This window comes from Pseudomonas sp. RL_5y_Pfl2_73, from assembly GCF_963970515.1.
GTDB lineage: Bacteria > Pseudomonadota > Gammaproteobacteria > Pseudomonadales > Pseudomonadaceae > Aquipseudomonas.
The window spans coordinates 114,642-229,984 of sequence record NZ_CAXAPD010000004.1 but is presented as its reverse complement, the minus strand read 5'-3'; the positions used below and the strand labels follow the sequence as shown (position 1 = coordinate 229,984).

The window sequence follows — 115,343 nt, the reverse complement described above, 5'->3', positions numbered from 1 at the left end:
GCCGGGCATCCGGTGATTGGTTTGCTGGTGGGCAAGGCCATGTCGGGGGCGTTCCTGGCCCACGGCTACCAGGCCAACCGCCTGATTGCCCTGCGTGACCCGGGCGTGATGGTCCACGCCATGGGCAAGGCCTCGGCGGCGCGGGTGACTTTGCGCAGCGTCGAGGCGCTTGAGGCGCTGGCTGCCAGTGTGCCGCCGATGGCCTACGACATCGACAGCTTTGCCAGTTTGGGTCTGTTGTGGGAAACCTTGTCGGTGGCGCAGATCGAGCACCCGACGGCGGCGGATCTGGCCCGGGTGACGGATTGCCTGCAACAGGCGATCAACGATGTTGCCGGGGCATCTCGGGACTTGAGCAGTCGCCTCGGTGCGACCCATCGCGCGGCTTCCAGCACCGTGCGCCAGCTACTGAGAGCGCAGTGGTGAATACGTATCTGGCCCATGACCTGCTCTGGGGGATGACCCCGGAGCAGGTGCCTGCGGGTGCGCCGGCATGGGTGGTCGAATCGATTGCCGCCGCTCAACCGGCGGTGGTTCGGCGCGCGCTGACGGCACCGGATCAAATCGCGGTCGGCGTGCGCGGGCGCTTGCGCGAACAGCGTTATGCAACGTCGATGGCGGTCGCGGCGATTTCCCGTCGAGCTCGGCCGGAAGACCTCTGTCACGTCCCGTCGACTCGCCACGTGCCGGCCCTGCAGGCGCTGTCCCGGCTGCGCCCGCTGCTCGATGCCAGTGGCTGGGTCTGGGGCGTCAGCGGCAGCGCCGGTTTTGAGCTCGCCACGGGCGTCGAGGCGCTGCATGAACGCAGCGACCTGGATTTGATTCTGCGGATGCCGCATTTTCTGGATCGTCTCCAGGCCAAGGAATTGCTGGCGCAACTGGAGGCCTCGGTCTGCGTCGTGGACCTGCAATTGCAAACGCCCTGCGGTGCCGTCGCCTTGCGCGAGTGGGCGGGGTCGTCGCGGCGGGTCTTGCTCAAGGATGATGTGCAGGCACGGCTGGTGAGCGATCCTTGGCAGCCTTCATTGGAGCCCGTCGCGTGAGTAGCCTCTTCGTCTTTCCCGGCCAGGGTGCGCAGCGCGTGGGCATGCTCCATGATCTGGCGCCGCAAGTCCTCGACGAGGCAGGTCACGTGCTCGGTGAGGACGTGTTGCAACTGGACAGCGCCGAGGCGTTGCAGTCGACCCGCGCGGTTCAGCTGTGTTTGCTGATCGCCGGCGTGGCGGCGTCCCGTCAACTGTTGGAACAGGCCCCGGCGCCGGACTACGTCGCGGGGCTGTCCATCGGCGCGTATCCAGCGGCGGTGGTGGCGGGTGCGCTGGGGTTCGAGGATGCGTTGCGGCTGGTCAGCCTGCGCGGCGAATTGATGCAGCAGGCGTATCCGCAAGGCTACGGCATGAGCGCGATCATCGGCCTGGACCTCGCGGCAGTGGAAGCGTTACTGGCGCAGGTGCACAGCGACAGCCCCCCGGTCTACCTGGCCAACATCAACGCGGATAGTCAGGTAGTCATCGCCGGCAGCGACGAGGCCATGAGCAACGTTACCAGGCAGGCGCGAAGCCTGGGTGCCGCAAAGGCCTGTCGGCTGGCGGTGAGCGTGCCGTCCCATTGTCCGTTGCTGGAAGCACCGGCCCGGGCATTGGCCCAGGCATTTGCCGACGTGCCGTTGAAAGCGCCGGCCTTGGGTTATCTCAGCGGTAGCCGTGCGCGACCGGTGATCAACGCCGAGGCCTTGCGCGACGACCTGGCGTTCAACATGTGCCGCGTGGTGGATTGGCGCGGCACGGTGCAAAGCGCCTACGAGCGCGGCGTGCGATTACAGATCGAGCTGCCGCCCGGTGCGGTGCTGACCGCCCTGGCGCGCCGGGTGTTCGAACAGGGCACTGTCATGGCGTTCGACGGTGCCCGGCTCGACACCTTGCAGGCGCTGTTGCGTGAGGAGGGAAACCGCCACCCCTAAACCACCGACTCAAGCTGGCGAAGCACAAAAACAACAACTTCGACGATGCACTTTGAGGACTACAACAATGATTATCTACGGTGTGGCATTTTTGGCCTTTTGTACCCTGGCGGGTATTTTTATCGGTGAGCTGCTGGGCAAGCTGATCGGCGTGCCGGCCAACGTCGGCGGCGTCGGCATTGCGATGCTGTTGTTGATCGGCCTGGGCAGCTACCTGAGCAAGCGCGGCCTGTTCAAGGGCAAATCCGAGGCCGGCGTGGAATTCTGGAGTGCGATCTACATTCCCATCGTGGTCGCGATGGCGGCGCAGCAAAACGTCTACGGCGCGCTCAAGGGGGGACCGATGGCGATTCTGGCCGGGACCCTGGCGGTGGTGATTGCCTTTGCGATGGTGCCGGTGCTGGTGCGCATTGGCAACAAAGGGCCTCAGGCTGATGTTTCCGTTAAGACGGTCGGGTGATTGCCATGTACGAATCCATGATGAAAGTCATCACCAGTTACAGCCTGATCAGCGGTTTTGCCATTGTAGGCATCACCATGTGGGTGTCCTACTGGATCAGCGACACGTTCACCAAAGGCCGCCTGCATGGCTCGGCCATCGCCATTCTCCTGGGGCTGGTGCTCTCCTACATTGGCGGGGCAATGACCGGTGGGCAGAAGGGCGTGGTGGACATTCCGCTGCTGTCCGGGATCGGTTTGCTGGGCGGTGCGATGCTGCGGGACTTCGCCATCGTCGCCACGGCGTTTGGCGTGAGTGTCGAAGAACTCAAGCGCGCCGGCTTCGTCGGGGTGCTGGCGTTGTTTGTCGGCGTCGCTACGTCGTTCATTGCCGGGGTGGGCGTGGCGATGGCCTTCGGTTACACCGATGCGGTGAGCCTGACCACCATTGGCGCCGGGGCGGTGACGTACATCGTCGGGCCAGTGACTGGAGCGGCGATTGGTGCCAGTTCCGAAGTGATGGCGCTGTCCATTGCCGCCGGGTTGATCAAGGCCATCCTGGTGATGGTGGCGACGCCATTCGTGGCACCGTTGATTGGCCTGAATAATCCACGCAGTGCGGTAATTTTCGGTGGCTTGATGGGCACCTCCAGCGGTGTGGCCGGTGGGTTGGCGGCCACCGATCCAAAGCTGGTGCCGTATGGCTGCCTGACGGCGGCGTTCTATACGGCGCTTGGGTGCTTGTTGGGGCCTTCGTTGTTGTTTCTGATCATGCGGGGGTTGATGGGGTAGGGCTTTGAATCTTCGCTGAACGGGCTGTCCTCATCGCGAGCAGGCTCGCTCCCACAGGGGATGTGTGAACACCGATCCAATGTGGGAGCGAGCCTGCTCGCGAAGGGGGCGACTTGGTGTCAAGCCTGGCGATTGGCATACATCCGGCACTCAGCCAACAGCGCCAGCAAATTCGGGTCACGCTCCTTGGCCTTCAGGAACACCACGCCAATGCGCTGTTGTAGCCGATACCTTTCCTGCAACGGGATCAATTTCACCCGGTTTTCATACACCGCCGCAATTCGCCCCGGCAGCAACGCATAGCCCACCCCGGAGCTGACCATGCTCAGCAGGGTGAAGATGTCGTTGACCTGCATCGCCACCTTTGGCTCGAACCCCGCCTGTTTGAACACCCGGATACCGTCCTGATGCGTGGCAAAACCCTGAGTCAAGGTGATGAACGTCTCGTCGCGTACCTCGGCCAGATCCACTTCAGTGCGTTGGGCAAAGGGAGAATCGGCCGGTGTGGCGAGGAAAATATCATCAGAAAACAGCTCGATATGCTCGCAGTCCGGGTCGTTCACGCTGTCGTCCAGGGAGATCAGGATCGCGTCCACCTCCATGTTCTTGAGCTTGTACAGCAGGTCGATGTTCGAGCCCAGGATGAGGTCGATATTGAGCTCGCTGCGGCGGATTTTCAGGCCCATGATCAGTTGGGGTACGGTCTTGACCGTCAACGAATACAGCGAGCCGAGCTTGAAGCGTTCGGCGGAGAAGCCGGCGGCTTCGCGGGTCAGGCGTACGCTTTCGACCACGTCCTGGATCAGCTTCTGCGCCCGCTCTTCCAGCACATAAGCGCTTTCCAGCGGCGTGAGGTTGCGGCCTTCGTGCTTGAACAACGGGCAACGCAGGGCGCTCTCCAGCGAGTGAATGGCCCGGTGCACACTGACATTGCTGGTCTGCAACTCGGCTGCCGCCCGCGCCAGGTTGCCGGTGCGCATGAAGGCCAGGAACACCTCGAGTTTCTTCAGGGTCAGTTCTTCGTCGATCAGCATGGGGCGGACTCTTATTCGTATTGCCCGATTGTGCCCTGTGGGAACAAAGCTTGCTCGCGAAACAGGCGACGCGGTTTTGCCGAAACCGAGTTACCTTCATCGCGGGCAAGTCGTGCTCCCACAGCAAGCAAAGCATTGCACTTTGACGCGCCAGGCCTGAGCCTTGGCGTCTGTTCTGGAATGTGAGGTAGGACTGGATGTATCACGGGGAACGACTCAACGCCTGGACGCACCTGGTCGGGGCGGTCGCGGCTTTTATCGGGGCGGTGTGGTTGCTGGTGATTGCCGGGATGACGGGTGATCCGTGGAAGATCGTCAGCGTGGCGATCTACGGGTTCACCTTGCTGGTGCTGTACAGCGCTTCGACGGTTTACCACAGTGTGCGCGGGCGCAAAAAAGCAATCATGCAGAAGGTCGATCACTTTTCGATCTACCTGCTGATTGCCGGCAGCTACACCCCGTTCTGCCTGGTGACCCTGCGTGGGCCGTGGGGCTGGGCCTTGTTCGGGATCGTCTGGGGGCTGGCGCTGATCGGGATCTTGCAGGAGATCAAGCCGCGTTCCGAAGCGCGGGTCCTGTCGATCGTCATCTACGCGGTGATGGGCTGGATCGTGCTGGTGGCGGTCAAGCCGCTGCTGGCGGCCCTGGGCAGCGCCGGGTTTGCCTGGCTGGCCTCGGGCGGCGTGTTGTATACCGTGGGCATTATCTTTTTCGCCCTCGACCAGCGGTTGCGCCACGCCCATGGCATCTGGCACCTGTTTGTGATCGCCGGCAGCCTGCTGCACTTCGTGGCGATTTTGTTCTATGTGCTCTGACGCATGAACACCTGTGGTTGAAGAATCTGCAGTGAGTTAGAAATCCCCCCACAACTGCTGCGCCACCGCCAGCGCCACCACCGGCGCGGTTTCGGTGCGCAACACGCGAGGGCCGAGGCGGGCGGCGTGGTAGCCGGCGGTCTTGGCCTGTTCGACTTCGGCGTCCGACATGCCGCCCTCGGGGCCAATCAGGAATGCGAGGGTCGACGGTTTGTCATGGCTGACCAGCGGCTCGGCCACAGGATGCAGCACCAGTTTGAGCTCGGCCGCGGTCTGCTTCAGCCAGTCGGCCAGCAGCAGGGGCGGGTGGATGACCGGCACGCTCGAGCGCCCGCATTGCTCGCAGGCGCTGATTGCCACCTGGCGCCAGTGCAGCAGGCGCTTGTCGGCGCGCTCGTCCTTGAGGCGCACTTCGCAGCGTTCGCTGAAAATCGGCGTGATCTCGCTGACGCCCAACTCGGTGGCTTTCTGGATCGCCCAATCCATGCGCTCGCCTCGGGACAGGCCTTGGCCGAGGTGAATGCGCAGCGGCGATTCAGGTTGTCCGGCGAACTGCGCGTCCAATTGCACCCGCACGCGTTTCTTGCCGACCTCGGCCAGGGTGCCGCGAAACTCCTGGCCCGAGCCGTCGAACACCTGCACCGCATCGCCCTCGGCCATGCGCAGCACCCGGCCGATGTAATGGGCCTGGGCTTCAGGCAGTTCGTGGTCGCCGAGGCTCAGGGGGGCGTCGATGAAGAAGCGGGACAGTCTCATACTGAATCTCTGGAAAAGTTAAATGTGTAGGCGCTGTGTAGGAGCTATGTAGGAGCTATGTAGGAGCTGTCGAGTGCAACGAGGCTGCGATCTTTCCCAATACACTTGAGTCTCAAGCGAAAGATCAAAAGATCAAAAGATCGCAGACTTCGCCAGCTCCTACAGAGCCCAGGGGTTCGGTGCGACGAATAGTGTTCCAACAGCGCATCGCAGTGTCAGCCCGGATCGCGATAACCCGGGTGGAAGTCCTTCGGCACCGCTACGCTGACCTTGTCCCGGGTGGCGATGTCGATGCCTTCGCTGGCCACTTCGGCGAGGAAATCAATCTGCTCCGGGGTGATGACATAGGGCGGCAGGAAATACACCACGCTGCCTAGCGGGCGCAACAGCGCACCACGCTCCAAGGCATGCTGGAACACACTCAGGCCGCGCCGTTCCTGCCACGGATAAGCGGTTTTGCTGGCCTTGTCCTTGACCATCTCGATGGCCAGCACCATGCCGGTCTGGCGCACTTCGGCGACGTTCGGGTGATCGGCCAGGTGCGCGGTGGCACTCGCCATGCGCTGGGCCAGGGCCTGGTTGTTTTCGATGACGTTGTCTTCTTCGAAGATATCCAACGTCGCCAGGGCCGCCGCGCAGGCCAGCGGGTTGCCGGTGTAGCTGTGGGAGTGCAAGAAGGCGCGCAGGGTCGGGTAGTCGTCGTAGAACGCGCTGTAGACCTCGTCGGTGGTCACGCATGCGGCCAGTGGCAGGTAACCGCCGGTCAGGGCCTTGGACAGGCAGAGAAAATCCGGCGTGATACCGGCCTGCTCACAGGCGAACATCGTCCCGGTACGGCCGAAGCCAACGGCGATTTCATCGTGGATCAGGTGCACGCCATAGCGGTCGCAGGCCTCGCGCAGCAACTTCAGGTACACCGGGTGGTACATGCGCATGCCGCCGGCGCCCTGGATCAGCGGTTCGACGATCACTGCCGCCACCGTGTCGTGATGCTCGGCCAGTGTCTGTTCCATGGCCGCGAACAGGTTGCGCGAATGTTCTTCCCAGCCCATGCCTTCGGGGCGATGGTAGCAGTCGGGGCTCGGCACCTTGATCGTGTCCAGCAGCAACGCCTTGTAGGTTTCAGTGAACAATGGCACATCGCCCACCGACATCGCCGCGATGGTTTCGCCGTGGTAACTGTTGCTCAGGGTGACGAAGCGCTTTTTGTCCGGCCGGCCGCGATTGATCCAGTAGTGGAAGCTCATCTTCATCGCCACTTCGATGCAGGACGAGCCGTTATCGGCGTAGAAGCACCGGGTCAGGCCCTCGGGCGTCATCTTCACCAGCCGCTCGGACAGCTCGATCACCGGCTGATGGCTGAAGCCGGCGAGAATCACATGCTCCAACTGATCGACCTGGTCCTTGATGCGCTGGTTGATGCGCGGGTTGGCGTGGCCGAAGACGTTGACCCACCAGGAACTGACGGCATCGAGGTAGCGCTTGCCTTCGAAATCTTCCAGCCACACGCCTTCACCGCGCTTGATGGGGATCAGTGGCAGCTGTTCGTGGTCTTTCATCTGGGTGCAGGGATGCCATAGCACCGCGAGGTCGCGTTGCATCCACTGGTTATTCAGGCCCATGTACAGTCTCCTCGAGGCGGCTCGCGGCGGGCGCGGGCAAAACAATCGCGCAAGCCTATGCAATGGCGGCCCCGCGGACAACCCATTGTGTCATTCCCATTGCTTTGAACGAGGCGATAGACGTCGCTGGCGGCGTTTTGATGGCTGACGTATTCTTCGCTGTTCCCTGAGCCGACTGGCTCGAAAAACCGAGAGCCGACTGGCTCGAAAGCTGAAGTTTCCCAAGTTTTAATCCGGAGTTCGTTGAATGTCTGCTGGTTGGCTGCGCGCCTGGGCGCTGGTGATGATAGGGCTGTTCAGCGTTTCGGCGCTGGCCAAGGACAAACAACCGACGGCCATCGTCATCGGCGGCGGCCTGGCGGGGCTCACGGCGGCCTATGAATTGCAGAACAAAGGCTGGGCCGTGACGCTGCTGGAAGCCAAACCGAGCCTGGGCGGTCGTTCGGGCATGGCCACCAGTGAGTGGATCGGCAACGAGAAAACGCAGCCAGTGCTGAACAAGTACCTCTCGACCTTCAAACTGAGCACCACGCCGGCGCCGGAGTTCGTGCGTACCCCCAGCTACCTGATTGACGGCATTTACTTCACCGCCGCGGACCTGGCGACCAAACAGCCGGCCACTGCCGAAGCCCTCAAGCGCTACGAAGCCACCCTGGACGACCTGGCGCGCTCCATCGAAGACCCGCAGAACCCGGCGGCCACCAATACGCTGCACGCGCTGGACCAGATCAGCGTGTCCAACTGGCTTGACCGCCTGCAATTGCCGGTCACGGCGCGGCAGTTGGTGAACCAGGAAATTCGCACCCGTTATGACGAACCTTCGCGTCTGTCGCTGCTGTATTTCGCCCAGCAGAACCGCGTCTATCGCGGCGTGTCCGACCGCGACCGGCGGGCCTCGCGCCTGCTCGGGGGCAGCCCGGTCCTGGCCCAGGCGTTCGTCAAGCAACTGAAAACCATCAAGACCAATTCGCCCGTGTCGGCCATCTCCCAGGACAAGGACGGGGTAACCGTCAAGGTTGGCGCCGTTGGCTACCGGGCTGACTACGCGGTGCTGGCGGTGCCGCTGCGGGCGCTGAACAAGATCCAGTTGACCCCGGCCCTGGACGCCCAGCATCAAGGCGCCATCAAGGGCACCAACTACGGTTGGCGCGACCAGATCATGCTCAAGTTCAAGAATCCGGTCTGGGACAGCAAGGCGCGCATGTCGGGCGAGATCTACAGCAACGCCGGCCTGGGCATGATGTGGATCGAGCCGGCCATGAAGGGCGGTGCCAACGTGGTCATCAACCTGTCCGGTGACAACGCCCGGGTGATGCAGGCGTTCGGCGACAAGCAGATGGTTGATCAGGTACTGATCCGCCTGCACGCATTTTATCCACAGGCCCGTGGCGCGTTCACCGGCTATGAAATCCGCCGCTACAGCACCGATCCGTCCATGGGCGGCGCGTACCTGGCCTTTGGCCCGGGCCAGATCAGCAAGTACTGGCGCCTGTGGGAAAAGCCATTGCAGCGCGTAGCCTTTGCCGGTGAACACACCGACACCCTGTATCCGGGCACCCTGGAAGGTGCGTTGCGCAGCGGCCAGCGGGCCGCCAGCCAGGTTGAAGGCCTGGCGGCGGGCAAGTCGTTTGAACCTCCCAAGGTCGCGCCTGCTGCAACGGCGACTGCTGGTGCAGTGGCGGCGAAGAAGGGCAACTTCTTCAGCAACCTGTTTGGTGGCTCGGACGATGACAAGAAGCCAGAGCCGGTCAAGGCACCGGAACCGGTAGCGCCTGCTCCAGCACCTTTACCCGCTCCTGCGCCGGCACCGGTGGAACCACCTGCACCAGCCCCGGCAAAGGTTGAGCCAGCCAAGAAAGCAGCGGCCAAACCAGCGGCGAAGAAACCAGCCGCCAAGACCCCGGCTAAAAAAACGCCAGTGAAGAAAGCCACTCCGGCGAAGAAACCGGCGGCCAAGCCGGCAGCGACAACACCGGCGGCGACTGAGACCAAGGCTCAGTAACGATCAGGTGGAAAGAACGCGGCTCAAGGGCCGCGTTTTTTTATCCAGCATCAAGCGTACCGGCGGCGCCACTCAAAGCCCGGCATCGCTTAATAAGCGCTACGTCCTACACGCCTTGGCGATATATCGGAAACTTCCCACCCTTTAACCGGAAGCAGGCGATAGCGCGCACCAAGCCACAAATCTAGGCTCCTCCAAAAACAGGAGCGCGTATGAAAATACTAATGGCAGTGGTCGTATTGGCTTCGATATATGGATGTATGTATGGCGAATGCCGAGATCCTTTGACGATTCCGATGATTCCAAAAAGAGATCCGCAGCTAGCACACAAATGCTCCATCGATCCATATAGGCCTGAGTGCTCGGTAAACTAATAATTCAAAATTTTCACCTCGTGAAAGCTGGAGTTAACATGAAATTGATAGCGGCTTTAATGCTATTGGCAGTATTCGGTGTCAGTGGTTGCACTGCTGATGGCCATATGGTTCTGAAAAAGCACGATCCTCAATTAGTTTATAGATGCGACATGGATCCTTACAGGCCTGAGTGCGTCAATAAGTGACTCTAGAGAGGCGGCAGCGAAATCGACCAAGTTTTAATTTCAAAGTTCTCAAATAAAATTTTGACCCGCTTTGGCTTGGACATACGTCCCGGGACGAAGCCATAGCGGGCCCAGCAAAGATTCCCTGTTCGCATGTCAAAAATGACCAGGTTTCCATCGTCCTGCATGGTCATACAAGTGTTGTACCAAAGAGATTTGTCTGTGCTGTGGGTGCTTTCGGCGATCCACAATCGCCGTCTGGACGGATCATGTAGAAAGCCGCTGTTGCTGACAACGAATTGCAAACGCGCACTCATCCTCCTTGGATACAACGTGGCGCTGTAAGGTTGTTTCTCATTTGCCGTCCAAATGATTTTTTCGCCCTCCTTGATTACCAGGTTCCCATCGGCCTGCAATATTAATCGGAACCGGCCATTGCTTGATTTTAGGTATTGCCCCGGCGAGATCGTCTGGTTAGGGGTAATTGCGGCGAACCGCTAGCTTTGAAAGGGGTATAAGGAACAGCCATTTTGTTCACCTTGTTCAATGAGTTGTTGAGCGCTTATTTGATCAAGGGTAAAAGTGGAAATGGCAATATATATTGCATGGTAAAAATAGTTGGACGGCGGTGACAGCCTCTGCGCGGTCTCCTGTGTGCGAGCCTGCTCGCGATGAGGTCCATGCAGGCCCCTAAAGGCTGCCTAACCCCCTCGCCATCACTCACCGTTTCGCTTTAATCTTTCCTTAACCCACCCCTTCCAGACTGATGATCGTATTTCTCGATGTTTCAAAGCGAAATTTTCCGCTTTAAATCGATAGATAACTCGCTAGTCTTGAGCGCAGTTTTTACAGGATATAAGCAATGCAGCTTCGCAACTCTTCTTCTCGCTATGGCTGGGTCAGTATCGCTGTGCACTGGGGCGTTGCTCTGGCGGTGTACGGGCTGTTCGCCTTGGGCCTGTGGATGGTCGGCCTGGATTACTACAGCGCCTGGCGCAAAGACGCGCCGGACCTGCACAAGAGCATCGGCCTGGTGCTGCTGGCGGCCATGTTGCTGCGGGTGATCTGGCGCGTTGTCAGCCCGCCGCCACCGACCCTGCCAACCTATGGCCGGCTGACCCGCATCAGCGCCAAGCTCGGTCATAGCGCCCTCTATCTCGGGTTGTTCGCCGTGATGATTGCCGGTTACCTGATTTCCACCGCAGACGGTGTCGGGATCCCGGTGTTTGGTCTGTTTGAAGTTCCTGCGCTGGTGTCCGGACTGCCCGATCAGGCAGACGTCGCCGGCCAGATTCACCTCTACCTGGCGTGGGCGTTGGTCATTTTCTCCGGCCTTCATGCCTTGGCAGCATTGAAACACCACTTTATCGACCGTGACGCGACCCTCAAGCGAATGCTGGGACGCCAAGCCTGATGTTCAACCTCGACTCCAAAGGAATAGAAAGCATGTTGAAAAAGACGCTCGCCGCCCTGGCAATCGGTTCTGCCCTGCTGTCGGCCGGCCAGGCCATGGCTGCTGACTACGTCGTCGACAAGGAAGGCCAGCACGCCTTTGTCGACTTCAAGATCAGTCACCTGGGCTATAGCTACATTACCGGTACCTTCAAGGACATCGACGGCAAGTTCAGCTTTGACGCCGCCAAGCCTGAAGCCAGCAAGATCGAGTTCAACGTACGTACCGCCAGCGTGTTCACCAACCACGCCGAACGCGACAAGCACATCGCCAGCAAGGACTTCCTGGACGTAGGCAAGTTTGCCGATGCCAAGTTCGTGTCCACCAGCGTCAAGCCCACCGGCAAGAACGCTGATGGTAAAGACACTGCAGATGTGATGGGTGACCTGACACTGCACGGCGTGACCAAGCCAATCGTGGTCAAGGCCACGTTCCTGGGCGAAGGCAAGGACCCGTGGGGCGGCTACCGTGCTGGCTTCGAGGGCACCACCAGCATCAAGCGCTCCGACTTCGGCAAGATGATGGACCTGGGTCCGCAATCCGACGCCGTTGAGCTGTACATCTCGTTTGAAGGTGTCAAAGCGAAGTAACCTTCGCGCCTGACAAAAAACGCCCCTGGTCTTGCGATCAGGGGCGTTTTTTATTACGCGGATTCGGGCAATACAGAGAACCCTGTGGGAGCGAGCTTGCTCGCGATGGCGTCATGCCAGCCGACTTCGATGTTGACTGATATACCGCTATCGCGAGCAAGCTCGCTCCCACATTTGGAATTGTGTTGGGCCAAAAAAATACCCCAGGTCGCGAGACCTGGGGCATTTTGTATGGCTTGGAAAAACTCAGCGATTGCGGGTCAGCAGCGCTGGTTTTTCGCCCCGTGGACGGCTTGGCAGTTGATCCAGCTGTTCAGGCGTCGGGAAGCGATCGGCTTTCGATTCCTTGTGCATGATCTTCGGCTGGTTGCTGCGCGGGTTCTGCACGGCGGGTTCCTGACGAGGCTGGTCGTCACGGGCCGGACGGCGCGGGCGGGTGTCGTCGCGACGGGCCTGGCCGTCACGCGGGGCGCCGTTGCGTGGGCCGCTGCGCTTGGCCGGTGGCGTGCCGGTGGACGAGCCATTGCTATTGCGTGGACCGTTCTGGCGACCTTGTGGCTGGCCGCTACGCGGTGCACCTGCACCAGCGCCTTGTGCCGGGGCACCTGGACGGCGACCGCGACCCTGGGCCGGTTTCTGCTGTGGCACGTAGTCGACGCGGTTACCGAAGTTATCGATATCGTCGTCCAGGAACTCGTCCGGGGCACGATCGGCTGCGGCGCGTGGGGCTGGACGCTGCTGTTCACGGGCTGGCGTGCCTTCGCGTGGCTTCTGCTCGCGGGCTGGGCGTTCGCCGCGCGCATTGTTGTTGCTAGCCGATTTTTCCTTACCCTTGTCCTTGCCTTTGTCTTTGCGGCCGCCGCCACCACCGCCGCCATTTGGCCCGTCGCCGCGGGGGCCGCGGGCGTTACGCGGATTGCGCACGTCCGGACGTTCGCGCACTTCAGGCTTCTCGGCCTCGATGGTGCTGGCGTCGAAGCCCATCAGGTCGCCGTCGGAAATTTTCTGCTTGGTCATGCGCTCGATGCTTTTGAGCAGCTTTTCTTCGTCCGGTGCGACCAGCGAGATCGCTTCGCCCGAACGACCGGCCCGGCCGGTACGACCGATACGGTGCACGTAGTCTTCATCGACGTTTGGCAGTTCGAAGTTGACCACGTGAGGCAACTGGTCGATGTCCAGGCCACGGGCCGCGATGTCGGTGGCCACCAGGATGCGCACTTCGCCGGCCTTGAAGTCGGCGAGGGCCTTGGTGCGGGCGTTCTGGCTCTTGTTACCGTGGATTGCCACAGCCGGCAGGCCGTGCTTGTCCAGGTATTCGGCCAGGCGGTTGGCGCCGTGCTTGGTGCGGGTGAACACCAGGACCTGTTCCCAGGCACCGGCGGTAATCAGGTGCGCCAGCAGGGCACGCTTGTGGCTGGCTGCCAGGCGGAACACGCGTTGCTCGATGCGCTCGACCGTGGTGTTCGGTGGCGTGACTTCGATGCGCTCCGGGTTGTGCAGCAGCTTGCCGGCCAGGTCGGTGATGTCCTTGGAGAACGTCGCCGAAAACAGCAGGTTCTGACGCTTGGCGGGCAGTCGAGCGAGGACTTTCTTCACGTCATGGACAAAGCCCATGTCGAGCATGCGGTCGGCTTCGTCCAGCACGAGGATTTCCACGTGGGACAAGTCGACGCTGCCCTGGCCGGCCAGGTCCAGCAGGCGACCGGGGCAGGCGACCAGAACATCGACGCCACGGGACATGGCCTGGACTTGGGGGTTCATGCCCACGCCGCCAAAAATGCAGGCGCTGACGAACTTCAGGTCGCGAGCGTAGACCTTGAAGCTCTCGTGGACCTGGGCCGCCAGTTCGCGGGTTGGGGTCAGGACCAGTACGCGCGGTTGGCGCGGGCCATGACGCTGGGATTTGTCTGGGTGACCGTTGGGGAACAACCGCTCCAGGATCGGAAGGGCGAAACCGCCGGTTTTACCAGTACCTGTCTGCGCCGCGACCATCAGGTCGCGACCTTGCAACACGGCGGGAATGGCCCGCTGTTGCACCGGGGTAGGCTGGGTATAGCCGGCGGCTTCGATGGCGCCGACTAAAGCCTCGGAGAGACCGAGGGAAGCAAAGGACATGAGTAATCCTGTTTTAGTGAGGGCCTGGCCCAATGGGATAGTCTTGCCTGGCGCGAATGACGTTCAACAAGAAGACGTCATCCCGTCCGGTCCTGCCGGGCCTCGAAGGCGGGTCCGGACAAGGCTCGCGCGGGCCGTAGGCGGCGCTGTAGCGGTGTCGGGATGCCTTTTGCAAGGCCGGGCGTCCGGGCGTGAGCCTGGCGGGAAGGCCGGAGTATAACAGAGCAAACGCCGTGCGCCGCTTTCCTGCTGCTCAACGGTTTATTTCAACGTTGACCCTGGCCGGGCGAGGTGACCTTGGCCGTCGGGTCGGCGCCGTAGCGGGCGCTCAGTTCGGCATAGGCCGGTTCGCGCTTGAATCGTTTGAGTTCGGCACTGAAGCGCTGCACCAGCAAATCCATCCCGGCGTTGCGCCGCACCGCCAGGTATTGGCTCTGACGGCTCACGACCATCGGGTTTTCGGTGATCTGGTCGCCCAACTGCATTTGTTCAAGCACATGTCGGCCCACCCTGCGGTCGGTGATCAGCAGGTCGATGCGTCCCAGTTGCAATTTGCCGAAATTGGCTTCGTGGGTTGGCGCCGTTTCCCGGGTGAACAGCGTCGACGCACTGAAGGCCTGGCTGTAGAGATAGCCGGGTGATGTGCCGATGGTCAGGCCGCCCAAGTCATCGAGGGTGCGAAACGGATGAGGTCGGGCATTGGCATAGAACATCACGAACTCGACGTCCGACAGCGGTTCGCTGGGGTAGAGCAGCAGGTTGTCGCGCTCATTGCTGTGGAAAATGTCCAGCGCACCGTCTGCCAACCCCTGCTCCAGCATCACCAGGCAACGCTTCCACGGCAGGAACTGCCATTCCACGTCGATGCCCAGGCGCTTGAACACAATGGCCGTGGTTTCGTAGTCCAGGCCTAGCATCTTGCCGTTCTCTTCGTAGACATACGGAGCCCAGGGTTCGGTGACAATGCGCAACTTCTCGGCCTGGGCAACCATGCTCAGGCACAAGAGAAGAAGGGCGGTCAGCAGCTGGACAATGACGGGCATGGTCTGAGGTTACGACGAGAGCTCATCAAATAGCTAGAGCCCTCTGGACTGCGTCCTAGTGGCCTGCATCAGGTGCTCGTAGATGGCTTCGCGGCGCTCACCCAGTACCAGGCGAATCAGTGGATGATTGAGCCAGCGTTTGAGCTCATGGTCTTGCAATGGTTTCTTCCGGCGGTCTTCGACGTTCTCCAAGGCCTTTTCCCACCAGGCCGGGGCGCAGGCTTGATCGAACTGGTTGGTGTGGCGGTAGCAGCCGTAGAGAATCTCGCGCATGAACTGGCGTTTATGGCTGGGCAGCGCCAGGGTGATGAACTTGTAGGTCAGGCGCTGAAAGGTCGGTGGGCGGGGCAGGATGGCGGTGACTTGCCCGGTTTCATCCAAGGCCAGTTGGCAAACCGGTGCGGCTCGGTGTTTGTCGAGCCAGGCTTTGATCTTGGCGCGGAATAGTTGCTTGCGGCTCCAGTAATGATGGATCAGGTCCGGACATTCGCGCACCTGCACCGAGCGATAGGCCGCCACCGAAAGGCAGAACTCTTCCAATGTGTAGGCGCCCTGTGCCAATGGATACAGCTCATCCATCAGGGCGATCGAGCGATCCAGTACTGAGGCATCGACGCAGTTGAGGCCGATGACCCCCGAGTTCAACAAGGGCATGTCATCGTCTGCCAACTGCCGTTGGCGCAGTGCGTCGGCCAGTGTCAGGTAAAGCCCGGCGTCCTTGTTGGCGCCATAGGTCAGGCCGAAGGCATTGCACAGCAATGTGCCAGGCTGGACGCGGCGAAACAGTTCGAGCGGTGAGCAATGGAAAAAAGTGTCGGTGTCGATCAGCAACGCCACTTCGGCTTCTTCAAGGACTTTCTGCATCACCATATGCTTGGCACGGAAGTGATAACCGTGGGGTTCGATCCAGGCCTTGCGGGTCTCGTTGTCCAACGGGCGCACACGCACCGGCAATCCTTCATACGGCACGGGATTGTCGGTGAACACCTGGATATCCAATGCATCGTCTGGCGTCTTGCGTAGGCCTGCCAACGCGCTGGCGATGCTGAACAACGCTTCCTGGTGATAGGTTTCGGCCCCGTAGACCAGGTAAATGAGTTGTGGGGTCGTTAACCTGTGACCATTAGGCATCTACTGCAATCCTCCGGATATCTTTGCTTAAAAAAAGGCCTTGGTTTTCGCCAAGGCCTCTTCGTACCACCGCATCAAGTCACTCAGCGCGGCAGCTTGAGGTTGTTCCATACCGCGAGGCTGGGTTCGGCCTGGTTAAGGGTATAGAAATGCAGCCCCGGTGCTCCGCCTTGTAACAAACGCTCACACATTTGCGTGATAACTTCCTCGCCAAAGCTTTGGATGCTGGAGGAGTCGTCGCCGTAGGCTTCCAGTTGCTTGCGGATCCAGCGTGGGATTTCTGCACCGCACGCGTCGGAGAAGCGCGCCAGCTTGCTGTAGTTGGTGATCGGCATGATTCCCGGCACCACAGGAATGTCGACGCCCAACTTGCGTATGCGCTCGACGAAGTAGAAATAACTGTCGGCGTTGAAGAAGTACTGGGTGATCGCGCTGTTGGCGCCAGCGTTGGCCTTGCGGACGAAGTTGCGCAGGTCGTCTTCGAAATTGCGCGCCTGGGGGTGCATTTCCGGGTATGCCGCGACTTCGATATGGAAGTGCTCGCCAGTTTCTTCGCGAATGAACTCAACCAGGTCATTGGCGTGGCGCAGCTCGCCGCTGGCCATGCCCATGCCCGAGGGCAGGTCGCCACGCAGGGCAACGACGCGCTTGATGCCTGCGGCCTTGTACTGGGTCAGCAGATTGCGCAGGTCGTCCTTGCTGTCGCCCACGCAGGACAGGTGAGGGGCAGCCGAGATTTTGACTTCGCTTTCGAGCTGCAACACGGTGTTCAGGGTACGGTCACGGGTCGAACCGCCGGCGCCGTAGGTGCAGGAGAAGAAGTCGGGGTTGTAGCTGGCCAGCTGACGGGCAGTGGCGATCAGTTTTTCATGCCCAGCATCGGTCTTCGTCGGGAAGAACTCGAAGCTGTAGCGACGGTCTTGGGACATGGTCATATCCTTGGAAACTCGTAAGCCGGAGAGGCCTGCACAAGCCTTGAGAGGCGGGCTTGTGTGGGGGCGAGCTTGCTCGCGATTGGCATCGCCTCGGTCTGACAGCTGAATCGAGGTGTCTGCATCGCGAGCAAGCTCGCTCCCACAAAAGAGCCCGCTCCCACAGGGGAGCAGCGCCGATCAGTAGCGGTAAGCGTGCGGCTTGAACGGGCCTTCGACGGCGACGCCGATGTAGTCAGCCTGTTGCTTGGTCAGTTGGGTGACCACGCCGCCGAAACCGCGGACCATTTCCAGGGCCACTTCTTCGTCGAGTTTCTTGGGCAGTACTTCCACGGTCAGGCGCTCGGCTTTCTGGGCCGGCGACAGGTCGGCGTATTTCTGGCCGAACAGGAATATCTGGGCCAGGACCTGGTTGGCGAACGAGCCGTCCATGATGCGGCTTGGGTGGCCGGTGGCGTTACCCAGGTTAACCAGGCGGCCTTCAGCCAGCAGGATCAGGTAGTCGTCGTTCTGTGGGTCGAAGTTGCCAGTGCCGGTGCGGTGCACCTTGTGGACCTGCGGCTTCACTTCTTCCCATGCCCAGTTCTTGCGCATGAAAGCGGTGTCGATTTCATTGTCGAAGTGGCCGATGTTGCAGACCACGGCGCGCTTTTTCAGGGCCTTGAGCATGTTGGCGTCGCAGACATTGACGTTGCCGGTGGTGGTCACGATCAGGTCGATCTTGCCCAGCAGCGCCTTGTCGATGCTCGCTTCGGTGCCGTCGTTGATCCCGTCGATGAACGGCGAAACCAGTTCGAAACCGTCCATGCAAGCCTGCATGGCGCAGATCGGGTCGACTTCGGACACCTTGACGATCATGCCTTCCTGACGCAGGGACTGGGCCGAACCCTTGCCCACGTCGCCGTAGCCGATCACCAGAGCCTGCTTGCCCGACAACAGGTGGTCGGTGCCGCGCTTGATGGCGTCGTTGAGGCTATGACGGCAGCCGTACTTGTTGTCGTTCTTGCTCTTGGTCACCGAGTCGTTGACGTTGATGGCCGGGATCTTCAGTTCGCCCTTGGCCAGCATGTCCAGCAGGCGGTGCACGCCAGTGGTGGTTTCCTCGGTCACACCGTGGACGTTTTCCAGCACGGTTGCGTACTTCTTGTGCAGCAGCTCGGTCAGGTCGCCGCCGTCGTCGAGGATCATGTTGGTGTCCCACGGCTGGCCATCCTTGAGGATGGTCTGCTCCAGGCACCACTCGTACTCTTGCTCGGTCTCGCCTTTCCAGGCGAATACCGGGATACCGGCGGCGGCGATGGCGGCAGCGGCCTGGTCCTGGGTCGAGAAGATGTTGCAGGACGACCAGCGCACTTCGGCACCCAGGGCAACCAGGGTTTCGATCAGCACGGCGGTCTGGATGGTCATGTGGATGCAGCCGAGGATTTTTGCGCCCTTCAATGGCTGTTCGCCAGAGTACTTGCGGCGCAGGCCCATCAGGGCTGGCATTTCGGATTCGGCGATGATGATTTCGCGACGGCCCCAGGCAGCCAGGGACATGTCGGCGACTTTGTAGTCGGTAAAATCGGCAGGCGTGATAACAGCGCTCATGAAGAGTCTCCATTCGTAATGTATGCGAATGGGCGCCGTTGTGCGTTTAGTGTCCGTGCGGGGAGCCCCCGTACAAACAACGCCCCATCCGAGCCTGACAGGTCGAGCCTGCTGCAGCGCCCCTCGGACAGGTGGCGGGAACGGTCCAAAGCGTGGACCGAGGTAAAACGGTGGCGATTATAACGGGCTAATTGGATCTTCCAAAAGGGTTTCTGTCGGCAAATCGAAATTGCCGATGACCGTCATAGGGCCCACGACGTAGAGCCTGGCCGTGCGGTCTGCCATGATGCAGCAATCCAACGGCCAGACACTCAGGAGTGATCATGAATTTCCACACCCGCAAATGGGTCAAGCCCGAAGACCTCAACCCCAACGGCACGCTGTTCGGCGGCAGCCTGTTGCGCTGGATCGACGAGGAGGCGGCGATCTATGCCATCGTCCAGCTCGGCAACCAGCGCGTGGTCACCAAATACATCTCGGAAATCAATTTCGTCAGCGCTTCGCGCCAGGGTGACATCATCGAACTGGGCATCACCGCCACCGAGTTTGGCCGTACTTCCATCACCCTGACCTGCGAGGTGCGCAACAAAATCACCCGCAAGAGCATCCTGACCGTGGAGAAGATGGTCTTCGTCAACCTTGGCGAAGATGGCTTGCCCGCGCCTCATGGGCGGACCGAGATCACATACGTCAAGGATCAGTTCAAGGACGATGTGGTCGAGTGAGATCGGCGGTGCTGCCATCGCGAGCAAGCTCGCTCCCACATGTATGTCCAGGTTGCCACTGAACAGCGCTGATCGCCGCGTGTCGTAGGTACATCGCGCCACCGGTTCAGGAGCTGTATGGACACTCATGAAGAAGGCAAGACCCCTGACCTTTCGGCTCAGGAACAGCACGAAGTCGACCGCAACCAGCCACCGCGAGCTGCGGTGCTGCACGAAATCATCCGCACCCAGGGCAATCAGGAGCTGGAGCGCAGTATCGCCGCGCTCTGGTGGTCGGCCCTGGCGGCGGGGTTGACCATGGGCCTGTCGCTGATGGCGATGGGGTTGCTCAACTCCCGGCTGCCGGACCACGAAGGCTTCAAGGTGATCGCCAGTTTCGGTTACTGCGCCGGCTTTCTCGCGGTGATCCTGGCCCGCCAGCAACTGTTCACCGAAAACACCCTGACCGCCGTGCTACCGATCATGAGCAAACCCACGTTGGGTAACTTCGGCCGGCTGTTGCGGCTCTGGGGCGTGGTGCTGGTGGGCAACCTGTGCGGCACCTTGCTGGTGGCCTACGTGATGTTGCACTTGCCGATCTTCGATCAGCGCACCGACCAGGCTTTCCTGGAAATCGGCCGCAAGGTCATGGAGAACGACACCGGCCAGATGTTCGCCAAGGGCATCATTTCCGGCTGGATGATCGCCACCATGGTCTGGATGATCCCGTCCATGGAAAGCGCCAAGATGTGGATCATCATTCTGATCACCTACCTCATGGCGCTTGGGGATTTCACCCACATCGTCGTCGGTTCGGCCGAAGTGTCCTACCTGGTGTTTGCCGGCCAGTTGTCCTGGGAGGATTTCTGGATGGTGTTTGCCGGGCCGACGTTGGCGGGCAATATCGTTGGCGGGAGCTTTATCTTCGCTTTGATCAGCCATGCGCAGATCCGCAGTGAAGTGGGCCTGCCCAAAGATAAGCGCCCAGATAAGCCTGCGCAGCGCATTGACTCGGAGTAGGCGGTTATTTGAATAGCATGTTACGCAAGATCTTGAGGGTTGTTGACTTTGGATCAAGCATCCCGGTGTAGCGCGACCTGTAATTCGCGATAACCCGTTCAAGTGAATTGTTGAACGCGATCTTCTGCTCCAGCGAATTTTTGGATGCTTTTGGATCTTGCAGTTCCAGCAGGTCCCGGATGACTCCTTTTATCAACTTGATGTTCGCGTCGGGTTGGCCGCCGAGAAAGCATGCGGGATTCAGCACATGTTGCACGACGTTAGATATACGGGTGGCAATGTCCTGCAGGTGCATTTTCTCGACGGCGTGGCCGGTCACCTCGGAAGTTGCATTCGGCGCGCCTCTGTCCCACTCGGCGGCGACCTGGAGGAACTGCATGAAGTCCGGGTCATTGCCGTGATTGAGGCGTTTTGCCAGCCATTCCAGCCTGCCGGACTGGTCCGCAAGCTGATCGAGGGTCCCGATGGCCATGTGCATCGGTGGGGTGGGTTCAAGTTTGGTGGATGCCTTGTCGGCCTCTTGGATCGCTTCCTTCAATTGCGTCAACGCCCGTTGTGCGTGGTGCCTGAAGGTGATCGCCTCGGCGCAGGTTTCGTCGTCTTCCAGTTCTATGCTCAGTTGCTCGAATTCCTTGACACCTAACGCCAACAGCGCATCCTCGATTGAGTCAAACCAAAAGGTTTGTCGAGTGGCGTTGTGCTCGTCCAGATGGGTTTGGACTTTCTTGCGCAGTTCTTCCTGGAGATGATCCTTGATCTCCTTGGGCATGCTGAAGTTGACTGTCCCGCTCAACAGGCCGCGGTAATCACCTTTATTGGATTTCAGCGGCACGACGACGGTCTGGTCGGCAAAGCGCTTCAGTTGTTCGGCATTCCATACAGCGCTGGCCGTATGGGGTGCATTGAGAAATTTGTCGATCAGGGCCGTGATGCCCGTGCCTCGCTGGTTTTCCTGGTTCGATTCTTCCGCCTCGAATATCAGGATCAAAGACCCTCTGTCCGGGATCGGGCTCATGGAGATCGCCGGATTATAGATGTCAGGTACCGGTGTGTTGTTCAGGATGCCGCCATCGGCAAACGCCGTGGTTTCAGTGTGTTTCTCATCATTCTGTTGGAAGGGTAGTCCTTGCTGGGTCAGCTTGCTGAACACCACCGGCAGCGACGCGGAGATAAGCGCCGCCACGGCAATGTCCATGTCAGGCGTGGTCTTCTCGCTGAACACCAGCAATTGCGTGTCTTGCTCCAACATGGCGGTGCCGGTGATTTCCACAGTCTTGATCTGTGGGATTTCTTTGCTCAGGACGGCCAGGTCAGCGAAGGTGACGTATTCGTTCCGTCTCACATCGGCAACGGCTTGTTGCGCTTTTTTGGAAAGAGGTTCCGGGTGATCTTTGCAGTGTTGTAGAAGCGCCTTGTAGGATTCCTCCCGGATCAAATTCTCCAGCGGTATCCCCTTGGAACCCAGGCGCGGCAACAGATCACACAGCAATTGCGCCAGCGGAACGTTTTTCAGTTTTTCGCCCAGCTTCGACGAGACATTCTGGAGTGCTTTAACGATAACGTTGGTGCTGTCGAGCAAGGACGTGAGGGGAATATCGTCAAGAATCTGGTCGAAACGCACGTGACTCATGCCGCTGGCGAGTACCGCGGCCGATATGGCCCCTGCAGAAGAGCCTGAAATCGTTCTGATATTGTCCATGAGGCCGTTGGCTTCGAGGGTTTTGATGAGCCCGGAATAGGCCACTCCCTTGGCGCCACCGCCACTGAGGACCAGGTTGGTGATGGGCGGCCGATTCAGGGTGACGTCGACGCTACCATCGCCATGTCGATCGATGGAGATCGCCCGGTCTGTCGCGCGGTTGACCAATAGGCCGTCATTTCCAGGATTCGCTCGTTTTGCGCTCTGGGCTGTGTCCTCGACAGAGCGAGGATGGGGAGATTGCGAGATGGGGGTTAGCATTCTGGTTCGTTCCATGTACCCGTGGGAGGCCGAACTCTAAGCAAAATCTGCCGCCTTATTGCGTTGCGACTCAATTGGACAAACATCCGCCGGCTGTAAACTGCACCCGGTGGCTTTCAACGAAAGCGCTCTGGAACAAGGCTTCTGGAAGAGGGGTAAAACAACCCGCGCGGACGGGGGGAAAGTCCTACTGAAAGTTCCGCCCATTCGCTCACGGGCAGGGCCGATTTCCCAGGCCTCAAACAGCGACTGCCGCCCAGCGTCGTTGTCGATGAATGAAGAACAAGGCGGTCAATACCGTGAGGCTGCCGACCGCTGCTCCGGTCCATGGGAGATCCGCCAGGTCGGCACCGCTGGCCACCACCAACCCACCCATCCAGGCCCCGGCTGCATTGCCCAGGTTGAATGCGCTCTGGTTGAGTGTGGAGCCAAGATTGGGGGCTTCGTGGGCTTGGTCGATGATCAGCAATTGCAGGATCGGGCACAGGGCGAAGGCGAAGATGCCCCACAGCACCAGGGTGATCGCCGCCGGAATCAACGACCGACTGGTCTGGCTGAACGCGGCCAACACCAGCACCACGGCCACGGCCATCCCTACTAGCGAAGGCAGGAGGCGCTGGTCGGCCAGGCGCCCACCGAGGAAACTGCCCGCCGTCAGGCCGACACCGAACAGCAGCAGCATGCCGGTGATGCCGTGAGGGCTGACACCGGTGATGTCCTGCAGGATCGGCGCGATGTAGGTGAACACGCTGAACAAACTGGTGGAGGCCAGCACGCTCATGCCCAGGGCCAGCAACACGTTGACCTTGCCCAGTACCTTGAATTCGCTGGCCAGGTTGGCCCTCTCCATAGGGATTTCCTTGGGCAGCCAGACCCATTGGGCGATGGCGGCGATCACGCCGATGACCGATACCGCCCAGAACGTCGAGCGCCAGCCGGCGTATTGCCCCAATGCCGTGCCCAACGGCACGCCCAGCACGTTTGCCAGGGTCAGGCCAGTGAACATCATGGCAATCGCCTGGGCCCGTTTGTTCGGCGCCACCAACCCGGCCGCCACCACCGAGCCGATGCCAAAGAACGCTCCGTGGCACAGCGCAGTAATGACCCGGGCGGCCATCAGCGTGGCGTAGTTCGGCGCCAGGGCGCAGAGCACATTGCCCAGGATGAACATCAGGGTCATGCCCAGCAGCGTGGCCTTGCGCGGCATGTTGGCGGTGCCAATCGCCAGGATCGGCGCGCCGAATACCACGCCCAGGGCGTAGCCGGTGATCAGTAGCCCGGCCTGGGGGATGCTTACGGCCAGGTCGTCGGCGACATCGGGCAACAGGCCCATGATGACGAATTCAGTCGTGCCGATGCCGAAAGCGGCGACGGCCAAAGCAAGTAAGGCGAGTGGCATGCGCAAGGTCTCTGTCTGTAGTCTTGACGCTCTGATCAGGCATACGCATGCCGGCGCCCCCATTCGAGTGAGCGGGGCAACAGCGAGATTATTGGAATAGGTGTATGCGCAACTGAATGCGGCGTGGTCGGTTGCAGTATAAACGATCGCGAATCAATTCATGAGCCCTGCTGATCGTAGGAGCCGGTGGGACAAAAGAAGGAGCGTACCGTGCTTGCGACGGCCTTGGTGTTGGTAGCGGCGCTGTTGCATGCAGCATGGAATACGCTGATCAAGTTCAGTGGCGAGCGTTTGCTGGTGGTGGCGTGCATGGACAGCGTCGCCTTGCTGTTCGTCGCGTTGACATTGGGCTTTGTGGCCTTGCCGCCTTTGGATATCTGGCCGTGGATCCTGGCGTCGGCGGCATTCGAGCTGTTGTATCGCTATTTGCTGATCCAGGCTTATCGGGTCGGTGATCTGGGGCTGGTCTATCCGCTGATGCGCGGCCTGTCGCCGTTGGTGGTGTTGGCCCTGACCTTTATGTTTGCCGGTGAAACGCTGACGCCCCAGCAGGTCATCGGTATTTTGCTGATCCCGTTCGGCATGCTTTGCCTGTTGTGGCAGGGCGGTGGTGGCGAGCGGCTGCCCTGGTCGATGCTGCCGGTGGTGGCGCTGATCGGCCTGTGCATTGGTTGCTACACCTTTATCGACGGCCACGCTCTGCGGCGTTGGTCCCATCCATTGGATTACCTGGCCTGGGTCACGCTGCTCAGCGCCTGGCCGTTCCCATTGCTCGCGCTGGTGAGCAAGCGGCCGGCGTTCATGAGGTTCTGGCGTGAGCAGTGGCGGTTAGGGGTGGCGGTCGGATTCTGTGTATTGTTCAGCTACGCTCTGGTGCTATGGGCCATGCAACTGGGCTCGATCGCCGAAGCGGCGGCACTGCGGGAAGTCAGCGTGATCCTGGTGGTGTTGTTCGGTATGCGTTACTTGAAAGAACCTTTCGGCTTGCCGCGGCTCTTAGCCTGCGGGCTGGTGGTGGTTGGCATGCTGGTGATGAAGTTCTGACCGGCGCTGGACTTGCGATTTTCTATAAAACTCAAAGAAGGAACTGCGTCAATGACGGTTGCCCTGTGGTGTATTTTGATTGCCTTTATCCTGCCTTACCTGTGCATCGCCATTGCCAAGATCGGTGGAAGATACAGGCTGGCAGATAACAACGACCCTCGGGATTTTCTGGACACACTCGAAGGCGCCCCCCGGCGGGCATACGCTGCGCAACTGAACAGTTTCGAAATCAGCCCGTTTTTTGCCGCCGCCGTGATCGTCGCGCATCTGGCCGGCAATGCCGAGCTGGTGACCATCAATGTGCTGGCGGTGCTGTTTATCACCAGTCGCCTGCTCTACATCATTTGCTATCTGGCGGACTGGGCGATCCTGCGTTCGCTGGTGTGGTTCGTGGGGGCTGGGTTGGTCTTGAGTTTCTTCTTTGTTTCGGTCTGAGCCTGGTTCTTGAACCCCGGTGTCTGTGCTGACCCCATCGCGAGCAGGCTCGCGATGGGGCCGGGACCATCACCAGATTTTTCAGGGATTGGCGGTAACCGCATTTGCCACCTGCGGCACTTGAGGCAGCGCCATGCCTTTGGGCCAGAGCATCCAGATCCGCCCCTGTTGCTTCATGTCCCCGGCCAGTTGTCCGGCCGCCTCGCCCGTGCCCCAGAACAGGTCCGCCCGTACTTCGCCGGTGATTGCACCGCCAGTGTCCTGGGCGGCGACGGGCCGATTCAAGGTGCTGCCGTCGGGGCGCGAGGTGGATAGCCAGAGCAGACTGCCCAGCGGAATCACCTTGCGGTCCACTGCTACGCTGTAGCCGGCGGTCAGCGGTACATTCAGCGAGCCTCGCGGGCCTTCGTTACTGTCGGGGTTACGGTTGAAGAACACGTAGCTGGGGTTGCTGCCCAGCAATTCGGGAATACGGTTCGGGTTGGCCTTGGCCCAGGCACTGATGGTACCCATGGTCACGTCTTCTTTCTTCAGCTCGCCCTGTTCAGCCAGCCAGCGCCCGATGGGGCGGTAAGGGTGGCCGTTCTGGTCGGCATAACCAATGCGCAGTTGGCGGCCATCGGCGAGTCGAATGCGTCCCGAACCCTGGATTTGCAGGAATTGCAGGTTCATGGGGTCGGTCAGCCAGGCGATGACCGGCGCCTTCACCCCGTTGGTTTCGATGGTGGTCGCGTCGTCGTATGGCTTGAGCACCCGGCCTTCGAGGCGGCCACGCAGGCGTTTGCCCTTGAGCTCAGGGTAAATACTGTCCAGCGACACAATGATCATGTCCTCCGGCACACCGTAGACCGGGATATTCGCCGTAGCGGTCTGGGTGAGGCTGCCGGGGTAGACCGGCTCGTAGTAGCCGGTAATCAGGCCGTTGGGGCTGTTGTCCCCTGAGCGCAGGCCATAGACGTCGAGGTTCTGTTTCAGAAAAATGCGTACATCCTGTGCGGTTTGCGGCACATTGGCCGCTGCCGCGCAGGTCGGACCCCAGGTTGCATCAGCCTTGAGCCGGTTGCAGGCACTGCGCCAGGAACCGAAACCGGCCAGCAGGTCTGCATCGGACACCGACGGTAATGCCTCCCACGGTGCGCTGACATAGGTGGCGAGGGCATGGGGCTGAGGTTCTTCGACCTTGTCGCCGCGATTACAACCGGCCAACAGTGCGATCAGCGGTAGGGTCAATGCCAAGCCTTTGTGCCAGGTCTTGATGCGGCTGTTCATGAAGATTTCCTTTGCAGTCATTCGGACGCTGTCAAGCGCTCGAACAACCCATATTGTTGATAGGGCCATTGGTCTTTACCGATGACCCGAGGATACTAACTGCCGTTTCCTGCCCTGAGGCCAAGATGTTTGCAAAACGATTGTCCATGGCCATACTGGCCTGCCTGATGTTATCCGCCTGTGGCGGTGTCGATCCCAATTCTCCCCTTGGCCAGCGCAAGGCGATCTTCAAGCAGATGCTCAAGACCAACGAAGAGTTGGGTGGCATGTTGCGTGGGCGAGTCTCGTTCGATGGCGCACGATTTGCCGAAGGTGCGGCGCAATTGGATCAACTCTCCCATGAGCCGTGGAAACACTTCCCGCAAGTGCGCGAGCAAGACCACACCAGCGCCCGGGATGAAGTCTGGCAAAAGCAGGCGCGCTTTCAGGAACTGGCCCGCCACCTTGAAGCCGCCACCGGTGAGTTGGTGACCGCCAGCAACGTCCAACCCTATAAGGCCAGTTATTTGGGGCCGGCGGTGCAAAAGGTCGAGGATGCGTGCAGTGCCTGTCATAAGGAGTTTCGGGATCATTGACATGTCTTGAAAGATCGCAGGCTTCGCCAGCGCTTACAGTGAATCGCGTTCAACCTGTAGGCGCCTGGGATCTTAATGTTCACTTGTCCAGCTCATCCAGCGCTTCCTGGAGTTCCTTGCGCGAGGTTGCCAGCTTGTCCTTGCGTTTGTTGATCCGCTCGGCGTCGCCTTTCTTCATGGCCTTTTCCAGGTCGGCCTGACGCCGGCTGACGTCGTGCTTGGCATCGAGCACCTTGTTTTCACGCGTCTTGCGCAAGGACGCATCGGTGCAATGGCTGGTGACTTCGTCCAACGCGGTTTCCAGGCCTGCCTGCTGGTCCTGGTTGCCACGGGACTTGGCCAGTTCGATCTGGTTGATGATGCCCTGGCGCTTGGCCGCGCAACCGGTGAGTTCCGTGGGGGGCTCGTTCGCCATCAAGGGGGCGGCCATGGCACTGCATAAGACCAGCAGGGCAACGGGGGACAGGATATTCATAGCAACTCCGTAAAAAATCGCGAGCGGTCGGTACAGATGCGCTGTTGGAACACCTGCTTGCCCCTTGGGTTCAACCGCGCAGGGCCCGAATTAAAAACCGTCGACCCCGGCAGTGCGTAATACGTCACTCAACGCCAGTACCTGCGGGTCGCGAAAAAATGCGCTCAGTTGCGCGGCGCGTCCCGGTCCGATGCCGGCCTCGGCTTGCCATTGTTCGGTGTTGCGCTCGGCCAGTACCTGCCACGGCCCCTCCAGCCGGGCCTCGCCGGCGGGCGGCAGGCCAAGGGCCTTGAGCCACTGGCCGAAAGGGCGTTGCCGGGCGCTGTGCAGGCTGGCGAGCAGGCGGGCGCTGCTGTGTTCGCCGAAGCCGGCAATGTTAGCAAGCTCGGCGGCATCGAGGGTCATCCAATCCAGCAATCCGTCGACTCGTCCGGCGGCCAGCAGCTTTTCCCAGGTGCCGGGGCCGACGTGGGGCAGGGCGAGCCCTTGTTTGCCGCTGAGCCAGCTCAGTCGTGCGAGGAATTGGCTTTCACAGCCGGGTGTCGGCTGCCAGCAGCTCAAGAAGTGATAATCGGCTGCCGCAGGGGCGTTGAGGTCTTGCCGCTCGAGGCTGCGCAGCACGACGCTGTCGAGCCGCGGGATGGTCAGCCCGGCCAGGCTGATAGCGACCCGGTCGCCGGGGCGAATGTCCATCTCCTCCCAACGCTTGAGGGAGCTGACACTTACCCGACGAATCCACCGGTCGTCGAGCCGGATACGTTCAAGCTCCAATACGGGCGTGATGCGTCCGGTACGACCGACCTTGAAGTGAACCTTGCGCACTTCGGCCAGCGCCTGGGCATACGGGTATTTCCAGGCCACGCTCCAGAACGGCGCCCTGGCCTGCCAGCGGTCGGCGGGTGGGCGGCGGCTCTGGCGCAGGACGATCCCGTCGCTGGCGAATGGCAGCGGCGTGCGGTACCAGTGATCGCGCCACTGCTCGGCATCGGCCAATGTCCGGACAGGCTGGTTATAGGCGAGGGTGTCAGCGAAGCCCAACTCACTCAGCGCAGCCATTCGCTCGGGCAGGGTGTCCGGCCCTTCCGGCCAGTCCCAGACAAACAGGCCGATATACACCCCATCGTGCACCGTCAAATTGCTGCGCGCCATCAAGCCTGCAATGGTCCCGCGGGCGTTCACGCTGCCGCTGCCGGCTTGGACATGGGCCTCCAGGCGCCAGTACAACTCGCCCTGTACGACCAGGTCTACGGGCTGGTGCAGTTGCTGCGGGATGGCGCCGATTTTGCGCGCATTTGTGGTCCAGTCATGCCCTTGGACGCCATCGCCGCGGCTGATTGCCTGATGCAGGCGACCCTTGCGATAGACCAGGGTGACCGCCACACCGTCGACTTTCGGCTGGACCCAGACGTCCTCCCGACCGTGCAGCCAGGCGCCCACGGCGTTGGTGTCCTTCAGCTTTTCCAGGCCGGTATGGACCACGGGGTGTGGCACTTTTCCGCCCGCTGAGCGCAGGGGATCGTCGGCCGCCGGGAGGTTAAAACACTGGCGCCATTGGCCCAACGCTGTTCGGGATTGATCATACAGTTCGTCGGCCACCAGCGATTGGCCGAGGCGGTGATAACTGTCGTCCCAAGTGTCGATTTGCTGTTGCAGCGCGGCGATCTCGGCCCGGGCGCGTTCAGTGGGCCAGTCGGGACAGGGCGCGGCGATCGCAGGAGTGGCAATGAAGACAAGACAGGCGAGTGCATACAAAAACGCTGGCATTGAAGCATCCTTGCTGGGTTGAGAACTGAAGGCTAGCCACCGTCGTGGAAGTTGCGAGGCCTGGAGCGTTACCGGATTTTGCGGGGCCTGGTGGCAAACTCGCGGCGGTACAGTGCGAGGTGATTTAGCCGCGCAACTGTGTCTTGCCCTCGTCAGCGGCCGGCGCAGAATGGGCTTTCGATTCGCCGCTGCCTGGAATCCTCCCGATGGAACTGTCGACGCTCGCTGTTTTCATTCCGGCCTGCTTTGCGCTGAACATGGCGCCGGGGCCGAACAATCTGCTGTCCATCAGTAACGCCTCGCGTTATGGCTTCGTCCGGGCGTGCAGCGGCGGCATCGGTCGGTTGCTGGCGTTTGCGATCATGATCGCCCTGGCAGCTGCGGGGCTCACTGCCGTGCTGCACACCTCGGAGTTGTTATTCCTGGTGATCAAGCTCGTCGGTGCCGGCTACCTGTTCTATTTGGCCGTGCAATTGTGGCGGGCCCAGCCCGAGGCCGGCAGCGAGGCCGCGGTCGCATCGATGAGACGGGCCGGCCTGGCGCGGCAGGAATTCATGGTGGCGATCGGCAATCCGAAGGCGATCCTGTTGTTTACCGCGTTCCTGCCGCAATTCGTCGACCGTACAGGCACCGTCACCCAACAATTCGCCGTGCTGGGCGCTTTGTTCCTGGCACTGGAGTGCATCGCCATCGGCCTGTATTGCTACATGGGCATTTACGCGCGACGGCTGTTCGCCCGGCCTAGTGGCAAGCGCCTGTTCAATCGGATGTGTGCGGGGCTGCTCGCCAGTGCGGCTTCGTTTTTGCTGGTGGCACGACGGACCTGAACATTGCGCTAAGCCTTTGTGGCGTCCGCTGGGTTGCGTTGTAGGGGCTGTCGAGTGCAACGAGGCTGCGATCTTTCTCCGGACACTTGAGTCTCAAGCGAAAGATCAAAAGATCGCAGTCTTCGGCAGCTCCAGCGGGAGCGCGCTCCCTCGCCACAACGGTATGAAAACACAAAGGCATGAAAAAGCCCCTGGCGACTCAGTCGCCAGGGGCTTTTTCTTTACACTCGGGTATTACAGGCCGGCAGCGGCGCGCAGGGCGTCGGCGCGGTCGGTTTTTTCCCAGGTGAAGGTGGTGAAGGTATCATCACCCACGGTCTTGGTCTGCGGTGTACGGCCGAAGTGGCCATAGGCGGCAGTGTCCTGGTACATCGGGTGCAGCAGGTCGAGCATGGTGGTGATGGCGTATGGACGCAGGTCGAACACTTCACGGACCAGGTTGATGATCTTGTCATCGCCGATCTTGCCGGTGCCGAAGGTGTTCAGCGAGATCGACGTAGGCTGGGCCACGCCAATGGCGTAGGACACCTGGATCTCGCAGCGCTCGGCCAGGCCGGCGGCGACGATGTTCTTGGCGACATAACGACCGGCGTAGGCCGCCGAACGGTCAACCTTCGATGGGTCCTTGCCGGAGAACGCGCCGCCGCCGTGACGGGCCATGCCGCCGTAGCTGTCGACGATGATCTTGCGACCGGTCAGGCCGCAGTCGCCCACCGGGCCGCCGATGATGAACTGGCCGGTCGGGTTGATGTGGAACTGGGTGTCCTTGGACAGCAACTCGGCAGGCAGCACGTGCTTGACGATCAGTTCCATTACGCCTTCGCGCAGGTCTTTGTAGGACACATCGGGGTTGTGCTGGGTCGACAGGACGACGGCATCGATACCCACCACCTTGCCGCCTTCGTACCGGCAAGTCACCTGGGACTTGGCGTCCGGGCGCAGCCAAGGCAGCAGGCCGGATTTACGGGCCTCGGCCTGGCGTTGAACCAACTGGTGCGAGAAGGTGATCGGGGCCGGCATCAGCACGTCGGTTTCGTTGCTGGCGTAGCCGAACATCAGGCCCTGGTCACCGGCGCCCTGGTCTTCAGGCTTGGCCCGGTCAACGCCTTGGTTGATGTCGGGGGACTGCTTGCCAATGATGTTCATCACGCCACAGGTCGCGCCATCGAAGCCGACGTCGGAACTGTTGTAGCCAATGCCCAGAATGACGTCCCGGACGATCTGTTCCAGGTCGACCCAGGCCGACGTGGTGACTTCGCCGGCGATGATCGCCACGCCCGTTTTCACCAGAGTCTCGCACGCCACGCGGGCGAACTTGTCTTCAGCAATGATGGCGTCCAGCACCGCATCAGAAATCTGGTCGGCGATTTTGTCCGGATGCCCTTCAGACACGGACTCGGAGGTGAAAAGGGAGTATTCGCTCATCTCGATGTTTTCCTACAAGTTACCGTTTGTGAGTGTCGCCAGTGGGCCGCTGAAAGTGGCGAACCTGGATCTGGAAACCATTACGTAAGCCTACATAAAGGCTTTCCCCGGGCACGAGGCCCGCAGCGGTGGCCCAGCGGGCCAGGTCGTCCTGTTCAAATCCGAGCCAGAGATCGCCGCAGGCCTCCCTGGCCCAGCTCTGGTTGTGGCTGCATAACTCCGTCACCAGCAGGCTGCCGCCCGGTTGCAGCAGGCCGGCCATGTGCCGGAGTGCATCGGCCGGAGCGGCGAAATGATGCAGCACCATGTTCAATACCACGCAGTCGGCCTGCTGGCTCATGCCATCCAGTGCATCGGCCAGTTGCAGGCTGACGTTAGCCAAAGCTTCGCGTTCGCACACCTGACGCGCCAATTCGAGCATGGCCGGGCTGTTGTCCAGCGCCGTCACCTGGCTGAAGCGTCGCGCCAGTTCTGGCAGAAAGGCGCCATCGCCTGGGCCGACTTCGATCGCCGTGGCGGTGGGTTCGAAACTCAGTTTGTCGAGCAGCGCCACGACGCTTTCGCGGTATTGCGGCAGTCCGGCGATCAGGTCTTGCTGGGCGCGAAATTTCTCGGCGACCCGTGCGAAGAAGTCCTGGCTGGCGGCGGCCCGTTGTCCGTGTACCTGGGCAATACGGGCCTGCACGTCGACCGGCAGGTTCAGCGCATCCACCTCGTCCAGCAGCGCCGCGTGCAGCTTGCCACCCAGCAGGTCGGTGTGGGGCAGGGCGCGGCGATAGAAGATGGCGTTGCCTTCCCGGCGGGTCGCCACCAGATCGGCCTGGGCCAGGACCTTGAGGTGGTGGCTCATGCCGGACTGGCCGATGCCGAAGATCTGCGCCAGCTCCAGCACGCCGAACGAGTCGTTGGCCAGGGCGCGCAATACATTGAGCCGCAGCGGATCGCCGCCGGCCTTGCAAAGGGCCGCCAGCTCATCGCAGTCGTCATGGCGAATGGAAGGCACGGGTAAGTTCATAGTGGGGCAGTCTAGTGAGGGGGCTGGAACCCTGCAAGTTCAATATCAAAAAGTTTTGATATTGGTGGATGAATGGCACTTCTCAGCCCGTGCTTGACTCTACAAACCATCAGCAGAAAGGTTTCACCTGGCGAATGCGACTTTATCCACCGGAAAAACACCCACGGATGACTATCTGTCATTGCCCCGGGGTGGGTGGGTGAGGGAAAATGCTCGCCTTTTTCAGTTTCGTTTTATTCATTCTCGATTCAATACCCGCAGGAGAACAGCGATGCCCAGCCGTCGTGAGCGTGCCAATGCCATTCGTGCCCTTAGCATGGATGCCGTGCAGAAAGCCAACAGCGGCCACCCAGGTGCCCCCATGGGTATGGCGGATATCGCCGAGGTGCTTTGGCGCGATTACCTCAAGCACAGCCCGAGCAACCCATCGTTCGCCGACCGTGACCGCTTCGTGCTGTCCAACGGCCACGGTTCGATGTTGATCTACTCGTTGCTGCACCTGACCGGCTACGACCTGTCGATCGATGACCTGAAAAACTTCCGCCAGATGCACAGCCGCACCCCGGGCCACCCGGAATACGGTTACACCCCAGGCGTGGAAACCACCACCGGTCCATTGGGCCAGGGCTTGGCCAACGCCGTGGGTTTTGCACTGGCAGAAAAAGTCCTGGCGGCGCAATTCAACCGCCCCGGCCATAACGTCGTCGATCACCACACCTACGTATTCCTGGGTGATGGCTGCATGATGGAAGGCATTTCCCATGAAGTCGCCTCCCTGGCCGGCACCCTGGGCCTGGACAAGCTGATCGCCTTCTATGACGACAACGGCATCTCCATCGATGGCGAAGTAGAAGGCTGGTTCACCGACGACACCCCCAAGCGCTTCGAAGCGTACAACTGGCTGGTGATCCGCAACGTCGACGGCCACGATCCTGAAGAGATCAAGACCGCCATCGAGACCGCCCGCAAAAGCGCCCAGCCGACCCTGATCTGCTGCAAGACCACCATCGGTTTCGGCTCGCCGAACAAGCAAGGCAAGGAAGACTGCCACGGCGCCCCACTGGGTGCCGAGGAAATCGCCCTGACCCGCGCTGCGCTGAAGTGGGACCATGGCCCGTTCGAAGTCCCGGCCGACATTTACGCCGAGTGGGATGCCAAGGAAAAAGGTCGTGCGTTCGAAGCTGAATGGGACCAGCGTTTCGCGGCGTATTCCGCCGAATTCCCTGAGCTGGCAAACGAGCTGGTGCGTCGCCTCAGCGGCGAGCTGCCGGCCGACTTCGCCGCAAAAGCCTCGGCGTACATCGCTGAAGTCGCTGCCAAGGGCGAAACCATCGCCAGCCGCAAGGCCAGCCAGAACACCCTGAACGCCTTCGGCCCATTGTTGCCGGAACTGCTGGGCGGTTCGGCCGACCTGGCCGGTTCCAACCTGACCCTGTGGAAAGGCTGCAAAGGTGTCAGTGCCGAAGACGCCAGCGGCAACTACATGTACTACGGCGTTCGCGAGTTCGGCATGAGCGCGATCATGAACGGCGTGGCCCTGCATGGCGGCCTGGTGCCTTACGGCGCGACCTTCCTGATGTTCATGGAATACGCCCGCAACGCCGTGCGCATGTCGGCGCTGATGAAAAAACGCGTGCTTTACGTGTTCACCCACGACTCCATCGGCCTTGGCGAAGACGGTCCGACGCACCAGCCGATCGAGCAGTTGGCGAGCCTGCGTTGCACGCCGAACCTGGACACCTGGCGCCCATGCGATGCCGTGGAATCGGCAGTGGCGTGGAAACACGCCATTGAGCGTAACGACGGTCCATCGGCGCTGATCTTCTCCCGTCAGAACCTGCAGCACCAGAACCGCGATGCCGACCAGATCGGTGATATCGTTCGCGGCGGCTACGTGCTCAAGGACTGCATCGGCGAGCCTGAACTGATCCTGATCGCCACCGGCTCCGAAGTCGGCCTGGCCGTCCAGGCCTACGACAAGCTGACCGAGCAGGGCCGCAACGTGCGCGTAGTGTCCATGCCTTGCACCAGCGTGTTCGACGCCCAGGATGCCGGCTACAAGCAAGCGGTGTTGCCGCTGCAGGTCAGTGCGCGGATCGCCATCGAGGCGGCCCATGCCGATTACTGGTACAAGTACGTGGGCCTGGAAGGCCGCGTGATCGGCATGACCACCTACGGCGAATCGGCGCCTGCGCCGGCGCTGTTCGAGGAATTCGGCTTCACCCTGGAAAACATCCTGGGTCAGGCTGAAGAGCTGCTGGAAGACTAAGACACGACGCGGTGGTCCAGACCACCGCGCTTCCTGTAGGCGCTGATGAGTGAAACGAGGTTGCGATCCTTTGATCTTGATCTTTTGCTTGAGATTCAAGTGTCAGGGGAAAGATCGCAGCCTCGTTTCACTCGTCAGCTCCTACAGGGATTTGTGTAGTTAGCGCGAATTCGTTTCCCGCGAGTATTGAGAACCCCCATGCCCCAACCGCGTCGCTACAAAGTTGCACTCAACGGCTACGGCCGGATAGGTCGTTGCGTCTTGCGTGCGTTGTTCGAGCGAGGGGCCAAGGCCGGTTTCGAGATTGTGGCGATCAATGATCTGGCCGACATGGCCAGTATCGAATACCTGACACGCTTTGACTCCACCCACGGCCGGTTCCCCGGCGAAGTCCGGGCTGAAGGCGATTGTCTGCATATTAATGGCGACTGCGTGAAAGTCTTGCGCAGCGCCACCCCCGAAGGCATCGATTGGGCTTCGCTGGATGTCGATCTGGTGCTCGAGTGTTCCGGTGCCTATCACACCCGCGAAGACGGCCAACGTTTTCTCGCTGCCGGCGCGCCGCGGGTGCTGTTTTCCCAGCCGATGGCCAGTGAAGCGGATGTCGACGCCACCATCGTCTACGGTGTGAACCAGGATTGCCTGACCGGCAAAGAACGGCTTGTGTCCAACGCGTCCTGCACCACCAACTGCGGCGTGCCGCTGTTGCGCCTGCTGGACCAGGCCATTGGCCTGGAATACGTGTCGATCACCACCATCCACTCGGCGATGAACGACCAGCCGGTGATCGACGCCTACCACCATGAGGACTTGCGCCGCACCCGTTCGGCGTTCCAGTCGGTGATTCCAGTGTCCACTGGTCTGGCCCGCGGCATTGAACGGCTGCTGCCGGAACTTGCGGGGCGAATTCAGGCCAAAGCCGTGCGGGTGCCGACGGTCAACGTGTCCTGCCTCGACATTACGATGCAGACCGTAAGCGATACCGACGCCACCGAGGTCAACCGGATCCTGCGCGAAGCCGCCACCAGCGGTCCGCTCAAAGGCCTTCTGGCCTACACCGAGTTACCTCATGCCAGTTGTGATTTTAACCATGACCCACATTCGGCCATCGTCGATGCCAGCCAGACCCGTGTTTCCGGGCCTCGGCTTGTGAACATCCTGGCCTGGTTCGACAACGAATGGGGGTTTGCCAACCGAATGCTGGACGTTGCCGAGCATTACCTGCAAACCGCTTCTAAAAAACCTGCTCTCTAAACAGTTACCCAGGAATTGCGACCCATGACCGTGTTGAAGATGTCCGACCTCGATCTGCAAGGTAAGCGCGTACTGATCCGCGAAGACCTCAACGTCCCCGTCAAGGACGGTGTTGTCACCAGCGACGCGCGTATCCTGGCCTCGCTGCCGACCATCAAGCTGGCCCTGGAAAAAGGCGCGGCCGTGATGCTCTGCTCCCACCTGGGCCGTCCGACCGAAGGCGAGTTCTCGGCCGAAAACAGCCTCAAGCCGGTAGCCGATTACCTGAGCCGTGCCTTGGGCCGTGACGTGCCATTGGTCGCTGACTACCTGGGCGGCGTGGACGTGAAGGCCGGCGATGTCGTGCTGTTCGAAAACGTACGCTTCAACAAGGGCGAGAAAAAGAACGCCGACGAACTGGCCCAGCAATACGCCGCCCTGTGCGACGTGTTCGTGATGGACGCGTTCGGCACCGCCCACCGTGCCGAGGGTTCGACCCATGGCGTGGCGAAGTTCGCCAAAGTCGCCGCCGCAGGCCCGTTGCTGGCTGCTGAACTGGACGCACTGGGCAAGGCCCTGGGCTCCCCGGCCCAGCCGATGGCTGCCATCGTTGCCGGCTCCAAGGTCTCCACCAAGCTGGACGTGCTCAACAGCCTGAGCCAGGTCTGCAACCAGTTGATCGTCGGCGGCGGCATCGCCAACACCTTCCTCGCCGCTGCGGGTCACCCGGTCGGCAAATCCCTGTACGAACCGGACCTGCTGGACACCGCCCGGGAAATCGCCGCCAAGGTCAGCGTACCGTTGCCGGTAGACGTGGTCGTAGCCAAGGAATTCGCAGAAAGCGCCACCGCCACCGTCAAGCTGATCGATGACGTGGCCGAGGACGACATGATCCTCGACATCGGCCCGCAAACCGCCGCCAACTTCGCCGAGCTGCTGAAATCTTCCAAGACGATCCTGTGGAACGGCCCGGTCGGTGTGTTCGAGTTTGACCAGTTCGGCAACGGCACCAAGGTGCTGGCCCAAGCCATCGCCCAAAGCGCTGCGTTCTCCATCGCCGGTGGCGGTGACACCCTGGCGGCCATCGACAAATATGGCGTGGCCTCGCAGATCTCCTACATTTCTACCGGCGGCGGCGCATTCCTCGAGTTCGTCGAAGGCAAAGTGCTGCCTGCCGTAGAAGTCCTGGAAAGCCGGGCCAAGGCCTGAAGCGCCATTGACCAGGCAAAGGAGTGTTCTGATGGTCAAGACGTTCACGTTGCTGTTGGCCGCAACGGTGCTGGCGGCCTGTTCGAGCAGCTCGAAGGAAACGGCGCCCGAGACCGGGGCGCCGCCTGAAAAGGGCTGCTACCAGGCCGACTGGCAGGCCGAGACCAACCCTGTGCTGAACAAGCGTTCCGGGCCGGATGGCCTGGACAAATACGAGACGCAAACCCCGATCAAGGAACATGGGTGTCCTTGATGGGTCAGACTTTTTACTCATGGCTGGCGGCGCGCGTCGTCAGTCGAGGAACACCGATGAAAGGCTTGATCGCCGTTGTGGCGTTGGCATTGCTGGGCGGTTGTGCGCAGTTGGACTTTTTGCGCACGTCTGAACCTGTTGAAGGTTGGACGACCTGGACCTGTGACAGCGAGGCCAAAGTGCTCTGGCGCTACACCGACGCCGCCCGCAAGGACGTCGATGTACGCCTGGGCGGCGCCGATAAGGTTTATCGCCTCAAGCTTGAGCCGGGTGCTGAAGGTTCACTGTACAGCGATGACATGCTGGCGTTTCACGTCAAGGGTGAGGAAGGCCTGGTGTATTGGGTCGCCACCAATGACTTGATTGGGCGTGGCTGCAAGGCTGATTGATCCACTGAGATCTGATGTGGGAGCGAGCAAGCCCGCTCCCACAGGGACCTCTATACGTTTTGAGATTTTGCAACACCGAACACGCCGCTCGGGCCGACCCCCGATCCGCAATGACTTGAATAGCCGCCGCCGCTCCGGCAGGCTGGCACGATTAACGACCCTCGACCGGGAGAGAGACACAATGGCACTTATCAGCATGCGTCAGATGCTGGACCACGCAGCCGAGTTCGGCTACGGCGTTCCAGCCTTTAACGTCAACAACCTTGAGCAGATGCGCGCCATCATGGAAGCCGCTGACAAGACAGACTCTCCGGTGATCGTCCAGGCTTCGGCCGGTGCCCGCAAATACGCTGGCGCGCCGTTCCTGCGTCACCTGATCCTGGCAGCGATCGAAGAATTCCCGCACATCCCGGTGTGCATGCACCAGGACCACGGCACCAGTCCGGACGTCTGCCAGCGTTCCATCCAGCTGGGCTTCAGCTCGGTGATGATGGACGGTTCCCTCGGCGAAGACGGCAAGACCCCGACCGACTACGAGTACAACGTACGCGTCACCCAGCAGACCGTCGCCATGGCCCACGCCTGCGGCGTGTCGGTGGAAGGTGAGCTGGGTTGCCTGGGCTCGCTGGAAACCGGCATGGCCGGTGAAGAAGACGGCATCGGCGCCGAAGGCGTGCTGGACCACAGCCAGATGCTGACCGACCCGGAAGAAGCGGCGGATTTCGTCAAGAAGACCCAGGTCGACGCCCTGGCCATCGCCATCGGCACCAGCCACGGCGCCTACAAGTTCACCAAGCCGCCAACCGGCGACGTGCTGGCGATCGACCGTATCAAGGAAATCCACAAGCGCATCCCCAACACCCACCTGGTGATGCACGGTTCTTCCTCGGTTCCACAAGAGTGGCTGGCGATCATCAACCAGTACGGTGGCGACATCAAAGAGACCTACGGTGTACCGGTTGAGGAGATCGTCGAAGGCATCAAGTATGGCGTGCGCAAGGTCAACATCGATACCGATCTGCGTCTGGCCTCCACTGGTGCGATGCGCCGGTTGATGGCGACCAATCCGAGTGAGTTTGATCCGCGTAAGTTTTTCGGTGCGACTGTGACGGCGATGCGTGATGTGTGTATTGCGCGTTATGAGGCGTTTGGTACGGCGGGTAATGCTTCCAAGATCAAGCCGATCTCTCTGGAGGCTATGTATCAGCGGTATTTGAAGGGTGAGTTGAACGCTAAGGTTAATTGATGTTTTAGCGTTGTTAGAAAACCCGCAGTGATGCGGGTTTTCTATGGGTGGGTTTCTTGGCTTTGTGTGTATATCCGTTTTTTTTGTAACGGCTACTTATGGTTCCGCCCTTACGGCGGCTCACTTTTGAAGAGCGCAAAAGTAAGCAAAACGCTTTTGCCCCACCACTCGGTGCCTCGCTAGGGCTCGGCATGCCCTCACTCCGGCATTGCTCCGTGGGCCCGCCGCGAAGGGCCATCCATGGCCCAGCGCGGCTATCCCGGCATCCATGCCGGGATGCCCACTGCGCAATACCTGCGTTCGGCCATCGTGGTTAACGGGGCGCCCGAGATCAACGTCCACCGCGAGGCGGCCTAACAGCCGACCTGGCTCTCCCGGTCGTACACCCGTTAGATCTGTGGGAGCAAAGCTTGCTCGCGATGGCGGTGGGTCTGCTTGCATCAATGCTGAATGTGCCGGCCTCTTCGCGGGCGGGCTTGCGTCAATCGTCCAGATCACTCTGCAAAGCGCCCTCAAAGTCCTGTCCGCCGTAAAAAACGCCCAAAATGGAAACCTGATCGGCTTCAACGGCAAAGGCGATCACGGTCCGTTTACGGTAGTTTGTGATGCGCAAACCCGGGCGTATATCGTCCCTCTGGTTCCCTCGGTGCGGGAATGTCTGTAGCTCTTCACAGTAGGACACGATGGCGTCGGTATACCGATGGGCAATTTCCGGCGACGCCGCTGTGGCAATGTAGCGATAGAGCGCAGCTAACTGCTCAAGGGCTTCCGGTGCAAACTCGACGGGATAGGCCATTTACGATTTTACAGTGGTGTTCTGGTGCTCTGCCGCCAATCGGGAGCGCACCTCATCAATGCTTAGGGTCCGCGAGGGGTCAGCTTTCAAGGCGTCGTAAGCTGGGGCTACTTGGCCTAGGAGCCAGTTTTCCAAAGCACGATCACGAGCCAACAGCGCCCGGAGGCCATCACGAATGACTTCACTTTCAGTGGCGTACTCGCCTGCAGCCACCTTGGCTTTCACTACGTCAGCCATTTGGTTAGGCAGCGTGATGCTGAACTGTTGAGTGCTACGCATGATAAGCCTCCTGGATAAGATGGGATTTAATCCTACTCTGCTCAAAAGAATATGCACATGACCTCCTGTCATCCTTGACGACTTTGCAGGGGGATTAGAGATGGGCTTGCTCGCGATGGCGGTGGTTCAATCGATGAATGTACCGGCCTCTTCGCGAGCAGGCTCGCACAACTGGATCGGATCACGACCATGAGAGCCAAGTCGCCTGTCAGGCCGCCTCGCGAGCAAGCTTTGCTCCCACAGGTCCTGCTCAAACAGAGCTGATGGGTGTACGACCGGGAGAGCCAGGTCGGCTGTCAGGCGCGCCTCGCGAGCAAGCTTTGCTCCCACAGGTCCTGCTCAAACAGAGCTGATGGGTATACGACCGCAAGAGCCAGGTCGGCTACTAGGCCGCCTCGGAAAGGACGTTGGTCTCGGCGCCCCGTTAACCACGATGGCCGAACGCAGGCATTGCGCAGTGGGCACCTCGGCATGGATGCCGAGGTAGCCGCGCTGGGCCATGGATGGCCCTTCGCGGCGGGCCCACGGAGCAATGCCGGAGTGAGGGCATGCCGAGCCTAGGCGAGGCACCGAGTGGTGGGGCAGGAGCGCTTTGGTTACTTTCGCGCTTTTCGAAAGTGACCCGCCGTCAGGGCGGAACCCTAAGCAGCCGTTACCGCAGCAATGGATATGCCCGCAATATTCTATTCTCCTTCGAGGCCGCGCTGTTCAATGACACCAAACACATCGGTGACATCCTGAACCAGGATCCGGGCGACGTTGGTGAGGGTATTGAAGTCGCTGGCGGCCGAATCGCGCAGGGTGGCGCAGGCCATGAGCGTCAAGTAGTCGAGCGTGGCATGTAAGCGTTCGCTGGCGCAGGCGTGGAGTTCAGTCAATGGGGCGGTGCTGTCGATGAACAGGATGGGTTGGGTGGTGGCGATCGGGGTAAGTGGCGTGAAACGGCTTAGCAATTGTTCAGTTTTCATGACAAACCTCTAACTCAAGAAAAAGTACTTACCACCGTTTGCTGCGAAACAAATTGGGTGGCAGCCATGTGCGGGTTCGCAGACCGAGGAGTTAGAGAAACCCGGCAGACCCGAAGATCTCCCACACACAGCCGCCATGAAAAGCCGAACGTAGGCAGGATTCGCCTATGTCGATTTTTGACGGTCGTGATTCTAACTCACCAGGGCTGCGAAACCCCCGCCCACTGACCAAAGCCAGCAGACAAGCCGAACTATAGAGGAGATTTTCGAGACCAAAATCGACCTGTAGGACGCACCGCCCCCCTGTGGCGAGGGAGCTTGCTCCCGCTCGGGGGGCGCAGCCGCCGTAAAGTCGGCACATGCGGTGGGGCTGACGGAAAGAGGGGGCTGCTTCGCAGCCCAGCGGGGATAAATCCCCTCGCCACAAGAGGGGATTTCCTACGAGATTATCGGAAGTGAAATTTCAGGTGTTGTGATCGATATCCAGCACGCTGAACGTCACTTTTCCACCTTCGCTGGTGTAACCGCTGTTGTCCTGCACATACACCCCAGCCTTGAAATACAACGGCTTGTCGCGCCAGGCGCCACCGACGGTGGTGTACCAACTATGACCGGCAGCGGTAATGCCAAGATCGCCGGAACGATCAAGATGAATTCGGTAAGAGAAGGACCGGTTCAGCTTCACCCCCGTAGCAACGGTAATCACCCTGCCTTCGCTGTCATCAGGCCGCATGCGGACCTTGGCGACGATGTTCCCGGTGGAGCTGTCTTCCTTGTATTGGTATTCCAGCTTGACCATGGGCTTGCTGCTGTCCTTGGCATGGATCTGTCCGATCACGATTTTGCCGCTGCTGGGCACCTGATTGACCACCAAACTTGCCCGTAGCTGGTTGTCGGCGTCGGGATAGACCCAGTTGCGCAAGGTGCCGTCCTTGTAGGTCTCTCGTAATTCGCTGCGCGGGTAAATGGCGTTCTCTGTCTTGGTGCCGGTCACCGGTGACCAGAAATACACCGTGCTGCCTTCGGAGTTGAAATATTTATCCTTGAACCCATCCACCAGCCGAGGCGTTTCAATGGTTTTCGGCGGGCTGCCCTCGGGGATGCTCAAGTTCCAGGTTGCTAGGTCGACCATGTTCGGATCCTTTCTGAGAAGAAGAAATGATTTACGCCACAGCCGGAGGCTCTAAGACGCGCTTTTGCTGAGGCCGGAAGGGGGGGCGCGGACGAGTGTTTGGCACGGTCGTCCGGCGGAGGGTTGGCGTCAACAGTCCGTCAGAGTTGTGTTTGTCGCTTTTGTGCCCGAGTCAAACGACCGCTGGTCGGCTTCCCCGATTTTTTTCGGAACTCTTGGGTGGTGGCTATTTGGTTCTTGCGTCGGGCGCGGGCAAAAAAACTGAAGTGGGGGGCTTCGAGGATGGACCGATAGCAGCGTTCCATGCTGCTAATGGGGGCGGGGAAGTGTGCGCTTAGCGGGCGGTGTGTTTGATTTCCAGCAGGCTGAACGTCACTTTGCCGCCTTCGGTGGTGTAGCCAGTGTTGTCCTGCACGTAGACGCCCGCTTTGAAATACAGCGGTTTGACCTTCCAGGTCGGGTCGATAGTGGTTCTCCAGTTGTAGCCCGCCGCACTGATGCCCAGTGCACCCTTCGGGCTGAGGTGGATCATGTAGGTAAAGCTGCGGTCGAGCTTCACGCCGGTGGCGATGGTGATGACCTGGCCGGATTCGTCGTCGGGGCGTATGCGCACCTTGGCGACGATGTTGCCGGTGGAGCTATAGGTTTTGTACTGGTACTCCAGTTTCACCATCGGACGGGGGCTGTCCTTGGCGTGGATCTGACCGATCACGATCTTGCCGCTGCTGGGCACCTGGTTGACGGTTACCGCTGCACGCAGGATGTTGTCCGCCGCCGGGTACAGCCAGTTGCGCAAGGTGCCGTCGCTGTAGGTTTCCCGCAGTTCGCTGCGTGGATATACCGCGTTTGCAGTCTTGGTGCCGGTCACCGGCGCCCAGAAGAACAGCGTACCGGTGTCGGAGTGGAAATATTCATCCTTGAATCCCTGGGCCAGCCGAGGCGTTTCGATGGTGATGGCGGGGCTGCCTTCGGGGATGCTCAAGTTCCAAGTGTTGAGGTCGATCATGGTCGAATCCTGCGTAACGGGTGTAAAAGTGCTGAGTGCCAAAAGCGGGAGGCTCTACTCCGAGCGTTTGGTGGGGTGATCGCGCAGGAAGGGGGTTTTGAGTCACCCTCCGGCGGATGATTGACGTCAATTGTCCGTCGAGGGTGGCATTGCAGTTTCTGTGCCCGAGGAGGGTGACCGTTAGTCGGCTATTTCGGGCTTTGTCTGGATGATGGCGCGTTGATACCTACTGCTTTCCACAATCCCGGTCTAGAGTGAGGGGACAGTATTTGTCCGCTTTGCTACGTAAAAACGGACGTGGCGCCCGATAAGAGAAGCAGCATGGAATGCGTGCAACCACCGCTCGGCGAAGACAGCTCTGTCCTTTTGATTGTTGATGATTACCCTGAAAACCTGCTCAGCATGCGAGCCTTGTTGCAGCGTCAGGATTGGCAAGTGATGACCGCGTCCTCGGGGGTCGAGGCGCTTAACCTCCTGCTTGAACACGACATCGATCTGGTTCTGCTGGATGTGCAGATGCCCGAGATGGACGGTTTTGAAGTGGCGCGCCTGATGCGCGGCAGCCAGCGCACGCGGCTCACGCCGATCATTTTCCTGACGGCCAACGAGCAATCCCAGGATGCGGTCATCAAGGGCTACGCCAGTGGCGCCGTGGATTACCTGTTCAAACCCTTCGACCCGCAAATCCTCAAGCCCAAAGTCCAGGCGTTGCTCGAGCACCAGCGCAATCGCCGGGCCTTGCAGCGCCTGAGCCAGGATCTCGAAGCGGCCAGGGCCTTTAATGCCTCGGTGCTGGACAATGCCGCCGAAGGCATCCTGGTGGTGGATGAGAATGGCTGTATTCGCTTCGCCAACCCGTCTACCTGCCGTTTGCTCAATGCTACTGCCGAGCAATTGCAGGGCATGCCGTTGCTGAATTTCCTGCAGAAACCGCACATCCCCGAGTGGCTCGATTCTGATATCCATAACGCCTATCGTCGGGGTGAAACCTGGCGATTGCATGATGCGGTCCTGCGCACGGCGCCCGGCCAGCAGGTGTCGGTGGCCTTGTCCTGTGCGCCGTTGCCGTCGGAGCAGAAGGCGATGGTGGTGACCCTTCAGGACATGTCCGTGGTTCGCCACTTGCACCAGCAACTCGAATACCAGGCTGTCACGGACCCGCTGACCGGTTTGCTCAACCGCCGGGGGTTCTACCAGACCGCAGAAAACCTGTTGATGCGCAGCGAGCGCCTGGAAAGCAACTGGGTGTTGCTGTATCTGGACCTCGATGGCTTCAAGCGGGTCAATGACTCGCTGGGGCACGATGCCGGGGACCGGGTGTTGCGCTGGGTGTCGGAGCAGTTGAAGGCGTGCCTGCGCCCCTTCGATATCCTGGCGCGCCTGGGCGGGGACGAGTTCACGGCGCTGTTGGACCTGGAATTCGCCGAGCAAGCGGCCAAGATCGCCGAGAAACTCATCGAGCGGGTCGCGATCTGCCAGCAGATCGAAGGCATGGACGTCGCACTGGGGGCCAGCATCGGCATCGCGACGTACCCCGATTGCGGCGCCAATCTCGATGGGTTGCTGCGGGCGTCCGACATCGCCATGTACGAAGCCAAGCGGGCCGGCCGCCAGCAATACCGTTTTTACGATCATGAAATGAACGGTCGGGCCCGTTCACGGCTGATGCTGGAAGAGAGCGTGCGCTCGGCCATCGAGAACCGCGACTTCAATATGGTCTACCAACCGCAGGTGAGCATCATCGATGGGCGGATCCGCGGGTTCGAGGCGTTGTTGCGCTGGCAGCACCCCAGTGTCGGTGATGTTCCACCGGGCCTGTTCCTGCCCTTGCTGGAAGAGGCGCGGTTGATCAGTCGCCTGGGCAGTTGGATTTATCATCGCAGCGCGGCCCAGCGCAAAGTCTGGGAGCGCTTGTTCGCTGACGACCTGGTGTTGGGGGTGAGCCTGAGCAGCACTCAGTTCGGCATGCCCAATCTGGTGACCGAGTTGCGCCAGGTCCTGGAGCGCCATGCCTTGAAGCCCAGGCAGCTGGAGGTCGAGGTGACCGAGGATGCGCTGATGCGCAACCCCGAGGAAACCCAAAAGCAATTGCGCCTGCTGCGTCACCTCGGGGTGCGGGTGGCATTGGATGACTTTGGTTCGGGCCCCTGTTCGCTGACGCATCTGCGCGACCTTGAACTCGATACCCTCAAGCTCGACCGGCACTTGATCGCCCGCCTGCCGGGATCGCCCCGGGATGCGGCGTTGGCCGCTTCGGTGATCGACCTGTGTACGCAACTGGGCTTGCGGGTGATTGCCGAAGGGGTGGAAACCTGCGAGCAATATGAGTGGCTGCAGGCCCATGGCTGTGAATACGTGCAGGGGTTCCTCGTGGCGCGGCCCTTGATGGCCGAAGACACCAATGCCTTCGCCACGCCGTTCGACTGGAGCGCGGTGCAGGCTTGAATTCGCTACACTGGCGGCCTCTTGTGACTGTGTTGCCCCTTGATGACCGCGCTCAAATACCTCCAGGCCTACCCCGCCGCCCTGCAAGCCCAAGTGCAACAATTGATCGCCCAGGACCGACTGGGCGATTACCTGCAACAGCGCTATCCGGGCCGACATCCGATCCAGAGCGACAAGGCCCTGTACGGTTATGCGCTGGACCTCAAGCAACAATACCTGCGTAACGCGCCAGCCATCGACAAGGTGTTGTTCGACAGTCGCCTGGACCTGACCCACCGCGCCCTCGGCCTGCATACCGCGGTGTCGCGGGTGCAGGGCGGCAAGCTCAAGGCCAAGAAGGAAATCCGCATTGCGGCGCTGTTCAAGGACGCGGCGCCGGAGTTCCTGAAGATGATCGTGGTGCACGAACTGGCGCACTTCAAGGAGTCGGACCACAACAAGGCCTTCTACCAACTCTGCGAGCACATGCTGCCGGGGTATCACCAGTTGGAATTCGACCTGCGGGTGTACCTGACCTGGCGGGATCTGCAGCCCCATAAGGAATGACCGAATGGATGTCAGCAAGACCAAGACCAGCTTCTACCGTCGCTTGTACGTGGCTTACCTGATCGACAGCGGCGTCGCCAGCAACGTCCCGGCCCTCACCGAAACCACCGGTATGCCACGGCGCACCGCCCAGGACACCATCGCCGCGCTGGCGGACTTGGATATCGTTTGTGAGTTCGAGCAAGAGGACGGCGCGCGCAATCATGCCGGGCATTATCGGATTCGCGATTGGGGGGCGATCGATCGGGGGTGGATCGAGGGGAATTTGCAGCGGATCAAGGCGGTGCTTGAGTACCCGTAGGAGCCGCGTAGGAGCTGTGTAGGAGCTGACGAGTGCAACGAGGCTGCGATCTTTCCCCAGACGCTTGAATCTCAAGCGAAAGCGAAATGCGAAAGCTCAAGATCAAAAGATCGCAGCCTGCGGCAGCTCCTACGGCCGATGCATGCCAATGTGCGGAATCCCATCCTCCAGATATTCCACACCCACCACTTCAAACCCGTACCGCCCGTAATACCCCTGCAAATGCGCTTGGGCCGACAATGAAATCGACGTGCCGGGCCAGTGCTTCTCGGCCTGCTTGAGCGCCTGCTCCATCAGCGTGTGACCCAGCCCCTGGCCGCGTGCTTGCGGCGCGATGACTACGCGCCCGATCACCACGTCACTGTTTTGCGAGTGCGGGTCGAGCAAGCGCAGGTAGGCCACCAGGTGGTTGTCCTGCCAGGCCATCAAATGGCAGGTGTCGCCTTCAAGGTCCAGGCCGTCCACGTCCGGGTAGGCGCAGTTCTGTTCGACAACGAACACTTCGGCCCGTAATTTGAGGATGGCATACAGCTGTTCCTTGCTCAGGTTACTGTGATGTTTACAGACCCACTCGATATCCATTTTTTTTGAATTTCCTGAAGAACCTGATGCCGATATTAAGCGAGCTTGGCCCAGAAGTCTCTTTCTCGGTCGAGTGGAAAATCTGTGATAGAGGCTAAAATGCCATCATTCCTGTGTCGCTGTGCTGTCGTCTTTGTGTAATCTTCGTGACAGCCCTGCGCAGCGGTTCCAATAAGCTAATGTTAGGACCGGATATCTGAGGATATCCGTTGAGTTTCGGCTAAAAACAAACCGGGCTTTGAACCCGTCAAGGACGTTTGGCATGCCGCGATTGCATCGAGCTCTTGCATTGATCGGGTTGTTGTTGCTGAGCTACGAGGCCTGCGCGCAAAAGCTGCGTCTGGTCGCTGATGCCTGGCCGCCGTTTACCGATTCCACGTTGATCAATGGTGGCCTGGCGACCGACATCGTCAGCACGGCCCTGGCCCGGGCTGGCTATGCTACGGACTTTGAACTGGTGCCCTGGGCCCGGGCGATGCTGGGCATCGGCGAGGGCCGCTATGACGTGCTGGTCAACGCCTGGTACAGCGAGGATCGCACTCATATCGGCCAGTTCTCGGCCGAGTATCTGCTCAACCGTGTACGTTTCATCAAGCGCAAGGACGAAGCGGTCCAGTTCGACAGCCTGCAACAGCTGCGGGCCTATCCCATCGCCGTAGTGCGCGGTTATGCCTATGCCAAGGACTTCGATGAAGACCGGCAGATGCAGAAAGTCCCAGTGCATAACTTCGTCATGGCGGTGCGCATGCTGGCTGCCGACCGTGTGAAGTTGACCCTGGAAGACGAGTACGTTGCCCGCTATTACCTGGCCCGTGAATCCGCCATGGTGCGTAACGCCGTGGAATTTTTGCCCAAGGCATTGAGTGAAAACAGCCTGCACATCCTGGTCAGCCTGAAGAACCCGGAGCACGAGCAGATCGTGGCGGGGTTTGATCGGGAGATCGCGGCGATGAAGGCGGATGGGAGTTATGCGCGGTTGCTCAAGCAACATGGGATGTGAGCTTATTTGAAGGTTGAGTTGCCTGGACTGGCGTCTTCGCGAGCAAGCCCCACACACATTTGGAATGCGTACTCCTGTGGGAGCGGGCTTGCTCGCGAAGGGGCCGGCCCTTCACCACAACCCTCAAGCCTCGCCAGTGTCCTTGACCAGATGCGCCGCCAAGGTCCGCAACGGACCGAGCTGACGGCAGATCAACCCCAACTGCGTCTGCACCAACCGCTGTCCTTCGTCAATTTCATCGGGCATCTGCTCAAGCTCATTGGCCAGGGCTTCCTCCTCGTCGCTTTGAACCACAATGGGCGTTTTACTCGCCAGGCCCTGGGCGATTTCGTCGATGCTCGCCGCCAGTTTCACCCCGGCACCGTCGATCAGCTGTTCGCGTACTTCGGTTGGCAGCTCGGTGCCCCGGTGGGCGCCCAGGCCTGACAAGTAACTGAGCAGGGTGTGGGACAACACCAGGAAGCGGAAGCCCACATCGGCTTCCTTCCGGAAATGCCCCGGCTCCATCAGCATATTGGCCAGCGTGGTGGACAGCGCGGCATCGGCGTTGTGGGCGTTGCGTCGGGCCAGGCGATAGGCCAGGTCGTCGCGCTTGCCGGCGGCGTATTGCTGCATGATCTGGCGCAGGTACGTGCTGTTGCAGGTCAGCGTATTGGCCAGCACTTTGTTCAGCCGACGACCCTGCCAGTCGGGCAGGAACAGGAAGACCGCAAGCCCGGCAATCAGGCTGCCGAGCAAGGTATCGAACAGCCGCGGCAACAGCAGCCCGTAGCCGTCGCCCACCTGGTTGAAGCAGAACAGCACCATGACGGTGATCGCTGCCGTCGCCAGGGTGTAGCGGGTGGTGCGGTTGGTAAAGAACACCACCCCGGCGGCAATGGCGAAGCTTGATTGCACCAACGGGTTGGGAAACAGATCGAACAGCGCCCAGGCCACCGTCAGGCCGATGGAGGTGCCGATAATCCGCTGGCCGAGCTTGCGCCGGGTGGCGCCGTAGCTGGGCTGGCAGACGAACAGCGTGGTGAGAATGATCCAGTAACCCTGGGACGGGTGGATCAGATGCACCATGGCGTAGCCCACGCTCAGGGCCAGGGGCAGGCGCAGGGCATGCCGGAACAGCAGTGAAGTGGGCGTGAGCTGGGTGCGCAAGCGCAGCCAGACATCCTTGAGGTTGCGCGGCGAGCGGTCGAGCAGGCTGCTGTCGGTGGCGTCGGCCAGGGCGTCGGGGTTGCTCGCGTCGCTGAGCAGGCGGTCCATGGTGGCAAGATTGGCCGACAGGGCTCGCAACGACCGCAGCAAGCCGCGCCAGGCCGGGTTGCTCTGGATGCGCAGGTGTTCGAGGGACGCGTGCAGGTCGTTGAGGGCCTCGGCAAAGGTGTCGTCGTAGACGAACGGCTGGCGCAGCTGGATCGACTCGGCCAGTGCCTGGCAGGCCTTGCCTTGCTGGCGCAGCAGGCGCTGGCAGCGGAACAGCACGTCGCTGTGGAAGAAGGCCTCGGCCAGGGCATTGTAGGGGTAGTGAGAAGAGCTGGCGCGTTCGTGGATGTCCTGGGCCAGGAAGTACAGTTTCAGGTACCGGCTGACTTTCGAGCCGGGGCGGCCATTGCCCACGCGGTGCAGGATGATTTCCTTGGCGCTGTTGAGCGCAGCGACCACCCGGCCGTTTTGCTGGGCCAGCTCCAGGCGTCGGCCTTCGACGTCCAAATGGCGGATCGGCTCCAGGAGCGACGATTTGAGTTTCAGGTAGCGCCCCAGCTCGCGAAACAGCCGCGCCAGGCTTTGTTGCACCGGTTGGTTGGAAAACAACGCCTGCCACAGTACCGACAGCAAGCCGTACCACGCGGCACCGGTGACCAGCAGCAGGGGTTCATGCCAGAAATCCGTGACTGCGCCGCCGCGCTGGTCCACGCCGATCATGGTGTAGACCGAAAGAATCAGCGTGGCTGAGGCGATGGCGCCATAGCGCTCGCCCAGGGCACCAAGCATGGTCAGTCCAAAGGCTGCCAGGGCCAAGGCGATGATGAACAGGATGGGGTAGGGGAACAGCAGTTCTACCGACAGCGCGGCAACGCTGAAGCACACCAATGTAACGGCCAGCGCATTGAGGCGGCCCTGCCAACTGTCATCGGTCTCGGCCAGCGCACTGGCGATGATGCCCAGGAACAAGGGAATCAGCAGCGCCATTTCATCCAGGTACCAGCACAGCCCCATGCTGCCGGTCAGGGCGATGAAGACCCGCACGCTATAACTGAACTTATCCAACGCCCAAAGGCGACGCAAAGATTGGCTAAACGAGTTCGCTGACATGAAGTGCATAGGCCTGACGGGCAATGACGCTAAATTGAGGCAGTAATGACGCCGACGCAATGGCGACGATCACATCCGACAGCAAAAAGTGTTCCGGCATGTACCCCGAACCTCTGTGGGAGCTTGCTCGCGATGGCCTGTAGGAGCTGCCGAGCGAAGCGAGGCTGCGATCTTTCCCCTGACGCTTGATTCTCAAGCGAAAGATCCAAAGATCGTCCGAACGCGGCCCGAACCTTCGGCAGCTCCTACAGAGCCAGCGGGAGCAAGCTCCCTTGCCACAAAAGCAGGCTCAGGCGTACTGCGCCGCCGCATACCCCGACGCCCACGCCCACTGGAAGTTGAACCCGCCCAGGTGCCCGGTGACGTCCAGCACTTCGCCGATGAAATACAGGCCGGGGCTTTTCAGCGATTCCATGGTCTTGGACGAGACTTCCCGGGTGTCGACGCCACCCAGGGTGACTTCGGCGGTGCGGTAGCCTTCGGTACCGGCGGGGACGACGTTCCAGCTCGCCAGTTTCTCGGCGATGTCTGCCAGCTCCGCGTGGGTGTATTGCTTCATGGGTTTGGACGCGAACCAGGTGTCCGCCAGCAGATTGGCCATTTTTTTGGTGAACAACTCGCCCAGCAACGTTTTGAGTTCGCTGTTGGGGCGTTCGGCCTGCTGCTGTTGCAACCATTGCGGTACGTCGTGGTCGGGTAACAGGTTGATCTGAACCGTGTCCCCCGATTCCCAGAACGAGGAAATCTGCAGGATCGCCGGGCCGCTGAGGCCGCGGTGGGTGAACAGGATGTTCTCGCGAAAGCTCTGGTCGTTGCAGCTCACCAGGCAATCCACCGACGTGCCCGAGAGTTCGGTGCACAGGCTCTTGAGTTGATCGGTGATGGTGAACGGCACCAGGCCGGCGCGGGTCGGCAGCAACGCATGGCCAAACTGTTTCGCCACCTGATAACCGAAACCGGTCGCCCCCAGGGTCGGGATCGACAGCCCGCCGGTGGCGATCACCAGGGACTGGCAGGCGATGGCGCCGAGGATGGTTTGCAGCCGGTAGCCGCCGTCGGCTTTTTCGATCTGCGTGATCGAGGTGTCCAGGTGCAGGCTGACGCCGGCCTCCTCGCATTCCTCCAGCAGCAGGCCGAGGATGTCGCTGGACTTGTTATCGCAGAACAACTGGCCGAGCTTTTTCTCGTGATAGGGCACGCCGTGCTTGGCCACCAGGGCGATGAAGTCCCATTGGGTGTAGCGGGCCAGGGCCGATTTGCAGAAGTGCGGGTTTTGCGAAAGGAAATTGCCTGGCTCGGTGTACATGTTGGTGAAATTGCAACGCCCGCCGCCCGACATGAGGATTTTCTTGCCGGCCTTGTTGGCGTGGTCCAGCAACATCACCTGCCGCCCGCGCGCGGCCGCGGTCAGCGCGCACATCAATCCCGCGGCGCCAGCACCAATGATCACGACTTCGGTAGAGCGCAAAACGGTGTCCTCACACAAATTTAATATTCACCGACAAACAATGTGGGAGCGGGGTGTGTGGGAGCAGGCTTTGCTCCTACACAGTCCGCTCCCACAAGGGATCTTTGTAGGGGGGCGATCGGTTACAGGATCCGCACCCGCAACGAGCGCCCCTTGATCTTGCCATCGTTCAGGCGTTGCAGGGCCTGTTTGGCGATCCCGCGTTCCACGGCTACATAGGCCTGGAAATCGAAGATCGCGATTTTGCCGACCTGGGCACCGGGGATGCCGGCCTCGCCAGTCAGGGCACCGAGGATATCGCCGGGGCGGACTTTGTCTTTGCGGCCGGCGCCGATGCACAGGGTACTCATGGTCGGTAGCAGCGGGCCGCCGCCCTGGGGCTTGAGGTTGTCCAGTTGGTCCCAGCTCAGGGGCGACTTCTGCAGTTGCTCGATGGCCTGGGCGCGGTGGGCTTCGGACGGCGCCACCAGGCTGATGGCGATGCCTTTCTCACCGGCGCGGCCAGTGCGGCCGACGCGGTGGATGTGGATTTCCGAGTCCCGGGCCAGTTCGACGTTGATCACCATGTCCAGGGCATCGATGTCCAGGCCGCGGGCCGCCACGTCGGTGGCCACCAGCACCGAGGTGCTGCGGTTGGCGAACATCGCCAGTACCTGGTCGCGGTCGCGTTGTTCCAGGTCGCCGTGCAGGCCGACGGCCGAGATGCCCTTGGACGTCAGGTGGTCGACGGTTTCCTGGACCTGCTGCTTGGTGAAGCAGAACGCCACGCAGGAGGCCGGGCGGAAATGCGCCAGGACCTTGACCACGGTGTCCATGCGCTCCTCGGGGGAGATTTCGTAGAAGCGCTGCTCGATCTGCGCGTCGGAGTGGAACGCCTCGGCCTTCACTTGCTGCGGGTTACGCATGAACTTGGACGACAGTTGCTTGATGCCCACCGGGTAGGTGGCGGAGAACAGCAGCGTCTGACGGCGTTCCGGGGTCTGCTGGATGATGTCTTCGATGGCGTCGTAGAAACCCATGTCGAGCATGCGGTCGGCTTCGTCGAGGATCAACGTGTTGAGGCCGTCCAGGACCAGCGAGCCCTTGCGCAGGTGCTGCTGGATGCGCCCTGGCGTGCCGACGATGATGTGGGCGCCGTGTTCGAGGGAGGCGATCTGCGGGCCGAAGGACACGCCGCCGCACAGGGTCAGGACCTTAATGTTGTCTTCGGCGCGGGCCAGGCGACGGATTTCCTTGGCGACCTGGTCGGCCAGTTCACGGGTCGGGCACATCACCAGCGCCTGGCAGCCGAAGAAGCGCGGATTGATCGGGTTCAGCAGGCCGATGCCAAAAGCGGCGGTCTTGCCGCTACCCGTCTTGGCCTGGGCGATCAGGTCCATGCCCTTGAGGATCACCGGCAAGCTTTGCGCCTGGATCGGCGTCATCTGGGCATAACCGAGTGATTCGAGGTTAGCCAGCATGGCGGCGGACAGCGGCAAAGTATTAAAAGCGGTGGCAATGGTGGTCACGGGACTGGCCTGCAAAACAAAATGTCGCGCAGTGTAGCAGCCTCGTGCCACTTTCTTCGAAAGTTCTGGACGAGCTGTGGCGCAGGTCTGAAGCGGGCGAATTCCCTGTGGCGAGGGAGCTTGCTCCCGCTGGGCTCTGTAGGCGCTGGCGAAGTCTGCGATCTTTTGATCTTTCGCTTGAGATTCAATGTTTTGGGAAAGATCGCAGCCTCGTTGCACTCGACAGCTCCTACACAGCTCCTACACAGCGCCTACACGGCACCTACATAGCTTCGAGGCTCCAGTGGGGGGGATTTCGCCCGTTAATGTTCGACATGTTCATCCGGACGTTTCACTCGTCGCCCGTCTTCGCGCGACAACTGGGAAAAAATCGTTGCCGCCAGCATCGCCATGACCCCCACCGTCACGAACGTCAGCTGGAACGCCCCCAGCACGGTCTCTACCCCATCGTTGCCCACCTGGGCGGTAAAGCCGCCGAGCAGGGCGCCGGCGCAGGCCACGCCGAGGCTCAGGGATAACTGGGCCACCACCGACAGCAGGCTGTTGCCGCTGCTGGCGCTGGCGTCGTCCAGGTCGATCAGGGTCACGGTGTTCATCGCGGTGAATTGCAGCGAGTTGATCGCCCCCAGCACCGCCAGTTGCGCCAGCAGCAGCCAGTACGGCGTCTGTTCGTTGACCAGGCCCATGCTTGCCAGCATCAGGCCCAGGGCCAGGGTGTTGGCGGTCAGGACGATGCGATAGCCCAGGCGTTCGATCAGCGGCCGGGCCACGGACTTGGCAACCATGGCCGCCGCCGCCAGGGGCAGCATGCTCATCCCGGCCTGGGACGGTGAATAGCCCAGGGCGACTTGCAGCAGCAACGGCACCAGGAACGGCAGGGCGCCGCTGCCCAGGCGCGCGAACAGGTTGCCAAGAATGCCCACGGCGAAGGTCCGGGTCTTGAACAGTGACGGTGGGAACAGCGCGTTCTCGACGTGCCCGGCCCGCAACCAATAGGCCGCCAGGCAGGCCATGCCGCCGAACAGCAGCAACATCACCCGCAGGTGCGGCAAATGCAGTTCACCCAGGCCTTCCATGGCGATGGTGATCAGCACCATCGCTGCGCCGAACAGCAGGAACCCCAGCCCATCGAACCGCGTCCGTTCGCTGCCACGCAGGTCGGGGATGAACTTCCACACGGCATAACAGCCGATCACGCCCACCGGCAGGTTGATGATGAAGATCCAGTGCCAGGTCAGGTACTCGACCATCCAACCGCCCATGGTCGGCCCGATCAGTGGGCCGAGCAGGCCGGGGATGGTGATGAAACCCATGATCCGCACCAGTTCCGAGCGCGGATAAGCTCGCAGCACCACCAGCCTGCCCACCGGCAGCATCAGCGCACCGCCCAGGCCCTGGATGACCCGGGCGCCGATCAGCATGCTCAACGAACTGGACAAGGCGCACAGCAACGAGCCGAAGCTGAACAACAGGATCGCCCCGAAGAAAATCTTCTTGGTGCCGAAGTGGTCGGCGATCCAGCCCGAGGCGGGGATCAACAACGCCACGGTGAGCATGTAGGCAATGATCACGCCCTGCATGCGCAACGGGTTTTCCGCCAGGTCGCTGGCCATGGCGGGCAGGGCGGTGTTGAGGATGGTCCCGTCCAGGGACTGCATGAAGAAGGCAATCGCCACCACCCACGGAAGCCAGCGGGCGGTGACGGCGTCGAGCGGTGCGCGGTCGGGCATGGGGCCTCTGGTTTGTGTTCGGGTGTCTGTTGGCGTCATCGCGGGCAAGCCTTGCTCCCACCTGTACGGCGCACATCCTGTGGAAGCAAGGCTTGCCCGCGATGCTCTTTTACAGCGTCAAGGTCAACCGCTTGACCAGCGCCCCCGGCAGCAACATCGAGGCTGTGGCACGCTGGCTGTAGGTGCTGGCCGAGAGCAGCAGTTCCCGCTCTCGGGTCAGGCCTTCGAGTTGCGAGCCGAGCAGGCTGTAGACGCTGTCGTCGAAGCGCATGGTACTGACCGGCGCTACGATCCGGCCGTTCTCGACCCAGAACGTGGCGAAGCGGGTCATGCCGGTCAGGCGGGCGGCCGGTTGGTCCGAGTAGTTCAGGTACCAGAGGTTGCTGATGTACAGCCCGGTGCCGAGTTGCTCGAGGATGTCTTGTTGCTCCAGTTGCCCGCCCTGCATGTCCAGCGCCGTGGGGTATTCGTAGCTGCTGGCGCCGTTGGCGGTGAGGCCGTATTCGGCGGCGCTGCGAGAGTTGACCAGTTGCGCATTGGCCGTGCCCTTGGCGATCAGCTCCAGGTCGTCACGGGGATAGCCTTCGTCGGAAAACGCCGGGCTCAAGGAGCCACTGACCTGCTCGCTCAGCCACACGTTGGGGCTCAAGCCTGCTTCGTGGGCGTAGAACTTCTGCAACGGGCTCTGCTTGCTGGCAATCGCCTGGGCCGAGAAACCGCCCCAACTGAGCATGCCCATGATCTCTTCCAGGGCGGCCGGCGCCAGGTAGGCGCGGTACTCGCCGGGCGGCAACGTGCGCAACGGGAGGCCGAGAAACGCCAGTTGCTCGCGGGCCTGCTCGAAGCGTCGGGCAAATCCTTCGCTGCTCCACGCATGCCCGGCGTAGCTGGCTTTCACCGCCTGACCGTTTTCATGGAAGAGGCTGAAATCGAAGTTGAAGCTGTTGGCCTGGTGCCAGCCGAACGCTCCCGACGAACTGGCGAAACCTCGGCTGATGGGCCCGGCCGCATAGAATCCCACCAGGTCCAGGCCTGCGGCGGCGCGGGTGATTTGCGCCACGGCCTGCTCAGTGTCCGGCAGTGGATGGTCCTGCACGTTATGGCTCTGCCAGTGGTTGTGGTTGAGCAGCAGATACGGATCGCGGGGCAGCAGCGGCAAGGTTTCGCGCAGCTGTTGCAGGCCTTCGGACAGGCGTTGCAGGTCGGTCTCGGTGTCGCCGGACAGGGTGATCTGCAAGTCGGCGTGGCGTCCGGCGTCGATCAATTTGAAATTGATATTGGCCTGCTGCACCTGCCCGGCCTGGCGCACCTTGGCGTGGTTGAAACGCACGAAGGCCGAGGACTCGGCGGCATAGCCTAAGGTGAACTGTTCCGGCTCATGCAGGGCCGCGCGCAGCCAGTCGACCAACACTTTGAATGCTTCGGCCTGAGTATTGACGGTGCTCATATCAGGCATCCCCCCCAAACACATCAACGTTGCTGAACACGCAGGCCGGCGACGCATGGCCGACGCGGATAGCCTGGTTCGGTTCGCCCTTGCCACAGTTCGGCGTGCCCAGGACCTGGAGGGTACTGGCATCGCCCACGGCGCGCAGGTTCTTCCAGAATTGTGCGGAAATGCCGCGGTAGTTGGGGTTCTTCACCACACCCGTGAGCTCACCGTTCTCGATCAACTGGCCCCATTCGCAGCCGAACTGGAATTTGTTGCGGGCGTCGTCGATGGACCACGAGCGGTTGGTGCGCATCAGCACGCCGCGCTCGGTGCCCTCGATCAGTTGCTCCAGGGACTGGTCGCCGGGTTCGATGTTCAGGTTCGCCATGCGGTCGATGGGCGGACGATTCCAGCCGCAGGCGCGGCTGTTGGCGACACCGTCGAGGCCGGCGCGAAACTGGGACAGTGCACCGCCCAGTGGACGCAGCAACAGGCCTTCACGAATCAGGAACTGTTTGTTGGCGGCGCTGCCATCGTCGTCATGGCTGTAGCTCGCCAGTTCTTCGGGAATGTTCGGGTCGAAGGTCACGTTCAGCAGGTTGGAACCGTATTGCAAGTGGCCGAAATCACTGGTCTTGACGAAGCTTGTGCCGGCGTAATTGCGCTCGTCCCCCAGGATGCGGTCCAGCTCCAGCGGATGACCGATGGACTCGTGAATCTGCAGCATCATCTGGTCGGGCATCAGCAGCAGGTCGCGGGGGCCTTGGGGCGTGTTTGGCGCCAGCAGCAATTGCAGGGCCTGGTCGGCGATTTTCAGCCCGGCGCCAATCAGGCCGCTACGACTGATCACATCGAAGCCGCCTTGCTGGCCGAAGTTTTCCCGGCCCAGGGTGCGGGTCTGGCTGTCGTGCCCGTCGAAGGCGGTGACTTCCAGGGCCGGGTAGATGAAGCGTTGAGCCTGGCGCAGTTCAGCGCCAGCACTGTTGAGGTAGATCTGCTCGACCTGGGTCAGGCCGATGCTGGCTTGCCAGTTCACGAGGCGCTCGTCCTGGGGCACTGCGGCTGACTCGTCGCCGAGTAACTGGTAGCAATCGCTCAGTGGCGCGAAGGCCTGGTCGAAATTCGGCGAGAAATAATCGGCGCGTTCGCTGGACACCGCTTGCTCACGCAGGTCCAGCAGGGCATGGGGCTTGAGCCCGCGAGCATGTTGCTCGGCGCGTTCGAGTGCCGCTTGCAGGCCGACCTGGGACAGGTCGTTGGTAGCGGCATACGCCTCGACCCCGTTGACCCGCACGGTGAGCATCGCCCCTTCATCACGGCCCAGGCTGGGTGGTTCGGCGACATTCTTGCGCACTGACAGGTGCTGGCCGGACTCGCGCACGTAACGCAGGGAAAAGAATTCAGCGCCCGTGCGCAAGGCAGCAAAACGCTGCTTGAGCTGGGGGTGGAAGTCGAACATGGAACCTCCTTGTCTGGAGTGGCGATGCAGCGAGGTGCGGCGTGTTGACGCGGCGGCTCTAGAGTAGGCCTGGGCGGGGGAGGGATCAAGAAGAGGTCGAACACGATACCTTTGGCGCGAGAATAAACTCTCGTCAAAGGTATTTGTATGCTGGGTCGGAATCGAGGCTAATGGAGGTAAAGGAGCGCGGCGAGGTAAGCCAGCAGACAGGCGAAGAAACTGGGCAGTATTCTTTTTGTTTTTATGACCACGACAAAGGCTAACGACAACAGGACCAGTTTCACCCCATCGAGCGTCTGGAACTCCTGCACCAGGCTTAACGCATCGCGTTTATCGAAGGCGGTGTCATAGACGATGACGCCCAGCATCGCTTGTGCGCTGTAGCTGATGAACCGATACAACGACCCCTCTGTCTGCGTGAGTGCCGCGCTGTTCTTGAAGACAAACGGCAGGCCGCGAAAAACGAAGGCGCAAAGCGCCGAGAAAACTATCAGGAGCCAGAGCGTCATGGCGTTGTGGTCTCCCTGGCCTTGCGTCGGTTTTCAACCAACACCATGCCGGCTCCGATGACAAACGGTGTCAGGAGCAGGCTGTAGTCCCTGAACATCAGAACCAGCAATGGCGCGCCGATGAACCCAAGCCAATAGCTCGATACCTCTGCATAATGAGGCCAGTGCTTCCCTGCCAGAGCCGTGAATTGGAGGGGCAGCAACATCGCCATGGCCGCATAGACGAACGGTGACGCAAGCTCTGCACCGGCTATGAAACCGATACAAGTGCAGATGATCGACACGACGAATATGGGCAGCCCGACACCGATCATGTAACTGAAGGGGTAGTCGTTTCGATGTTTCAGGCGGGTCATGAACGCCGTAAAGATCGACGGGGTGATCAGAATCAATGAGGCGGTGATTTTTGCGGTGGAGGTGTCTCTGATGTGTGGTGCTATCGCCGCCGAGAGCAAGACGAATCTGGCGTTGAGTACGATAATGATTGGAACCAGCAACCAGCCATCATGTGGGTTTTGTACGAGCAAGAACTGCAGTGGCGTGGAAAAAATCAATAACGTCGTCGCCAGGGTCTGGCCCCAGGACAGGGTTTGCGTGGCACCGAGAATACCAATCGATAAATAAAGAAAAACGAATGCGATACCAAAGGTAACGGCATCGCGAGCGCCTTCTTTGAAGACCCTGTGCGGCAATGAGTTTGTCGGCTGTATATCGGCAGTCATGGGTTGTCCTCTATGACGCCAGGGCTTTCGTCCAGCGGGTAATAGTATTTTCTGGGGCCTTTGCTGCGAAATAGCAGGCGCGGTGTCGTGCCGAGGGTCGGTGTAGCCGAGTGTTTGCGAACTGTGTCGACACTGATATTTAGCGTCGGTCGGGCATGCAGGAGCTTGTGGTTGGCCATGATCAGGAAGGTGCCTGTTTGCGCTGTAGATACGTGATGCCTGGCGTGGGCGATCCCGGCCCGCATTTTGTCCAGGACGTGCTGCCCACCATTGATCGCGCGCATGCGTTCGCCACAGTGCTGGTCAATACGAAAGTCCAGCGAAAACTGATAGCCGTAAAGTGAGTCATAAGTGACGATGTTGCGAATTCGTTCCTTGAAACCATTCACGTTTTTACCGGAAGTAAATATTGCTTGCATAGTGAGCAGCGTTGCCAGTTCGTCGTCACTGAGATTGTCGATCAGGTCGCGAGGGAAGTAATAAGTCGTCGGTGTATGGGTAGTGTCGCGACATACTGTCAATGCCAAATAAACAATATGCATATGTTCATACAGGTCGTCGGAGTGCGGCGTGATATCTCCGTAGCCATTACCCCATTCTTTGTATTGCTCTGCCGATGGTTTTAGATAGAGCGCCTTGTGCTCCTCATAGTCATATTTGATATCGGTCAGGTAGAACAGCTCTGCCAGCGCTTCGTGTGCGGTAAGTGCAAGCTTTGGGGAGTCCAGCCTGAAGATATTCTTGATGCATACCGCTGCCACGCCTTCATCGGCCAGGCCGACCTTATCGAAGTACAACGTGTCTTCGTTGCGCAGGTAGGTTTGGAAAAGGCACAGCAATTGCAATTTAAGTGTATGGGTGGGTTGATGATTATTCCTCATCCACCATGACTCAATGGCACCGTTCAAGTAACCAAAGTCAAGGTTAATGCAGGTTTCTTTATGTATCCGTTCACGAAAATCGCTGACGACTGACGGAGCATCTGCCGTAATTTGGTCCTTCAATTACTGCAATCCTAACTGTATTGAAAAGTGCGCGGATAGTAGAGAGGGGGGGTTAACTTGACAAGTTTATATATGTTGCCGAATTTTATTTTCGCTGGGTCGGGAGGGCGACTGGCGATTGAAAAAACAGGCACAAAAAAACCGCCATTTCATAAGGATTGGCGGTTTTTTGTGCCTGTCGAATGTTACTGGGCAGAGTTGCTAACCTCACGCATTGGCTTGCCCTTGACCGGTGCGCTACCGGCCACGTAGTACGGCGCGGTGCTGCGTGGCAGGGGCTTGCGGCCGCGGATCTTGTCGGCGATTTTCTCGGCGATCATGATCGTCGGTGCGTTCAGGTTGCCGGTGGTGATGATCGGCATGATCGAGGCATCCACCACGCGCAACCCTTGCATGCCATGCACGCGGCCTTCGCCGTCCACCACCGCCATGTCGTCGGTGCCCATCTTGCACGAGCAGGACGGGTGGAACGCGGTTTCGGCATGCTCGCGGATGAACTGGTCCAACTGCTCGTCCGTCTGCACCTCGATGCCCGGGCTGATCTCACGACCACGGAACGGATCGAGCGCCGGCTGCTGCATGATCTCACGGGTCAGGCGGATGCCATCGCGAAACTCCTGCCAGTCCTGCTCGGTCGCCATGTAGTTGAACAGGATGCTCGGGTGCTGGCGTGGGTCCTTGGACGTGGCCTGGATACGGCCGCGGCTTGGCGAGCGCATGGAGCCCATGTGCGCCTGGAAACCGTGTTCCTTCACGCCGTTGCTGCCGTTGTAGTTAATCGCCACCGGCAGGAAGTGATACTGGATGTTCGGCCAATCGAATTCCGGACGGCTGCGGATGAAGCCGCCGGCCTCGAACTGGTTGCTGGCGCCAATGCCGGTGCCGTTGAACAGCCACTCGGCACCGATGGCCGGCTGGTTGTACCAGAGCAGCGAGGGGTACAGGGAAACCGGTTGGGTGCAGGCGTATTGCAGGTACAGCTCCAGGTGATCTTGCAAGTTTTCACCGACACCCGGCAGGTCGTGGACCACCGGGATGTCGAGGCTTTCCAGCAACTGGGCCGGGCCGACGCCGGAGCGTTGCAGGATCTGCGGCGAGGCGATGGCGCCGGAGCACAGCAGCACTTCCTTGCGCGCCCGGGCTTCGACGCGCTCTTCAGCGGCGCCCACCAGGTAACGCACGCCGACTGCACGTTTGCCTTCGAACAGAATCTTGTCGGTCAGGGCGTGGGTGACGATGGTCAGTGTCGAGCGCTTCTTGGCGATGTCCAGGTAACCGCGTGCGGTGCTGGCCCGGCGACCGTTGGGCGTGACGGTGCGGTCCATCGGGCCGAAACCTTCCTGCTGGTAGCCATTGAGGTCTTCTGTACGCGGGTAACCGGCCTGTACGCCGGCTTCGACCATGGCGTGGAACAGCGGGTTGTTGCCGGCCTTGGGCGTGGTCACGCTGACTGGGCCGTCGCCGCCGTGGTAGTCGTTCGGGCCGATGTCGCGGGTTTCGGCTTTACGGAAATACGGCAGGCAATCGAGGTAGGCCCAGTCTTCCAGGCCCGGCAACTTGGCCCAGTTGTCATAGTCCAGGGCGTTGCCGCGGATGTAGCACATGCCGTTGATCAGCGAAGAACCACCCAAGCCCTTGCCGCGACCGCATTCCATGCGGCGGCCATCCATGTGTGGTTCCGGGTCGGTCTCGTAGGCCCAGTTGTAGCGTCGGCCTTGCAGCGGGAACGCCAGGGCGGCGGGCATTTGTGTGCGGAAGTCCAGGCGATAGTCCGGGCCGCCGGCTTCGAGCAGCAGGACGGTGACGCCTTCGTCTTCGGTCAGGCGGGTGGCCAGGGTGTTACCGGCCGAACCGGCGCCGATGATGATGTAGTCGAATGTTTGGGACATGAAATGCACCCTCTTTTGAATGGGTTCAGGTCAGACCTTGCGAGTGCTTCGCACTCGATCGCGAGCCGGCTCGCTCCCACACTGGAATGGGGGCTCCTGTGGGAGCGAGCCGGCTCGCGATGGCGGTCTCAGAGACGACGCTGGATCAGAACACCGACGTGTAATCGCCCAACTCGACCTGTACCGATTTGATGCGGGTGAAGTTGTTCAGCGAGCTGATACCGTTCTCCCGGCCCACGCCCGATTGCTTGTAGCCACCGACCGGCATTTCAGCCGCCGACTCACCCCAGGCATTGATCCAGCAGATGCCGGCTTCGAGCTGGTGGATCACTCGGTGGGCGCGGTTCAGGTCGCGGGTCACGACGCCGGCGGCCAGGCCGAAGTCGGTGTCGTTGGCGCGACGGATCACTTCTTCTTCGGTGTCATAGGTGAGGATACTCATCACCGGGCCGAAGATTTCTTCGCGAACGATGGTCATCTCGTCGGTGCAATCGGTGAACACGGTCGGGGCGACGAACGCGCCCTTGGCCAATTCGCCGTCGGTCAGGCGACTGCCGCCGCACAACAGGCGCGCGCCTTCGGCTTTGCCTTTCTCGATGTAGCCCAGCACGCTTTCCATGTGGGCGAAGCTCACCAGCGGACCGAAATTGGTGTTTTCGTCCTCAGGATTACCGATGCGGATGCGCGCCACGCGCTCGGCGATCTTGGCTTCGAAGGCGGTCTTGAGGTGGCTCGGCACAAACACGCGGGTGCCGTTGGTGCAGACCTGACCGGAGCTATAGAAGTTGGCCATCATCGCGGTGTCGGCGGCGCGATCCAGGTCGGCGTCGTCGAAGATGATCAGCGGCGACTTGCCGCCCAGTTCCATGGTCACGTCCTTGAGCGAAGAACTCGAGGCGCTGGCCATGACTTTCTTGCCGGTGTCGGTGCCGCCGGTGAAGGAGATTTTTTCGATGCGCGGGTGCTCGGTCAGCCAGGTGCCGACTTCGCGGCCGCTGCCGGTCAGTACGTTGAACACACCCGCTGGAACGCCGGCCTCGGTGTAGATTTCGGCCAGTTTCAGGGTGGTCAGCGAGGTGACTTCGCTCGGCTTGAAGATCATCGCGTTACCGGCCGCCAGGGCCGGGGCGGATTTCCACAGGGCGATCTGGATCGGGTAGTTCCACGCGCCGATACCGGCCACGACGCCCAGGGGCTCGCGACGGGTGTAGACGAATGAAGTGGTGCGCAGCGGAACCTGCTCGCCTTCGATGGCAGGCACCAGGCCGGCGTAGTATTCCAGCACGTCGGCGCCGGTGACGATGTCGACGTAGCGGGTTTCGGAGTAGGCCTTGCCGGTGTCCAGGGTTTCCAGGGCGGCCAACTCATCGTTGCGCTCGCGCAGGATCTCCACGGCGCGACGCAGGATGCGCGAACGCTGCATGGCGGTCATGGCGGCCCAGATTTTCTGGCCTTTTTCGGCGCTGGCCACGGCGCGCTCGACGTCTTCGAACGTCGCACGCTGCACTTGGGCAAGGACTTCACCGTTGGCAGGGTTGATGGCTTCGAAAGTGGCGTCGCCGCTGGCATCACTGTACGCGCCATCGATGTAGAGTTTTTGCAGTTCGAAACGGGCCATAAAGTCCTCGCAAGTGCATAAGTGGTTGGCTGGCCAGCGGAGCGCGTCGTTTATAGCTGACGACGCGGCTCGGCGGTGGTTCAGGAGTCGAGCGGTTCTGTGTGCTCTGGCGCCCCTGCTTTGGCCAGTTGGAGATCCATGTATTCGTGAGCGATCTGGTGCGCCTGGGCGGTATCGAACGCGTCTCCCGACAGCGCTCCGCGCAGCCACAAACCGTCAATCAGCGCGGCCAGCCCCCGTGCCGCGCTGCGTGCCTGATCAACGGGCAGCACGCGGCGGAACTGGCTACACAGGTTGGAATACAGACGGTGATCGTTGATCCGCTGCAACCTGTGCAAAGACGGGTGGTGCATGCTGGTGGCCCAGAAGGCCAGCCAGGTTTTCATTGCCGGGCCATTGACCTGGCTGGCGTCGAAGTTGCCTTCGATGATCACCTTGAGGTGAGCCCGGGCGCTTGTGTCCTCCAGCGCCTGGCGGCGCGCGGTGACGTTCTCGCTCAGGACACTCATCAGGTACTGGGCCGTGGCCGCGATCAGGCCATTCTTGTCCTGAAAGTAGTGACTGATGATGCCGTTGGAGACACCGGCCAAACGGGCGATCAGCGCAATGCTGGCGTCCCCCATACCGACCTGATCGACCGCTTGCAACGTGGCTTCGATCAGTTGTTGGCGGCGCATGGGTTGTATACCGACCTTGGGCATCTAGCACATCTCCTTAGGCCATTGGGCTCGCGAATGTCGTCTGCCGGAACGAAACCAGTCTATTTTGTTTTGATTGAACGTTCAATCAACAAAAAGTGAGTTCTGCGACGGCTCGTCGCTGTTGCCGAAATTCCTTATGCGCAAATGGGCATGTGGCACCTGAGACAGCGTGACCCCGCGGGATAAGGCGAGGTTTTTTCGGGATGTCTTTATGACATCCGTGGGTTGGATGCCCACTGGTCGATGGGCTGGAACGAAGAGAGGCGCCACCGGGGCTTGTGTGGGTTTGAGAGAGGGCCAAACAAAGACACCGCGTTCATCTCGCGGCGTCTTTGCAGGCGTTGGCTTAGCCCAGGTTCTTGCCCAGCAGTGCGTGGTACAGCTCGCTGTCGCCGAGGATCCCGACGATTTGCTGGTTATCGTGGAGCACCAGTTTATTGCCGGTCTGGTAGCGAATCTGCAACGCGTCGCGCATGCCGATGTTGGAGTCCACCAGGGTCGGGTGCCGGCCCAGTTCTTCGACGGCTTGGCCCGGTACCCAGTTTTGCAGGTCCAGCGCCGCGCCGTTCTGCCGGGCGCCCTTGATGGTGTTGCCTTCGGCCAGGTCGAGCCAGGAGTCGCCGCTCGGGTCCAGGCACACCGAACCGTTGATGCGCTTGCAGTTGTCCAGGGTGCGCATCAGGCTGCGACCGCACAGCACGTTGAGCGGGTTGGTGTGGGCGACGAAGGTGCGCACGTAGTCATCGGCCGGGTTCAGCACGATCTCTTCGGGTTTGCTGTACTGGACGATCCGGCCGTCTTTCATGATCGCGATACGGCTGCCCAGCTTCAGGGCTTCGTCGAGGTCGTGGCTGACGAACACGATGGTTTTGCTCAGCTTGCGTTGCAGCTCCAGCAGTTCGTCTTGCAGGCCTTGGCGGATCAATGGGTCGAGGGCCGAGAACGGTTCATCCATCAGCAGGATGTCGGCGTCCATCGCCAGGGCGCGGGCCAGGCCAACCCGTTGCTGCATGCCGCCGGACAATTCGTCGGGCTTCTTGTTGCGCCACTGGGCCAGGCCCACCAGCTCCAGCTTCTCATCCACCAGCTTGCGGCGTTCTTTCTCAGGGCGACCCTGCATTTCCAGACCAAAGCTGATGTTCTCGCGCACCGTCAGCCAAGGCATCAGGGCGAACTTCTGGAACACCATGGCAATGCGCTGGGTGCGCATCATCTTCAGTTCGGCGGGGGTGCAGGAGGCGATGTCGATCTGCCGGCCTTCGTGTTCGACGAACAGCTTGCCGCGACTGACGGTGTTCAAGCCGTTGATGCAGCGCAACAGGCTGGATTTGCCGGAACCGGAAAGGCCCATCAAGACACAGATTTCGCCTTTCTCGATGTCCAGGCTGGCTTTTTCAACGCCGACGATCTGCCCGGTTTTCTTCAGGATTTCGTTGCGGGTCATGCCTTGGTCGAGCAGCTTCAGGGCTTCGCGTGGATCCCTGGCGAAGATCACGTCGACGTCTTCAAAATGAATGATGCTCATGCGTCACTCCTTACTTTGGCGTCGGGTTGTTTGCAGATTCGGTCGAGCATGATCGCCAGCAGTACGATTGCCAGGCCAGCTTCAAAGCCCAGGGCGATATCGGCGGTGTTCAGTGCGTTGACCACAGGTTTACCCAGGCCATCGGCCCCCACCAGCGCGGCGATCACCACCATCGACAAGGACAGCATGATGCACTGGGTGATACCGGCCGCGATGCTTGGCATCGCATGGGGCAGTTCGATACGCGACAGGAGTTGGCGACGGGAGCAGCCGAAAGCTTTGCCGGCGTCCATCAGTTCCTCTGGTACGTCGCGGATGCCCAGGTAGGTCAGGCGGATGGGCGCGGCAATCGCGAACACTACCGTGGAGATCAGGCCCGGGACCACACCCAGACCGAAAAGGGTCAGGGTAGGAATGAGGTATACGAAGGTCGGTACGGTCTGCATCAGATCGAGTACCGGGCGCATCAGGGTGTAGAACAGCGGCTTGTGCGCGGCAACAATGCCCAGCGGCACGCCGATCAGTACGCAAACCAGGGTCGCGAACAGCACCTGGGCGAGGGTTTCCATGGTCTCTTGCCAGTAACCCAGGTTGAGGATCAGCAGGAAGGACGCGATGACGAATACGGTCAGGCCCCATTTGCGCTGGATGAAGTGCGCGAATAGCGCGATGAGGCCGATCAAAGCCAACGGGTTGAACCAGGTCAGCGCAAACGTCACGCCGTGAATCATCGTTTCCAGAAACAGTGCGATGGCATCGAAAGTGTTGGCGCCGTGTTGCGTCAACCAATCGACGAAGCCGGCAATGTACTGGCCTAAGGGTATTTTTTGATCAATGAGCATGGTAGTGGACGTCCGCATGCAAGGGAATGAACAGCCCAGGCGGGCGGGCCCGCCTGGCATAACATAAGCAGTTACTGTGCAAGCTTGGCTTTCACGGCGTCCAGGCCAGGTTTACCGTCAATGGTGGTCACGCCAGCCAACCAGGTATCGAGTACCTGTGGGTTTTTCTTCAGCCAGGCCTTGGCGGCGGCCTCAGGTTTCATCTTGTCGTCGAGCACGTTGCCCATCAGCGTGCTTTCCATGTCGACGGTGAACTCCAGGTTTTTCAACAGCTGGCCAACGTTGCTGCACTCTTGGCTGTAGCCCTTGCGGGTGTTGGTCGCCACGGTTGCGGCACCGAAGTCGGGGCCGAAGAAGTCGTCGCCGCCGGTCAGGTACTGGATCTTGAAGCGGGTGTTCATCGGGTGTGGTGCCCAGCCGAGGAACACCACGTCGGTGCCACGCCTGGCGGAGCGGTCGACCTGCGAGAGCATGCCGGCTTCACTCGATTCGACGACTTTGAAGCCTGCATCCTTCAGGCCGAAGGCGTTCTTTTCGATCATGCTCTGGATCAGGCGGTTGCCGTCGTTGCCGGGTTCGATACCGTAGATCTTGCCGTCGAGTTCTTTCTTGAATTTGGGGATGTCGGCGAAGTCGTGCAGGCCTTTGTCATACAAAGCCTGAGGGACGGCGAGGGTGTACTTGGCACCCTTGAGGTTGGTGCGCACGGTTTCCACGGTGCCGGCTTCGCGGTAGGCCTTGATGTCGTTTTCCATGGTCGGCATCCAGTTGCCGAGGAACACGTCCATGTTCTTGCCATCGGCCAGGGACTTGTAGGTTACCGGCACGGAAATCATGGTGGTCTTGGTCGTGTAGCCGAGGGCGTCGAGTACCACGCTGGCGGTGGCGGTGGTCACGGTGATGTCGGTCCAGCCGACATCGGAGAAGTTGACGGTGCTGCACTGTTCGGGTTCAGCGGCGCTGGCCAACATTGGAAGACTCAGCATGGCTGCCAACAACAATGACGTGGAACCTTTCATGGGCGGACTCCTGGTGTTTTATCGGCGGTGTCCGGGAGGACAACCGCGCTTAATTGGATTCTGCGGTTGGTGGCGCGTGGGCACTGTGTGACACGCGGCCTTGCAAACGAGCCGTAACCGATCATGTACCAGTGCAAATCTGACGCCTACAGGGGGGGTCGTATCCAGTACAGGGAGGGTCGCATCTAGTATCGGTGATGTCGGTTACAGCTTTTTTTCGCCCCTGGGGGGGCTCTGACACGCAGAAAAACGGCGTAAAACCGGGGGCAGGGCGGGGCGGCGTTGGTGGGCATGATTGCGTCGGTGTCAGACGTCGGGGCCCAAGGCAAAAACCGGATGATGCGGCCATCCGACGTTGAGCTTAGCAGCTCCGTCACCGGACGCTCCTGCGCCCGGATGTGCCTGTTCTGGAGTTTTCGGCAATGGCAATCAGCGTTTTTGACCTGTTCAAAATCGGTATCGGTCCGTCCAGCTCACACACCGTGGGCCCGATGCGGGCCGCCGCATTGTTCGTGCAAGGTTTGCGTGAGCGAGGAATTTTGGGGCAGGTAGCACGGGTGGAAGTTCAACTCTACGGTTCGCTTTCCGCCACTGGCATCGGCCATGGTAGCGATAACGCGGTGATTATGGGCTTGATGGGCGAGTGGCCGGACGCGATCGACCCATCGCAGATTGGTGTGTGCATCGAGCGACTGCGCCAGACCCAGACTCTGCTGCTGGACGGTCGCCTACCGGTGCCTTTCGTCTGGTCCCGGGACATGCGCCTGATCGACGAAAACCTGCCATTCCATCCCAACGCCATGACGCTGGTGGTCGAGGCCGCCAACGGCGACGAGCTATACCGTAACACCTTTTACTCGGTCGGCGGCGGTTTCGTCGTCGATCAGGCCCAAGCCACCAGCGGTGTGGTGGACCTGGACCGCACCGAACTGCCTTACGATTTTTCCAGCGCCGAAGAGTTGCTCCAGTTGTGCCGCAGCCATAACTTGCGGGTGGCCGAGTTGATGATGGCCAACGAAAAGGTCTGGCGTTCGGAAGACGAGATCCGCAGCGGCCTGATGAAACTCTGGCGGGCCATGCAGGATTGCGTCGAGCAGGGCCTCAAGCACGAAGGTATCTTGCCGGGCGGCTTGAATGTGCGTCGGCGTGCGGCCAAGTTGCATCGCAGCTTGCAAGAGCTGAACAAGCCCAATGTCATCGGCTCGACCCTCAGTGCCATGGAGTGGGTCAACCTGTTCGCCCTGGCGGTCAACGAGGAGAACGCCGCCGGTGGGCGCATGGTCACGGCGCCGACCAATGGGGCGGCGGGGATCATTCCGGCGGTGCTGCATTACTTCATGAAGTTCAGCGAAGCGGTCACCGACGCCAACGTCGTGGATTATTTCCTCGGTGCGGCGGCCGTTGGAATCCTGTGCAAAAAGAACGCATCGATTTCCGGCGCCGAAGTCGGTTGCCAGGGCGAAGTGGGATCGGCCTGCGCCATGGCGGCTGCAGGCCTGGCGCAAATCCTCGGGGCCACGCCGGAGCAACTGTGCAACGCGGCGGAAATCGGCCTGGAGCACAACCTCGGCCTGACCTGCGACCCAGTGGGTGGCCTGGTGCAGGTGCCGTGCATCGAGCGCAATGCGATCGCCGCGGTCAAGGCAATCAACGCCGCCCAAATGGCCCTGCGCGGGGATGGCCAGCATTTCATCTCCCTGGATCGGGTGATCCGCACCATGCGTGATACCGGTGCCGACATGCATGACAAATACAAGGAGACCTCGCGCGGCGGCTTGGCGGTCAGTGCGGTGGAGTGCTGAATCGCGTTCGCGCAACCCTCTGTAGCAAGGGGGTTCTCTGTGGGAGCAAGGCTTGCCCGCGATGGGGGCAGTAGATTCAACATGGATGTCGACTGACCTACCACCCTCGCGAGCAAGCTTTGTTCCCACTGATGATTTTCTTTATCCACAAGAGCGAAAACTGCTCGCAAAATGAACACCGATCTGCAAACGCGCCACCTTTTGGCGCGTCGCAAACAGACAAGTCCCGTTTTGTCGATCCAGGCGCTGAAGCGCGCTCGACCGTCCGTCACCCGCACCTGTGGTGATACTCGTTGTGCAAGCGGCGCAGCCCAGTTCCCACAAGTGATACCGAACTGCTCACTGTCTGTTGTGGCAGGTGCCAGCCGCCATTGATGGCGCTCATAACCCGTACTCGATGCACGCCTTATATAGACTGCTCGTGATGTCGTTTTCAGGATTTATTGAACGCGTATTCAATTTTAGGCATGGCAATTGCTCTATCGCTGTAAAGCCCAGCTCCTTCGTGAGAACGAGGGCAACAACCAATAAAAAGAGCCTCCGCCTGAGGCCATCACCCGCTTTGTGTGAGGAGATACCGCGATGACGCCGTCCAACTCAGGGGCCCAATCCCAGAACCGTACGCCTCAATCCATCGGCTTTTTGCTGCTGGACAATTTCACGCTGATTTCCCTGGCGTCCGCGGTAGAACCGCTACGCATGGCCAACCAATTGTCCGGTCGTGAGCTGTATCGTTGGACCACCCTTACGGTCGATGGCGGCCAAGTCTGGGCCAGCGACGGTTTGCAGATCACCCCCGACGCCTCCATGCACAAGGCGCCGCCCCTGGATACTGTCATCGTCTGTGGCGGCGTCGGCATCCAGCGCACCGTGACCCGCGAACACGTGTCGTGGTTGCAGAGCCAGGCCCGCCAGTCCCGTCGCCTCGGCGCGGTTTGTACCGGCAGTTGGGCCCTGGCCTGCGCCGGCCTGCTGGACGGCTTCGATTGCAGCGTGCACTGGGAATGCCTGGCTGCCATGCAGGAAGCTTTCCCGCGGGTGTCGATGAGTACCCGTTTGTTCTCCCTAGACCGCAACCGCTTCACCAGCTCTGGTGGCACCGCGCCGCTGGACATGATGCTGCACTTGATCAGCCGCGATCACGGTCGTGAACTGTCGGCGGCGATCTCGGAAATGTTTGTCTACGAGCGTATCCGCAACGAACAGGACCATCAGCGTGTGCCGCTCAAGCACATGCTCGGTACCAACCAACCGAAGTTGCAGGAAATCGTCGCGCTGATGGAGGCCAACCTCGAAGAGCCGATCGACCTGGACGAACTGGCGGTGTACGTCGCCGTGTCCCGGCGACAGTTGGAGCGGTTGTTCCAGAAATACCTGCACTGTTCGCCGTCGCGCTATTACCTCAAGCTGCGGCTGATCCGTGCACGGCAACTGCTCAAGCAGACGCCGATGTCGATCATCGAAGTGGCCTCGGTGTGCGGCTTCGTCTCCACCCCGCACTTCTCCAAGTGCTACCGCGAATACTTCGGCATTCCGCCTCGCGACGAACGCGTCGGCTCCAATACCACCCAACAGGTGGCGATGTTGCCGCTGCCGCAGGCGCTGGTGCTGTCGCCATTGTCCGGCCCGCTGTCGGCGCTGAGCCAGGCGCGTAATGAGTCGACGTTTGCCAGTGTGAGACTCTGAGACCGTAGCGTCTTCATCGCGAGCAAGCTCGCTCCCACAGTTGGATTGGGGTTTGGCTGGAGAGGCGGGTTGGCTGTAAGGCCGCCTTCGCGAGCAAGCTCGCTCCCACAGTTGGATTGGGGTTTGGCTGGAGAGACAGGCCGGCTGTCAGGCCGCCTCGCGAGCAAGCTTTGCTCCCACAGGTCCTGCTCAAACAGATCTGATGGGTGTACGACGGGGAGAGCTAGGTCGGCTACTAGGCCGCCTCGCGGTGGACGTTGATCGCGGCGGGCCCACGGAGCAATGCCTTCGTTCGGGCACACCGAGCCTAGGCGAGGTGCCGAGTGGTGGGGCAAAGCGTTTTTGCTTACTTTTGGCGCTCTTCCAAAAGTGAGCCGCCGTCAGGGCGGAACCATAAGCCGCCGTTACCGCAGCAACGGATATGTACTCAGTCAGGCCGCCATCGCGAGCAAGCTTGCTCCCACAGGTTTCGTGAACGACACAAATCCTGTGGGAACCATTGGTTCTGTCAGGCGCTATGGTTCTGCTGGTATTGCATCAACGCCGGCAACAGTTGCTTATCAATTGCCTGGCGCACGGCCGGCAGGATGGTGGCGCTGCTGGTGTACATATCCTTGACCATCCGCCGCAATTCATTGGCACGGATGGTGTCCAGCCCCCGCACAGCACACTCGCACGCCTGTTCGGCCGTGGAGCCACTGGGTATTTGCAGACCCAGGGCCTTGAGGTGGCCCAGCAGGTCTTCCTGGTCGATCAAATCGGCGTACATCATGACGCTTTTCCTTGTTCAGGGATTGGGGTCGTGTCTCGATTCTGGTAGCCACCCGAAGCGGCGGCAAGGGCAAATGGTCGCAATGTCATGAATGACTATGGAGGCGTCGTTTTCGGCTAACTTGCACGGGACTGGACTGGGCACACTGCCCACAAGCTGAATCACGATGGTTTGGTCACCCTCGCGCGACAGCTCCTCCAGTAACGCAACCTGCCCCGATCCTGTCACGGCTTGATCGGGGATTTTTTTGCCTGTGTGAATCAGGTGAAAGTGTGTTGTTTGATCGGGCGCCTTCGCGAGCAGGCTCGCTCCCACAGCGGTTCTGTGTCGTTCATAGAACCTGCTCGCGCTGAACGATGATGCGGTCTAACGCTGCAACACCAGAATCCGCGACAACAACTCATCCCGATCCACATAGCACCCCTGGAAATGCCGGGCCCCGGAAGCCGGGTCGAAGGCATTGCGGGCGTGGAGGATGCGGCGGTTGTCGAAGCACCAGAGCTGGCCGGGTTCGAGGCGCTGTACCAGGCGAAATTGTGGCTCTCGGGTCAGGGCAATGAAGCGGCGGTAGGCGTGGTAAAGCTTGGGCATCTGCTCGACCGAGGTGTCGAACGGCCCACGCAGGAAGTTCGCCATGCGGATTTCCGAAACCTGCCCAAGGGCATCCAGCGCGATGATGGGGGCCAGGCAGCGGTAGTCGCTGTGGCGGTCCTTGTTGCGAAACTCCACCGGGATCCGGCACAGCGCGTCGAAGGCCTCGGGGTCTTTCTGGCGCAGGGAATCGGCAATGGCGAAACCGTCGACAAAAATGCTCTCGCCACCGTCGGCGTCATTCACCAGGCAATGCAAGAATTGCAGCCCCGGCTGCAATTCCCGGGTCGGCAAATCACTGTGCAGCGGCAGGTTGAAAGCGGTGTAGGCGTTGCTGTCGGCATCGGCCTTGGACTGCACGTTGAACAGCACGCCGAAGTTGCTCTCTCGAATGAAGGCAATGCGCTGGGCAACTCGTTTCAGCGAGCCGGGTTCGGTGGGTACGCCGCGCACTTGGGTCAGGCCGATGTCGCGTACCGCCAACAACCATTGCAACAACGCATCGGCATCGTCCATCAGTGCCGGGTAATCGAACACTGGCAATTGCAGGTCGCGCCGCCACAATTGGCGCCGGGGTTTGTTCGCCAGGCGCTCGGCTCGGGACTGATCATCGTAGGCGTGGGCGCGCAACCAGCCCGGGTCGAAACGGCTCTGGTGACCGTCCTGCCAGTCCACACACAGGCAGCCTTCGTCGTCGAGGCGGGTTGCGTCGGGGGCGATGTCTTCAGGGACGTCGACGATTTCCAGCACCTGCTCGCGGGTGACGCTGTAGACGCATTGCGGGCAAGGGCAGTTGTCCCGCAACCACGGGTGATGAAAGGGGCTGACCCGGCCGTCGGCCCACGTCACTTGCACCCGGTCGGACAACGGTGTGGCGGCGGTCAATGGGAAGATCAGGGGGTAACGGCGGAAGTCGGCAAAAGCGGCGGCGGTGTTCATGCGATCTCCTGTGTAAGGCTTACCGGGCGGCAGGCAGGGCGATGACCCGGCCGATATAGGTCGGCGGCAGGTCGGATTGTTGCTCGAGCAAGGCGTTGAGCCGGCCCAGGGTCTGTTCCGTGAAGGGCGCCGAGCGCGGGCCGGCCAGGTCGACGTGCAGCAGCATCTGTTCATTGCCGGCCAGCTCTTTATCACCGCCGACCAGATGCAGGCTGTGGTAGAGGTGCAGGCGTTTGGCGTCGTGGCCGATGATGTGCGTGTGCACCTCGACCTGGGCGTCGAGCTTCACTTCGTGCAGGTAGTTGAGATGAAGTTCGAGGGTGAACAGCGAGTGGCCGCAGGCTTCGCGGTTCTGGCTGTCCAGGCCGAGCCGGTCCATCAGCGCGTCGGTGGCGTAGCTGAAGATCAGCAGGTAGAAGGCATCGCGCAGGTGGCCGTTGTAATCAACCCATTCGGGGAGGATGTGGGTTTGGTAGGGGGTGAGGGTGGGCATGATGACGATCCAGCGGAAGATTGGGATTCATGTGGGAGCGGGCTTGCTCGCGAAGGCGGTGTATCTGCCGCACGATATTTAGCGGATGTACCAGCCTCTTCGCGAGCAAGCCCGTTCCCACCGGGGGTTATTCAGCGAAAGACATGCCGTGCTTGGCCTTGGTGGTCTTCACCGCCTCCAGCACCGCCAGCAGGCAATCATCACGATAGCGCTCCAGGGCCGAGATGCTGTGGCTGCCCAATTGCGCGCGGGTGCCGTCCACCACATCGTCGATCAGTTTTTCGGTCAGCTCTGGCGCTGGCAGGTAGGTCCACGGCAGTTGCAGCGCCGGGCCGAACTGGGCCATGAAGTGCCGCATGCCGGCATCGCCGCCGGCCAGGGTGTAGGTCAGGAACGTGCCCATGAACGACCAGCGCAGTCCGGCGCCAAAGCGGATGGCGTCGTCAATTTCCCCGGTGGTGGCGACGCCGTCGTTGACCAGGTGCAGGGCTTCGCGCCACAACGCTTCGAGCAGGCGGTCGGCGATGAAACCGGGCACTTCCTTGCGCACGTGCAGCGGCCGCATGCCGAGGGATTCGTACACCTGCATCGCCGCCTGCACGGCTTCGGGCGCGGTGTGTTTGCCGCCGACCACTTCCACCAGCGGCAACAGGTAGACCGGGTTGAACGGGTGCCCGACCACACAGCGTTCCGGGTGGGTGGAACCCTCATAGAACTCGCTTGGCAGTAACCCCGAAGTGCTGGAGCCGATGAGCGCGTTTGACTTGGCGGCGGCGCTGATCTGAGCGTGTAGCTCGAGTTTCAATTCCAGTCGCTCGGGGGCGCTTTCCTGGATGAAGTCGGCGTCGCGCACGCAGTCTTCGATGGTGGCGACAAAGCGCAACCGATCTTGCGAAGCGCCGGGTGCCAGGCCTTGTTGCTCCAGGGCGCCCCAGGCATTGGCGACGCGCTTGCGCAACGCTGCTTCGGCACCCGGCGCCGGGTCCCAGGCGACGACGTCCAGGCCATGGGCCAGGGCCCGGCTGACCCAGCCGCTGCCGATCACACCGCTGCCCAGGGCGGCGAAGGTCTTGATGTCGGTGATAAAGCTCATGGTGATGTCCTGAAGAAATAGTTCGGTGATCTCCTGTGGGGGCAAGCCTTGCTCCCACAGGTTGTGCCCCCCGATAGGGGAAGGTGGATGTCGGCTCAGCCGCGCTGGGTCAGGCCCATTTTCTTGCGACCTTCAGCCGGGGTGAGCACGCGGGCGCCGAGGCGGCTGAGGATTTCGCCGGCGCGCTCCACCAACTGACCGTTGGTAGCGAGGACGCCTTTGTCCAGCCAGAGGTTGTCTTCCAGGCCGACCCGCACGTTGCCTCCCAGCAGCACCGCCTGGGCGGCCATCGGCATCTGCATGCGGCCGATGCCGAAGCCGGCCCACACCGCGTCCGCCGGCAAGTTGTCGACCATGGCTTTCATGGTGGTGGTGTCGGCCGGCGCGCCCCATGGGATGCCCAGGCAGAGTTGGAACAGCGGGTTGTCCAGCAGGCCTTCCTTGATCAGTTGCTTGGCGAACCACAGGTGACCGGTGTCGAAGATCTCCAGCTCGGCCTTGACGCCCAGCTCAGTGATGCGCTTGGCGCCGGCCCGCAGTTGCGCCGGGGTGGAGACGTAAATGGTGTCGCCGTCGCCGAAGTTCAGGGTGCCGCAATCCAGGGTGCAGATTTCCGGCAACAGCTCTTCGACGTGGGCCAGGCGGGTCAGCGGCCCAACCAGGTCGGTGTTGGGACCGAACGCCATCGGCCGTTCGCCCGCACCGATCTCCAGGTCGCCGCCCATGCCGGCGGTGAGGTTGACGATGATGTCCACGTCCGCCTCTCGGATGCGCGCCATCACTTCGCGGTACAGCGCCACGTCACGGCTGAACTTGCCAGTCTGCGGGTCGCGGACGTGGCAATGGACCACCGTGGCCCCGGCCTTCGCCGCCTCGACGGCGGCGAAGGCGATCTGTTTCGGGGTGACCGGCACGTGGGGGCTCTTGGCGGTCGTGTCGCCAGCACCGGTGAGTGCGCAGGTGATGATGACGTCGTGGTTCATGGTGCGGCTTCCTTCAGGCGTGGTGAGTCACCGCGCAGCCGTTTGGCGCTGCGCAGATGGATAACGGTTGTTCAGTTGCTGGTGAGTTTCAGGTTGTCGGCGGCGGGCTTGCCGTCGAAGGTGGTCACGCCTTCGAGCCAGCGCTGCTTGTCTTGCGGATGATCCTTGAGCCATTGCCGGGCCGATTCGAGCGGGTCCTTGTGATCGAGCAACGGCTGCATCATCCGGCTCTCATCTTCGGCGCTGAACGTCAGGTTGCTCAGCAAGCGGCCGACGTTCGGGCATTGCTCGGCGTAGTTCGGCGCAGTGACCGTCCAGACGGTGGCCATGCCTTCGTTCGGGCCGAGGGCGTCGTCGCTGCCGGTGAGGTAGGTCATTTGCACGTTGACGTTCATCGGGTGTGGCGCCCAGCCGAAGAACACCACGGCCTCCTTGCGCCGCACGGCACGGTCCACGGCGGCGAGCATGCCGGCCTCGCTGGACTCCACCAGCTGGAATTTGCCCAGGCCGAACTGGTTCTTGGCGATCATCGCCTTGATCTGGGTATTGGCGCCGGAGCCGGGCTCGATGCCGTAGATTTTGCCGCCCAGCTCTTTTTCGAATTTGGCGATGTCGGCGAAGGTCTTCAGGCCCTTGTCGGCCAGGTAGGTCGGCACGGCCAGGGTGGCGCGGGCGTCCTTGAGGCTGGGCTGTTCCAGCACCTTGACCTGCTTGGCCTCGACGAACGGGGTGATGGTCTGGGTCATCAGCGGGTTCCAGTAGCCCAGGAACAAGTCCAGCCGCTGGTCGCGGATGCCGGCGAAGATGATTTGCTGGGAGGCGCTGGTTTGCTTGGTCTTGTAGCCGAGGCCGTCGAGCATCACTTGGGTCAGGGCGCTGGTGGCGATGACGTCGGTCCAGTTGACCACGCCCAGGCGCACGTTCTGGCACGCGGCGGGCTCGGCGGCCATGGCGGCGCCATTGAGCAAAGTGGTACCGCAAAGTCCAAGTACGCAGGAGCTGATCAGTCGTTTCATGTCGGGTTCCTCGGCAGCTTATTGTTATGGGGTGCGGCATCTGCGCGCCGGTGATGCCAAGTTACGCAGCCCGGTGCCAGGCAAAACGCACAGCGGCGACGTGCTCTTGCACTGCAGCGACTCTTGAACGGCCGTTGCAACTGGCGTATCAAGGTCCGCACGCTACCCGCCAACCGAGTGCGCTCCATGTCCCAGGATTTCTACTTTTTGTTGATGCCGGGTTTTTCGGCCATCGGTTTCATTTCGGCCATCGAGCCCTTGCGGGTCGCCAATCGGTTTCGTGGCGAGCTGTACCGCTGGCATGTGCTGAGTGTCGATGGCGGGCCGGTGCTGGCGAGCAATGGCATGTCGGTCAACGCCGATGCCGCACTGGAGCCCTTGAAGAAAGGCGCGACCCTCTGGGTGGTGGCCGGATTCGAACCGCTGAAATTCGCCACCCCGGCACTGGAGCGCTGGTTGCATCGGCTGGACAACGAAGGCGTGACGCTGGGCGGCATCGACACCGGCAGTGTGGTGCTGGCCGAGGCGGGGCTGTTGGAAGGGCACCGCGTGACCTTGCACTGGGAGGCGCTCGAGGCGTTCAAGGAGTCTTATCCGCAACTCAGCGTGACCCAGGAACTGTTCGAGATCGACCGTCGCCGCATCACTTGCGCGGGCGGCACTGCTTCCATCGACCTGATGCTGGACCTGATCGGCCAGGCCCACGGTTCGGAACTTTCGATCCAGGTCAGCGAGCAGTTCGTGCTCGGCCGCATCCGCCCGCGCAAAGATCACCAGCGCATGGAAATCGCCAACCGCTATGGCATTCGTAACAAGAAACTGGTGCACGTCATCGGTGAGATGGAAGCCCACAGCGAGCCGCCCCTGAGCACCTTGGCGCTGGCCGAGTCGATCAACGTCACCCGTCGCCAGCTCGAACGCCTGTTCCGCCTGCACCTGAACGACACCCCGAGCAACTTCTACCTGCGTCTGCGCCTGGAAAAGGCCCAGCAACTGTTGCGCCAGACCGACATGAGCGTGTTGGAAGTGAGCATTGCCTGCGGCTTTGAGTCACCGTCGTACTTCACCCGCAGTTATCGGACACGCTTCGCGCGCTGCCCGCGGGAGGATCGGCGACAAGTGGCGATAAATCAAACGCTTCAATGACCGGCGCATCGAGAACAATTAAAAATAACTTGATTTAGATTGTTTGTGGCGGGTGCTGTGATTTTTTCAAGACTGTCCTCCGTAAGTTTCGGCGGACAAGCCTGTATTGATGCGCGACGTGAAAAGGAACGGGTGTGGAAGTCCAACCGGGGTGGTTATGCGCTGGAGGACAAGGCGTTTGTCGATGGGTTGAAGGGGTATCGTAAGCAACAGAATCGGTCCTGACCCGATTAGCGGTCGAGCATAGTGACCTGAGTGGAGAGGGGGGGGTGTGGGAGCAAAGCTTGCTCGCGAAACAGTCGACTCGGTTTCTGAAGGACCGCATCGCCTCCATCGCGAGCAAGCTTTGCGCCCACAAAAAATCCCATGGCTATAGGTACGGTGTTCGGTGCAAAAGCTCTATTTCTTCATCAGCGCCGAACACGCCGCCTTATAAGCCTCATGCTGATACTTGTTCAGCGTCGCCGGCGGGGTGAAGTCGTGTTTCTTGCTCTGCGCATTGAGGGTTTGCGGTGACAGCAGCGTCACCTCGCAACCTTCCAGCAACTGGAAAACCCCTTCGATCTTGAACGTGGTCGGGCCACCGGCGAACTCACCTTTCTTGCTGCGCTTCTTGATGGCGATGCGTTCGATGCCGTTGTCCGTCACGAACGCCCGCACTTGGGCGGCGAAAGCCTTGACGTTGGCGGCGTCGTCATCGTCGTCCAGGGCGATTTTCTTGGTGTTCAGCGCGACGTGGCTCAGCACCTGTTGATCCAGCGAGGCAACAGCGATGATCGCTTCGCTGCCTTTGATTTCGATGCCGCAAGTTTTCATGTGAAGCCCTTTGCTCGATGGTGACGTGCAGCTTACAGCTCCAACTGATCAGCCTGGATACCAAAGGCCGCAGCAATTTTTTCGCGGGTGGCGCGGCGAGGCTTGGCGACGGACTCTTGCTGGGCAAAGGCCGGTTGAGAAATACCCAGGCGCCTGGCGACTTCATCTTGAGTCAGGTTCAGGTGTTCGCGCCAGGCACGGCTGGGCGTGGCGCCGTCGACGATGCGGCTGACGACTGCATGGGGGATGAGATCGGGTTGCAGTTTCTGCGCGACGTATTGGGCATACGCAATGACCACAAAGGCGGGATGCCCGTCTGCGTCATTGATGATCTGAATATCAGTAGGGACGCTCATCGCGTTTCCTGACCTCTTGAATGCTGACGATCTTGATCGCCCCGTCCCAATCGAACATGACTCGATAGCGGCCTACCCGAAGGCGATAGGCGTAGTCATGGCCGACAAGCGCTTTGACGTTCACCGCGTCGGGCATCTGGGCGAGCGCCGTAACGGCGTCCCGAACCTGGGCCTGATGGGCAGCATGCAATTTTAGAAGCTGCCTAACGGCTTTTCCGGTCCTGTGGATGGTGTTCATGGAAGGACATAAGTCTTTTATGAGGTTTGCGAAACCTGACTTATATCCCCTTCAGGGCCAATGCGTGAAAGGTGTCTGAATATTGCCCTCAGTCTTGCCCAATCGACTCCAAAAACTCCGACCGGTCATCGCTCACTTGGGCCATGCAGTCGTTTTCGGCGATTTTGTAGGCGTCGCTGCCGGGTTTGGCCGGGAAGGCGGCGATGGCGCAGTCGGCGTCGCGCTGTTTTTGCCACAGTTGTTGGGCGGTATTGACCTTGGTGGTGATGTCGTTGAGCTGGGCCTTGTCGCTGGCGTAGCGGGTTTGCAGGCGCTCAAGGAGGCTCTGCAGGTTTTCGTCCAGCAGTTGTACGGCGGCGGTTTTTCCGTAGGCCGAGCAGGCCAGGGTCTGGACGTCGTTTTCAACTTCGTCGCAGGGGTTGGGCTCGGTGTCTTCGGTTGCGTGTGCCAGGGTGCTGATCAGTGCCAAAGTCAGGAAGAGTGATTTCATCGCGTTGCCGCTCAAGTCCAGTGAAAACCAGTGATGCGGCGGATTCTGGCGCAAGCGTCAGGTAAAGAACAGACGGGTGGGGTGGGCCTGTTGTAGTCCATTGTCGTGGATTGACGCTTTCGGCAATTCCCCTGTCGTTTTTGCACCGGGTCGCCACGGCCCTCAGGCATATGCTGGCCCCAAAGCGCCGGCACACGATTCGGCGCATGAATCGCTGACAAAAGGGGACTGCCTGATGAGCCCAGCGCAATTGCACGCCGACAGCATCGTTATCGACGGGCTGATCATTGCCAAATGGAACCGCGACCTGTTCGAAGACATGCGCAAGGGCGGCCTGACCGCGGCCAATTGCACCGTGTCGGTGTGGGAAGGTTTCCAGGGCACCATCAATAATATCGCGGCCAGCCAAAAACTGATCCGCGAGAACAGCGACCTGGTGATCCCGGTGAAAACCACCGCCGACATCCGTCGCGCCAAGGAACAGGGCAAGACCGGCATCATTTTCGGTTTCCAGAACGCCCACGCTTTCGAAGACCAACTCGGCTACGTCGAGATCTTCAAGCAACTGGGCGTGGGTGTGGTGCAGATGTGCTACAACACCCAGAACCTGGTCGGCACCGGTTGCTACGAGCGCGACGGTGGCCTGTCGGGCTTCGGCCGCGAAATCGTCGCCGAGATGAACCGTGTCGGCATCATGTGCGACCTGTCCCACGTCGGTTCCAAGACGTCCGAAGAGGTCATCCTCGAATCGAAGAAGCCAGTGTGCTACTCCCACTGCCTGCCGTCCGGCCTGAAGGAACACCCGCGCAACAAATCCGATGAAGAGCTGAAGTTCATTGCCGACCACGGCGGTTTCGTTGGCGTGACCATGTTCGCGCCGTTCCTGGCCAAGGGCATCGATTCGACCATCGACGACTACGCCGAAGCCATCGAATACACCATGAACATCGTCGGTGAAGACGCCATCGGCATCGGCACCGACTTCACCCAGGGTCACGGCCAGGACTTCTTCGAAATGCTGACCCACGACAAGGGCTATGCACGTCGTCTGACCAGCTTCGGCAAGATCATCAACCCCCTGGGCATCCGCACCGTGGGCGAGTTCCCGAACCTCACCGAGACGCTGCTCAAGCGCGGCCATCCTGAGCGGGTGGTGCGCAAAATCATGGGCGAGAACTGGGTCAACGTCCTGAAGGACGTCTGGGGCGAATAAACGCCGCCGTATCGCCGAATCCCTTACCTGCGGCCGTCTGTGCCGCAGGCAATACCACGCATTTCCGGAGTCAAGTTTTCATGGCCAAAATCGCCCCTCAACTGCCTATCGAAGTCGACAGCGAAACCGGTATCTGGACGTCAGACGCCCTGCCGATGCTGTACGTGCCGCGTCACTTTTTCGTCAACAACCACATGGGCATCGAAGAAGTGCTGGGCGCCGACGCCTACGCCGAGATTCTCTACAAGGCCGGCTACAAATCCGCCTGGCACTGGTGTGAAAAAGAAGCCGAATGCCATGGCCTGGAAGGCGTCGCGGTGTTCGAGCACTACATGAAGCGCCTGTCGCAGCGTGGCTGGGGCCTGTTCAAGATCCAGGACATCGACCTGGACAAAGGCACCGCCAGCGTCAAGCTCGAACACTCGGCATTCGTCTATGTGTACGGCAAGGTCGGGCGCAAGGTCGACTATATGTTCACCGGTTGGTTCGCCGGTGCCATGGACCAGATCCTGGCCGCGCGCGGCAGTTCGATCCGCACCGTGGCCGAGCAGGTCTACGGCGGTTCCGAAGAAGGCCACGACGACGGCCTGTTCATCGTCAAGCCGTTGTAAGTCGAGGATCGCGCCATGGCTTTTGAAGCAATGTTCCAGCCGATCCAGATCGGCAAGCTGACCATCCGCAACCGCGTGCTCAGCACCGCGCACGCCGAGGTCTACGCCACCGACGGCGGCATGACCACCGACCGGTACGTGAAGTATTACGAAGAGAAGGCCAAGGGCGGCATCGGCCTGGCGATCTGCGGTGGATCGTCCGTGGTCGCCATCGACAGCCCGCAGGAGTGGTGGAGCTCGGTGAACCTGTCCACCGACCGCATCATCCCGCACTTCCAGAACCTGGCCGACGCCATGCACAAGCATGGCGCCAAGATCATGATCCAGATTACCCACATGGGCCGTCGCTCGCGCTGGGATGGCTTTAACTGGCCGACCCTGATGTCGCCGTCTGGTGTGCGTGAGCCGGTGCACCGTGCCACCTGCAAGACCATCGAGCCGGAAGAGATCTGGCGGGTGATCGGCAACTATGCCCAGGCGGCACGACGTGCCAAGGCCGGTGGCCTGGACGGTGTCGAACTGTCCGCCGTGCACCAGCACATGATCGACCAGTTCTGGAGCCCGCGGGTCAACAAGCGTACCGACGAGTGGGGCGGCAGCTTTGAGGGCCGGATGAAGTTCGGCCTGGAAGTGTTGAAGGCCGTGCGCGCCGAAGTGGGCGACGATTTCTGCGTGGGCATGCGCCTGTGCGGTGACGAGTTCCACCCGGACGGTTTGTCCCACGAAGACATGAAGCAGATCGCCAAGTACTACGACGACACCGGCATGCTCGATTTCATCGGCGTGGTGGGCTCGGGTTGCGACACCCACAACACCCTGGCCAACGTCATCCCGAACATGAGTTATCCACCGGAGCCGTTCCTGCACCTGGCCGCCGGGATCAAGGAAGTGGTCAAGGTTCCGGTTTTGCACGCGCAAAACATCAAGGACCCGAACCAGGCTACGCGGATCCTGGAAGGCGGTTATGTCGACATGGTCGGTATGACCCGCGCCCACATCGCCGACCCGCACCTGATCGCCAAGATCAAGATGGGCCAGATCGACCAGATCAAGCAATGTGTCGGCGCCAACTACTGCATCGACCGTCAGTACCAAGGCTTGGACGTGCTGTGCATCCAGAACGCCGCGACGTCCCGTGAATACATGGGCGTGCCGCACATCATCGAGAAGTCCACCGGACCGAAACGCAAGGTGGTCGTCGTGGGTGCCGGCCCGGCCGGGATGGAAGCGGCGCGTGTGGCCGCTGAACGCGGGCACGATGTGACCTTGTTCGAGAAGAAAGAATTCATCGGCGGACAGATCACCACGGCCTCGAAAGCCCCGCAACGGGACCAGATCGCCGGTATTACCCGCTGGTTCCAACTGGAGCTGGCGCGGTTGAAAGTCGACTTGCGCCTGGGTGTGGCAGCTGATGCGGCAACCATCATGGACGTGCGTCCGGACGTGGTGGTGCTGGCCGTCGGCGGGCATCCGTACCTGGAGCAGAACGAGCACTGGGGCGCCGCCGAAGGGCTGGTGGTCAGCAGCTGGGACGTGCTCGACGGCAAGGTTGCACCGGGCAAGAACGTGCTGGTCTACGACACCATTTGCGAGTTCACCGGCATGTCGGTGGCTGACTTCCTCGCCGACAAAGGCAGCCAGGTCGAGATCGTCACCGACGACATCAAGCCGGGCGTGGCCATTGGCGGGACGTCGTTCCCCACCTACTACCGCAGCATGTACCCCAAGGAAGTGATCATGACCGGGGACATGATGCTGGAGAAGGTCTACCGCGAAGGCGACAAGCTGGTGGCGGTGCTGGAGAACGAATACACCGGTGCCAAGGAAGAGCGCGTGGTGGACCAGGTGGTGGTGGAAAACGGCGTGCGGCCGGACGAAGAAATCTACTACGCGCTTAAGGAAGGTTCGCGCAACAAGGGCCAGATCGACGTCGAAGCCCTGTTCGCGATCAAGCCGCAACCGTGCCTGGAACAGAGTGGCGACGGCTACCTGCTGTTCCGCATCGGCGACTGCGTGGCCCAGCGTAATACCCACGCGGCCATCTACGACGCCCTGCGGTTGTGCAAGGATTTCTAACGGCTTGTGGATAACCCTGTGGGAGCAAGGCTTGCCCGCGATAAATGCGACACGGCGCATCTGACTGACCGAGTCGATCGCATCGCGGGCAAACCTTGCTCCCACAGGAATCGAGCAAGACATCCAGGTTTCTGTGCCTGCAAGACCTGAGGTCTTTGGGAGCTTCACCATGCTGAACACCCTTCTTCCCATCCTGCTGTTTGCCGCCCTGGGCCTCGCGGTCCTTGGCGCCTTGCGGCGGGTGAACATGTGGCGTCGCGGACGACCGGCCAAGGTCGACCTGATCGGCGGTCTTTTCGCCATGCCCAAGCGCTATATGGTGGATTTGCACCATGTGGTGGCGCGGGACAAATACATCGCCAATACCCACGTCGCCACGGCGGGTGGCTTTGTGCTGGCGGCGCTGCTGGCGATTCTGGTGCATGGTTTCGGCCTGCAGAACCGCATTCTGGGCTATGCCTTGCTGTTCGCCACGCTGCTGATGTTCAGCGGCGCGATCTTCATTGCCCTGCGTCGTCGTCATCCACCTTCACGGCTGTCCAAAGGCCCGTGGATGCGCCTGCCCAAGAGCCTGTTTGCGTTTTCCATCAGTTTTTTCCTGGTGACCTTGCCGGTCGCCGGGATCTTGCCGGCAGACTTCGGGGGCTGGGTATTGGTGGCGTTGTTGGGCCTGGGCGTGCTTTGGGGTGTGTCGGAAATGTTCTTCGGCATGACCTGGGGCGGGCCGATGAAACATGCCTTTGCCGGGGCCTTGCACCTGGCCTGGCATCGCCGCGCCGAACGCTTTGGTGGCGGCCGCTCAACCGGCCTCAAACCTTTGGACCTGAACGACCCCGCTGCACCGTTGGGCGTTGAGAAACCCAAGGATTTCACCTGGAACCAATTGCTCGGTTTCGACGCCTGCGTGCAGTGCGGCAAGTGCGAAGCGGCCTGCCCGGCGTTCGCCGCCGGCCAGCCGCTGAACCCGAAAAAGCTCATCCAGGACATGGTCGTCGGCCTGGCCGGCGGTACCGATGCGAAGTTCGCTGGCAGCCCCTATCCGGGTAAACCCGTGGGCGAACACAGCGGCAACCCGCATCAGCCGATCGTCAACGGCCTGGTGGACGCCGAGACCCTGTGGTCCTGCACCACCTGCCGGGCGTGCGTCGAGGAATGCCCGATGATGATCGAGCACGTCGATGCCATCGTCGACATGCGCCGCCACCTGACCCTGGAAAAAGGCGCCACGCCAAACAAGGGCGCCGAGGTGCTGGAAAACCTCATCGCCACCGACAACCCTGGCGGCTTCGCCCCGGGCGGGCGGATGAACTGGGCGGCGGACCTGAACCTGAACCTGCTCAGCGAGGTGAAATCCACCGACGTGCTGTTCTGGGTCGGCGACGGTGCCTTCGACATGCGCAACCAACGCACCTTGCGCGCCTTTGTCAAAGTGCTCAAGGCGGCGAACATCGACTTTGCCGTGCTCGGCCTCGAAGAGCGCGACAGCGGCGACGTGGCCCGGCGCCTGGGTGATGAAGCGACGTTCCAACTGCTGGCCAAGCGCAATATCCAGACCCTGGCCAAATACAGTTTCAACCGTATCGTCACCTGCGACCCCCATAGCTTCCACGTGCTGAAAAACGAATACGGCGCCTTCGATGGCAACTACCTGGTGCAGCACCACAGCACCTACCTGGCCCAAATCATCGACGCCGGGGCACTGAACCTTGGCCAGCACAAGGGCGACAGCGTGACTTATCACGACCCGTGCTACCTGGGCCGCTACAACGGCGAATACGAGGCGCCGCGCCAGGTGCTGCGTGCGCTGGGTATCGAGGTCAAGGAGATGCAGCGTTCCGGTTTCCGTTCGCGTTGCTGCGGCGGTGGCGGCGGTGCGCCGATCACCGACATCCCGGGCAAGCAGCGGATTCCCGACATGCGCATGGACGACATTCGCGAGACCGGCGCCGAACTGGTGGCGGTGGGTTGTCCACAGTGCACCGCCATGCTGGAAGGCGTGGTCGAACCGCGGCCGATGATCAAGGACATTGCCGAACTGGTGGCCGACGCGCTGCTGGAAGGCACGGCCCCGAACAAACCGGTGACGCCAGTCAAACGTGAACCTGCGGAGGTGCATTAATGAGCGACATCATCCGCCGCGACCCTCGCGCCGAGTGGATCGCCCGCAACCGCTTGCACCCGCTGCATGCGGCCATGCAACCGGTGCAGCATAGCTGGATGGGGCCCAATGGCATCATCCGCAAGAACGTTCATGGCGTTGGTTTCATTGGCCCTAACGGCATCAAGCGCATCGACCGCAGCGGCGCCCAGCAGGGTGGCGCGAGCAAGCGTACCGCCGCCGCTGAAGTGCAACTGCCGCTGCATCAAGTAGCGCAGCCGGCGTTCTACATCAGTGTGGTGCCGGACATGGTCGGTGGCCGCCTCAGCAGCCACGACCGCGATCTGCTTGGCCTGGCCCATCAGCTTGCCGGTAGCGACGGCGCAGTGTTGGCGGTGGTCTTCGGCGAGCACAAGGAAAGCACCTTCGCCACGGCGGGTGTCGACCGCTTGCTGGTATTGGAAGGCGAGGCCTTCAGCGGTTATGCACCGGAGCAACGGGTGCAAGGCCTGCGGGCTGTGGATAACCAATTCAGCCCACGCCATTGGCTGTTGCCTGACAGTCGCAGCGGTGGCGGCGAACTGGGCCGACGCTTTGCCGCCGCCTTGGGTGAACGCCCGGCCACGCGGGTCTGGCAGGTCAAGGGCGAAGAGTGCATCGGCCGTGCCGGTGCCGGCCTGCAGGACCTGGCTCGGCCGTTGGCGCGCTTGATCCTGGCGGCGGCCGAATGCGCCGAGCCGGTCAGCGACACCCGCCACGAAGCCTTGCCGGTGGAGTTATCCACAAGCGTGGCCCGCAGCTTGTCGCGTATCGAAGACCTCGGCGCGGTGGCGGTGGACCCGGGCGCGATCCCGATGGCCGAGGCCGAATTCATTTTCTCCGGCGGCAACGGGGTCAAGGACTGGGATCTTTTCCACAAGACCGCTGCGGCCCTGGGCGCCACCGAAGGCGCTTCGCGGGTGGCGGTGGACGACGGTTTCATGGCCCGGGATCGCCAGGTCGGTGCGTCTGGCACCTGGGTCACGGCGCGGGTCTACGTGGCCGTGGGGATTTCCGGGGCGATCCAGCACCTGCAGGGCATTGGCGCCTGCGACAAGGTGGTGGCGATCAACCTCGATCCGGGTTGCGACATGATCAAACGGGCGGACCTGTCGGTGATCGGTGACAGCGCGGCGATTCTCCAGGCCTTGATCGCGGCGGTAGAGGCTTACCGCAACGAAGCCAAGCGCGATGCGGCTTAAGAAGGATAAGTTGATGAGTACCCAAGTGATCAGCCTCGTGTCCATCGGCGCCCACCCCACTTCCGGGCGACCCCGGCGCGCCGAGCAGGACGCCCGGGCCGTGGAATTGGGCCTGCAACTGGCCGGCAGCGACCTGCAAGTGCTGCACGCCGGGGACGTGGCCGAACCGGCCCTGCGCGCCTACCTGGGCATGGGCCTGGATGAACTGCTCGTGCTGGAAAACCCCGTCGGCGCCGACGCGTTGCCGGCCCTGACCGATTACCTGCGTGACGCCGGCGCCCAAGTAGTGCTCACCGGTAGCCAGGCGGAAACCGGCGAAGGGTCGGGCATGTTGCCGTTCCTGCTGGCCGAGAATCTCGGTTGGCCGCTGGTGGTGGGGCTGGCCCAGGTCGAATCCATCGACGGTGGCGTGGCCCTGGTGCTGCAAGCCTTGCCCCGCGGCCAACGGCGCCGTCTCAAAGTGCGCCTGCCGTTCCTGGCCACTGTGGATAACGCTGCGCCAAAACCTCGGCAAAGCGCCTACGGCCCGGCCCGGCGCGGGGCGTTGCATGGCGAGGAAATCGAGGTGATCGACGACAGCTTGCTGGCGGTGGCGACCCTGCAACCGGCCAAGCCGCGACCCAAACGCTTGAAAGTGATCAAGGCCAAGAGCGGCGCCGACCGCATGAAAGCCGCCACGGCCAAGGCCAGCGGCGGAGGCGGGCAAGTGCTCAAGGGTGTGAGCCCGGAGGCGGGGGCCGAGGCGATTCTCAAGCTGCTGGTGGAGGAAGGGGTGGTTCGCTAGACTCAGGCTCAAGACAAAAACTGTGGGAGCGGGCTTGCTCGCGAAGGCGGTGCAGCAGTCGACATAAGGGTTGCCTGACACACCGCTTTCGCGAGCAAGCCCGCTCCCACAATTGAGATGCGTGTTACCCACAATCCCTGTGCGCCCCTCTGTGGATAACCTGTTCGGCCCTCGCCGCACACGGCGCCAATCGGGTCGTCCAGGCCTTTGCTTAAAAAACGATCAACCTCAACATCCGGCCATAAACCTGCTGGCCCGGCGTGCTGCCGCGCCACAAACCTGCGCATGAAAAAACGCTTGTCAGCCAATGGAATCGATCAATGGAAGTTGAATTTCGTCCGGCCTTGCCCACGGATGCGTGGGAGATCGCCCATCTGTTCCGGATTTCCTCAGAGGGCGCGTCGGATTACATCTGGAGTCAATTGGCGGGGCCAGGGCAGGACCTCCTGGACGTGGGGGCTGCTCGTTATGCACGAGAAAATGTCGATTTTTCCTACCAGAACTGCCTTGTCGCCCAGGCCAATAGCCGGGTCATCGGCATGATGCACTGTTATGTGACGCGCGAGGATCCGCTGGCGGCTCCGGTGACCGATCCGGTTCTGGCGCCCTACGCCGACATGGAAGTGCCCGACACCCTCTATATCTCAAGCCTGGCCCTGCATGAAGGCTGGCGTAACAGGGGGCTCGGCGCGCGTTTTCTTGAGCTGGCGCAACAGCGTGCCGACCAACTGGCGCTCAAAGGCCTGAGCTTGATCGACTACGCCGCGAATACCGGTGCCCGGCGCTTTTATGAGCGCCAGGGCTTTGGCATCGTCAAAACCTGTCAGGTTGTCCCGCATCCACTGATTCGGGTGACGGGAGAGGCGTACCTCATGCATCGGCCTTGACCGTCATGGCGGCTTCACCAGAACCCTCTGTGGGAGCAAGCCCGCTCCCACAAGTGGAATGCGTGTTACCCACAATCCCTGTGCGCGCCTCTGTGGATAACCTGTTCGCCCCTCGCTGCACCCTATGTAAATCGGGCCCTGCCGGCCTGCGCTCAAAAAACATCCAGCCTAAGCCTTGGTTTTTATTGGCTTTTGTCTGTGAGTAACGGGCCGTTTCAGCCGAAACTTGCCCCCAATCTCTGTTGGCGCTTCTGTGGATAAGATGTTTGCTCTACGCTACAAGCCAGACGGGCCGGGGCGCTCATCGAATTGATCATAAACTGATCAATTTACTTTTTTAGTCAGGAAAACCTCCGGAAAACCTCGATTTATAAGCCGTCCAAGGGTTTTTCCACAGCATCGTCAAAATTACCCCCAAACACTGTTGGTGCTTCTGTGGATAAGGTGTTCGCTCACCTCCACAGACCAAGCATTCCGGGGCGTACAGGCGCTTGATCAAAAAACAACCGATAGACCGGAAAAACCGTCATTGTTCATAAGTCACGGTTTTTATTCACGTTGTCGGTGGAGAAATGCCGGGCATGTGTGCACTTGTCCCCATTTGCTGTGGGTGGCCATGTGGATAACTTGTTCGCCAAACGCTGCAAGCCACGGCCGGCATAGCGAAAATCGCGATAGATCAAATTTCATACAGTTCTAAGTCACACCCTTGACGAGGGTCTTTGGGCTGTCTTCACTTCATGGCACAAGGACATCGCGACTTTATCCACATCAGGTTCAGGGAGAGCACATGATGGATAGCAAGGCCCCCCACCCACACCTGCTTTCATCGGTGACCTGCGTCCCGACACCTCCCACCTCGTTGCACAAACGCACTCATCGTCGCGCCGTCAATCAGCGTGCGCGTCTATAGCGCCCGGGTTTTCCCTGTCGCACCGTTGACTGCCGCCGGACCCTGCAAGGGCCGGTGGCCAGGCGTTCGTGCGCCTGTCGATTTGCAGGCAACCGCAGAGTTGCCCCTTCTGCCTGAGAGGACTTGAACATGACACGGATCTCGACCCCCATCAGTGACATCCAGGAACACTACGACGTGATCGTCATCGGTTCCGGCTACGGTGGCGGCATTGCTGCCTCGCGTTTGTCCCGGGCCGGGCGCAAGGTGTGCCTGCTGGAGCGGGGGCGGGAAATTCAGCCCGGCGAATACCCCAATACCCTGCTCGCGGCCACCGAGGAACTGCAAGTCCACGACCCGGATGGCCACATCGGTTCGCGCACCGGGCTATTCGACCTGCACGTCAACGCCCAGCAGAACGTGGTGGTCGGTTGTGGCCTGGGCGGCACGTCGCTGATCAATGCCAACGTTTCGCTGGAGCCCGAGCCTGGCGTGTTCGAGGACCCGCGCTGGCCCCAGGCGGTCCGTGAGCACCGCGACACGCTGCTCAAGGACGGCTACGCGCGGGCCCGGGAGATGCTCAAGCCTAATTCGTACCCGGCGTCGGAGCCGAACCTGCCCAAGCTGGATGCCCACAAGAAGTCGGCCGATTACCTCAAGCAAGGCGCGCATTTCTACAAGCCGCCGATCAACGTGACCTTCGACAAGCTGCCCAACAACCTCAACCACGTTGGCGTCGAACAGCTACCGTGCAATGGCTGTGGTGATTGCGTCTCGGGCTGTAACAACAAGGCCAAGAACACCACGCTGATGAACTACCTGCCCGATGCCTGGAACCACGGTGCGCAGATTTTCTGCCAGGCCGAGGTGCGGTACCTGGAGCGCGACGGCGATGGCTGGATCGTGCACTTCCAGTACCTGGACAGCGGCCGCGAGATGTTCGCGGCGCCCACCCTGTTCGTGCGCGCCGACATCGTGGTGGTGTCCGCCGGCACCCTGGGCTCCACTGAAATCATGTTGCGCTCGCGGGACAAGGGCCTGTCCATGTCCAGCCAATTGGGCGAGCACATGAGCGGCAACGGCGACATCCTCGGCTTCGGCCACAACTGCGACCAGGTCATCAACGGCATCGGCTTCGGTGCCCATTCGGCCAAGGAGCTGGACCCGGTGGGGCCGTGCATCACCTCGATCATCGACATGCGCACCGAGGGTGACTGGCGCAGCCGCATGGTCATCGAGGAAGGGTCGATTCCCGGCGCGCTCGGCCGGGCCATGGTGCCGAGCATGGCGGCGTTTTCCGAGATGATCGGCGCGCCCACCGACACCGGTTTCGGCGCCAGCCTCAGGTACAAGGGGCGCGAAACCGAGAGTTTTCTGCGCGGACCGTATCACGGCGCACTGCACAATATGCAGACCTACTTGATCATGAGCCATGACAACGCCAAGGGGCGCATGCTGCTCGACAACAAGGACCAGTTGCGCATCGACTGGCCCGGCGTCGGCGAACAGGAGAACGTCACCCTCGGCAACGAGCGGCTGCACCAGAGCACCAAGGCCCTGGGCGGGATCTGGGTCGAGAACCCGATCTGGACCAAGCTGCTCAAGCACAGCATCGTCTCGGTCCATCCGCTGGGCGGTTGCGTGATGGGCGAGGATGCGACCCAAGGCGTGGTCAACCACAAGGGCCAGGTGTTCAGTGGCGCCAGTGGCACCGATGTCTACCCGGGGCTGTACGTGACGGACGGCGCAGTGATCCCCACGTCCCTGGCGGTCAACCCGTTGCTGACTATTTCGGCGGTGAGCGAGCGCAACATGGGGCTGTTGGCGGCCGACCGCGGTTGGATCATCGACTACACGCTGCCTTCAGCCCCGCGCAAAGCGGTGGCGGCGCCGACCCTCGGCGTGCAGTTCACCGAAACCATGAAGGGCTACTTTTCCACCGCCTTCACCCAGCCCCAGGGCACCGACCTCAGCCTGTACGAAGCGGCGGCCAAGCGCGGCAAGACCGAGAATTCACCCATCGAGTTCACCCTGACCATCACCGCCGCTGACCTCAACCGGCTGATCAAGGAGCCGGAACACGCCGCGACCCTGGTGGGCACCCTGGATGCACCGCTGCTCTCAGCGCATCCGCTGGTCGCCAGCAATGGGGTGTTCAACCTGTTCGAGCAGTATCAGGAACAGGTGGGCGTGCGGCACATGAACTATGACATGAAGCTGACCGCTGAAGACGGCAGCGACTATTATTTCAGCGCCTTCAAGACCGTGCCCGAAGACAACGGCGTGCTGAACATCTGGCCCGACACCAGCACCCTGTACGTCACGCTCTATCGTGGACCGGACAAGACCGGTGCGGTGATCGGTTCGGGGGTGATGCACATTCTGCCGGCCGACTTCGCCAAGCAAATGACCACCATGAAAGTACTCAACGCCCGCAATGAGCGTGAGCGCGTGGAGGCACTGGCGCGGTTCGGCAAGTTCTTTGCCGGCATCTTGTGGGAGAGCTACGGTGGTGTCTTCGCTGGCGATGTCTACTTCAACCCGGACGCGCCGCCCCGGTTGAAACGACCACTGGATGCGCCGCCACCGGTGGTGCATTTCTTCCAGACTGAAGACAACGTCGAGCTACGCCTGACGCGTTACCAGGCCGGTACCAAAGGCCCGGTGATGTTGGTTCATGGCCTGGGCGTGGGCTCGAATATTTTCTCCACCGACACCATCCACACCAACCTGCTGGAATATCTCTGCAAGCATGAGTACGACGTCTGGCTGCTGGATCTGCGGGTGAGCATCCTGCTGCCGGCCAGCAAAAATGAATGGAACGGCGACCAGGTGGCCCAGTACGATTTCAAGGCCGCCATCGAGCAGATCCAGCAGGCGACCCTGGCCCGTGACGTGCAGTGCGTGGTGCATTGCTATGGCGCGACGACTTTCTTCATGTCGATGCTGGCAGGCTTGCAAGGGGTGCGCTCGGTGGTCTGCTCGCAGATCGCCGCCGACACGGTGGTCGCCACCGCCACAGGGCTGAAGGCCGGTTTGCACTTGCCGGGGATGCTCGATGCCGTCGGTATCAAGTCCCTCACGGCCTATGCCGACACCAAGGAAAGCTGGTTCAACAAACTCTACGACAAGGCCCTTAACGGCTATGCCCGGATCGAGGCCCAGGGCTACTGCACCAACCCGGTCTGCCATCGCATCACGTTCATGTATGCGTCGCTGTACCGCCACGACACCCTCAACGAAACCCTGCACGACAACCTGCATGAGTTGTTCGGCGAGTCGAACATCCAGACCTTCGAGCACCTGGCGCTGATCGTGCGCAAGGGACACCTGGTGGACTTCAAGGGCAACGACGTCTACATGCCCCATTTCGATCGGTTGAAGTTGCCGATCTGCTTCATCAGCGGTGCCGACAACCAGTGCTACTTGCCGCAAAGCACCCTCAAGACCTACGAACGACTGTGCGAGATGCACGGCCCGCAGTTGTTCAGCCGTCACGAAGTGCCCGGGTACGGCCATATCGACTGCATGTTCGGCAAGGATGCGGTGGTGGATGTGTATCCGATCATCCTTGAGCACCTGGAGAAGACGGCGCTCGGTTGAAGCTCCGTAGGAGCTGGCGAAGCCTGCGATCTTTTGATCTTGATCTTGATCTTGATCTTGATCTTGATCTTGATCTTGATCTTGATCTTGATCTTTCGCTTGAGATTCAAGTGTCTTTGGAAAGATCGCAGCCTCGCTGTGCTCGACAGCTCCTACAGAGCTTAGCGGGAGCAATCTCTGGCCCTGTGTGGTGAGTCAAGAATAAGGAAAAGGGTGCCATGAACACTTACATCCGTTGGTTCCAACGCATCATCTGGGTCGGGATTGTCATGAACATGGTCTTCGCGATCCCGGCGCTGTTTGCGCCGGCGTTGCTGACGTCCATGCTCGGCCTGCCGCCCGTGTTATCCGATCCCTGGCTGGAAAACGCCGGCATGTTGCTGGTGGGCATCAGCCTGTTCTACATGCCTTCGGGGTTCAACGCGCCGCGTTTCGTGGTGCATTCCTGGCTGTGTGTGCTGTCGCGGCTGGTGGCGGTGGTGTTCTGGATCTACCTGATCAACACCAACAACCAGGGCCAGGTGTTTGTGCCGATGTTGATGGGCGACCTGAGCATGTTCCTGATCCTGGGTGTGCTGCTGTACCTGGGCTGCCCGGTGGCCAATCGTCCGTTGGCCTTGCTCTGCGCCGGATGGCGGGAATGGCGCGCCGGCTGGGCGCTGCGCTGGCAGAGCCACGGCTTCAAGGTCGGCACGTTGGTGGTGGTATTGCTGCTGGGTTTCATCGGTTACCAGACCTGGTACCAGATGGTCCGCGAAGTGCCGCAACCGGACTTCGACTCCGACGAAGACCATTACAAATACGCCGCCATCGGCCTGGGTATTGAGGCGCGGATTCCCTACTACCTGTTCGCCGTGCTGCCGCAGATGTGCCCGGAAAGGCTGCCCAAGCCGGGCGGCTACGAGGTATTCGGGTTTCTTTATGAAAACGGCAACGATCTGCCCATCGGCATGGCCAAGCGGCAGCTCGGCTACCCCACGGTGGAGCCCAACTGCGCCCTGTGTCACACCGGCTCCTATCGGGCCAATGCCAGTGACGTCGCGGTTCCGGTCGCCAGCGCACCGGCCAATACCTTGCAACTGCAGGCCTTCCAGTGGTTCGCCTACGAGTGTGCCAGCGATCCGAAATTCACCCCCGATGCGGTGATGGCGGCGATTAATGGCAAGTTCCAGCTGGGTTTCTTCGAAAAGCTCTACAACCGCTACCTGATCATCCCGATGGCCAAGAGCGCGCTGCTCAAGCAGAAGCAGGCTTACGCCTGGCAGAAGCTGCGCCCCGCCCAAGGGCCAGGGCGGACCGACACCTTCAACCCGACCAAAATGGTGGTGTTCGGCTTCCCGGATGACTCCACCATCGGCACCGTGGACCTGCCGCAGGTCTGGAACCAGAAACCCCGCGAGTCCATGTACCTGCATTGGGACGGCAATAACAACAAGATCCACGAACGCAACTACGCAGCGGCGATGGCCGTGGGCGCGACGCCGCAATCGGTGCTGCCGCCCAGCTTCAACCGCGTGACCAATTGGCTGCTGGGCCACAAGCCGCCGGCCTGGCCGTTCGCCCTGGACCAGGCGAAAGTCGCCCAGGGTAAACCGATCTGGGAGAAAAACTGTGCCGGTTGCCATGACTTCGGCCGCAGCGACACCGGCCAGGTCACCACCAACATCGATCAGTTGGGCACCGATCCCCATCGCCTGAACTCCTTCACCACCGGCTTGGTGACGGCATTCCACGGCTTCAAGAAACCACCGTTTGACTTCGGCGCCTACCGCAAGACCCAGAGCTACAGCAACACGCCCACCGACGGCATCTGGTTGCGCGCGCCGTACCTGCACAACGGTTCGGTGCCGACCCTGTGGGATTTGCTGCAAGCGCCGGAACAGCGTCCGCAGGTGTTCTACACCGGCTCCGACATCTACGACCAGGAGAAGGTCGGCTTCATCACCGGCGGCGCGCAGATGAAGGCGTCGGCGGATTTCAAATATGACACCCGCCTGGAAGGCAACCACAACGGCGGCCACCTGTATGGCACGCAGTTGTCGGATGCCGACAAACGGGCCCTGATCGAATTCATGAAAACCCTGTAGTCCAGGGCACTGCGAAGGAGCGTTCACATGTCATTACTGCACCATTGGGAGCATGAGTTCGACAAGGTCAAAGTCCGCCTGCACGGGTTGGTCACGCGGCTGGAGATGTCCTGGAAAAAACTCGTCAACGACCTGGAGCCCGAAGAGTTCGAGGCCATCGTCAAGCTGCTCCAGCGCGGTCACGACCAGGCTCGGCACGTGATCGACCACGGCGATCTGCCGGACGACGAACCGGCCGTGCCGTGGGAGCTGGCCCACGGTCTTTCGATCCTGAAGATCGGCAATGCCAGCGCCTTGCCGCAAACCGAGGACGAGCTACCGACCCGCGTGCTCAAGGACGGCACCTTGCTCGGTTGCCGCAAATGGGAACTGCTGGACCTGTTGTGGAGTGAGGCGTTGCTCAAGTGGATCGAGAACCTGCGCCATCACGCGCAATTCGCCACCAACCCGGCGTTGGTGAAAATGGACAACGACGTCGTGCTGGCCATCGCTGGCGACTGGGGCACCGGGCCGTTCGACAGTCACGCCCCGGCGGTGGCGGTGGCCAACCAGATGCAACTGGCCCTGGCCGATTTCACCATTCATCTGGGTGACGTGTATTACGCCGGTACCCATTCCCAGGAAGACGTCGACATGGTCGGCTGGCCCCAGGGCAAGCATGGCGCGTTCACCCTCAATTCCAACCATGAGATGTACAGCGGTGCCCACGGCTATTTCAAGGAACTGGCCAAGCGTTTCCCGGTGCAACAGGGCACCAGTTACTTTGCCTTGTACAACGACGACTGGCTGGTGGTCGGCCTCGACAGCGCCTACGCCTCGGACGTGATGAATTTGTACATGGACGGCACCCTCAATACCCAGCAGATCGAATGGATGAAGACCCTGCCCAAGCGCAAAAAGCTCATGGTGCTCAGTCATCACCAGGGTTTTGATATTTCCGGGCACAACAAAACGGCGCTTTACCAACCGGTGTGCGATGCCTTGGGGCGTGAGCCGGACTATTGGTATTGGGGGCATTTGCACAACGGTATTTGCTACGCGCCGCAAGGCGGGTTGCATGCGCGCTGCGCCGGGCATGGGGCGATCCCATACGGCACTACCAGCGAGTTGAACGGACATGCCGGGGTGTTGTGGTCGGAAACGCAGCTGGCGGGGGACAAGGCATACCCGCAACGGGTGTTGAACGGGTATGTGAAGGTGCGGCTGGTGGGGGAGGAGATTGTCGAGACTTTTTATGGGGAGGATGGGTCGGTGCGGTGGTCTTCCCAGTAATCGGGTGAATGTGAGGCTGCTATCGCGAGCAGGCTCGCTCCCACATTTGATCTTCGGTGCGCAAAAGATTTCTTGTGGGAGCGAGCCTGCTCGCGATGCTTCTGACTTAGCTCTGGACCGGAACACCTTTGAGGTACGGCGCAGGTTCGGCCCCCAGGTTGTTGAGCATGCGTTCGCTGTACCAGTCGACGAAGTTCACCACGCCGAACTCATAAGTCTTGGAGTACGGGCCTGGCTGGTAGGCGGTGGAGTTGATGCCGCGCTGGTTTTCTTCGGCCAGGCGACGGTCCTGGTCGTTGGTGGCGTCCCAGACCTGGCGCATGCGCGCGACGTCGTAGTCCACACCTTCGACCGCGTCCTTGTGCACCAGCCACTTGGTGGTGACCATGGTTTCCTGGGCGCTGATCGGCCACACCGTGAACACGATGATGTGGTCGCCCATGCAGTGGTTCCATGAGTGCGGCAAGTGCAGGATGCGCATCGAGCCCAGGTCCGGGTTCTTGATGCGGCCCATCAGCTTGGCGCAGCCTTGCTTGCCGTCCATGGTCATCGACACGGTGCCCTTGAGCAGCGGCATGCGCACGATGCGGTTACGCAGGCCGAAGCTGGCGTGGGCGTAAGGGATCTTCTCGGCGTCCCAAGCGGCGGCGGAGGCGGCCACGTGGTCCTTGAACGCCTGGTCGGCGCGTGGGTCGGTGACGTCGTCCCATTCCAGCAGGCTTTTGAGCAGTTCTGGATGCGCGCCGCTGCAGTGGTAGCACTCGCGGTTGTTTTCCAGCACCAGTTTCCAGTTGGCCTTCTCCATCAAGGTGGTTTGCACCGCCACCTTGGTGTTTTCCATGTCGTAGGGTTCCATGTAATGGGTCAGCGTCGACAGGAAGTCATCGATGGCCGGCGGGTTCTCGGCCAGGCTGATGAAAATGTAGCCACCGGCGGTCTTCACGTTCACTGGCTTGAGGCCGTATTGCTTCATGTCGAAGTCGGCGCCCATCTCGGTGCCAGCGAACAGCAGGCGACCGTCCAGCTCGTAGGTCCACTGGTGATAGTGGCAGACCAGTTTGGCGACCTTGCCCTTGTCGCTGGTGCACAGCCGCGAACCGCGGTGGCGGCAGACGTTATGGAATGCGTGCACCACGCCTTCGGCACCGCGAATCACGATGATCGGGTTCTTGCCGATTTGCAGGGTCAGGTAGTTGCCCTTGGCCGGGATTTCGCAGGTCATGCCGGCAATCAGCCATTCCTTCTGGAAGATTTCCTGCATATCGATATCAAACAGACGCTCATCGCTGTAGAACGGTTGCGGCAACGAAAAGGTGCGCTCGCGCTCTTGCAGCATTTGCGCGGTGGCCTTGCGTGCGGGTTCCAGCGGATCGCCCAGGCTCAGGGTTGCGGTGACGTCCATCATTGTATCCTCATGGCCTCTACGTGGCCGGCGAAAGTGGCTAATCAAATGTGCTACGCAAGGCAGAAAATATTATTTATCTGTTGGGGGCGAGTGTGGGGCCGCGCAGGTGCGCAACCTTATCCATGGGCGACATGGCCCAATCTGTTCCCGACGCGCAAGGTCCTGTCGTTGGGGGCTGGTCGCGGTAAGCATGTGAATGTCGCAGATAGGTAAATGGGCGGTTCGCGCTATAAGCAGAATCGCCTCATAAGAGGCCGACAGTCGGCCGTGGAGATCAGCATGTCCAACAGCTTCCTGAACCCGGTAACCACCCAGACCTGGGCCAATGGTCGTCACATTGTCCGTTGCGTCAAAGTCATCCAGGAAACCTGGGATGTGCGCACCTTCTGCTTCATGGCTGACCAGCCGATCCTGTTCTTTTTCAAGCCAGGGCAGTTCGTCACCCTGGAGCTGGAAATCGAAGGTCAGCCGATCATGCGTTCCTACACCATCTCCAGCTCGCCGTCGGTGCCTTACAGTTTTTCGGTGACCATCAAGCGCGTGCCGGGAGGCAAGGTTTCCAACTGGCTGCACGACACCCTGCACGAAGGCCAGGAGCTGGCGGTGCACGGGCCGGTCGGTCTGTTCAATGCCATCGACTTCTCGAACCCGAAGGTGCTTTACCTCAGCGGCGGCGTTGGTATCACGCCCGTGATGTCCATGGCTCGCTGGTACTACGACACCAATGCCAACGTTGACATGGTGTTTATCCACAGCGCCCGCTCGCCTAAGGACATCATCTATCACCGTGAGCTGGAACATATGGCGTCGCGGATCGATAATTTCAGCTTACACCTGATTTGCGAAAGACACGGGCTGGGCGAGCCCTGGGCCGGGTATCGCGGCTATCTGAACCACAAGATGCTGGAGCTGATGGCGCCGGACTTCATGGAGCGCGAAGTGTTTTGCTGTGGGCCGACGCCCTACATGAACGCGGTCAAGCGTCTGCTGGAAGCTGCTGGCTTCGACATGACGCGTTACCACGAGGAATCTTTCGGCGCCACGCCAGCGGAAGCTCGTGCCGACGCGGTGGAGCAAGCCGAGCAGGCTGCCGATGCCCCGGAAGTCGATATGGCGGACCTGCATCTGGTGGAGTTCACCGCCTCCGGCAAGAGTATTCGCGTGGGGCCGGGAGAGACCGTTCACGCCGCCGCCGCCAAGCTCGGCATGATGATCCCCAAGGCCTGTGGCATGGGCATCTGCGGCACCTGCAAGGTCTTGAAACTGGGCGGGGAAGTGGAGATGGACCACAACGGCGGGATCACCGAGGACGACGAGGCCGAGGGCTACATCCTGTCGTGCTGCAGCGTGCCGAAGGGGGATGTGCGGATCGAGTTCTGACACATGCTCGGCGCAAGGGGAGCGCGGAGCGTCCCGGGCTGCATTCCCACGCAGAGCGTGAGGAACGATCGATTTCACAGCCATCGCGACCTGATCGTTCCCACGCTCCTGCGTGGGAATGCAACCAGGGGCGCTCTGCGTCCCAGCTTCGTCGCAGTCTGCTGTCTATGCGCTAATACCACCGCTGAATCTCAATCAACCCTTCCATCCCCGCATAATTACGCGCACTGGAATAGCGCCAATGTTCCGGTAATTCCACATATCCACGTTTCACCGGGTTGAAATGGATGTAGTCCAGCTTCTGGCGCATTACCGTTTCGCTATAAATCTGCTCCGCGTGTGAGCCTTCTTGCCAGAGCTGATAAACCCTGTCCTGTTTATGGGCTCGTTTGTTGAACCGCAGGCGTTGCAAAGCCCGCTCAGCGCCTTTGCTTTGCAGGTCGTCGATAATCTGGCGTGCCGTAAAGGATTTGAACTGACAGATACTTGCTCAGGTTCGGAGCCTGGGCAACGAAATGCAGATGGTTTTCCAGAACGACATAGCCGAACAGTTGCAAATTCTGATGGGTTTGCTGATAGCGCCAGCAGCACCCGAGCAAGTGATCGACGAGGTAGGGGCCAATGAACAGCGGCAGCCACTCCATCAATGTGCAGGTGAGAAAGTGGGGCTTGTCGGGTTCGGTGATGACGTAGCGGCTCCGGCCCATGGGATGCATTCCTTTGCTGCGGGGAATGACCATCTTGCAGTCTTCGAGACGTTTGGCGATAGACGAAGAGGGCACGAGGCGGGTGGGAATAGTCCGCACACCCTCGATGATCATTCCCACGCTCCTGCGTGGGAATGCAGCCAGGGACGCTCTGCGTCCCCAAGAGCCGAACGCGGAGCGTCCGTAGAGGCGTTCCCACGCAGAGCGTGGGAACGATCATCATGTCGGCCGTTGCTTCAGGCGCTCATCACTTCCCGAATATCCGCCGCCAATTCCCTCACCCGCGCTTCCTCGGTATCCCACGAGCACATGAAGCGTGCGCCACCTTTGCCAATGAAGGTGTAGAAGCGCCAGCCCTTGGCGGTCAGCGCGGCGATGGCCGGTTCCGAGAGTTGCAGGAACACGCCGTTGGCCTGGACCGGGAACATCAATTCCACACTGGGGATGTCGCTGACCAGCTCTGCCAGTAGTTGGGCGCAGCGGTTGGCGTGGCGGGCGTGCTTGAGCCAGGCCTGATTTTGCAGCAAACCGACCCAGGGCGCGGAGAGGAAACGCATCTTCGAGGCCAGTTGCCCGGCCTGTTTGCAGCGATAGTCGAAGTCTTCGGCCAGGTCATGGTTGAAGAACAGAATCGCTTCGCCCACCGCCATGCCGTTTTTCGTGCCGCCGAAACACAGCACGTCCACGCCGGCCTTCCAGGTCAGGTCGGCCGGCGAGCAGCCGAGGAAGGCGCAGGCGTTGGAAAAGCGTGCGCCGTCCATGTGCAGGTTCAGCCCCAGTTCCTTGCAGGTGATGCTGATGGCGCGGATTTCTTCCGGGGTGTAGACGCTGCCGACTTCCGTGGCCTGGGTCAGGGTCACGACCCGGGGCTTGGGATAATGGATGTCCTGGCGCTTGAGGGCGATCTCGCGGATCGACTCGGGGGTCAGCTTGCCGTTTTCGGTGCGTGCCACCAGCAGCTTGGAGCCGTTGGAGAAGAACTCCGGTGCGCCGCATTCGTCGGTTTCGACATGGGCGGTTTCCGAGCAGATCACGCTGTGGTAACTCTGGCACAGTGAGGACAGCGCCAAAGAGTTGGCCGCCGTGCCGTTGAACGCGAAGAACACTTCGCAGTCGGTTTCGAACAAGGCCCGGAAATCGTCCGCCGCGCGGTGGGTCCACTCGTCGTCGCCGTAGGCGCGTTGGTGACCCTGGTTGGCTGCTTCCATGGCCGCCCAGGCCTCGGGGCAAATGCCGGAATAGTTGTCGCTGGCAAACTGTTGACTCTTGTCGGTCATGGCCTTGCTCCTAAGGTAGAGAGTCCTGGGTAAAGATCCCTGGCGGAATTCCCGGGTGGGGCGTTCCCTGGTTTTCGGCGTGCTTGAGTTCACAGCGCCGTGGTCGATGTTGGTGCGCACTTTACCCAAGATTAGCGGGGGAACACACCGGATGTTTCTGTGGGAAAACTACAAAGCTTTTGAGTCGCGGTACACATGAATCGGCGCGAAGGTGCTTTGGATCTGCTCAAATGGTCTGCATTGCTGGCGATGGTGCTCGATCATCTGCGATATGTCGGGTTCTCCGTCGATTGGCTCTACGTGCCCGGGCGGTTGGCGTTCCCCTGGTTTTGCCTGGCGATGGCGGCGAACCTGGCGCGCAACGACGCCAGCACCGCCCCTTGGCGTTACCTGGGCTGGCTGTTGTTATTCAGCGCTGTCAGCGAAATCCCCTATCGCTTGTTCATTCCAGATCCCGCCACTCTGAATGTGATGCCAACCCTGGTGCTGGGATTGTTGGTGGCACGCTGTTGGCAGGCGCCCACCCTGGAGGCGCGATACCTGGCGGCGATGGCGTTGCTGTTGGCGGCGCTGTTTTCGTCGCAACTGATGTTCGGTTTCTTTGGTGTGCTGCTGCCGCTGGCGATGTTGCTGGTATTCAAGCGTCCTTTGTACATGGCCTTGTTACCGGGGCTGGTCTGCCTGGCGGCCAACCAATGGCGGGTGTTGTATGGCGCGGCGTGGCTGGGGGGGGCGGTGGCGTTGTGGGGTCTGGTGACTTGCCTGATCGCGCCATGGTTTGGGCTGATGCTTTTGCGACAGGCGGGTCGTTTTCATCCATTGCCCATGCGGCGCTGGGCTTATGGGCTGTATCCGGCGCATTTTCTGCTGTTGCTCGTGGTTCGCCATGTCGCCGCCTAACCCCGTGGGAGCAGGGCTTGCCCGCGATGAAAGCGCCGCGGTCTGCCATGCCCCGGGGCGCCTGGATCGCGAGCAAGCTTTGCTCCCACAGTGCTATCGCGCAGGCCTTGCTCTCCGACTCTTTGGTCCCATGTCGTAAACGCACCTTTGCGTGGCGTCCATAGGCATTTGACATGCCTGCGCCAGCCATACCATCGCATCCAAAGGGCACGACCGAACGGTCCGTGCCTCACCGAGACGAAAGGCGCACCGCCGCCGCTGGGAGAGACGCGATGTTCAGCAAGCAAGACCAAATCCAAGGCTACGATGATGCACTGCTGGCGGCGATGAACGCCGAAGAGCAACGCCAGGAAGATCACATCGAACTGATCGCGTCAGAGAACTACACCAGCAAGCGCGTGATGGAGGCCCAGGGCAGCGGCCTGACCAACAAGTACGCCGAAGGTTATCCGGGCAAGCGTTACTACGGTGGCTGCGAGCACGTCGACAAAGTCGAAGCCCTGGCCATCGAACGCGCCAAGCAGTTGTTCGGCGCCGACTACGCCAACGTCCAGCCGCACTCCGGTTCTTCGGCTAACAGCGCCGTGTACCTGGCCTTGCTGCAGGCCGGCGACACCATTCTGGGCATGAGCCTGGCCCACGGCGGTCACCTGACCCACGGTGCCAAAGTGTCGTCCTCGGGCAAGCTCTACAACGCGGTGCAATACGGTATCGACACCACCACCGGCTTGATCGACTACGACGAAGTCGAGCGCCTGGCGGTCGAGCACAAGCCGAAGATGATCGTTGCCGGTTTCTCCGCTTACTCCAAGACCCTGGATTTTCCACGTTTCCGCCAGATCGCCGACAAGGTTGGCGCCCTGTTGTTCGTCGACATGGCCCACGTTGCCGGACTGGTCGCCGCCGGTCTGTACCCTAATCCACTGCCTTACGCCGACGTGGTCACCACCACCACCCACAAGACCCTGCGCGGTCCACGTGGCGGCCTGATCCTGGCCAAGGCCAACGAAGAGATCGAGAAGAAGCTCAACGCCGCGGTATTCCCCGGCGCCCAGGGCGGCCCGCTGATGCACGTGATCGCCGGCAAGGCGGTGTGTTTCAAGGAAGCGGCGGAGCCTGGCTTCAAGGCTTATCAGCAGCAAGTGATCGACAACGCCCAGGCCATGGCTGGCGTGTTCATCAAGCGCGGCTACGATGTAGTGTCCGGTGGCACCGACAACCACCTGTTCCTGGTCAGCCTGATCCGTCAGGGCCTGACCGGCAAGGATGCCGATGCTGCCCTGGGCCGCGCCCACATCACCGTCAACAAGAACGCCGTGCCGAACGACCCGCAATCGCCGTTCGTGACTTCGGGCCTGCGCATCGGTACCCCGGCGGTGACCACGCGTGGCTTCAAGGTGGCCCAGTGCGTCACGCTGGCCGGCTGGATCTGCGACATTCTCGACAACCTCGGCGATGCCGATGTCGAGGCCAATGTCGCCCAGCAAGTGGCGGCCCTGTGCGCGGACTTCCCGGTTTATCGCTGAGTCGGTTTTGGAGTAATGACTATGCAACGCTATTCGGGCTTCGGCCTCTTCAAGCACTCTCTCAGCCATCACGAAAACTGGCAGCGGATGTGGCGCACGCCGACCCCGAAAAAGGTCTATGACGTGGTCATCGTCGGCGGTGGCGGGCATGGCCTGGCGACCGCCTACTACCTGGCCAAGGAGCACGGCATCACCAATGTGGCCGTGGTCGAGAAGGGCTGGTTGGGCGGCGGTAACACCGCGCGCAACACCACCATTGTGCGCTCCAACTACCTGTGGGACGAATCGGCCCACCTGTACGAACACGCGATGAAACTCTGGGAAGGCCTGTCCCAGGACCTGAACTACAACGTGATGTTCTCCCAGCGTGGCGTCTACAACCTGTGCCACACCCTGCAGGACATCCGTGATTCCGAGCGTCGCGTCAGCGCCAACCGCCTCAACGGCGTGGACGGCGAGTTGCTCAACGCCAAGCAAGTGGCCGACGAGATCCCGTACCTGGATTGCTCGAAGAACACCCGCTACCCGGTGATGGGCGCCACCGTCCAACGTCGCGGCGGCGTGGCCCGTCACGATGCCGTGGCCTGGGGCTTTGCCCGGGCGGCGGACGCGTTGGGCGTGGACCTGATCCAGCAGACCGAAGTGATCGGTTTCCGCAAGGAAAACGGCGTATGCATCGGCGTCGAAACCAACAAGGGCTTCATCGGCGCCAAGCGCGTCGGCGTGGTGACGGCCGGTAACTCCGGACACATGGCCAAGCTCGCGGGCTTCCGCCTGCCGATCGAATCGCACCCGCTGCAAGCGCTGGTGTCCGAGCCGATCAAGCCCATCATCGACAGCGTGATCATGTCCAACGCCGTGCACGGCTACATCAGCCAGTCCGACAAGGGCGACCTGGTGATCGGCGCCGGTATCGACGGCTACAACGGCTACGGCCAGCGTGGTTCGTACCCGGTGATCGAACACACGGTCCAGGCCATCGTCGAGATGTTCCCGGTGTTGTCCCGCGTACGCATGAACCGCCAGTGGGGCGGCATCGTCGACACTACGCCGGACGCCTGCCCGATCATCTCCAAGACCCCGGTGCCGAACATGTTCTTCAACTGCGGTTGGGGCACCGGCGGCTTCAAGGCCACCCCGGGTTCGGGCAACGTCTTCGCTGCAAGCCTGGCCAAGGGTGAAATGCACCCGCTGGCCGCGCCGTTTTCCATCGACCGTTTCCACAACGGTGCCCTGATCGACGAACACGGCGCTGCTGCCGTCGCCCACTAACAGGAGAAATCCCTATGTTGCACATCTTCTGTCCTCACTGCGGCGAACTGCGCTCCGAAGAGGAATTCCATGCATCCGGCCAGGCGCATATCCCGCGCCCATTGGATCCGAACGCCTGCACCGACGAACAGTGGGGCGACTACATGTTCTTCCGTGACAACCCACGCGGGTTGCACCATGAGTTGTGGGATCACGTTGCCGGTTGCCGCCAGTACTTCAACGCGACCCGTGACACCGTGACCTACGAGATTCTCGAAACCTACAAGATCGGCCAAAAGCCGCAGTTCACCGACAAGGCTGACAGTCCGAAAGCGGCTGCACAGGCTCTGGGAGAGAAGGTATGAGCCAGATCAATCGCCTGTCCAACGGCGGACGGATCGACCGCAACAAAGCGCTGAGCTTCACCTTCAACGGCCAGACCTACAAAGGCTTCGAAGGCGATTCCCTGGCCGCTGCGCTGCTGGCCAACGGTGTCGACATCATTGGCCGCAGCTTCAAGTATTCGCGCCCTCGCGGCATCTTCGCCGCCGGAGCCGAAGAGCCGAACGCGGTGCTGCAGATCGGCGCCACCGAAGCCACGCAAATCCCTAACGTGCGCGCCACGCAACAGGCGCTGTACCAGGGGCTGGTCGCCACCAGCACCAACGGCTGGCCGAACGTGAACAATGACATGATGGGGATTCTCGGCAAGGTCGGCGGCAAGCTGATGCCGCCGGGCTTCTACTACAAAACCTTCATGTACCCGCAATCGTTCTGGATGACTTACGAAAAGTACATCCGCAAGGCCGCAGGGCTAGGTCGCTCGCCGACCGAGAACGATCCGGACACCTACGACTACATGAACCGTCACTGCGACGTGCTGATTGTCGGCGCAGGCCCCGCTGGCCTGGCTGCCGCATTGGCCGCGGCCCGCAGCGGTGCCCGAGTGATCCTGGCCGATGAGCAGGAAGAGTTCGGCGGCAGCCTGCTCGACTCCCGCGAGAGCCTGGACGGCAAGCCAGCGACCGAATGGGTCGCGGCGGCGGTGGCTGAACTGCGCTCGATGCCAGAAGTGGTGTTGCTGCCTCGCGCCACGGTGAACGGTTACCACGACCATAACTTCCTGACCATCCACGAGCGCCTCACCGACCACCTGGGTGACCGTGCGCCGATTGGCCAGGTGCGCCAGCGCATCAACCGCGTCCGCGCCAAGCGCGTGGTCCTGGCGACCGGTGCCTGCGAGCGCCCGCTGGTCTACGGCAACAACGACGTGCCGGGCAACATGCTCGCCGGCGCGGTGTCCACCTACGTGCGCCGCTACGGCGTGGCACCGGGCAAGAAACTGGTGCTGAGCACCAACAACGACCACGCCTATCGCGTGGCCCTGGACTGGTTCGACGCCGGCCTGCAAGTGGTGGCCGTCGCCGATGCGCGCAGCAACCCGCGTGGAGCGCTGGTGGAAGAAGCCCGCGCCAAGGGCATTCGCATCCTCACCGGCAGCGCCGTGATCGAGGCCCGTGGCAGCAAGCGCGTCACCGGGGCCCGTGTTGCCGCGATCGACGTCCGTGCTCACAAAGTCACCAGCCCCGGCGAATGGCTGGACTGCGACCTGGTGGCCAGCTCCGGCGGCTACAGCCCGGTGGTTCACCTGGCTTCGCACCTGGGCGGCAAGCCGATCTGGCGTGAAGACATCCTCGGTTTTGTGCCGGGCGAAGCACCGCAGAAGCGCGTGTGCGTCGGCGGTGTGAACGGTGTCTACAGCCTCGGTGATACCTTGGCTGACGGTTTTGAAGGCGGCGTGCGCGCGGCCAACGAAGCCGGCTTCAAAGCGGTTGGGGGCGTGTTGCCCAAAGCCTTGAGCCGTCACGAAGAGCCGACCCTGGCGCTGTTCCAGGTGCCTCACGAAAAATCCACTGCACGGGCGCCGAAGCAATTCGTCGACCTGCAGAACGACGTCACGGCCGCCGCCATCGAACTCGCTACCCGCGAAGGCTTCGAGTCGGTGGAACACGTCAAGCGCTACACCGCACTGGGCTTCGGTACCGACCAGGGCAAACTGGGCAACGTCAACGGCCTGGCCATCGCGGCCCGTTCGCTGAACGTGAGCATCCCGCAGATGGGCACCACCATGTTCCGTCCGAACTACACGCCGGTGACCTTCGGCGCGGTGGCTGGCCGGCACTGTGGGCACATCTTCGAGCCGGTGCGTTACACCGCGCTGCATGCCTGGCATGTGAAAAACGCTGCCGAGTTCGAAGACGTCGGCCAGTGGAAGCGCCCTTGGTACTTCCCGAAGAACGGCGAAGACCTGCATGCCGCGGTCAAGCGCGAATGCAAGGCCGTGCGTGACAGCGTTGGCCTGCTCGACGCCTCGACCCTGGGCAAGATCGACATCCAGGGCCCGGATGCCCGCGAGTTCCTCAATCGCGTCTACACCAACGCCTGGACCAAGCTCGACGTGGGCAAGGCTCGCTACGGCTTGATGTGCAAGGAAGACGGCATGGTCTTTGACGACGGCGTAACGGCCTGTCTGGCGGACAACCACTTCCTGATGACCACCACCACCGGCGGCGCGGCGCGCGTGCTGCAATGGCTGGAGATCTATCACCAGACCGAATGGCCGGACCTGAAGGTGTACTTCACCTCGGTCACCGACCACTGGGCAACCATGACCCTGTCGGGCCCCAACAGCCGCAAGCTGCTGAGCCACGTCACCGACATCGACCTGGACAAGGACGCTTTCCCGTTCATGACCTGGAAGGAAGGCCTGGTGGGCGGCGTACCGGCGCGGGTGTTCCGCATCTCGTTCACCGGTGAGCTGTCGTACGAAATCAACGTGCAGGCCGACTACGCCATGGGCGTGCTCGAGCAGATCGTCGAGGCCGGCAAAAAGTACAACCTGACTCCGTATGGCACCGAGACCATGCACGTGTTGCGGGCCGAGAAGGGCTTCATCATCGTCGGTCAGGACACGGACAGCTCGATGACCCCGGACGACCTGAACATGGGTTGGTGCGTAGGCCGGACCAAGCCGTTCTCGTGGATCGGCTGGCGCGGCATGAATCGCGAAGATTGCGTGCGTGAAGAGCGCAAGCAACTGGTGGGCCTCAAGCCGATCGACCCGAATGTCTGGCTGCCGGAAGGTGCGCAACTGGTGTTCAACACCAAGCAGGCGATCCCGATGTCCATGGTCGGTCACGTGACCTCCAGCTATGCCCACAACTCCCTGGGTTATTCATTTGCCATGGGTGTGGTCAAGGGCGGCCTCAAGCGGATGGGCGAACGCGTGTTCGCGCCATTGGCCGACGGCAGCGTGATCGAGGCAGAGATTGTTTCTTCGGTGTTCTTCGATCCGAAGGGGGATCGGCAGAATATTTAATGACTTGAGGGCCCGGTGGGAGCAGTTGTTCGGCGTCGTCTGCATCGCGAGCAGGCTCGCTCCCACAGGAGACCGCATGACCCTTGTGGGAGCGAGCCTGCTCGCGATGGCGGCAGAACAGCCACCACAAAGGCCGGAACTACAGAATTCAAGACAGGTGCTCCATATGACCGCAGTCAACGTGTACCCACAACGCCCAACCACCGGGGCCAAGGCCGAGTCGTCGCTGCACCATGCCGACCTCGCAAGCAGGGTGGGCAAGGGCCGCAAGAACGCCGGTGTGACCGTGCGCGAGAAAAAACTCCTGGGCCACCTGACCCTTCGTGGCGACGGTCACGACCCGGCGTTCGCCGCCGGCGTGCACAAGGCCCTGGGCCTGGAATTGCCAGGCGCCCTGGCCGTCGTCATCAAGGGCGAAACCAGCCTGCAATGGCTCGGCCCGGATGAATGGCTGCTGGTGGTGCCCACGGGTGAGGAATTCGCCGCCGAGCAGAAACTGCGTGAAGCCCTGGGCGAGCTGCACATCCAGATCGTCAACGTCAGTGGCGGCCAGCAGATCCTCGAACTGTCCGGCCCGAACGTGCGCGACGTGCTGATGAAATCCACCAGCTACGATGTTCACCCAAGCAACTTCCCGGTGGGCAAGGCCGTGGGCACGGTGTTCGCCAAGTCGCAACTGGTGATCCGCCACACGGGCGAAGACACCTGGGAACTGGTGATCCGCCGCAGCTTCTCGGATTACTGGTGGCTGTGGTTGCAGGATGCCGCGGCGGAGTATGGGTTGAGCGTGCAGGCCTGATGTCGATCGTTCCCACGCTCTGCGTGGGAATGCATCCCGGGACGCTCCGCGTCCCAAAAGGCGGACGCAGAGCGTCCATGGCGGCATTCCCACGCAGAGCATGGGAACGATCAGAGGAGTATCACGAATGAGCCGCGCCCCAGACACATGGATCTTGACTGCCGACTGCCCCAGCGTGCTCGGCACGGTGGACGCGGTGACCCGCTTTCTGTTCGAGCAGGGCTGCTACGTCACCGAGCACCATTCCTTCGACGACCGGCTCTCGGCGCGTTTCTTCATTCGCGTGGAGTTTCGCCAGCCCGACGGTTTCGACGAGCAGAACTTTCGCGCCGGCCTGGCCGAGCGTGCGCAAGCCTTCGGCATGGTCTTCGAACTGACGCCGCCCAACTACCGGCCCAAAGTGGTGATCATGGTCTCCAAGGCCGATCACTGCCTCAACGATTTGCTCTACCGCCAGCGCATCGGCCAATTGTCCATGGACGTGGTGGCCGTGGTCTCCAACCACCCCGACCTCAAGCCGCTGGCCGACTGGCACCAGATTCCCTACTACCATTTCCCCCTGGACCCGAACGACAAGCCGGCCCAGGAGCGGCAGGTGTGGCAGGTGATCGAAGACACCGGTGCTGAGCTGGTGATCCTTGCCCGCTACATGCAAGTGCTGTCGCCGGAGTTGTGCCGCAAGCTCGACGGCAAGGCGATCAACATCCACCACTCGCTGCTGCCGGGCTTCAAGGGCGCCAAGCCGTATCACCAGGCCTACAACAAAGGCGTGAAACTGGTGGGGGCCACGGCGCACTACATCAACAACGACCTGGACGAAGGCCCGATCATCGCCCAGGGCGTGGAAGTGGTGGACCACAGCCACTATCCCGAAGACCTGATCGCCAAGGGCCGGGACATCGAAGGGCTCACGTTGGCGCGGGCGGTGGGGTATCACATTGAGCGGCGGGTGTTTCTCAATGCCAACCGAACCGTTGTTCTTTAGATCGCCATCGCGAGCAGGCTCGCTCCCACAGTGGATCTGGGGCATGACTGGGGTCTATGTACAACTCAAAACCCTGTGGGAGCGAGCCTGCTCGCGATGAGGCCCTTACAGACAACGAAAGAAACAAAAGACACAAGCACTAACCCGAGCAATCAACGCGCTGCCTGCCTGGGCAACGCAGTTCCACAAAAACAACAGCGAGGTGAAAGCATGTCTGGTAATCGTGGTGTCGTGTATCTCGGCAACGGCAAGGTCGAAGTACAGAAAATCGACTATCCAAAAATGCAGGACCCGCGCGGCAGGAAGATTGAGCACGGTGTCATCCTGCGCGTGGTTTCCACTAACATCTGCGGCTCCGACCAACACATGGTCCGCGGCCGTACCACTGCCCAGACCGGCCTGGTCCTGGGTCACGAAATCACCGGTGAAGTGATCGAAAAGGGCAGCGACGTCGAGAACCTGAAAATCGGTGATCTGGTGTCGGTGCCGTTCAACGTGGCTTGCGGGCGCTGCCGTTCCTGCAAAGAGCAACACACCGGTGTCTGCCTGACCGTCAACCCGGCCCGTGCCGGCGGTGCCTACGGTTACGTGGACATGGGCGACTGGACTGGCGGCCAGGCCGAATACGTACTGGTGCCGTACGCCGACTTCAACCTGCTGAAACTGCCGGACCGCGACAAGGCCATGGAGAAAATCCGCGACCTGACCTGCCTGTCCGACATCCTGCCCACCGGCTACCACGGCGCAGTCACCGCCGGTGTTGGCCCTGGCAGCACCGTCTACATCGCCGGTGCCGGCCCGGTTGGCCTGGCAGCCGCCGCTTCCGCCCGTCTGCTGGGCGCGGCCGTGGTGATCATTGGCGACGTCAACGCCATCCGCCTGGCCCACGCCAAGGCTCAGGGCTTTGAAATCGTCGACCTGTCCACCGACACGCCGTTGCACGAACAAATCGCCGCGCTGCTGGGCGAGCCGGAAGTGGACTGCGCCGTCGACTGCGTCGGCTTCGAAGCCCGTGGTCACGGCCATGACGGCGTCAAGCACGAAGCCCCGGCCACCGTGCTCAACTCGTTGATGGGCGTGGTCCGCGTCGCCGGCAAGATCGGCATCCCCGGCCTCTACGTCACCGAAGACCCGGGCGCTGTCGATGCGGCTGCCAAAATGGGCAGCCTGAGCATTCGCTTCGGCCTGGGCTGGGCCAAATCCCACAGCTTCCACACCGGCCAGACCCCAGTGATGAAGTACAACCGCCAACTGATGCAGGCGATCATGTGGGACCGCATCAACATTGCTGAAATCGTGGGTGTGCAGGTGATCAGCCTGGATGATGCGCCGAAGGGGTATGGCGAGTTCGATGCGGGCGTGCCGAAGAAGTTTGTGATTGATCCGCATAAGTTGTTCAGTGCGGCGTAAGCGGTAAAGGGTAAGACGGGGAAAGGGCGACAGTGATGTCGCCCTTTTTTATTAGTCGTTATTTTCATTGCTCGCCGCATGCATGCACCGAAGTTCCGAAGCCTATTCATTGGCGGACCTGATTGACTTGAACAGTCATAGGGTTTCGCCTGAAAGAACCATAGTATTCAAATGAAATATCCTCATAGATATGAGGGCGCAAAGACTTTATCCCCTCGCTCACCCCCTCGCCTCGGTAATAGTCAATGTCGAGTGCTTTTGAAAACATATCGGTTACGTATACTTTTAGTACGACTGTTCGTTCGCTTTTTGAGAGCAATGAACGAGCGTATTCCTCTGCAACTCCGGGATCTGTGGCTATGTAGAATCCTTCACCCAGTACCAAGTCCTCCGGTTTGCTGTTGGCCCCTGCATATCCATCCAGAACTCCGCGGTTGAGCAAATTTTGTGCGCTGCTATCCGTAGTGCCATGGTAACCCACAGCATATTGTTTGGTTGGCGAGGGGGCTTCAGCTTTATGGGGGGATTTTTTTTGGCCCAACAAGTTTCTGAGCCCTTTGAGAGGGTTAAACCCTTTAGGAAAAAAGAAGTGTCCTGTTGGATCCCGCCTATTAAGCGGATCCCCGCCGCAATAGGTATACGCATTCAGCCCACCCTTCCCAAACGGACTCAAACTGTCCGGACTGTTAAACCGCATCAACACCGGATTGAACGCCCGATACCCATTACCTAACAAATAATGCCCCGTCACCGGGTCCGGCCGTTCGCCGTTGAAGCCGAGCAGGCTTAGTAAGCCGTTCTCCGCAGGTCGGTGGCCGTACGGGGTATAGGCGAGGGGATGAGGCTGCATGACATCAAGCGCGTGCAGCACCGAGCGTTGCTGATCGGTAGCGAGCAAGGTGGTTTCGACGGCGGCGTCCTGGCGCTGTTGTTGCGCCAGGAGTTGGTCGTTCTGTTGGAATATCGAGCGCTGTACCGAGCCTTGGATTTCGCTGGTCAGGCGTTCTTTCAGGTAGAAGCGCTGGGTGCGGGCCTGGGTCGATGGTGTGCAGTCGGCCAGGCGATCCAGTGGGTCGTAGTGGTAACGGCAGAGCACGGTTGCATCTGTTGAGGACATGGGCTTTGCTCTATGGAAAATACAGATAGCAACATCATGTTCAGGTAGAAGGTAGGCTGTCTAGCTAGCAGAAGTGTTAGGTTTGGCTGCCCGCAGCAGCCAACCCTCACTCATGAAATGAAACCGCCAACTGGTGCAGGCGATCATGGGGGACCGTATCAACATTGCTGAAATCGTGTACAGGTGAACAGCCTGGATGACGCACCGAAGAAGTTTGTGATTGATCCGCACAAGTTGTTTAGCGCGACGTAAGCGGCAAAGGGCAAGACGGAAAAAAGGACGACAGTGATGTCGCCGTTTTTTAGGGGGGGGGTCTCCAGTGGAAACGTAGCAACTAATAAATTTCGATTCTATTTTGCTTGGTAAGATAAGATTTAAGTTTAATTGCGTATTTGTCGTGAGTGCTGCTCTGCCCACTCGTAAGTTGGAGGGGCACCAGGAGAGGTAAAAAAGAACGATGTTGGTTGGAAGGCCTCGTCAGTCATCTGCTTGATTCCCGCTTCATACCTGTGCAGATTAGCTTTGTGAACTGTTCTAGATTTTAGTGTTTTTTGAATGCTTTCGTGAATGTCTTCTATTTCGGATGTGAGGTTGGTGGAGTTTTTTAGGTGTTGAGCTAAGAGTCTTTCTTGTTTGATTATTTTGTTGCTGTCTTTCCATAGTTTGGATTCGAATCTGGAAATGCGTGGAACTTCATGTTCAGGGCCTATAGATAATATTAGAAATTCCTCTGTAGGGGATTTGAATATATCTATATTTTTTATGTCGGTCGGTGCATGAAATGTTATGCCATGAACGTCTATGATCGTAGCCGGATCCGGTCTTCTTATGATTTTTAGGTGTCTTAGTACAGGCTTTAAAAAGTTAGGTAAATGTCCCGTCGGATCGCTTCGATTCACCGGGTCCCCAACGCAGTATCCATACGCATTCAATCCACCCTTTCCAAATGGACTCAAACTGTCTGGGCTGTTGAACCGCATCAACATCGGATTGAACGCTCGATAACCATTGCCCAATAAATAATGCCCGGTCACTGGATCCGGCCGTTCGCCGTTGAAGCCGAGCAGGCTGAGCAAGCCGCTTTGCGCAGGGCGGTGGCCGTAGGGGGTGTAGGCGAGGGGATGAGGCTGCGTGGCATCGAGCGCGTGCAGCACTGAGCGTTGCTGATCGGTGGCGAGCAAGGTGGTTTCGACGGCGGCGTCCTGGCGCTGTTGTTGCGCCAGGAGTTGGTCGTTCTGTTGGAATATCGAGCGCTGTACCGAGCCTTGGATTTCGCTGGTCAGGCGTTCTTTCAGGTAGAAGCGCTGGGTGCGGGCCTGGGCCGAGGGTGTGCAGTCGGCCAGGCGATCCAGTGGGTCATAGTGGTAACGGCAGAGCAGCGTTTTGCGGTTCGCCGACATCGGTTGACTCCTGCGTGAGCCGAGGGTTACTCCGGCGTCACTCTCGTGGCCTGCATGCCTTTGTCGCCCTTTTCGATTTCAAAAAAGACCGTCTGCTTCTGTTTCAACGTTTTGTAACCCTCGCCGGCGATGGCCGAGTAATGAACGAACAATTCCTCGCCTCCTTTGCCGCAAGTGATGAAGCCATAGCCCTTTGCATCGTTAAACCATTTAACGGTTCCTTTGATTCGGTCGTTCATTTTTATTATTCCTGTCTGCCCGAATGAAGAAAGGCACAGGGACTGTGGATTGCCCAGAGCCTTGTTTTCGTTGTCACGGCTGCAGCTTAGAACCCGTGTGAACAGCTGCCTACTGTCAAGATTGACAGTAGGCAATACCAAGAGGGAATAACGGCTTGCGCGTTGATAGTCGGATGACTGGCGCCGCGGTCAGGCCATGGCGTGTGCCTGCAAGCGGCGGCCGATCACGTCCAGCACGTCGCAACCGTCGCGTAACGGAATCGCCAGGAG

Annotated in this window: 98 protein-coding genes, 3 pseudogenes and 1 riboswitch (2 of these 102 cut by a window edge); of the genes and pseudogenes, 48 read left to right on the top strand and 53 right to left on the bottom strand. The window is 60.8% G+C overall.

Features of this window, described 5'->3' with window-relative positions; all coding sequences use genetic code 11:
• The 5 genes from mdcE to madM all read left to right on the top strand — a co-directional run.
• Positions 1 to 426 carry the 3' portion of a biotin-independent malonate decarboxylase subunit gamma gene (mdcE, locus tag AACY42_RS05760; protein WP_339477537.1) on the top strand. 378 nt of this gene lie to the left of the window's left edge, so only the last 426 of its 804 coding nucleotides appear in the window; its start codon lies beyond the left edge, outside the window; the stop codon is at positions 424 to 426.
• Positions 420 to 1,043 (top strand): malonate decarboxylase holo-ACP synthase, encoded by a 624-nt coding sequence (locus AACY42_RS05755; RefSeq protein ID WP_339477535.1) that lies wholly within the window; start codon positions 420 to 422, stop codon positions 1,041 to 1,043. Before mdcE ends, AACY42_RS05755 begins: the two co-directional genes overlap by 7 nt.
• Positions 1,040 to 1,960: a malonate decarboxylase subunit epsilon gene (gene mdcH / locus AACY42_RS05750; protein WP_339477533.1), complete on the top strand. Its 921-nt coding sequence runs from the start codon at positions 1,040 to 1,042 to the stop codon at positions 1,958 to 1,960. Before AACY42_RS05755 ends, mdcH begins: the two co-directional genes overlap by 4 nt.
• Positions 1,961 to 2,027: 67 nt before the next feature.
• Positions 2,028 to 2,420: a malonate transporter subunit MadL gene (gene madL / locus AACY42_RS05745; RefSeq protein ID WP_339477531.1), complete on the top strand. Its 393-nt coding sequence runs from the start codon at positions 2,028 to 2,030 to the stop codon at positions 2,418 to 2,420.
• A 5-nt stretch (positions 2,421 to 2,425) separates the two neighbouring features.
• Positions 2,426 to 3,190: a malonate transporter subunit MadM gene (gene madM / locus AACY42_RS05740; RefSeq protein WP_339477529.1), complete on the top strand. Its 765-nt coding sequence runs from the start codon at positions 2,426 to 2,428 to the stop codon at positions 3,188 to 3,190.
• Between the two features lie 119 nt (positions 3,191 to 3,309).
• Here madM and AACY42_RS05735 read toward each other — a convergent pair whose 3' ends face one another.
• On the bottom strand, positions 3,310 to 4,224 hold the full coding sequence (locus tag AACY42_RS05735; RefSeq protein WP_339477528.1) for a LysR family transcriptional regulator: 915 nt from the start codon (positions 4,222 to 4,224) through the stop codon (positions 3,310 to 3,312).
• A 197-nt stretch (positions 4,225 to 4,421) separates the two neighbouring features.
• On the opposite strand from AACY42_RS05735, the gene trhA reads away from it, so the two are divergent.
• Positions 4,422 to 5,039, top strand: coding sequence for a PAQR family membrane homeostasis protein TrhA (gene trhA / locus AACY42_RS05730; RefSeq protein ID WP_339477526.1), 618 nt, complete (start codon positions 4,422 to 4,424; stop codon positions 5,037 to 5,039).
• 36 nt (positions 5,040 to 5,075) lie between these two features.
• Here trhA and AACY42_RS05725 read toward each other — a convergent pair whose 3' ends face one another.
• Together AACY42_RS05725 and AACY42_RS05720 are read right to left on the bottom strand one after the other, a co-directional pair.
• Positions 5,076 to 5,795, bottom strand: coding sequence for a 16S rRNA (uracil(1498)-N(3))-methyltransferase (locus AACY42_RS05725; protein ID WP_339477525.1), 720 nt, complete (start codon positions 5,793 to 5,795; stop codon positions 5,076 to 5,078).
• 215 nt (positions 5,796 to 6,010) lie between these two features.
• Positions 6,011 to 7,417 carry an adenosylmethionine--8-amino-7-oxononanoate transaminase gene (locus AACY42_RS05720; protein WP_307572453.1) on the bottom strand — a complete coding sequence of 469 codons (1,407 nt, stop codon included), beginning with the start codon at positions 7,415 to 7,417 and terminating at the stop codon, positions 6,011 to 6,013.
• Between the two features lie 247 nt (positions 7,418 to 7,664).
• On the opposite strand from AACY42_RS05720, the gene AACY42_RS05715 reads away from it, so the two are divergent.
• The 3 genes from AACY42_RS05715 to AACY42_RS05705 all read left to right on the top strand — a co-directional run bounded on the left by AACY42_RS05715 (position 7,665) and on the right by AACY42_RS05705 (position 12,003).
• A complete protein-coding gene (locus AACY42_RS05715; protein WP_339477515.1) occupies positions 7,665 to 9,419 on the top strand; it encodes a flavin monoamine oxidase family protein in 1,755 nt (584 codons plus the stop codon).
• A gap of 1,403 nt (positions 9,420 to 10,822) precedes the next feature.
• Positions 10,823 to 11,374 carry a cytochrome b gene (locus AACY42_RS05710; RefSeq protein ID WP_339477512.1) on the top strand — a complete coding sequence of 184 codons (552 nt, stop codon included), beginning with the start codon at positions 10,823 to 10,825 and terminating at the stop codon, positions 11,372 to 11,374.
• A 32-nt stretch (positions 11,375 to 11,406) separates the two neighbouring features.
• A complete protein-coding gene (locus tag AACY42_RS05705; protein WP_058544210.1) occupies positions 11,407 to 12,003 on the top strand; it encodes a YceI family protein in 597 nt (198 codons plus the stop codon).
• A gap of 246 nt (positions 12,004 to 12,249) precedes the next feature.
• On the opposite strand, the gene AACY42_RS05700 is transcribed toward AACY42_RS05705, so the two are convergent.
• The 5 genes and pseudogenes from AACY42_RS05700 to ahcY all read right to left on the bottom strand — a co-directional run bounded on the left by AACY42_RS05700 (position 12,250) and on the right by ahcY (position 18,814).
• Entirely contained in the window at positions 12,250 to 14,118 is a 1,869-nt protein-coding gene (locus AACY42_RS05700; RefSeq protein ID WP_339477509.1) for a DEAD/DEAH box helicase, read from the bottom strand.
• A gap of 261 nt (positions 14,119 to 14,379) precedes the next feature.
• Positions 14,380 to 15,161: pseudogene (locus tag AACY42_RS05695) on the bottom strand (substrate-binding periplasmic protein).
• A gap of 33 nt (positions 15,162 to 15,194) precedes the next feature.
• Positions 15,195 to 16,292 carry a hypothetical protein gene (locus AACY42_RS05690; protein WP_339477507.1) on the bottom strand — a complete coding sequence of 366 codons (1,098 nt, stop codon included), beginning with the start codon at positions 16,290 to 16,292 and terminating at the stop codon, positions 15,195 to 15,197.
• Between the two features lie 83 nt (positions 16,293 to 16,375).
• Positions 16,376 to 17,221, bottom strand: a complete 846-nt coding sequence (metF, locus tag AACY42_RS05685) for a methylenetetrahydrofolate reductase [NAD(P)H] (protein WP_339477505.1) — start codon at positions 17,219 to 17,221, stop codon at positions 16,376 to 16,378.
• A 183-nt stretch (positions 17,222 to 17,404) separates the two neighbouring features.
• Positions 17,405 to 18,814 carry an adenosylhomocysteinase gene (ahcY, locus tag AACY42_RS05680; RefSeq protein WP_339477502.1) on the bottom strand — a complete coding sequence of 470 codons (1,410 nt, stop codon included), beginning with the start codon at positions 18,812 to 18,814 and terminating at the stop codon, positions 17,405 to 17,407.
• Positions 18,815 to 18,837: 23 nt separating this feature from the next.
• Positions 18,838 to 18,945: riboswitch (S-adenosyl-L-homocysteine riboswitch) on the bottom strand.
• Positions 18,946 to 19,137: 192 nt separating this feature from the next.
• On the opposite strand from ahcY, the gene AACY42_RS05675 reads away from it, so the two are divergent.
• Together AACY42_RS05675 and AACY42_RS05670 are read left to right on the top strand one after the other, a co-directional pair.
• Positions 19,138 to 19,539, top strand: coding sequence for an acyl-CoA thioesterase (locus AACY42_RS05675; RefSeq protein ID WP_018605038.1), 402 nt, complete (start codon positions 19,138 to 19,140; stop codon positions 19,537 to 19,539).
• 117 nt (positions 19,540 to 19,656) lie between these two features.
• The gene (locus AACY42_RS05670) at positions 19,657 to 20,538 is read left to right on the top strand and encodes a formate/nitrite transporter family protein (protein WP_018605039.1); all 882 of its coding nucleotides are present in this window, start codon (positions 19,657 to 19,659) and stop codon (positions 20,536 to 20,538) included.
• Between the two features lie 4 nt (positions 20,539 to 20,542).
• On the opposite strand, the gene AACY42_RS05665 is transcribed toward AACY42_RS05670, so the two are convergent.
• Together AACY42_RS05665 and AACY42_RS05660 are read right to left on the bottom strand one after the other, a co-directional pair.
• Positions 20,543 to 22,498 carry a patatin-like phospholipase family protein gene (locus tag AACY42_RS05665; protein WP_339477496.1) on the bottom strand — a complete coding sequence of 652 codons (1,956 nt, stop codon included), beginning with the start codon at positions 22,496 to 22,498 and terminating at the stop codon, positions 20,543 to 20,545.
• A gap of 238 nt (positions 22,499 to 22,736) precedes the next feature.
• Positions 22,737 to 23,897 carry an MFS transporter gene (locus AACY42_RS05660; RefSeq protein WP_339477493.1) on the bottom strand — a complete coding sequence of 387 codons (1,161 nt, stop codon included), beginning with the start codon at positions 23,895 to 23,897 and terminating at the stop codon, positions 22,737 to 22,739.
• 210 nt (positions 23,898 to 24,107) lie between these two features.
• On the opposite strand from AACY42_RS05660, the gene AACY42_RS05655 reads away from it, so the two are divergent.
• Positions 24,108 to 24,941, top strand: coding sequence for an EamA family transporter (locus tag AACY42_RS05655; RefSeq protein ID WP_339477490.1), 834 nt, complete (start codon positions 24,108 to 24,110; stop codon positions 24,939 to 24,941).
• A 51-nt stretch (positions 24,942 to 24,992) separates the two neighbouring features.
• Positions 24,993 to 25,376, top strand: a complete 384-nt coding sequence (locus tag AACY42_RS05650; protein WP_058544201.1) for an MAPEG family protein — start codon at positions 24,993 to 24,995, stop codon at positions 25,374 to 25,376.
• An 81-nt stretch (positions 25,377 to 25,457) separates the two neighbouring features.
• On the opposite strand, the gene mltA is transcribed toward AACY42_RS05650, so the two are convergent.
• Positions 25,458 to 26,645 carry a murein transglycosylase A gene (mltA, locus tag AACY42_RS05645; RefSeq protein ID WP_339477485.1) on the bottom strand — a complete coding sequence of 396 codons (1,188 nt, stop codon included), beginning with the start codon at positions 26,643 to 26,645 and terminating at the stop codon, positions 25,458 to 25,460.
• 125 nt (positions 26,646 to 26,770) lie between these two features.
• Between mltA and AACY42_RS05640 the strand changes: the two genes are divergently transcribed.
• The gene (locus AACY42_RS05640) at positions 26,771 to 27,220 is read left to right on the top strand and encodes a c-type cytochrome (RefSeq protein ID WP_339477482.1); all 450 of its coding nucleotides are present in this window, start codon (positions 26,771 to 26,773) and stop codon (positions 27,218 to 27,220) included.
• A gap of 79 nt (positions 27,221 to 27,299) precedes the next feature.
• Here AACY42_RS05640 and AACY42_RS05635 read toward each other — a convergent pair whose 3' ends face one another.
• Both AACY42_RS05635 and ligB read right to left on the bottom strand, forming a co-directional pair.
• A complete protein-coding gene (locus tag AACY42_RS05635) occupies positions 27,300 to 27,695 on the bottom strand; it encodes a DUF1090 domain-containing protein (RefSeq protein ID WP_339477480.1) in 396 nt (131 codons plus the stop codon).
• A gap of 90 nt (positions 27,696 to 27,785) precedes the next feature.
• Positions 27,786 to 29,459, bottom strand: coding sequence for an NAD-dependent DNA ligase LigB (gene ligB / locus AACY42_RS05630; protein WP_339477478.1), 1,674 nt, complete (start codon positions 29,457 to 29,459; stop codon positions 27,786 to 27,788).
• A 206-nt stretch (positions 29,460 to 29,665) separates the two neighbouring features.
• On the opposite strand from ligB, the gene AACY42_RS05625 reads away from it, so the two are divergent.
• Positions 29,666 to 30,286, top strand: coding sequence for a LysE family translocator (locus AACY42_RS05625; protein ID WP_339477476.1), 621 nt, complete (start codon positions 29,666 to 29,668; stop codon positions 30,284 to 30,286).
• 234 nt (positions 30,287 to 30,520) lie between these two features.
• On the opposite strand, the gene metK is transcribed toward AACY42_RS05625, so the two are convergent.
• Together metK and AACY42_RS05615 are read right to left on the bottom strand one after the other, a co-directional pair.
• On the bottom strand, positions 30,521 to 31,711 hold the full coding sequence (metK, locus tag AACY42_RS05620) for a methionine adenosyltransferase (RefSeq protein ID WP_003177547.1): 1,191 nt from the start codon (positions 31,709 to 31,711) through the stop codon (positions 30,521 to 30,523).
• A gap of 19 nt (positions 31,712 to 31,730) precedes the next feature.
• Positions 31,731 to 32,726 (bottom strand): ArsR/SmtB family transcription factor, encoded by a 996-nt coding sequence (locus AACY42_RS05615; protein ID WP_339477472.1) that lies wholly within the window; start codon positions 32,724 to 32,726, stop codon positions 31,731 to 31,733.
• Positions 32,727 to 32,997: 271 nt separating this feature from the next.
• Here AACY42_RS05615 and tkt point away from each other — a divergent pair, with 271 nt between their 5' ends.
• The 6 genes from tkt (at position 32,998) to fba (ending at position 39,325) form a co-directional block, all read left to right on the top strand.
• The gene (tkt, locus tag AACY42_RS05610) at positions 32,998 to 34,995 is read left to right on the top strand and encodes a transketolase (RefSeq protein ID WP_339477470.1); all 1,998 of its coding nucleotides are present in this window, start codon (positions 32,998 to 33,000) and stop codon (positions 34,993 to 34,995) included.
• Between the two features lie 198 nt (positions 34,996 to 35,193).
• Positions 35,194 to 36,249 (top strand): erythrose-4-phosphate dehydrogenase, encoded by a 1,056-nt coding sequence (gene epd / locus AACY42_RS05605; RefSeq protein ID WP_339477468.1) that lies wholly within the window; start codon positions 35,194 to 35,196, stop codon positions 36,247 to 36,249.
• 24 nt (positions 36,250 to 36,273) lie between these two features.
• Positions 36,274 to 37,437, top strand: coding sequence for a phosphoglycerate kinase (locus tag AACY42_RS05600; protein ID WP_339477465.1), 1,164 nt, complete (start codon positions 36,274 to 36,276; stop codon positions 37,435 to 37,437).
• Positions 37,438 to 37,468: 31 nt separating this feature from the next.
• Entirely contained in the window at positions 37,469 to 37,690 is a 222-nt protein-coding gene (locus AACY42_RS05595; RefSeq protein WP_339477462.1) for a hypothetical protein, read from the top strand.
• Positions 37,691 to 37,746: 56 nt separating this feature from the next.
• Positions 37,747 to 38,079, top strand: a complete 333-nt coding sequence (locus tag AACY42_RS05590; protein WP_339477460.1) for an MliC family protein — start codon at positions 37,747 to 37,749, stop codon at positions 38,077 to 38,079.
• A gap of 181 nt (positions 38,080 to 38,260) precedes the next feature.
• Entirely contained in the window at positions 38,261 to 39,325 is a 1,065-nt protein-coding gene (fba, locus tag AACY42_RS05585; protein WP_003177554.1) for a class II fructose-bisphosphate aldolase, read from the top strand.
• 481 nt (positions 39,326 to 39,806) lie between these two features.
• Here the strand turns inward: fba and AACY42_RS05580 are convergent, their stop codons facing one another.
• The 5 genes from AACY42_RS05580 to AACY42_RS05560 form a co-directional block, all read right to left on the bottom strand.
• Entirely contained in the window at positions 39,807 to 40,121 is a 315-nt protein-coding gene (locus AACY42_RS05580; RefSeq protein ID WP_339477458.1) for a type II toxin-antitoxin system RelE/ParE family toxin, read from the bottom strand.
• On the bottom strand, positions 40,122 to 40,400 hold the full coding sequence (locus AACY42_RS05575) for a ribbon-helix-helix domain-containing protein (RefSeq protein ID WP_339477455.1): 279 nt from the start codon (positions 40,398 to 40,400) through the stop codon (positions 40,122 to 40,124).
• Positions 40,401 to 41,083: 683 nt separating this feature from the next.
• Positions 41,084 to 41,368: a hypothetical protein gene (locus tag AACY42_RS05570; RefSeq protein WP_053182665.1), complete on the bottom strand. Its 285-nt coding sequence runs from the start codon at positions 41,366 to 41,368 to the stop codon at positions 41,084 to 41,086.
• A gap of 463 nt (positions 41,369 to 41,831) precedes the next feature.
• Positions 41,832 to 42,500 (bottom strand): polysaccharide lyase family 7 protein, encoded by a 669-nt coding sequence (locus AACY42_RS05565; protein ID WP_339477451.1) that lies wholly within the window; start codon positions 42,498 to 42,500, stop codon positions 41,832 to 41,834.
• 334 nt (positions 42,501 to 42,834) lie between these two features.
• Positions 42,835 to 43,506: a polysaccharide lyase family 7 protein gene (locus AACY42_RS05560; RefSeq protein WP_339477448.1), complete on the bottom strand. Its 672-nt coding sequence runs from the start codon at positions 43,504 to 43,506 to the stop codon at positions 42,835 to 42,837.
• Between the two features lie 321 nt (positions 43,507 to 43,827).
• Between AACY42_RS05560 and AACY42_RS05555 the strand changes: the two genes are divergently transcribed.
• Genes AACY42_RS05555 through AACY42_RS05545 form a run of 3 tightly spaced genes read left to right on the top strand, consistent with a single transcriptional unit; the run spans position 43,828 to position 46,798 of the window.
• Positions 43,828 to 45,951, top strand: coding sequence for a putative bifunctional diguanylate cyclase/phosphodiesterase (locus tag AACY42_RS05555; protein ID WP_339477445.1), 2,124 nt, complete (start codon positions 43,828 to 43,830; stop codon positions 45,949 to 45,951).
• Positions 45,952 to 45,993: 42 nt separating this feature from the next.
• On the top strand, positions 45,994 to 46,497 hold the full coding sequence (locus AACY42_RS05550) for a M48 metallopeptidase family protein (protein WP_003206376.1): 504 nt from the start codon (positions 45,994 to 45,996) through the stop codon (positions 46,495 to 46,497).
• Between the two features lie 4 nt (positions 46,498 to 46,501).
• The gene (locus tag AACY42_RS05545) at positions 46,502 to 46,798 is read left to right on the top strand and encodes a winged helix-turn-helix domain-containing protein (RefSeq protein WP_339477442.1); all 297 of its coding nucleotides are present in this window, start codon (positions 46,502 to 46,504) and stop codon (positions 46,796 to 46,798) included.
• A 129-nt stretch (positions 46,799 to 46,927) separates the two neighbouring features.
• On the opposite strand, the gene AACY42_RS05540 is transcribed toward AACY42_RS05545, so the two are convergent.
• Positions 46,928 to 47,380: a GNAT family N-acetyltransferase gene (locus AACY42_RS05540; protein WP_339477439.1), complete on the bottom strand. Its 453-nt coding sequence runs from the start codon at positions 47,378 to 47,380 to the stop codon at positions 46,928 to 46,930.
• A 262-nt stretch (positions 47,381 to 47,642) separates the two neighbouring features.
• On the opposite strand from AACY42_RS05540, the gene AACY42_RS05535 reads away from it, so the two are divergent.
• Entirely contained in the window at positions 47,643 to 48,380 is a 738-nt protein-coding gene (locus AACY42_RS05535; protein ID WP_339477436.1) for a substrate-binding periplasmic protein, read from the top strand.
• 123 nt (positions 48,381 to 48,503) lie between these two features.
• Here AACY42_RS05535 and yccS read toward each other — a convergent pair whose 3' ends face one another.
• From yccS to AACY42_RS05460, 15 genes are all read right to left on the bottom strand, one after another.
• The gene (gene yccS / locus AACY42_RS05530; RefSeq protein ID WP_339477433.1) at positions 48,504 to 50,687 is read right to left on the bottom strand and encodes a YccS family putative transporter; all 2,184 of its coding nucleotides are present in this window, start codon (positions 50,685 to 50,687) and stop codon (positions 48,504 to 48,506) included.
• 289 nt (positions 50,688 to 50,976) lie between these two features.
• Entirely contained in the window at positions 50,977 to 52,155 is a 1,179-nt protein-coding gene (locus tag AACY42_RS05525; protein WP_339477430.1) for an NAD(P)/FAD-dependent oxidoreductase, read from the bottom strand.
• Between the two features lie 122 nt (positions 52,156 to 52,277).
• Positions 52,278 to 53,615: an ATP-dependent RNA helicase DbpA gene (gene dbpA / locus AACY42_RS05520; RefSeq protein ID WP_339477676.1), complete on the bottom strand. Its 1,338-nt coding sequence runs from the start codon at positions 53,613 to 53,615 to the stop codon at positions 52,278 to 52,280.
• 350 nt (positions 53,616 to 53,965) lie between these two features.
• Positions 53,966 to 55,393 carry a multidrug transporter subunit MdtD gene (mdtD, locus tag AACY42_RS05515; RefSeq protein WP_339477427.1) on the bottom strand — a complete coding sequence of 476 codons (1,428 nt, stop codon included), beginning with the start codon at positions 55,391 to 55,393 and terminating at the stop codon, positions 53,966 to 53,968.
• 109 nt (positions 55,394 to 55,502) lie between these two features.
• The gene (locus AACY42_RS05510) at positions 55,503 to 56,840 is read right to left on the bottom strand and encodes a TldD/PmbA family protein (protein WP_339477424.1); all 1,338 of its coding nucleotides are present in this window, start codon (positions 56,838 to 56,840) and stop codon (positions 55,503 to 55,505) included.
• A gap of 1 nt (position 56,841) precedes the next feature.
• Entirely contained in the window at positions 56,842 to 58,284 is a 1,443-nt protein-coding gene (locus tag AACY42_RS05505; protein WP_339477421.1) for a TldD/PmbA family protein, read from the bottom strand.
• A 167-nt stretch (positions 58,285 to 58,451) separates the two neighbouring features.
• Complete coding sequence (locus AACY42_RS05500) at positions 58,452 to 58,793, bottom strand: AzlD domain-containing protein (protein WP_339477419.1); 342 nt, start codon at positions 58,791 to 58,793, stop codon at positions 58,452 to 58,454.
• Entirely contained in the window at positions 58,790 to 59,515 is a 726-nt protein-coding gene (locus AACY42_RS05495; RefSeq protein ID WP_339477417.1) for an AzlC family ABC transporter permease, read from the bottom strand. Before AACY42_RS05495 ends, AACY42_RS05500 begins: the two co-directional genes overlap by 4 nt.
• A complete protein-coding gene (locus AACY42_RS05490; protein WP_339477414.1) occupies positions 59,512 to 60,519 on the bottom strand; it encodes a hypothetical protein in 1,008 nt (335 codons plus the stop codon). Before AACY42_RS05490 ends, AACY42_RS05495 begins: the two co-directional genes overlap by 4 nt.
• A 185-nt stretch (positions 60,520 to 60,704) precedes the next feature.
• A complete protein-coding gene (gene betA / locus AACY42_RS05485) occupies positions 60,705 to 62,408 on the bottom strand; it encodes a choline dehydrogenase (RefSeq protein WP_339477411.1) in 1,704 nt (567 codons plus the stop codon).
• 145 nt (positions 62,409 to 62,553) lie between these two features.
• Positions 62,554 to 64,026 (bottom strand): betaine-aldehyde dehydrogenase, encoded by a 1,473-nt coding sequence (gene betB / locus AACY42_RS05480; RefSeq protein WP_339477409.1) that lies wholly within the window; start codon positions 64,024 to 64,026, stop codon positions 62,554 to 62,556.
• Between the two features lie 80 nt (positions 64,027 to 64,106).
• The gene (betI, locus tag AACY42_RS05475; RefSeq protein WP_339477407.1) at positions 64,107 to 64,727 is read right to left on the bottom strand and encodes a transcriptional regulator BetI; all 621 of its coding nucleotides are present in this window, start codon (positions 64,725 to 64,727) and stop codon (positions 64,107 to 64,109) included.
• Between the two features lie 346 nt (positions 64,728 to 65,073).
• On the bottom strand, positions 65,074 to 66,252 hold the full coding sequence (choV, locus tag AACY42_RS05470; protein ID WP_339477405.1) for a choline ABC transporter ATP-binding protein: 1,179 nt from the start codon (positions 66,250 to 66,252) through the stop codon (positions 65,074 to 65,076).
• A complete protein-coding gene (choW, locus tag AACY42_RS05465) occupies positions 66,249 to 67,094 on the bottom strand; it encodes a choline ABC transporter permease subunit (RefSeq protein WP_339477402.1) in 846 nt (281 codons plus the stop codon). The genes choV and choW overlap by 4 nt, the downstream gene beginning before the upstream one ends.
• 71 nt (positions 67,095 to 67,165) lie before the next feature.
• Positions 67,166 to 68,113 (bottom strand): choline ABC transporter substrate-binding protein, encoded by a 948-nt coding sequence (locus AACY42_RS05460; protein ID WP_339477399.1) that lies wholly within the window; start codon positions 68,111 to 68,113, stop codon positions 67,166 to 67,168.
• A gap of 422 nt (positions 68,114 to 68,535) precedes the next feature.
• Here AACY42_RS05460 and AACY42_RS05455 point away from each other — a divergent pair, with 422 nt between their 5' ends.
• Both AACY42_RS05455 and AACY42_RS05450 read left to right on the top strand, forming a co-directional pair.
• On the top strand, positions 68,536 to 69,915 hold the full coding sequence (locus AACY42_RS05455) for an L-serine ammonia-lyase (protein ID WP_339477397.1): 1,380 nt from the start codon (positions 68,536 to 68,538) through the stop codon (positions 69,913 to 69,915).
• A gap of 582 nt (positions 69,916 to 70,497) precedes the next feature.
• A complete protein-coding gene (locus AACY42_RS05450) occupies positions 70,498 to 71,601 on the top strand; it encodes a GlxA family transcriptional regulator (protein ID WP_339477394.1) in 1,104 nt (367 codons plus the stop codon).
• Between the two features lie 508 nt (positions 71,602 to 72,109).
• Here AACY42_RS05450 and AACY42_RS05445 read toward each other — a convergent pair.
• From AACY42_RS05445 to AACY42_RS05420, 6 genes are all read right to left on the bottom strand, one after another.
• A complete protein-coding gene (locus AACY42_RS05445; protein ID WP_339477392.1) occupies positions 72,110 to 72,373 on the bottom strand; it encodes a hypothetical protein in 264 nt (87 codons plus the stop codon).
• A gap of 366 nt (positions 72,374 to 72,739) precedes the next feature.
• Positions 72,740 to 73,903: a gamma-butyrobetaine dioxygenase gene (locus AACY42_RS05440; RefSeq protein WP_339477390.1), complete on the bottom strand. Its 1,164-nt coding sequence runs from the start codon at positions 73,901 to 73,903 to the stop codon at positions 72,740 to 72,742.
• Between the two features lie 19 nt (positions 73,904 to 73,922).
• Positions 73,923 to 74,396: a thioesterase family protein gene (locus AACY42_RS05435; RefSeq protein WP_339477387.1), complete on the bottom strand. Its 474-nt coding sequence runs from the start codon at positions 74,394 to 74,396 to the stop codon at positions 73,923 to 73,925.
• Positions 74,397 to 74,523: 127 nt separating this feature from the next.
• Positions 74,524 to 75,489: an L-carnitine dehydrogenase gene (locus AACY42_RS05430; protein ID WP_339477384.1), complete on the bottom strand. Its 966-nt coding sequence runs from the start codon at positions 75,487 to 75,489 to the stop codon at positions 74,524 to 74,526.
• Between the two features lie 95 nt (positions 75,490 to 75,584).
• A complete protein-coding gene (locus AACY42_RS05425) occupies positions 75,585 to 76,472 on the bottom strand; it encodes a 3-keto-5-aminohexanoate cleavage protein (RefSeq protein ID WP_339477382.1) in 888 nt (295 codons plus the stop codon).
• A gap of 71 nt (positions 76,473 to 76,543) precedes the next feature.
• Positions 76,544 to 77,488, bottom strand: coding sequence for a choline ABC transporter substrate-binding protein (locus AACY42_RS05420; protein ID WP_339477379.1), 945 nt, complete (start codon positions 77,486 to 77,488; stop codon positions 76,544 to 76,546).
• A gap of 186 nt (positions 77,489 to 77,674) precedes the next feature.
• Between AACY42_RS05420 and AACY42_RS05415 the strand changes: the two genes are divergently transcribed.
• Entirely contained in the window at positions 77,675 to 78,634 is a 960-nt protein-coding gene (locus tag AACY42_RS05415; RefSeq protein ID WP_339477376.1) for a GlxA family transcriptional regulator, read from the top strand.
• A 399-nt stretch (positions 78,635 to 79,033) separates the two neighbouring features.
• Here AACY42_RS05415 and AACY42_RS05410 read toward each other — a convergent pair whose 3' ends face one another.
• The 4 genes from AACY42_RS05410 to AACY42_RS05395 all read right to left on the bottom strand — a co-directional run bounded on the left by AACY42_RS05410 (position 79,034) and on the right by AACY42_RS05395 (position 80,534).
• Positions 79,034 to 79,450, bottom strand: a complete 417-nt coding sequence (locus AACY42_RS05410; RefSeq protein ID WP_339477373.1) for a DUF3010 family protein — start codon at positions 79,448 to 79,450, stop codon at positions 79,034 to 79,036.
• A 32-nt stretch (positions 79,451 to 79,482) separates the two neighbouring features.
• Positions 79,483 to 79,806: a helix-turn-helix domain-containing protein gene (locus AACY42_RS05405; RefSeq protein ID WP_339477370.1), complete on the bottom strand. Its 324-nt coding sequence runs from the start codon at positions 79,804 to 79,806 to the stop codon at positions 79,483 to 79,485.
• Entirely contained in the window at positions 79,790 to 80,044 is a 255-nt protein-coding gene (locus AACY42_RS05400; protein ID WP_339477367.1) for a type II toxin-antitoxin system RelE family toxin, read from the bottom strand. Before AACY42_RS05400 ends, AACY42_RS05405 begins: the two co-directional genes overlap by 17 nt.
• Positions 80,045 to 80,132: 88 nt before the next feature.
• Entirely contained in the window at positions 80,133 to 80,534 is a 402-nt protein-coding gene (locus tag AACY42_RS05395; protein WP_339477364.1) for a lysozyme inhibitor LprI family protein, read from the bottom strand.
• 235 nt (positions 80,535 to 80,769) lie between these two features.
• Between AACY42_RS05395 and AACY42_RS05390 the strand changes: the two genes are divergently transcribed.
• From AACY42_RS05390 to AACY42_RS05345, 10 genes are all read left to right on the top strand, one after another.
• Complete coding sequence (locus AACY42_RS05390; protein WP_339477361.1) at positions 80,770 to 81,747, top strand: dipeptidase; 978 nt, start codon at positions 80,770 to 80,772, stop codon at positions 81,745 to 81,747.
• An 80-nt stretch (positions 81,748 to 81,827) separates the two neighbouring features.
• Complete coding sequence (locus tag AACY42_RS05385) at positions 81,828 to 82,358, top strand: DUF5943 domain-containing protein (RefSeq protein ID WP_025215877.1); 531 nt, start codon at positions 81,828 to 81,830, stop codon at positions 82,356 to 82,358.
• A 15-nt stretch (positions 82,359 to 82,373) separates the two neighbouring features.
• Positions 82,374 to 84,434 (top strand): dimethylglycine demethylation protein DgcA, encoded by a 2,061-nt coding sequence (gene dgcA / locus AACY42_RS05380; protein WP_339477356.1) that lies wholly within the window; start codon positions 82,374 to 82,376, stop codon positions 84,432 to 84,434.
• Between the two features lie 169 nt (positions 84,435 to 84,603).
• Positions 84,604 to 86,553, top strand: a complete 1,950-nt coding sequence (gene dgcB, locus AACY42_RS05375; protein WP_339477354.1) for a dimethylglycine demethylation protein DgcB — start codon at positions 84,604 to 84,606, stop codon at positions 86,551 to 86,553.
• Positions 86,553 to 87,773, top strand: a complete 1,221-nt coding sequence (gene etfA, locus AACY42_RS05370; RefSeq protein WP_339477352.1) for an electron transfer flavoprotein subunit alpha — start codon at positions 86,553 to 86,555, stop codon at positions 87,771 to 87,773. The genes dgcB and etfA overlap by 1 nt, the downstream gene beginning before the upstream one ends.
• Positions 87,774 to 87,786: 13 nt before the next feature.
• A complete protein-coding gene (etfB, locus tag AACY42_RS05365; protein WP_339477350.1) occupies positions 87,787 to 88,557 on the top strand; it encodes an electron transfer flavoprotein subunit beta in 771 nt (256 codons plus the stop codon).
• A 320-nt stretch (positions 88,558 to 88,877) separates the two neighbouring features.
• Positions 88,878 to 89,444, top strand: a complete 567-nt coding sequence (locus AACY42_RS05360; RefSeq protein ID WP_339477347.1) for a GNAT family N-acetyltransferase — start codon at positions 88,878 to 88,880, stop codon at positions 89,442 to 89,444.
• Positions 89,445 to 90,486: 1,042 nt separating this feature from the next.
• Complete coding sequence (locus AACY42_RS05355; RefSeq protein WP_339477342.1) at positions 90,487 to 93,939, top strand: GMC oxidoreductase; 3,453 nt, start codon at positions 90,487 to 90,489, stop codon at positions 93,937 to 93,939.
• 218 nt (positions 93,940 to 94,157) lie between these two features.
• The gene (locus AACY42_RS05350) at positions 94,158 to 96,026 is read left to right on the top strand and encodes a c-type cytochrome (RefSeq protein WP_339477340.1); all 1,869 of its coding nucleotides are present in this window, start codon (positions 94,158 to 94,160) and stop codon (positions 96,024 to 96,026) included.
• Positions 96,027 to 96,053: 27 nt separating this feature from the next.
• Positions 96,054 to 97,298, top strand: a complete 1,245-nt coding sequence (locus AACY42_RS05345; protein WP_339477339.1) for a metallophosphoesterase — start codon at positions 96,054 to 96,056, stop codon at positions 97,296 to 97,298.
• 106 nt (positions 97,299 to 97,404) lie between these two features.
• On the opposite strand, the gene gbcA is transcribed toward AACY42_RS05345, so the two are convergent.
• Positions 97,405 to 98,700: a glycine-betaine demethylase subunit GbcA gene (gene gbcA, locus AACY42_RS05340; protein ID WP_339477336.1), complete on the bottom strand. Its 1,296-nt coding sequence runs from the start codon at positions 98,698 to 98,700 to the stop codon at positions 97,405 to 97,407.
• 282 nt (positions 98,701 to 98,982) lie between these two features.
• On the opposite strand from gbcA, the gene gbcB reads away from it, so the two are divergent.
• A complete protein-coding gene (gene gbcB / locus AACY42_RS05335; protein WP_339477334.1) occupies positions 98,983 to 100,083 on the top strand; it encodes a glycine-betaine demethylase subunit GbcB in 1,101 nt (366 codons plus the stop codon).
• 172 nt (positions 100,084 to 100,255) lie between these two features.
• On the opposite strand, the pseudogene AACY42_RS05330 reads toward gbcB, so the two are convergent.
• Positions 100,256 to 100,790 (bottom strand): annotated as a pseudogene (locus AACY42_RS05330) (REP-associated tyrosine transposase).
• A 236-nt stretch (positions 100,791 to 101,026) separates the two neighbouring features.
• A complete protein-coding gene (locus AACY42_RS05325) occupies positions 101,027 to 102,067 on the bottom strand; it encodes a threonine aldolase family protein (RefSeq protein WP_339477331.1) in 1,041 nt (346 codons plus the stop codon).
• Between the two features lie 195 nt (positions 102,068 to 102,262).
• On the opposite strand from AACY42_RS05325, the gene AACY42_RS05320 reads away from it, so the two are divergent.
• The 8 genes from AACY42_RS05320 to fdhA all read left to right on the top strand — a co-directional run bounded on the left by AACY42_RS05320 (position 102,263) and on the right by fdhA (position 112,317).
• Positions 102,263 to 102,967: a TraX family protein gene (locus AACY42_RS05320; protein ID WP_339477328.1), complete on the top strand. Its 705-nt coding sequence runs from the start codon at positions 102,263 to 102,265 to the stop codon at positions 102,965 to 102,967.
• A gap of 272 nt (positions 102,968 to 103,239) precedes the next feature.
• Positions 103,240 to 104,493 (top strand): serine hydroxymethyltransferase, encoded by a 1,254-nt coding sequence (glyA, locus tag AACY42_RS05315; RefSeq protein WP_339477325.1) that lies wholly within the window; start codon positions 103,240 to 103,242, stop codon positions 104,491 to 104,493.
• A 21-nt stretch (positions 104,494 to 104,514) separates the two neighbouring features.
• The gene (locus AACY42_RS05310) at positions 104,515 to 105,765 is read left to right on the top strand and encodes a sarcosine oxidase subunit beta (protein WP_003177603.1); all 1,251 of its coding nucleotides are present in this window, start codon (positions 104,515 to 104,517) and stop codon (positions 105,763 to 105,765) included.
• 14 nt (positions 105,766 to 105,779) lie between these two features.
• Positions 105,780 to 106,109: a sarcosine oxidase subunit delta gene (locus AACY42_RS05305; protein WP_212797906.1), complete on the top strand. Its 330-nt coding sequence runs from the start codon at positions 105,780 to 105,782 to the stop codon at positions 106,107 to 106,109.
• Entirely contained in the window at positions 106,106 to 109,123 is a 3,018-nt protein-coding gene (locus AACY42_RS05300) for a sarcosine oxidase subunit alpha (protein ID WP_339477305.1), read from the top strand. The genes AACY42_RS05305 and AACY42_RS05300 overlap by 4 nt, the downstream gene beginning before the upstream one ends.
• A gap of 166 nt (positions 109,124 to 109,289) precedes the next feature.
• On the top strand, positions 109,290 to 109,922 hold the full coding sequence (locus AACY42_RS05295; RefSeq protein ID WP_339477302.1) for a sarcosine oxidase subunit gamma: 633 nt from the start codon (positions 109,290 to 109,292) through the stop codon (positions 109,920 to 109,922).
• A gap of 127 nt (positions 109,923 to 110,049) precedes the next feature.
• Positions 110,050 to 110,907, top strand: a complete 858-nt coding sequence (gene purU / locus AACY42_RS05290; RefSeq protein WP_039590651.1) for a formyltetrahydrofolate deformylase — start codon at positions 110,050 to 110,052, stop codon at positions 110,905 to 110,907.
• Between the two features lie 210 nt (positions 110,908 to 111,117).
• Positions 111,118 to 112,317 (top strand): formaldehyde dehydrogenase, glutathione-independent, encoded by a 1,200-nt coding sequence (fdhA, locus tag AACY42_RS05285; protein WP_339477298.1) that lies wholly within the window; start codon positions 111,118 to 111,120, stop codon positions 112,315 to 112,317.
• A 106-nt stretch (positions 112,318 to 112,423) separates the two neighbouring features.
• On the opposite strand, the gene AACY42_RS05280 is transcribed toward fdhA, so the two are convergent.
• The gene (locus AACY42_RS05280; protein WP_339477297.1) at positions 112,424 to 113,434 is read right to left on the bottom strand and encodes an RHS repeat-associated core domain-containing protein; all 1,011 of its coding nucleotides are present in this window, start codon (positions 113,432 to 113,434) and stop codon (positions 112,424 to 112,426) included.
• Positions 113,435 to 113,555: 121 nt separating this feature from the next.
• Between AACY42_RS05280 and AACY42_RS05275 the strand changes: the two are divergent.
• Positions 113,556 to 113,686, top strand: a pseudogene (locus AACY42_RS05275) (formaldehyde dehydrogenase, glutathione-independent); the annotation flags it as partial.
• 128 nt (positions 113,687 to 113,814) lie between these two features.
• Here the strand turns inward: AACY42_RS05275 and AACY42_RS05270 are convergent.
• From AACY42_RS05270 to AACY42_RS05260, 3 genes are all read right to left on the bottom strand, one after another.
• Entirely contained in the window at positions 113,815 to 114,834 is a 1,020-nt protein-coding gene (locus AACY42_RS05270) for an RHS repeat-associated core domain-containing protein (RefSeq protein WP_339477296.1), read from the bottom strand.
• 26 nt (positions 114,835 to 114,860) lie between these two features.
• Entirely contained in the window at positions 114,861 to 115,073 is a 213-nt protein-coding gene (locus tag AACY42_RS05265; RefSeq protein WP_339477295.1) for a cold-shock protein, read from the bottom strand.
• A gap of 189 nt (positions 115,074 to 115,262) precedes the next feature.
• Positions 115,263 to 115,343, bottom strand: the final stretch of a protein-coding gene (locus tag AACY42_RS05260; protein ID WP_053182600.1) for a hypothetical protein. It continues 192 nt past the right edge of the window; the window shows 81 of its 273 coding nt (coding positions 193–273); its start codon lies off the right edge, out of view; it ends in the stop codon at positions 115,263 to 115,265.

Coding starts and splice junctions, on each gene's coding strand:
- mdtD (WP_339477427.1), bottom strand. CDS start 55,393: ATGCCCGACCGCGCACCGCTCGACGCCGTCACCGCCCGCTGGCTTCCG.
- AACY42_RS05505 (WP_339477421.1), bottom strand. CDS start 58,284: ATGTTCGACTTCCACCCCCAGCTCAAGCAGCGTTTTGCTGCCTTGCGC.
- AACY42_RS05345 (WP_339477339.1), top strand. CDS start 96,054: ATGTCATTACTGCACCATTGGGAGCATGAGTTCGACAAGGTCAAAGTC.
- fdhA (WP_339477298.1), top strand. CDS start 111,118: ATGTCTGGTAATCGTGGTGTCGTGTATCTCGGCAACGGCAAGGTCGAA.
- AACY42_RS05425 (WP_339477382.1), bottom strand. CDS start 76,472: ATGAACCACGACGTCATCATCACCTGCGCACTCACCGGTGCTGGCGAC.
- AACY42_RS05460 (WP_339477399.1), bottom strand. CDS start 68,113: ATGAAAGGTTCCACGTCATTGTTGTTGGCAGCCATGCTGAGTCTTCCA.
- AACY42_RS05280 (WP_339477297.1), bottom strand. CDS start 113,434: ATGTCCTCAACAGATGCAACCGTGCTCTGCCGTTACCACTACGACCCA.
- madM (WP_339477529.1), top strand. CDS start 2,426: ATGTACGAATCCATGATGAAAGTCATCACCAGTTACAGCCTGATCAGC.
- metK (WP_003177547.1), bottom strand. CDS start 31,711: ATGAGCGAATACTCCCTTTTCACCTCCGAGTCCGTGTCTGAAGGGCAT.
- AACY42_RS05310 (WP_003177603.1), top strand. CDS start 104,515: ATGCAACGCTATTCGGGCTTCGGCCTCTTCAAGCACTCTCTCAGCCAT.
- AACY42_RS05625 (WP_339477476.1), top strand. CDS start 29,666: ATGGAACTGTCGACGCTCGCTGTTTTCATTCCGGCCTGCTTTGCGCTG.
- AACY42_RS05390 (WP_339477361.1), top strand. CDS start 80,770: ATGAGCCCAGCGCAATTGCACGCCGACAGCATCGTTATCGACGGGCTG.
- AACY42_RS05660 (WP_339477493.1), bottom strand. CDS start 23,897: ATGCCACTCGCCTTACTTGCTTTGGCCGTCGCCGCTTTCGGCATCGGC.
- AACY42_RS05640 (WP_339477482.1), top strand. CDS start 26,771: ATGTTTGCAAAACGATTGTCCATGGCCATACTGGCCTGCCTGATGTTA.
- AACY42_RS05580 (WP_339477458.1), bottom strand. CDS start 40,121: ATGGCCTATCCCGTCGAGTTTGCACCGGAAGCCCTTGAGCAGTTAGCT.
- AACY42_RS05265 (WP_339477295.1), bottom strand. CDS start 115,073: ATGAACGACCGAATCAAAGGAACCGTTAAATGGTTTAACGATGCAAAG.
- AACY42_RS05600 (WP_339477465.1), top strand. CDS start 36,274: ATGACCGTGTTGAAGATGTCCGACCTCGATCTGCAAGGTAAGCGCGTA.
- AACY42_RS05325 (WP_339477331.1), bottom strand. CDS start 102,067: ATGACCGACAAGAGTCAACAGTTTGCCAGCGACAACTATTCCGGCATT.
- AACY42_RS05595 (WP_339477462.1), top strand. CDS start 37,469: ATGGTCAAGACGTTCACGTTGCTGTTGGCCGCAACGGTGCTGGCGGCC.
- AACY42_RS05435 (WP_339477387.1), bottom strand. CDS start 74,396: ATGCCCACCCTCACCCCCTACCAAACCCACATCCTCCCCGAATGGGTT.
- AACY42_RS05420 (WP_339477379.1), bottom strand. CDS start 77,488: ATGAAACGACTGATCAGCTCCTGCGTACTTGGACTTTGCGGTACCACT.
- metF (WP_339477505.1), bottom strand. CDS start 17,221: ATGTCCCAAGACCGTCGCTACAGCTTCGAGTTCTTCCCGACGAAGACC.
- AACY42_RS05675 (WP_018605038.1), top strand. CDS start 19,138: ATGAATTTCCACACCCGCAAATGGGTCAAGCCCGAAGACCTCAACCCC.
- AACY42_RS05495 (WP_339477417.1), bottom strand. CDS start 59,515: ATGACTGCCGATATACAGCCGACAAACTCATTGCCGCACAGGGTCTTC.
- AACY42_RS05725 (WP_339477525.1), bottom strand. CDS start 5,795: ATGAGACTGTCCCGCTTCTTCATCGACGCCCCCCTGAGCCTCGGCGAC.
- AACY42_RS05445 (WP_339477392.1), bottom strand. CDS start 72,373: ATGATGTACGCCGATTTGATCGACCAGGAAGACCTGCTGGGCCACCTC.
- AACY42_RS05615 (WP_339477472.1), bottom strand. CDS start 32,726: ATGAACTTACCCGTGCCTTCCATTCGCCATGACGACTGCGATGAGCTG.
- AACY42_RS05415 (WP_339477376.1), top strand. CDS start 77,675: ATGTCCCAGGATTTCTACTTTTTGTTGATGCCGGGTTTTTCGGCCATC.
- AACY42_RS05720 (WP_307572453.1), bottom strand. CDS start 7,417: ATGGGCCTGAATAACCAGTGGATGCAACGCGACCTCGCGGTGCTATGG.
- ligB (WP_339477478.1), bottom strand. CDS start 29,459: ATGCCAGCGTTTTTGTATGCACTCGCCTGTCTTGTCTTCATTGCCACT.
- AACY42_RS05455 (WP_339477397.1), top strand. CDS start 68,536: ATGGCAATCAGCGTTTTTGACCTGTTCAAAATCGGTATCGGTCCGTCC.
- AACY42_RS05555 (WP_339477445.1), top strand. CDS start 43,828: ATGGAATGCGTGCAACCACCGCTCGGCGAAGACAGCTCTGTCCTTTTG.
- tkt (WP_339477470.1), top strand. CDS start 32,998: ATGCCCAGCCGTCGTGAGCGTGCCAATGCCATTCGTGCCCTTAGCATG.
- AACY42_RS05575 (WP_339477455.1), bottom strand. CDS start 40,400: ATGCGTAGCACTCAACAGTTCAGCATCACGCTGCCTAACCAAATGGCT.
- AACY42_RS05410 (WP_339477373.1), bottom strand. CDS start 79,450: ATGAAAACTTGCGGCATCGAAATCAAAGGCAGCGAAGCGATCATCGCT.
- AACY42_RS05385 (WP_025215877.1), top strand. CDS start 81,828: ATGGCCAAAATCGCCCCTCAACTGCCTATCGAAGTCGACAGCGAAACC.
- dgcA (WP_339477356.1), top strand. CDS start 82,374: ATGGCTTTTGAAGCAATGTTCCAGCCGATCCAGATCGGCAAGCTGACC.
- AACY42_RS05560 (WP_339477448.1), bottom strand. CDS start 43,506: ATGATCGACCTCAACACTTGGAACTTGAGCATCCCCGAAGGCAGCCCC.
- AACY42_RS05400 (WP_339477367.1), bottom strand. CDS start 80,044: ATGAACACCATCCACAGGACCGGAAAAGCCGTTAGGCAGCTTCTAAAA.
- AACY42_RS05360 (WP_339477347.1), top strand. CDS start 88,878: ATGGAAGTTGAATTTCGTCCGGCCTTGCCCACGGATGCGTGGGAGATC.
- AACY42_RS05540 (WP_339477439.1), bottom strand. CDS start 47,380: ATGGATATCGAGTGGGTCTGTAAACATCACAGTAACCTGAGCAAGGAA.
- fba (WP_003177554.1), top strand. CDS start 38,261: ATGGCACTTATCAGCATGCGTCAGATGCTGGACCACGCAGCCGAGTTC.
- epd (WP_339477468.1), top strand. CDS start 35,194: ATGCCCCAACCGCGTCGCTACAAAGTTGCACTCAACGGCTACGGCCGG.
- AACY42_RS05510 (WP_339477424.1), bottom strand. CDS start 56,840: ATGAGCACCGTCAATACTCAGGCCGAAGCATTCAAAGTGTTGGTCGAC.
- betB (WP_339477409.1), bottom strand. CDS start 64,026: ATGGCCCGTTTCGAACTGCAAAAACTCTACATCGATGGCGCGTACAGT.
- AACY42_RS05635 (WP_339477480.1), bottom strand. CDS start 27,695: ATGAATATCCTGTCCCCCGTTGCCCTGCTGGTCTTATGCAGTGCCATG.
- glyA (WP_339477325.1), top strand. CDS start 103,240: ATGTTCAGCAAGCAAGACCAAATCCAAGGCTACGATGATGCACTGCTG.
- AACY42_RS05295 (WP_339477302.1), top strand. CDS start 109,290: ATGACCGCAGTCAACGTGTACCCACAACGCCCAACCACCGGGGCCAAG.
- etfB (WP_339477350.1), top strand. CDS start 87,787: ATGAGTACCCAAGTGATCAGCCTCGTGTCCATCGGCGCCCACCCCACT.
- trhA (WP_339477526.1), top strand. CDS start 4,422: ATGTATCACGGGGAACGACTCAACGCCTGGACGCACCTGGTCGGGGCG.
- AACY42_RS05430 (WP_339477384.1), bottom strand. CDS start 75,489: ATGAGCTTTATCACCGACATCAAGACCTTCGCCGCCCTGGGCAGCGGT.
- AACY42_RS05705 (WP_058544210.1), top strand. CDS start 11,407: ATGTTGAAAAAGACGCTCGCCGCCCTGGCAATCGGTTCTGCCCTGCTG.
- AACY42_RS05590 (WP_339477460.1), top strand. CDS start 37,747: ATGAAAGGCTTGATCGCCGTTGTGGCGTTGGCATTGCTGGGCGGTTGT.
- AACY42_RS05650 (WP_058544201.1), top strand. CDS start 24,993: ATGACGGTTGCCCTGTGGTGTATTTTGATTGCCTTTATCCTGCCTTAC.
- choV (WP_339477405.1), bottom strand. CDS start 66,252: ATGAGCATCATTCATTTTGAAGACGTCGACGTGATCTTCGCCAGGGAT.
- betA (WP_339477411.1), bottom strand. CDS start 62,408: ATGTCCCAAACATTCGACTACATCATCATCGGCGCCGGTTCGGCCGGT.
- AACY42_RS05405 (WP_339477370.1), bottom strand. CDS start 79,806: ATGAGCGTCCCTACTGATATTCAGATCATCAATGACGCAGACGGGCAT.
- AACY42_RS05395 (WP_339477364.1), bottom strand. CDS start 80,534: ATGAAATCACTCTTCCTGACTTTGGCACTGATCAGCACCCTGGCACAC.
- AACY42_RS05270 (WP_339477296.1), bottom strand. CDS start 114,834: ATGTCGGCGAACCGCAAAACGCTGCTCTGCCGTTACCACTATGACCCA.
- AACY42_RS05565 (WP_339477451.1), bottom strand. CDS start 42,500: ATGGTCGACCTAGCAACCTGGAACTTGAGCATCCCCGAGGGCAGCCCG.
- choW (WP_339477402.1), bottom strand. CDS start 67,094: ATGCTCATTGATCAAAAAATACCCTTAGGCCAGTACATTGCCGGCTTC.
- AACY42_RS05535 (WP_339477436.1), top strand. CDS start 47,643: ATGCCGCGATTGCATCGAGCTCTTGCATTGATCGGGTTGTTGTTGCTG.
- dgcB (WP_339477354.1), top strand. CDS start 84,604: ATGCTGAACACCCTTCTTCCCATCCTGCTGTTTGCCGCCCTGGGCCTC.
- ahcY (WP_339477502.1), bottom strand. CDS start 18,814: ATGAGCGCTGTTATCACGCCTGCCGATTTTACCGACTACAAAGTCGCC.
- AACY42_RS05665 (WP_339477496.1), bottom strand. CDS start 22,498: ATGCTAACCCCCATCTCGCAATCTCCCCATCCTCGCTCTGTCGAGGAC.
- AACY42_RS05570 (WP_053182665.1), bottom strand. CDS start 41,368: ATGAAAACTGAACAATTGCTAAGCCGTTTCACGCCACTTACCCCGATC.
- gbcB (WP_339477334.1), top strand. CDS start 98,983: ATGTCCAACAGCTTCCTGAACCCGGTAACCACCCAGACCTGGGCCAAT.
- AACY42_RS05305 (WP_212797906.1), top strand. CDS start 105,780: ATGTTGCACATCTTCTGTCCTCACTGCGGCGAACTGCGCTCCGAAGAG.
- AACY42_RS05350 (WP_339477340.1), top strand. CDS start 94,158: ATGAACACTTACATCCGTTGGTTCCAACGCATCATCTGGGTCGGGATT.
- AACY42_RS05500 (WP_339477419.1), bottom strand. CDS start 58,793: ATGACGCTCTGGCTCCTGATAGTTTTCTCGGCGCTTTGCGCCTTCGTT.
- AACY42_RS05320 (WP_339477328.1), top strand. CDS start 102,263: ATGAATCGGCGCGAAGGTGCTTTGGATCTGCTCAAATGGTCTGCATTG.
- AACY42_RS05700 (WP_339477509.1), bottom strand. CDS start 14,118: ATGTCCTTTGCTTCCCTCGGTCTCTCCGAGGCTTTAGTCGGCGCCATC.
- etfA (WP_339477352.1), top strand. CDS start 86,553: ATGAGCGACATCATCCGCCGCGACCCTCGCGCCGAGTGGATCGCCCGC.
- AACY42_RS05300 (WP_339477305.1), top strand. CDS start 106,106: ATGAGCCAGATCAATCGCCTGTCCAACGGCGGACGGATCGACCGCAAC.
- AACY42_RS05715 (WP_339477515.1), top strand. CDS start 7,665: ATGTCTGCTGGTTGGCTGCGCGCCTGGGCGCTGGTGATGATAGGGCTG.
- purU (WP_039590651.1), top strand. CDS start 110,050: ATGAGCCGCGCCCCAGACACATGGATCTTGACTGCCGACTGCCCCAGC.
- AACY42_RS05440 (WP_339477390.1), bottom strand. CDS start 73,903: ATGAACACCGCCGCCGCTTTTGCCGACTTCCGCCGTTACCCCCTGATC.
- AACY42_RS05670 (WP_018605039.1), top strand. CDS start 19,657: ATGGACACTCATGAAGAAGGCAAGACCCCTGACCTTTCGGCTCAGGAA.
- mltA (WP_339477485.1), bottom strand. CDS start 26,645: ATGAACAGCCGCATCAAGACCTGGCACAAAGGCTTGGCATTGACCCTA.
- AACY42_RS05690 (WP_339477507.1), bottom strand. CDS start 16,292: ATGCCTAATGGTCACAGGTTAACGACCCCACAACTCATTTACCTGGTC.
- yccS (WP_339477433.1), bottom strand. CDS start 50,687: ATGTCAGCGAACTCGTTTAGCCAATCTTTGCGTCGCCTTTGGGCGTTG.
- AACY42_RS05550 (WP_003206376.1), top strand. CDS start 45,994: ATGACCGCGCTCAAATACCTCCAGGCCTACCCCGCCGCCCTGCAAGCC.
- AACY42_RS05710 (WP_339477512.1), top strand. CDS start 10,823: ATGCAGCTTCGCAACTCTTCTTCTCGCTATGGCTGGGTCAGTATCGCT.
- madL (WP_339477531.1), top strand. CDS start 2,028: ATGATTATCTACGGTGTGGCATTTTTGGCCTTTTGTACCCTGGCGGGT.
- gbcA (WP_339477336.1), bottom strand. CDS start 98,700: ATGGACGTCACCGCAACCCTGAGCCTGGGCGATCCGCTGGAACCCGCA.
- AACY42_RS05545 (WP_339477442.1), top strand. CDS start 46,502: ATGGATGTCAGCAAGACCAAGACCAGCTTCTACCGTCGCTTGTACGTG.
- AACY42_RS05355 (WP_339477342.1), top strand. CDS start 90,487: ATGACACGGATCTCGACCCCCATCAGTGACATCCAGGAACACTACGAC.
- betI (WP_339477407.1), bottom strand. CDS start 64,727: ATGCCCAAGGTCGGTATACAACCCATGCGCCGCCAACAACTGATCGAA.
- AACY42_RS05450 (WP_339477394.1), top strand. CDS start 70,498: ATGACGCCGTCCAACTCAGGGGCCCAATCCCAGAACCGTACGCCTCAA.
- dbpA (WP_339477676.1), bottom strand. CDS start 53,615: ATGCTGGCTAACCTCGAATCACTCGGTTATGCCCAGATGACGCCGATC.
- AACY42_RS05735 (WP_339477528.1), bottom strand. CDS start 4,224: ATGCTGATCGACGAAGAACTGACCCTGAAGAAACTCGAGGTGTTCCTG.